The following is a 115,002-nucleotide window of genomic DNA, read 5'->3' as shown; positions in this document are numbered from 1 at the left end:
ATTTGGCCGATGGCGATGATCAGATCCGCCCGGTTGTTCTTCAGCGCATCCCAGGTACCGTTCAACGCTTCCCGCTGCACCGAGATACTGGCGTTCGGGCAATGCTGAATATAGTCGCGGATATCCTGCGTCAGGGTTTCCAACGGGAAGAAGGTGTCTACCGCCAAGCGGATATTATTGTCCAGCTTGGGGATGTTGCGCACCCGGCTTTCCAGATCCTGCACCGCATTTAATATCCAGCTGCCCTCCTGCAGGAGAAACTCCCCTTCATCCGTCAGGGTAATCATGGGGCCATTGCGATGAAAAAGTTTCACGCAGAGTTTGCTTTCAATATTGGAAACCCGATAAGAAATCGCCGAAGGCGTTTTATGCAGTGCCTCCGCCGCCATAGAGAAAGATCCGGTGCTCTTGATGGTGCTGATTATTTTAATCGCGTCCAGGGATAATCTAGTCATACAAATTCCTCTTTAAAATAAAATAAGAAAAATGACACTAAATTCCCAAGGTGGTGGCGCACAAAAATCGATCAAATCGAACAAGGGTACTCATAGCAACAAGCAATATACTTCATAAATGAGAGCGCTATCTTAAATACTATTCATCACGACCTGATATAAAATTCATCATAGCGCCCTACTTTTACACAGCGACAGTTAAATAAATTCAGCCTAACGATCAAAGATCGTCATCATAATAATTTTCGTTAATAGCCGTTAAAACATTCCGCTCTATCGCATGACCAGAATGATAAAAATAAAACAAGCCGACAAGAAGGGTTATTTCCAATTGCGTTATTACTCTCTCATTTTGTCGGTGAAATACGCTCAACTTACAACATTATTTCAGTCAGGAGTGACTTATGAACAAAACTTCCCGTACCCTGCTCTCTCTGGGCCTGCTGAGCGCGGCCATGTTCGGCGTTTCGCAACAGGCGAATGCTCACGGTTATGTCGAGTCGCCGGCCAGCCGCGCCTACCAGTGCAAACTGCAGCTCAACACGCAGTGCGGCAGCGTGCAGTACGAACCGCAGAGCGTCGAAGGCCTGAAAGGCTTCCCGCAGGCCGGTCCGGCTGACGGCCACATCGCCAGCGCCGACAAGTCCACCTTCTTCGAACTGGATCAGCAAACGCCGACGCGCTGGAACAAGCTCAACCTGAAAACCGGCCCGAACTCCTTTACCTGGAAGCTGACCGCGCGTCACAGCACCACCAGTTGGCGCTATTTCATCACCAAGCCGAACTGGGACGCTTCGCAGCCGCTGACCCGCGCTTCCTTTGACCTGACGCCGTTCTGCCAGTTCAACGACGGCGGTGCCATCCCTGCCGCGCAGGTCACCCACCAGTGCAACATACCGGCAGATCGCAGCGGTTCGCACGTGATCCTTGCCGTGTGGGACATAGCCGACACCGCCAACGCCTTCTATCAGGCGATCGACGTCAACCTGAGCAAATAATCGGTCAAATGAGGAGATCGTTGAGGGTTCAGCCTGGCGCTGAACCCTTTATTTTTGCAGGTGCCGCTATTGCGACATGTTGAGGATAGTGCGCACATTGAGCGCGCTGGTGGCGATAATGTCGATGGCACCGGTACGCAAAGCGCCCAAAATCGCCAACGCCTTGGTATTCTCGGAAGCAATGGCGATCACGCAAGGGATTTTGCGCAGCTCATCGATGCTTAGCCCGATCACTCTGTCATTCATTACCGTGTCGACATGCTGCCCCTGGGCATTGAAAAAGTCATAGCCGGCGATGTCGCCGATCACGCCCTGATTAAGGCTGGCGTCGATAATCTCGTGCGGCGTGAACCATCCCAATTTCACCATATAGCTGTTTTCATTCATGTCGCCAATGCCGACTAACGCCACATCGGCCTTACGCGCGCGATCCAGGGTTTCCTTAATCGTGCCGTTCTGCATGAAGGCGTCTTTCAGCGCGCGATTTTCGACGTAGGCCGGCGCGTAAAGCGTCTCGCTGCTGCCGCCGAACTTCTTCGCCAAGCGCCGGCTGATATGGTCGGCATTGATCGCATCGCCCGGACGGTGAGTACCGCCGATGCCGCAGATGAACTTGCAGTTGCGCTCCGTCACGTTGCCGACGTGATCGGCAATCGCCGCCACGTTGCGTCCCTGGCCAACCGCCAACACCATATCGTCTTTCAGCGACATCGCCAGATAGTTGGACACCAGCGCCGCCACTTGCCGACGCTGTTCCTCTTCGTCCTGATGGTCGAGCGCGATCAGCGCGCGGCTGATGGGAAAACGTTCCATCATCTGCTGTTCCAGCCGGGTGCTGAATACCGGGTGATAACGCACGTTGATCTCGACGATGCCTTCTTCCTTGGCGCGCTTGAGCAAACGACCGACTTTGATCCGTGAAATGCCGAATTTTTTGGCGATCTCTTCCTGCGTGATCTCATCCTGATAATAAGCAACGGCGATTTCGGTCAGCAGTTCGTTATCCTGGGACACAGTTTGTTTTTCCATCCGTTAGACGTTTCCCCACGGCAGGCCGGTTAATCATGGCGGAGGGACGATACACGCCCCTCCGACAATGCTGAATGCCCGCTAGTATAACGCGATCAGGCGGCAACGGTATTCAGTCGTTGCTCCACCTCGTCCGCCAATCGGGTCAAGAGCAGACAGCAAGATACCGCGCCGGCATCCAATACGCCGCGCGAACGCTCGCCCAGACGGCTGGCGCGGCCGATTTTCGCCACCAGCTCGCGCGTGGAATCGCGCCCGCGCGCCGCGGCGCTCCTCATCTGTTCCAGCGCAGCGGCGAAGTCGTCACCGCGCCCCGCCGCCTGCTCAAACGCCGCTACCGCCGGTATCAGCGTATCCATCAGACACTTGTCCCCCACGCCCGCGCTGCTGATGTCCTGCAGTTCGCGCAATCCGCCGTGCAACATCGCCAAAAATGCCTGCTTATCCAGCACGCTGCGCTCGCGCACGCTCTCCGCCATGCCCATGAACAGGCTGCCGTACAACGGCCCCATCGAACCGCCGATGCCCTCCATCAGCGCATCGGAAACCGCATCGAACGCCTGCGCCAGCGTGAGCGTGCGGCCGCGAATGGCATCGCCGCACATCGCGAATCCCTTCGACATGTTAATGCCGTGGTCACCGTCGCCGATGGCGCCGTCTATTTCGCTCAGGTATTCGCGGTTGCTGACAATGGTGTCTATCAGCCCCGTAACGATCTCACTGCCGTACCGGGTTGAAATTTGTTCCGTCATGATTCACTCCACCTGGGTTAAGCCTAAAGATTGCGCCGGCATGTCCAGCAGCGTTTTCAGTTCGTCATCCAGCGTCATCAGCGTCAGCGTCACGCCCATCATTTCCAGCGACGTGAAGTAATTGCCGACGTAGCGCCGATGCACCCGCACGCCTTTCGCCGTCAATCGGCGCTCTATTTCGGCATAATAGATATACAGCTCCATCACCGGCGTGGCGCCAAGCCCGGAGATCAGCAACGCCACCTCCTGCCCCTGTTCCAGCGGCATGTCGTTGAGCACGAAATCGAGCATGGTGCCGGCCATCGCCGACGCCGACTGGATCGGCGACACCTCAATGCCCGGTTCGCCGTGATGGCCAATGCCGATCTCCATCTTGCCGTCTTCGATATGAAAATTGGGTTTGCCGACCGCGGGAATGGTGCAGGAACTGAGGCCGACGCCGATCGAACGACACCGGTCGATGGCTTTTTGCGCCGCGCCGATCACGCCGTCCAGATCGTATCCCTTGGCCGCCGCCGCCGCGCCGACCTTCCACATCAGAATTTCGCCGGCCACGCCGCGCCGTTTATCGATCTCACTGGCCGGCGCCGAGGCGACGTCATCGTTGGCCACCACGGTTTTCACCCGTATGCCGGCCGCCGTGGCCTTCTTGATCGCCATCTTGACGTTCATGTTGTCGCCGGCGTAGTTGCCGTACAGGCAAGCGACGCCTGCACCGCTGTCCGCCGCCTTGAAAGCGTCGAGAAAAGCCCCCGCCGTAGGCGATGAAAAAATCTCGCCAATCGCGACGGCATCCAGCATGTTTTTGCCGACATAGCCCAGGAACGCCGGCTCATGGCCGGAACCGCCGCCGGTGACGATGCCGACTTTGCCGGCGATCGGCGCCGGCGGATATTTCAACACCCGCGCATTGTCGGTGGCGGCGTAATAGTCCGGGTGGGCCAGCCTATAGCCCTGAATGGCGTCTTCCACTACGTGATCGGGATCGTTAATGATTCTGTTCATCGCGGCCTCTCTGTCGCCTGAATAAGAAATTATTGAATGGTGTAACCGCCGTCGACCACCAGGTTGGCGCCGGTGATCATCGCCGCCGCGTCGCCGGCCAAAAACAGGGCGCTGGCGGCGATATCTTGCGGCTCGGCGAAGCGCCGCAGCGGGATTTTCTGCTTCATCTGCTCAGCCACCTCGCCAGACCAGGCCTTACGGCCCAGCTCCGTCAAAACGACGGTGGGTGAAATGGCGTTGACCCGCACGTTGTGCGGCCCCCACTCCAGCGCCAGCACCTGAGTCAACCCGATCACGCCCGCTTTGCTGGCGCAATAGGCCAGGTGACTAGGCAAAGCCACCACCCCCGCCTGCGAGGCGAGATTGATGATGCTGCCGCCGCGCTGACTAATGAAACGGCGCCCTACCGCCTGGCAGGTAAGAAACACGCCTTTCAGATTGACCGCCAGGGTTGCATCCCACGCCGTTTCCGGCAGTTCCTCAGCAGGATGCAGCGCGACAATGCCGGCGCTGTTGACCAGCACGTCCAGCCGCCCGAAATGCGCCTCACTCTGCGCCACCGCCCGCTCCACCGACGCGGCATCGGTGACGTCGGCCACGACGCCCAACGCCGCCTCGGCGTCCAGCTGTCGCGCCACTTCCGCAACCTGTGGCGCCCGATCGAGCAGCGCCACGCACGCGCCGTTTTGCAGATAGCGTTCGGCGATAGCGAGGCCGATCCCCGCAGCGCCGCCGGTAATCAGCGCCACCTTGCCCTGCAGCGAGAGCTCGCGCAGCGCCGTAGTTTGATGATTAATCATATATTTCCCCTTAAAACTGTGAACTTCACCCTCGGTCAGGATATTTTCGCCAAACTCGCGCCGCGTTCTTCCGACGCCGTCGCGCTTTCCTTCGGCAGCGTGACAAATTTCATCAGCACGCCGCTGAACAGGTACAAGCCGGTAAAGATCCAGATCACGCCAACGGTGCCGAGACTGCCGATAAACAGCCCCACCACCGCCGGGCCGACAAAGGTGCTCAGGCCAGCGCCCAGATTGAGAATCGACATCGCCGCGCCCTTATTGTCCGGCGCCAGCGACGGCATGATGGCCGACAGCGGCACGAACGCCGCCAGGCAGGCGCCGAACAAACCGGCGGCACAAACGGTCAGCAGGTAGTTGGCGCCAAAGAATTGCGGCACGTAGTAGAACATCAGCGTGGTCAAGGCGCAGCCGACGCAGCCGAACCACATCACCACATTGCGCCAGCCGAGACCGTCGCTGATCACGCCGAAAATCAGGTTGAAAATGATGTTGACCGTCCACAGCGCGGCGTACATCTGCAGCCAATGCGTGCGGGTGAATCCCATATCCATCATGTACATGGGCATGAATACGACGAAGCCGTAAGCCGCAGAGGTATTAATGGTGCGTACGATGCCGCCCAGGCCGATCTTCGGGTTTTCAAACGCGATGGTGATGCCTTTTAAGACGTAACCCAGCGACGCTTTTTCCCGGTTGCCGCTCTGTGCCGCGCCGTCGTCGCGATTGAGCATCAGCGCAATCACCGCGCCCAGCACGACGAAAATCAGCGCGCTCCACAGCGTGTGGATCTCGCCGAGATAAGGCAGCATGATGCTGGAATACAGCACGCCCAGCACGCTGAGCCCGCCGCTGTAGACGAACCAGAAAATCCCCACCGCCGACCCCAGCCTTTCCGGCGGCGCCTCATACGCCACCCACACCAGAAAACCGTAGGCAAATAGCGGATAGCCCAAGCCGCGCAGCGCATAGGTCGGCACCATGATCGCCAGGTTGTTGCTCGGCAGGCCAAACGTCAAAAAGCACACCGAACCGAACAAGAACAGCAGCAGGCCGGCCAACATCACCCGCCGGGCGGTAAAGATTTCCGCCAGCACACCGGAAAACCAGGCGGCGATCGCGGCCGCAAAGCCATAAACGCTGAACAGCAGCGCCGATTCCTGAATGCTCAGCCCTTTGCCAATCAAATAAGGCGACAGCCATCCTTGTTCCAGCCCTTCGCCCATCATGAACACCAACACGCCGGCATAGCCCAGCAGCAGTTTCGGTGACAGACCAATGCGATGAATCAGTCCATGCAACATAGAACACCCCAGCACATGTGATTATGGAGGCGCAGGCTCGCCCGCACCCGAAGAACGATGCAGGTTTCAGAGGTTTGGATTAAGCACCACTTTGATTGAACCGATGCCGCGCTTCATCAGCTCGAAGCCCTCGGCGAACTGTTCCAGCGGCAGCGTATGCGTCACCACGCCTTCGGTCGGCAGATCGCCATTGGCGATGCCTTCGATCACCAGCGGGTAGCAGTAAGGGCCGAGGTGCGAACCGAGCACGTCCAGCTCCTTGCGGTCGCTGATGATGCTCCAGTCGACGGTCACCGGATCCTTGAACACGGAAAATTCGACGAAGGTGCCGAGTTTGCGGATCAACGTCAGGCCCTGTTCCACGGACTTTTGGGCGCCGGTCGCCTCTATGTAGATGTCGCAGCCGTAGCCGTCGGTCATCGCTTTAACCGCCGCGGGCACGTCGTCACGGGTCGGGTTCAGCGTCACATCCGCGCCGAAGCGCTTCGCCAGCGCCAGACGCTCGTCGGACAGATCCAGCACCACCAGCTTCGAGGGCCCGGACTTTTTGATCGCCCCGATCATGCCCAGCCCCAGGGTGCCGGCGCCGGCCAGCACCACGACATCGCCCAGTTTGATATTGGCGCGTTGCACCGCATGGAAGGAGCAAGCATAGGGTTCGATCAGAATGGCTTTTTCGATCGGCAAGTCGGCCGGCACGTGATAGTTAATCGCCTCTTTGGTGAACTTCATGTACTCGGCCATGCCGCCATTGACGTTTTTCTGGAAACCGTACAGGTCATGCTTTTCGCACATCCAATACTGACCGCGGTTGCAGAAGCGGCATTGCCAGCAGGGAACGATTTGTTCTGATATCACGCGATCGCCGAGATTGAAGCCCTCGACGCCTTCGCCGTATCCCACCACGTGGCCGATAAATTCATGGCCGGGGATCATCGGCGCCTTGATGTATGCCGGTTGTTTTTCATCGCCCCAGAAGCTGGGCGCCCCTTCGAACGCTTTAACATCGCCGGCGCAGATGCCGCAGGCCTCGATCTTCACCAGGATCTCTTTCGGGCCAATCTTCGGTACCGGCACCTGTTCCAGGCGGTAATCTTTCGGGGCGTACGCCACAACCGCCTTCATGATCTCGGGGATACCGGCCGCCATTTTCGCCTCTGTCATGCAGGTCTGACACATAGCACTCTCCTCTGGTAGGGGAACTTATTTTGATCATTAACACACACAAAGAACAAATGAACACTAACGCCACGCGTTCAATTTGCCCACAGTGAACTTATCAAAGTGTGATATCGCTCAAAAACCCGTCTACATGAGGATGAATAACGATTAAAACCTCTTTTTTAGTGACGAAAGTCACCTTTTACAGGCGCAAACAGAAAACACGACGAAAAACAAAAGAACATAGATTGAACATTTGATTAAACAGAGATACGGTAATGAACGTGGCGCCATCGAGGATCGCCGCCCTTTTCGTTACCAATCAGGAGACCGCTATGCTGCCTATCGCCATCGGCGCCGACGATGCCGCCATTGAACTGAAGGATCTGATCGTCGCCCACCTGCAACAACGGGACATTCCCGTCATTGACTACACGACGGATCGCACCGCAGAAACGGGGATCTATCCCGATATCGCCTATCGCGTCGCACAGGCGATACGGGAGGAAAAACATCGGCGGGGCATCCTGCTGTGCGGCACCGGCATCGGTATGAGCATCGTGGCCAATAAAGTGCCCGGCATTCGCGCGGCGCAATGTCACGATACCTACTCCGCCCAACGGGCGCGCAAAAGCAATGATGCTCAGATCATCACGCTGGGCGCGCGGGTCATCGGTGCCGAGCTGGCAAAAACCATCGTCGATGCCTGGCTGGAGTCGGAGTTTGAAGGGGGAGGTTCGGCGCCGAAAGTCGAGCGAATCGGCTATTACGAAAACGCGGTCGGACGGCGTTAAATCGCCTGCAGCCATGATGGCGGTCGTGCATAAGCCGCGCTCCGCCTGGGTTTACTCGGCATTCATTGTTATTATCCATCGCAACAATCAGAAAAAGCGCATTTTCATTCTCGACCCGATGATGCAGTGTGTTCCCCCTATGATGAAAAAGGTTCTCATTTCCCTACGTTGAGCTTGGTCAAGGAGCTTATCAATGAATCAATTAGACGCACTCAAGCAGCTGACCACGGTGGTCGCCGACAGCGGCGATATCGAATCCATCCGCCAGTTCGAACCCCAGGACGCCACCACCAACCCTTCGCTGATCCTGAAAGCCGCCGCGCTGCCGCAGTACAAAGCGCTGATCACCGAAGCGCTGGAGTATGCCCGCCGCCAGGGCGGCAGCAAGGAAACCCAGCTGATCAACGCCAGCGATAAACTGGCGGTCAACATCGGCGTCGAGATCCTCAAAAGCGTGCCGGGCCGCATCTCCACCGAAGTGGACGCCCGCCTGTCGTTCGACCGCGGCATGTGCGTCGCCAAAGCGCGCAAACTGATCGGCATGTATCAGGAACAGGGCATCGACAAATCGCGCATCCTGATCAAGCTGGCTTCCACCTGGGAAGGCATCAAAGCCGCCGAAGAGCTGGAAAAAGAAGGCATCAACACCAACCTGACGCTGCTGTTCTCCTTCGCACAGGCCCGCGCCTGCGCCGAAGCCGGCGTGTATCTGATCTCGCCGTTCGTCGGCCGCATCTATGACTGGTACCAGGCCAAACAGCCTGCCGCCGACTATGACGCCGATCAGGATCCGGGCGTGAAATCGGTGCGCACCATCTATGAATACTACAAGCGTCATCGTTACCAGACGGTGATCATGGGCGCCAGCTTCCGCAAAGTTGAGCAGATCCTGGCGCTGGCCGGCTGCGATCGCCTGACCATCGCGCCGAACCTGCTGGAGCAGCTGAAAAACAGCGACCAGCCGGTCGAGCGCAAGCTGACCCCGTCGACCGAGGGCTTCCACCAACCCGCTCCGCTGGCCGAAGCGGAATTCCGCTGGCTGCACAATCAGGACGCCATGGCGGTAGAAAAACTCGCCGAAGGCATCCGCCTGTTCGCCGTCGACCAGCAGAAGCTGGAAGACATGTTGGCCGCTCAACTGTAACCGCACTGGAGTTTCGTTATGTCTTCTCGTAAAGAGCTTGCCAACGCCATCCGCGCACTCAGCATGGACGCCGTACAAAAAGCAAATTCCGGCCACCCGGGGGCCCCTATGGGCATGGCGGACATCGCCGAAGTCCTGTGGCGTGACTACCTCAACCACAACCCGACTAACCCGCACTGGGCTGACCGCGACCGTTTCGTGCTCTCCAACGGCCACGGCTCCATGTTGATTTACAGCCTCCTGCACCTCACCGGCTACGACCTGCCGATGCGCGAGCTGGAAAACTTCCGTCAGCTCCATTCAAAAACCCCGGGCCACCCGGAGTACGGTTACACCCCGGGCGTTGAGACCACCACCGGCCCGCTGGGCCAGGGTATCGCCAACGCCGTCGGCTTCGCCATTGCCGAACGCACCCTGGCGGCGCAGTTCAACCGCCCTGGTCACGACATCGTCGACCACCACACCTACGCCTTCATGGGCGACGGCTGCATGATGGAAGGCATTTCGCACGAAGTCTGCTCCCTGGCCGGCACCCTCAAGCTCGGCAAGCTGACCGCCTTCTACGATGACAACGGCATCTCCATCGACGGCCACGTCGACGGCTGGTTCACCGACGACACCGCCCTGCGTTTCGAAGCCTACGGCTGGCACGTGGTGCGCAACGTCGACGGCCACAACCCGGACGCCATCAAGGCCGCGATTGAAGAAGCCCGCAAGGTGACCGACAAGCCGTCGCTGCTGATGTGCAAGACCGTTATCGGCTTCGGTTCGCCGAACAAGGCCGGCACCCATGACGTGCACGGCGCCGCGCTGGGCGCCGCCGAAGTGGCCGCCACCCGCGAAGCGCTGGGCTGGAAATACGCCGCCTTTGAAATCCCGCAGGACATCTACGCCCAGTGGGACGCCAGGGAAGCCGGTCAGGCCAAAGAAGCGGCCTGGAACGACAAGTTCGCCGCCTACGCCAGGGCCTTCCCGGAACTGGCCGCCGAGTTCAAGCGCCGCATGAACGGCGAGCTGCCGGCGGACTGGAAAGCCGACGCCAAAGCGTTCGTGGAAAAACTGCAGGCCAACCCGGCCAACATCGCCAGCCGCAAGGCGTCGCAGAACGCGCTGGAGGCGTTCGGTAAGGTGCTGCCGGAGTTCCTGGGCGGCTCCGCCGACCTGGCGCCGAGCAACCTGACCATGTGGTCCGGTTCGAAAGCGCTGAACGTTGACCCGGCGGGCAACTACATTCATTACGGCGTGCGCGAGTTCGGCATGACCGCCATCACCAACGGCATCGCGCTGCACGGCGGCTTCCTGCCGTACTCGGCGACCTTCCTGATGTTCGTGGAATACGCCCGCAACGCGGTGCGCATGGCGGCGCTGATGAAGCTGCGCAACGTGTTCGTCTACACCCACGACTCCATCGGTCTGGGCGAAGACGGCCCGACCCACCAGCCGGTGGAGCAGCTGGCGAGCCTGCGCGTGACCCCGAACATGAGCACCTGGCGTCCGTGTGACCAGGTGGAATCGGCGGTGGCGTGGCAGTACGGCATCGAGCGCAACGACGGCCCGACCACGCTGGTGTTCTCGCGCCAGAACCTGACCCAGCAGCCGCGCACCGCAGAGCAGCTGGCGAACGTGTACCGCGGCGGCTACGTGCTGAAAGACTGCGCGGGCACGCCGGACGTTATCCTGATTGCCACCGGCTCCGAAGTGGGTATCACGGTGGAGGCGGCGGACAAGCTGACCGCGGCGGGCCGCAAGGTGCGCGTGGTGTCGATGCCGTCGACCGATGCGTTCGACAAGCAGGATGCGGCGTACCGCGAGTCGGTGCTGCCGGCGGCGGTGACGGCGCGCGTGGCGGTGGAAGCGGGTATCGCAGACTACTGGTACAAGTACGTAGGCCTGAACGGGGCTATCGTGGGCATGACCACCTTCGGTGAGTCGGCGCCGGCGGAGCAGCTGTTCGCCGAGTTCGGCTTCACCGTGGACAACGTGATGGCCAAGGCGCAGGCGCTGCTGAAGTAAGCCGCCGGGCGCAAGCCGATAAAAAGGGGCACTGGCGCCTAATGCTGGTCAGTTAGCGTTTTTATGCAGGCGTTCGTGAAATTTTCGGTCGACAAAAGTGAGATGCCCCATGTGGCTCCCACACCTCGACCGAGCCAGGGCCGAAGGCGCGGCCCCTGGCAACCCGCGCCTTTGCCCTATCAGACGGTTGGCTTTGCCAACGTTACTCAGCCCATCCCTGGGCCTCGCCCCTTCGGGGCCGCTGCAAGCAGCGTTCAAATCTGCTCCAGGCAGATTTGTCCTCTCTCCGCCATAGCGCATTGAGGCCGGTTGCGACAGGCGTCCCTGCCTGTCTCACCTGAAACCGCCGTCCATGGCGGTTTCGCCTAATGCGCTATACCTGCGTTCGGCGTCTTCGAGGGCGCCCAACACCGTGCTCATCTCCAACTTCTCTACCACAACCTTATAAGCGACAGATTTCTCGGTAGCTGCCAGCTCAGGTGTTGACCTTGGGCGCGCATCACCGGCTGCCGAGCAAGACGGCGTTGTCAGGGGCAACCGGCCAGGGAAGGCCGGTTGAGGCGAGACTAACAGGGACGTTTGTCGCAGCCGACCCGCCCGACAACGCAGACGCGGCGAGGGTATCCGCATAGCGGACAGACGGTGTTAAGCAAAGGCGCGGGTGGAGGGGCCGCGCCATCGGCCCCTCCAATTGCCGTTCATATTGGCCACAGAGAAATGCGGGACATTTACGGCAATTCCCCTGCACAGAACGCCCAGAGCGCTGCTGAAGTAAGCGGCCGGGCGCAAGCCGATAAAAAAGCCGGTCATTATGACCGGCTTTTTTTATTCCATCACCCGATGAATCTGCAAATACTGCAGCAGCATGATGGTCTTGCCGTCTTTAATCCGGCCGTCGGCGATCATCGCCACCGCGTCGCGAAACGGCAGTTCGATCACCTCAATATCTTCATCTTCAATGCCGCCGCCGGCCGCGCGCCGCTCATCATCATGGTATTCGGCGATAAAGAAGTGCACGATTTCGGTCACGCCGCCCGGCGACATGTACGCTTCGAAGATTTTCTTCACCTCGCTGACCTGAAAACCGGTCTCCTCCACCGCTTCGCGGCGCGCGCATTGCTCCGGAGAGTCGGCGTCCAGCAGGCCGGCGCAGGCCTCGAGCAGCATGCCGCTCTCGTTGCCGTTGACGTAGGTCGGCATGCGGAACTGATTGGTCAGCACCACCGTGCCCTTGGCGCGGTTGTACAGCAAAATGGTAGCGCCGTTGCCACGATCGTAGACCTCGCGCACCTGTTGCACCGAACCGCCGTTTTTGCGTTTCAGATCGAACGTGTACTTGTGCAGCACATACCAGTTGTCCGACAGCAGCTCTTTCTTCACATTCTCAATTTTCGACGACATAACCCTTTTCCCTTGCGTGACAACGTGCAGATCATACCGCGATTAGGCCGCGCCGCGGCAGACGATTTGCAACAAAAATCACATCGCCTCTCCGGGTAAACCAGGATTTAAAATACATCGTGGGCAGACGCAGACTCTGACAGACGAGTCAGGACGAATCGCATCCACAAAGGCAAATCATCAGTGGAAACCGGGCTGCGGCTGAAAATCGGTGGGCATTTCGCTATTCATTTGATTACACAACGACAATTGTTCCCGTTTTGTTGACAACTTGATACAAATCGCGGTGCAATTTAGTTGCAAAAGTTATAGTTTTGCTTTCGAATGAAAATGGCGAAGCGCCTCACCTGAGAGAAAAGGATTCCGTGATTGCTTGTTAAACGTTCCGTGACCGGCAGCCTGGCCAGAGCGCTGTTCGGCATCGTGATCCTGTCGGTGCTCGCCACCGGGTTGGCGTTGACGACCGTCGCCGGCAGCCAGAGCGATGCCGAGGCGATCAACATCGCCGGTTCGCTGCGCATGCAAAGCTACCGCTTGGCCTTTGACCTCGACCGGCAGAACCCGGAGCTGGAGCTGCACCTGCAGCAATACCGGCAATCTTTGCAGGCACCCGCGCTGCAAAAGCTGGCGCGTTTTTACGTCCCGGCCGAGGTACGCAACCACTATCTGGCGTTGCAACGAACATGGCAAACGATGGAGCAGCAGATCCGCGACGGGCAGGCGGCCGCCTACCGGGCAGAGGTTGCCGGCTACGTCAACCGCGTCGATCATTTCGTTTCCGCTCTACAGCGTTATTCAGAGTTGAAACTCACCCTGGTGGCCGCCATCAGCGTACTGGGCTACGCCGCCATCATCGGTCTGGTGCTGTTCTGCATCCGTTTTATGCGCCGCCAGGTGGTCACGCCGCTGCAGCATCTGGTCGACGCCAGCCAGCGCGTGCAACAGCGCGACTTTCGCCACCCGCAGCTGGACGTGGCGCTGCCGAACGAACTCGGCGTGCTGTCGCAAACCTTCAGCGCCATGTCGGACGAGCTGGCCCGGCTCTATCAGTCGCTGGAGCTGAAAGTGCAAGAAAAGACCCAGCGCCTGCAGCAGGCCAACGAAACGCTGGAGGTGCTGTATCGCTGCTCGCAGGCGCTGAGCGTGCGCCAGATCGATCAGCAGGCGTTTGAAAATGTGCTGCGCATCGTGCGCCAAAGTGAACGACTGCGCTGCATCCGGTTGAACGTGGCGGACGACCATGGCCAGTGGCAACTGAACGAAGGAGAGCCGGCGCCGGCGCAAGCCTGGAGCGCGCTGTCGATCACTCAAGGCGATAAACTGCTGGGCGAATTGCGTTGGCAGCCCGAGGCGCAGCCGCCGCATCCTCACCTGATGCAGAGCCTGGCCAATATGTTGGGCCGCGGCGTCTACTTCAACCGCGCGCAAAAGCAGCACCAATATCTGTTGCTGATGGAAGAGCGTGGGACCATCGCCCGCGAGCTGCACGATTCGCTGGCGCAGACGCTGTCGTTCCTGCGCATCCAGCTGACGCTGCTCCGGCGCGCCGCCGACGATCCGGCGGCGCAGACGATTATCGATGATTTCGATCGCACGCTGGCCGATGCCTATCGCCAGCTGAGAGAATTACTGGCCACCTTCCGCCTCAACATTCAGGAGGCGGATCTGAATGCCGCGCTGGAGCAACTGTTGCAGCCATTAAAGGCGCTAACCCCCGCGCGGATTCAGTTACACTGTCGGCTGCCCTCGCAGGCGCTCAACGCCCAACAGCAGGTGCACGCGCTGCAGATCGTGCGCGAAGCGGTACTCAATGCCGTCAAGCACGCCGGAGCGAACGAGATCGCGGTGTGTTGCGAGGTCAATGCCGCAGGCGACAACGTATTCAGCATTACCGACGACGGTTGCGGCATCGCCAGTCTGGAAGAACCGGAAGGGCATTACGGCTTGACCATCATGAGCGAACGCGCGGCGCGACTGGGAGGAACGCTGCGCATCCGGCGCAGAGGCGGCGGCGGCACGGCGGTCTGCCTGACATTCTCGCCCTGACCTTGCGGCTGTTCACTCGGCGTTACGGTTGCCGCCGGGCAGAAGGCTGCCCAGAGAGGTTTGCGGTGCAGAATGCCGCTATTTTTGAAGAGACAGTCCCACTGTGAAGCACGCCTCCGGGCGCGTTTGAGTGGCTTTACTTGCTACAGGGAGCATATTTCATGGTGATGAAGCAATACCGAGTCATGATCGTTGACGATCATCCGTTGATGCGGCGCGGCATCAAACAGCTGCTGGGACTGGATGCGCGATTTGGCGTGGTAGCGGAGGCCGGCAACGGCAGCGAGGCGGTTGCGCTGGCACTGCAGCACGCGCCGGACGTGATCTTGTTGGATCTGAACATGAAGGGCATGTCCGGGCTGGATACGCTGCGGGCCCTGCGCGACGAAGGCGTGGACGCGCGCATCATCGTGCTGACGGTCTCCGATGCGCGCAGCGATCTGTATGCGCTGATCGACGCCGGCGCCGACGGCTATCTGCTGAAAGACAGTGAACCGGAACAGCTGCTGGAACACATCAGCGCCGCCGCCGAAGGGCAGAACGTGATCAGCGACGCCATGGCCGACTATTTGCTGGCGCGCGGCGAGCAACGCGATCCCTTCGCCGCCTTGACCGAACGCGAACTGGACGTCTTGCAAGAGGTGGCGCGCGGCCTGTCCAACAAACAGGTGGCGGCGCAGCTGCATATCTCTGAAGAAACCGTGAAGGTGCACATCCGCAATATACTGCGCAAGCTGGACGTGCGTTCTCGCGTGGCGGCGACGGTGATGTACCTGGAGTACAAAAGCCACTGATCGCCCCACCCCGGCCAATACGCCGGGGCCGCTTACTCGATGGCGCTGAGCAGCGCCTGATGGTGCTGATGCACCCAGCTCTTGTTGAACGGCCCCCAGCTTTCCAACTGATAGAAACCGTCGTTGTTGCGCACGCCCTGCTGCACGAACTGCAGCTCGACGCCCATGCCGGGCAGCGCCTTCAGCACATCCTGCAACGTGCGGCGCGGCCAACCGGTCAGCGCCATCAACCGCGGCACATTGGGCCGCTCACTGTGGCTGATCAGCCAGCATAAATAAAGCCGACGGGCAAATACCGGGTTAATTCCCATGCCAAGCTCCTGCTGTAAGGTGAGTCCAGTTTTTACTTTCGGTTGCCTGCGGCGAAGACATGCGCAAGGCCTTTGATAGTAATAAAAATGTCTTAATAGCGTACAATTATCGGCGTCGGTGCATCCACGCCGTTTTCCGCTACCGTTATTTACACTATCTCCTTTTTTTCTCCACGCTTTCCTCGACTATCCCGAGTAAAGTGCAATAGCGCCGGAATCCTTCCCTGCCGCTGAAATGCATATTTCCGATGCGTTTTAAAGATAGAACAAGTCATAACGAGGTTCGCGCTGCATGGCCAATTTTTTTATTGATCGCCCGATTTTCGCCTGGGTGCTGGCAATTATTCTTTGCCTGACCGGGGCATTGGCGATTTTTTCTTTACCGGTAGAACAATACCCGAATCTGGCGCCGCCGAACGTGCGCATTAGCGCAACTTACCCAGGTGCTTCGGCGCAAACGCTGGAAAACACCGTCACGCAGATCATTGAACAGAATATGACCGGCCTCGACAACATGATGTATATGTCGTCGCAGAGCACCAATACCGGCCAAGCAACCGTCACGCTGACGTTCGAAGCCGGCACCGATCCCAACGAAGCGATGCAGCAGGTGCAAAACCAGCTGCAGGCGGCGATCAAACGTTTGCCGCAGGCGGTGCAGAATCAGGGGGTCACGGTGTCGAAATCCGGCGACACCACGCTGATGATGGTGGCGTTCGTCTCCACCGACAACAGCATGGACAAGCAGGACATCGCCGATTACATCGTCTCCAACCTGCAGGATCCGCTCAGCCGCATCAACGGCGTCGGCAGCATGGACGTGTACGGCTCGCAATACGCCATGCGTATCTGGCTCGATCCCAACAAGCTCAACAGTTACCAGCTCACGACCCAGGACGTGGTCAAGGCCATTCAATCGCAGAACGCCCAGGTGGCGGTCGGCCAGTTGGGCGGCACGCCATCGGTCGATAAACAGGCGTTGAACGCCACCATCAACGCCCAGTCGCAGCTCCAGACGCCAGAACAATTCCGCCAGATCACCCTGCGGGTCAATCAGGACGGATCGCTGGTGACGCTGGGCAACGTCGCCACCGTCGAACTGGGCGGCGAGAACTACAACTACCTCAGCCGCTACAACGGGATGCAGGCCGCGGGCATGAACATCAAGCTGGCCTCCGGCGCCAACGAACTGCAGACCGACCAGTTGGTGAAGGACAAGATCGCCGAACTGTCGCAGTACTTCCCGCGCGGGCTGGAGGCCAAAGTGGCCTATGAAACCACCCCGTTCGTCAAAGCCTCGATCAAGGACGTGGTGAAAACGCTGCTGGAAGCCATCCTGCTGGTGTTCCTGGTGATGTACCTGTTCCTGCAGAATTTCCGCGCCACGCTGATCCCCACCATCGCCGTGCCGGTGGTGCTAATGGGCACCTTCGCCATCCTGTCCGCCTGCGGCTTCAGCATCAACACCCTCACCATGTTCGCCATGGTGTTGGCGATCGGCCTGCTGGTGGACGACGCCATCGTGGTGGTGGAAAACGTCGAACGCGTGATGAGCGAAGAAGGCCTGCCGCCGCGTGAAGCCACGCGCAAATCCATGGGGCAAATCCAGAGCGCGCTGGTCGGCATCGCCCTGGTGCTGTCGGCGGTGTTCGTACCGATGGCGTTCTTCGGCGGCACCACTGGCGCCATCTATCGACAGTTCTCCATCACCATCGTCTCCGCCATGGTGCTGTCGGTGCTGGTGGCGATGATCCTGACCCCTGCCCTGTGCGCCACGCTGCTCAAACCGATCGCCAAGGGCCACCACCACGGTAAGCGCGGCTTCTTCGGCTGGTTCAACCGCATGTTCAACCGCAACACCGAACGCTATGAGCGCGGCGTGGGGCGCATCCTGCACGCCAGCGGCCGCTACATGGTGATTTATCTGCTGTTGCTCGGCGGCATGGCGTTGCTGTTCATCAAGCTGCCGACCTCCTTCCTGCCGCAGGAAGACCGTGGCATCTTCACCGTACAGGTGCAGCTGCCGGCAGGCTCGACCCTGCAACAAACGTCCAAAGTGGTGGAAAAGGTCGAGCGGTACTTCCTCACCGAAGAGAAACAGGATGTGTTGTCGGTGTTCGCCATCATCGGCTCCGGGCCGGGGGGGAACGGCCAAAACGTGGCGCGTCTGTTCATTCGGCTAAAAGACTGGGATCTGCGCACCTCGGGCGCCAACAGCTCGTTCGACATCATCGATCGCGCCACCCTGGCGTTCAACAAGATTAACGAAGCGCGGGTGATAGCCAGCAGCCCGCCGGCTATCACCGGCCTCGGCAACTCTTCCGGCTTCGATATGGAGTTGGAAGACCACGCCGGCCTCGGCCACGCCAAGCTGATGGCAGCGCGCGATCAGCTGCTACAGCTGGCCGGGCAAAACCCGCTGCTGTCGCGCGTGCGCCACAACGGCCTGGACGACAGCCCGCAGTTGCAAATCGATATCGATCAACGCAAGGCTCAGGCACTGGGCGTGTCTATCGACGACATCAACAATACCCTCTCCACCGCCTGGGGCTCGACCTACGTCAACGACTTCGTCGACCGCGGCCGGGTGAAAAAAGTCTACGTGCAGGCCGCAGCGCCGTTCCGCATGCTGCCGGATGACATTAACAAATGGTATGTACGCAACAGCGCGGGCGGCATGGTGCCGTTCTCGGCCTTCGCCAGCTCGCACTGGGAGTACGGTTCGCCGCGGCTGGAGCGCTATAACGGCAGCTCGGCGCTGGAGATCGTCGGCGAAGCGGCCAACGGCGTCAGCACCGGCACCGCGATGGCGGAAATGGAAAAACTGGTCAGCCAACTGCCGACCGGCTTCGGGCTGGAATGGACGGCGATGTCCTATCAGGAACGGCTGTCCGGCTCGCAGGCGCCGGCGCTGTACGCCATCTCGCTGCTGGTAGTGTTCCTGTGCCTGGCGGCGCTGTACGAGAGCTGGTCGATACCGTTCTCTGTGATGCTGGTGGTGCCACTGGGGGTGATCGGCGCGGTCACCGCCACCTGGCTGCGCGGTCTGGAGAACGACGTCTATTTCCAGGTTGGCCTGTTGACCATCATTGGGCTGTCGGCGAAAAACGCCATTCTTATCGTCGAGTTCGCTAATGAGCTGAACCATAAAGGCCAGGATCTGATGTCGGCGACGCTCGACGCGTCCCGCATGCGTCTGCGGCCGATCCTGATGACCTCGCTGGCGTTCATCTTCGGCGTGCTGCCGATGGCCACCAGCAGCGGCGCCGGTTCCGGTAGCCAGCATGCGGTCGGCACCGGGGTGATGGGCGGCATGATCTCCGCCACCCTGCTGGCGATTTTCTTCGTGCCGCTGTTCTTCGTGCTGGTGCGGCGCCGTTTCCCGGGTAAAGCGCATCCGGCAACCACGCCGACCACTGAGGAGTAACAGGCAGCGCATAAAAAAAGCAGCGTCGGGTAACCGATGCTGCTTTTTTTCGAACGATAATCTCGTTCCCAAGGTGTTTCAGTGACGTTCCAATGACTCAACCTTGCCATCTGCTTCAACGCTGTGTCAGTTGCCCAACATCTCATCAATGAAGTCTTTCCAGTTTCCTAATTCACGATCAACCATAATACTTTACAACCTCAATTATTTGACGAAGCGGATTCTACGCTTGTTTTTTGACCATGTGAAGGGAAACGGGAACGATGCCGGGCCCGGAAATCGGGCTTAGCGCACATTTTCGTATTTATCTGATCAATGTGCAGTACAGCTATTCCCTTGTGATATCAATTTCTCCACGGTAGCGTGTAAAAGGTATAAAAATACGCCAATGGAGCGCAGAGCATGTCCCCTTCTTTGTCTCTCTCGCAGTTGAAAACGCAGGGCCGCTATCAGGAAGCGACTGCGCTGGCGTTACGGCAACTGGCGGCCGAGCCGGAAGCGGCGATGTTACACTTTCAGCTGGCCTGCCTGTATGACGTTCAGGGCCTGGAGCAACAGGCCATTCCCTGCTACCTCGCGGCATTGGCTCGCGATTTGCCGCCCGCCCAGCGCCGTGAAGCCTGGCTGGGCCTCGGCAGCACTTACCGCGCCCTGGGGAAATACCCGGCTTCGCTGCGCGCTTTCGACGATGGCCTGACCGAATTCCCGCAGGCCAACGAACTAATGCTGTTTCGCGCCATGACGCTGTACAACCTGGGTGAAAATAAACGCGCCGTGGCCGATCTGTTATTGTTGCTGGCGGACACCTCGTCAGACCCCGGCATCCGCGGCTATCAGCGCGCCATTCGGCACTATGCCGCCGATCTCAATCATATTGATTAGAGGAAAACCATGGAAATCATCACCGATATGAGCCGCCGTGCCATCGACTGGCAGCGGCTGTGTGAATTGCTGCAGGCCGCCGGGCTGGGCGAACGCGATCCGCATACGCTGCAACGCGTTTACCAACACAGCCAGTTTTGCTATTGGGGGTTTATCGGCGATGAGCTGATCGCCACCGCACATGCCATCAGCGATTTGACCTCGGTTGCCTACCTGGCCGACGTGGCGATCGATCCGCGCTTTCAGGGACAGGGGTTGGGGCGCAGGTTGATGGACCGGGTGATGCAAGATCTGGCGCCGCTCGGCAAGATTTTCATCTATTCGGTGCCGGAAAAACTGGCCTTCTATAAAAAGTACGGCTTTCACGATTTGACCACCGGCATGGTGTTCGCTGAGGGCGCCGCCCTGCGGCGTTTGCAACAGGGAGGCTACGTACGTTAATCGCGCATTACAAGGTTTTGCTCATAAAGATACGGCAGGTCCCCGGCGGCAGGCACGGCACCTCCCCCATACGCTGCCAGCCATGTCGTTGATAAAAGTCCGGCGCCTGAAAACTGATGGTGTACAACACGGCGGAAAGGCAACCGCGCCGGCGGCCTTCCTGCTCGAAACGGCGCAACAATTCGCTGCCCAGCCCCGCCCCGCGCAACGCTTCCGGCAGATAAAAGAGATCGAGAAACAGCAGCCCTAATGATGAGCGCCCGGTAATCCCCCCGAGAACCTCCCCACTATCGGGATCTTTTACCACCACGGCCAACGGCAGACGATCGCCGTAGCCGATATGTTGATCATTAAAACGGTCCAACCCCTCCGCGATACAGGACGTTATTTCCTGCGTTACCCGATCGGAAATTTCGATATGACATTCTTTCACGCCAGCTCTCCGTATCAATCATCCACGTTCGCACTCTGCTCACAGCTTAAAACATCGCATTTTCTTTGTTTAGAATTATCTTTGTCTCAATTTCCACGTTAATTTTCGCATGACTTCAGCGCCGACTTTACTGTCGATCCAAGTAAAGCTTCTCATCGTGATAAAACCAAGAAAAATCTTATTTTTTAACTCGTTAAACGCAATCTTACGTCATTTAATGATCGTCAAAAACGATCGTTTTGATAATTTTGATAGTCAATATCTATGTTAATTCCTTTCAATTACCGAGGTATTAATAGAAGATGTCTATTCTATTAGCCTTACCTTGCTTAAAAATTCGGTTGAAAAAAAGATTTACTCTTTATAAATCATGCTAGTATATAACCTTCCCTTCAAAGCTCGCGCCCAGATAACGCTCATTCGTTTGCGGTGCAAGATAAGTTCAACATGAAATTATTTAGATTATTTCTTTTTTTATGTTTTAAGATATCAATCCTCACCGGGAAATAGAAAGTAAAGGACTATAATAAAATGGAAATTGATATTTTCAGCGAGTGTGCCTATACCACCGTCGGCATTCGACAACTCATTAACCAAACATGGGCGGAAAAACGCGCGCCGGCCGGCTTTAGCCGTAAAAGGGTCTGCTTTATCGATGTCACTATCGCCAATTTTGAAGCACGTTACCGCGATGAATATGCCAACCCCAATACCTACAAAATAATCATTATCACCGACTGCCTGCATGAGGTGGTGATTGTCGACAATAAGACCATTATATTATCAAACCTTATATCATTGAGTCGCTTCAGCCACCTGATCGGTGACTTATATAAGCGTTACAGTCACTATACCGAACCGCCGCAACTCTCCCAGCGCGAGTCCCTTTTCCTTTCGGAGTGGTCGACGGGAAAATCGCTGGCCGATATCAGCAATGCCATGAATATCAGAAATAAAACCGCCAATCATTACAAGTCGCGAATAATGAAAAAGCTCGGCGCCAGCAGGATAAAACCGCTGTTGCATATTACCCGCGTACGGTGTTTGACCGATCGTTTAAACATAAGAATCAATAAAGAGTAGTGACCGCCCCCCAGCTCCGCATTGGCGGCTGAATGCGTTCGCCGGCGTCTTTTAAAAGCACCGCTGGCGAAGGTCGCCGTTTCATCGCTTTGCCAACCTCTCTCTCCCTGGCGCCCAATCGTCTCTCGCGCGCATCGTTGTCTGGATCTCGCCGCCGCTTTACTGGCATTATCTCTGCTATCGCCGGGCGGCGAGAAGGCCTAAGACCGCGCCCGCCGCTCAGTATCGACTCGACGAGACAGGTAGCTTTACGCCATGGCAAATAAACCGCAACAGACAACGCTGACGATGTACGGCATCAAAAACTGCGACACCATCAAAAAAGCCCGCCGCTGGCTGGAAGATCAGGGCATAGCCTATCATTTTCACGACTACCGCGCCGACGGCCTGACCGAACAGCAACTGCGCGGTTTCGTCGCGCAGCTGGGTTGGGAGCCGCTGCTCAATACCCGCGGTACCACCTGGCGCAAGCTGGATGAAGCGCAGCGCAACGCCTGTGATAATGCCGACGCCGCCATCGCGCTGATGTTGGCGCAGCCGGCAATCATTAAACGTCCGCTGCTGGACGACGGCAACGGCCACGCCCTGCTCGGTTTTAACGCCGACACTTACCAACAATTTATCACCGAGGTTGCCGTATGACTTGCCCGGTTATCGAACTGGCCCAGCAGTTGATCAAACGCCCTTCCCTCAGCCCGAATGACGAAGGCTGCCAGCAGCTGATGATCGATCGCCTGCAGGCGATCGGCTTCACCGTCGAAGCAATGGACTTCGAAGATACCCAAAACTTCTGGGCCTGGCGCGGTGAAGGGCAAACCCTGGCGTTTGCCGGGCACACCGACGTGGTGCCGACCGGTGATGAAAAACGCTGGGACAACCCGCCGTTTGAACCGGCAATCCGTGACGGCATGCTCTATGGCCGCGGCGCGGCGGACATGAAAGGCTCATTGGCCGCGATGGTGGTGGCCGCGGAACGCTTTGTCGCCGCCAACCCGAATCACCGGGGTCGTCTGGCATTCCTGATCACTTCGGATGAAGAAGCCAGCGCCACTCACGGCACGGTTAAAGTGGTCGAAGCGCTGATGGCGCGCAACGAGCGGCTGGATTACTGCCTGGTCGGCGAGCCGTCCAGCACCGAGCGCGTCGGCGACGTGGTGAAAAATGGCCGTCGTGGCTCCATCACCGCCAACCTGCATATCCACGGCGTACAGGGGCACGTTGCCTATCCGCATCTGGCGGACAATCCGGTGCACCGCGCCATGCCGGCACTGAATGAACTGGTGGCGATCGAATGGGATCGCGGCAACGAGTTCTTCCCGTCGACCAGTATGCAGATCGCCAACGTGCAGGCCGGCACCGGCAGCAACAACGTGATCCCGGGCGATCTCTACGTGCAGTTCAACTTCCGTTTCAGCACCGAACTGACCGACGCGATGATCAAGCAGCGCGTGGAAGAGCTGCTGGAACGCCATCAGTTGAATTACAGCATCGAATGGCGGCTGTCCGGTCAACCGTTCCTCACCTCGCGCGGCGCGCTGGTGGATGCGGTGGTCAACGCGGTCGAGCACTATTCTGAATTGACGCCGCAGTTGCTGACCACCGGCGGCACCTCCGACGGCCGCTTCATCGCGCAGATGGGCGCGCAGGTGGTGGAACTGGGGCCGGTCAACGCCACCATCCACAAGGTCAACGAATGTGTCAACGCCGCGGATCTGCAGCTGCTGAGCCGCATGTATCAACGCATCATGGAGCAATTGGTCGCATGATCAACGCAGAGATGCTCACCGGCCGCTCAACCGAACACCTCGCGCCGCTGAGCGGGAACCACCGCCTGCAGCCGCAGGCGGTCAACGCCTTCCTGGCGATGCAGCAGGCGGCGCATGAGGCGGGATTCGATCTCCAGCCCGCCAGCACCTTCCGCGATTTCGACCGCCAGTTGGCGATTTGGAATGGCAAATTCTGCGGCCAGCGGCCAGTATTAGATAAGGACAGCCGCCCGATCGACGTCGCGACGTTATCGGCCGCCGAGCGCTGTGAGGTGATCCTGCGCTGGTCGGCCCTGCCGGGCGCCAGCCGCCATCACTGGGGCAGCGATCTGGACGTGTACGATCCGTCGCTGTTGCCGGAAGGGCAAAAGCTGCAGCTGGAGCCGTGGGAATATGAGGAAGGCGGTTACTTTGCGCCGCTCAACCAGTGGCTGACGGCGCATATGGCCGAATTCGGTTTCTACCGCCCCTTTACCGAAGACTGCGGCGGCGTGGCGGTGGAGCCGTGGCATCTGAGCTACCGGCCGCTGGCACAAGAGGCCGAACATTTGCTGACCCCGGCGCTGTTGCTGGCGGCCTGGCATGATAAGGAGGTCGCCGGTGCCGAATGGCTCGAACGCCATCTGCCCTCGATTTTTTCGCGTTTTATACGCAGTGAAGGAAAGGAGTAGCTATGCAATGGTTAGCTGATTACTGGTGGATTATCCTGCTGGTTCTGGTGGGGATGGTCGTCAGCGGCATTAAGGAACTGCGCCGCGTCGACGTTAAAAGCTATTTGGCCAACAAGCCGGAGATACCGCCGCACCGCGACAACAATGCCCAGTGGGATGACGAAGACGACTGGCCGAAAAAGAAATGACATCAGGGCGCTCATCGGCGCCCTGAATTTTTAGCGAAAGGCGATCAGCTCGCCGCGCTTGCCGGACAAGGCTTCGTCCCAGTAGCGCTGCGGCACATAATAATGCAGCCTTTCCAACGCGGCGTTCATCATGCCCTGGTTGATTGCGTGCCCGACGTTTTCCTCCACGTCCAGCGTGAAATCGGCGCCGTTGGTCCGCAACGCCTCCGCCGCCGCGTGAGCGTGTTGCACCGCAATCACCGCATCCTCTTCACCGTGGATCAAATGCACCACGCTGTCGCCGAAAGCCCGCTCAGGCAGTTGCGCGAAACGCCCGCTGAACGCGACCACGCGCCCGGCCAGCCGGGTTTCTGCTTTCAACGCTTCCAGCGCCATGATCGCCCCCTGCGAGAACCCCACCAGCGCCGTGCCGGCATAGCCTACGCCGCTCAACTGCTGCCAATGACGCACCACGGCCACAAACTGCGGCATCACGTCTGCGATGCGGGCCGCGCGGTTCTCTTCGGTCACGTCCTGCACCGAAAACCACTGACGCCCTGCACCGTTGCCGAACGCTTCGGGGCCACCGATGCTCACCACCTGTGCCTGAGGAAAGTCTTTGGCGAAGTAGCTGCCGATCTCCCCCATCGCCACCGGGTTGTCGCCGACACCGTGAAACAGCAAGATCAGCTGCGCCGCCGGGGTCGCCGGGCTTTGGACAACGAAATGCTCATGTTTCATCGATGACTCCTTAGTTGTAACCAGACCTGGTACGGCGACAGTCGCCGCCGCACCGCTGACAGTGACTATACGCCGTTGAGAAATCGGGAAAATCGGGTTTTATTGAGCGAGTTATTCAATTTATTGCAACGACTGCGCCCAGTCGCGCCAGTAACGGCAGTGCTGCGCATTCAACTGTTCCAGCGCCTGCGCCGTTTCGTGCCGCCAGTGCCGCAGCAAGGCTTTCTGGCCACTTACGCCCGCCTGCTCCGCGCACGCCGCCGGGGATTGTCGCCGTTGCAGATGGCCGCGCAGCGCGGGCAGCGGCAAATTGCTGGCCAACAGCAAACGCTGCAATGCCCCCAGGCTGGCCTCCAGCGGCCGATGGGCGAAAGCGAATCCGGCCAGCTCGCGCCAGTCCTCTTCGCCAAGCGGCGTGTCGCCGTCGTCGCCCGGGATCGCCAGCGCGAGTTCAATACGCTGCCGCAGCCAGGGCCAGTCGCGCGCCAGATGCTTGTGCGCCGCGTGCCGCAGCGCCTCTCCTTGCTCGCTCAGGGGCAAGATAGCCATCGCGGTATAGCAGCCGCTGCTGGCCTCCGGCTTGCTGCCGATGCGCACCAGCTCGAAACCGCAGGATTGCCAAAAGCGCCACAGCGGCTCGGTATAGCCGAAGCTGACCGACAGGAAGTCCAGACCCTGCGCCTGGCGGCGTTGCCGCTCGACCAGCTGACGCGCGATACCCTGCCGCCGCAACGCCGGCAGCGTCGCGATGCGGGTAATGCGCCGTGAATGCAGCGTCGGCGCCCACCACTGGCCGCCATGCGCCGCCAGCGACTGCGCCACCAAGTTGCCGCGCGGTCGGCGGCGGCCGGCCCACACGTCGTGCGCCAACTCGGCGCTCAACCCGCCTTCGTCCACCAGCCACACGGCGCCCACCACTTCCTGTTCGGCCTGCGCCAGCCCGAAATGCATGCCTGGCGCATCCATCAACCTGCGCAAATCCAGCGGCGAGGTGCGGTAATGCGCGCTGCTCAGCAGAGCATAGAAACGCGCCAGCCGCTGCGGATCGGCGCACAGTTCACGCTGCTCCGCCTGGCTGTAATCGATCGCCTGGCCGTCCGCCGGCCAGGCGGGCAGCTCGTTGAACAACAGCGCATTGTCCGTTATCCGTTCCAACGCATCCCCCTGCGCCCAGCGCATCGGCTGTTGCAGGCTCAACGCCTGATAGGACGGCAGCCCGGCGCAAAACTTCAGCAGAAAACCGCGGCCGGTGCCTTCATAGCCCTGCACCGTGGTGGTCAACAGCACGCGAGGGAAATAACCGATCAACTGCTGCAACAGCGGCGCGGGGATCGCCGCCGCCTCATCCACCAGCAGCCAGCCCACCTCACTGACGTCGCCTTCCCGGCACTGCGCCAACAAGGCATCGGGCGCCCAAAACTGCGCGCGCCCCTGCGCCCATTCCCCGGCCACCTCAGTAGCGGCGCGGCTCGGCCCGGTGATCCAGCAGGTCAGCGGCGACTGCGCCACCAGCATGCCGGCCAGCGTCGATTTGCCGCGGCCACGGGCGGCGGTCAGCACCCACACGCCGGACTCGGCCTGCAGCAGCGCCGTCAAGATCGCCTGTTGTTCCTCGGTCGGGCGGCCATCCGGCGGCTGCCACCCTTCACGCGCCGGCAGCGCGGCCAGCGTCAGGGGCTCTCCCTGCCGCCAGATCGTCACTTCGCTGTCATCGGCCAGATGCTGCTGCAGATGATGAATGAAATGCGGCGTGGTGATCGGCTGCGGACAATCGCTCCAGCGCAGGCTGTCGCCGTCCGGCTGCTGAGGCCATTGTCGCCAGGGGGGCGTCAACAGCAGCAGCCAGCTGCCGGCGCGCAAGGCGCCACTCAACGCCGCCAGCGCCTCTACGTCCAGCGAGTGACCGGCGTCGAACACCGCGTGCAGCCGCTCCTGCCCCAGCAATTGGCGCATCGCGCCGCTTGCTAAAGCCACCTCGCCGGGCGGCGGATTTTCCCCGACCCACGGCCAGTCGCCTGGCAACGTAGCCGCCAGCCGCTGCGCCTGTTCGCGGCACCAGTCAGGTTCACCGCTGAGCACCAGCAGGCGTCGGATGCCCTGCCGCCGCATAAGTTGTTGCGCTGCCTGTAACATAACGCTGTGTCTCAATCCGAAAAAAATGCCGGAGTCAGGCTCCGGCACTTGAGGCGTTAACGGGATGCAAAGGTGTTGCAGGTATTGGGATCGCCGCTGTCGAAGCCCTGTTTAAACCAGGTATAGCGCTGCTGCGAGGTGCCGTGAGTGAAGCTGTCCGGCACAACGCGGCCCTGGCTCTGCTGCTGCAACCGATCGTCGCCAATCGCCTGTGCAGCGTTCAGCGCCGCCTGCAGGTCGCCCTCTTCCAGCATCTGCTGCTTCTCAGCGTATTTGCCCCACACGCCGGCAAAGCAGTCCGCCTGCAGCTCCATTTTCACCGACAGGCGGTTTACTTCCGCCTGGCTGGCGCCCTGCTGCATCTGGCGGACCTTCGGCTCGATGCCCAACAGGTTCTGCACGTGGTGGCCGACTTCGTGCGCCACCACATAGGCCTGAGCGAAATCACCGCCGGCGCCCAGCTTGGTTTTCATATCCTGGTAGAAAGACAAATCGATATACACCGTTCTGTCACCCGGGCAGTAGAACGGCCCCATAGCCGCCTGACCGGTGCCGCAGCTGGTGCGCGTCACCCCGCGATACATCACCAGCTTCGGCGGTTGATAGGTTTTGCCCATGCGCTGGAAAATCTCTTTCCAGTTATCCTCGGTTGAGGCCAGCACCACCGAGGTAAATTTGGCCAATTCATCGTCTTTCGGGCTGATGTTGGCGCTCTGCTGTTGACCCTGCGGTGCGACGTTACCGCCGTTCAATAGCGGCGACAGATCGATACCGTAATAGCCGGCCACCAACACCACCACCAGAATGACAATGCCGCCCTTGCCGCGCGGCACACGGAAGCCGCCGCCACCACCGCCCAAACCTGAAGATTGCCCGCGACGATCCTCAACATTGTCACTTTCCCGACGCCCTTGCCAACGCATAAATACACTCCAGATATTTCCCCTGCTCGTTGAAGTTGCACCGCGATCGTAAGCGCAAAGGCAGCTTCAAGCCTGAGTGGGATAGGTTTTAGTCATCTCGCATCCATCATTATAAATGGTCTGCCGCGGAGGAAATGTAGAAATTTTCTGGAAAAACGCAGAATAGCGGGACGATCCGGCCGGATCGCCCCGAATGGCGGTGCCAACGCTTAGTCGAGCTTCACGCCGATGCGGCGCGCCACTTCTTCGTAGGCTTCGATCAGGCCGCCCAGGCTTTGACGGAAACGGTCTTTGTCCATCTTGTCCAGGGTGTTTTTGTCCCACAGGCGGCTGCCGTCCGGCGAAAACTCATCGCCCAGCACCACTTCGCCGTTGAACAGGCCGAACTCCAGCTTGAAGTCGACCAGGATCAGGCCGGCGTCATCGAACAGCTGGGTCAAGACCTCGTTGGCGCGGTAGCTCAGCTCACGCATGCGCGCCAGATGTTCCTTGCTCACCCAGCCGAAGGTTTCGCAGTAGGATTCGTTCACCATCGGATCGTGCATGGCGTCGTTTTTCAGGAACAGATCGAACAGCGGCGGGTTCAGCACCAGACCTTCTTCGATGCCCAGACGCTTCACCAGCGAACCGGCGGCGCGGTTGCGGATCACGCATTCCACCGGCACCATGTCCAGCTTCTTCACCAGCACTTCGTTGTCGGACAGCAGACGCTCCATCTGGGTCGGGATGCCGGCTTCTTCCAGTTTGCTCATGATGAAATGGTTGAACTTGTTGTTCACCATGCCTTTGCGATCGAACTGCTCAATGCGCTGACCATCCAGTGCTGACGTATCGTTGCGGAACTCCAACACCAACAGATCGGGATTCTCGGTGGTGTAAACGGTTTTTGCCTTTCCGCGATACAGCTCAGCTAGCTTTTGCATCTTACTTACTCCAGTGATGTATCCCCGTTGTCTCCCGAGCGCGGCCCGAAATTAGGGGGTATAGAATTGACCTAATGAATTCTTTGGCGTGCCGGACACTATTGTGCCAAACCTGCGACGCAAACGATACCGTATAGACAAAACAAAAAGGGGCCGAGGCCCCTTTTTGATTAGTTAACGCTGGTTTTACTGAAGGCAGACTGGAATGCCGCCACCAGTGCATCGTTTTTCGACTGGGTGAGCGGTTTGCCTTTCGGATCGATGAATTGCAGGCTGGTGCGGTTGTTGAGATCGCCGACCTGCAGCTTATAATCCCCTTCCGCCAGTTCAGGATCCTTAACGCCCAACGCATCCCAATCGCTGCTGCTCAGGGACTTGTAGGTCACGGCGACGGTGCCCTGCGGACGGCTGCGGTCACCCACTTTCATCCCCAGTTTTTCGAGCGCCGGCGGCAGGCGATCCCACACAACGGTGTACGGGCCACGCACGACCAGCATCGGCAGGCCGGTGTCATCGGCGCCGCTCTGCACGTCCAGTGCGCCGAAGCGGCTGGCGGTCTGGCTGCTCGCCAGGTTGTCCTGCTTGTCCAGGCCTTCGATCAGGGTGTTGATCATCATGCCGTTGTAGCGCTGAATCTCAGATTGGTCGGTCACCTGCTCGCTCTTGCCCTGCTGCTGCAGGCCAACGCTTTTCACCACCAGCGCCTGCTGGTAGCCCTGCTGCTGCACGCTGATCTGATAACGGCCTTCGTACTGGTTGTCTTCGTCCAGACGGTTCCACTTCACCCAGTCGGTGGTCAGGGTCTGACCGGCGTCCTGGCGGGAAGCGATCGCGATGTTCTTCGCCTGCAGCAGGCTGACGACGCGCGACCACAGGTTCTGGTTCTGCGGGCTGTTTTCCAGCAGCAGCGTGCCGCTGTCGCCGGCGTATTGCGCGCGCGAACCGCTCAGCAGCGCCAACGGCTGCACCGGCGGACGAATGTCCAGTTGCTTGCCGACGTTGCCTTGCAGCTTCGTGGCGGGAACGTCATAGTTGCCGCTCTGCACCGGCAGGATCATGCCGGACGGCGCGTTCAGCGCCTTGAGCGGAGCCGCGTCGAGGTAGGCCTCGTCGCCGCTGACCTGGCGCTTATAGCGCTGATCGCTGCTGCAGGCTGCCAGCATCATCACCAAAGAGATGCCCACTACTTTTGCTACCGTCGACTTTTGCAATGAATAAGCCATCAAATTTCCCTTAGAGTTACAGCAAACCGACGCTTTTCAGCGCGCGCTCCACCACCGGGCGGGCGGTTTCACTCAACGGCGTCATCGGCAGACGCAGCGTATCGGTTGCCATCAATCCCAACGCCTTACAGGCCCACTTCACCGGAATTGGGTTTGCTTCTACAAATAGATCCTGATGCAACGGCATCAAGCGCTGATTTAAGCGGCGCGCTTCGGCAAACTTGCCCTGCGCCGCCAGCGCGCAAAGTTCCGCCATCTCGCGCGCGGCCACGTTGGCCGTCACGGAAATCACCCCTTTGCCGCCCAGTTGCATGAAGTCCAGCCCGCTGGCGTCGTCGCCGCTCAGCAAAATGAAATCTTCATCGTCAACCAGCACTTGGATCTGACTAACGCGACTTAAGTTCCCCGTCGCTTCTTTTACAGCAACAATATTCTTGATTTTCGCCAGCCGAGCGATGGTCGGCGGCAGCATGTCGCAACCGGTGCGCGAAGGCACGTTGTACAGGATCTGCGGCAGCTCGGTGCTCTCGGCGATCGCCTTGAAGTGCTGATACAGCCCTTCCTGCGTCGGCTTATTGTAGTACGGCGTCACCGTCAGACACCCCACCACGCCGGTGTTGGCGAAGCGGGTGGTGAGCGCGATGGCTTCGGCGGTAGCGTTGGCGCCAGTGCCGGCGATCACCGGGATGCGGCCGTCGGCCAGCTCCAGCGTCTGCAGCACCACGTCAACGTGCTCGTCATGGGCAAGCGTTGCGGACTCGCCGGTGGTCCCTACGGAAACGATCGCCGCGGTGCCACTGGCTACATGATAATCGATCAATTTTTTCAGGCTCGCGCGATCGACAGCACCTTTGTCGTCCATCGGCGTAACCAGTGCAACAATACTTCCCGTAAACATTGGCCGTCCCCTCCACAAACAAGTCACTCATGGTACTTTTGCTGCCTATCCAAAAGCAAGCGCACAACCGCGTTGTAAGCGCTTGGCAGGCGGTTTTTTTTATGTTTACCATGGTAACCCCATTAAGCACGACAGGAAGCGCTATTTTGCCTCAGTCAGACGAACACTATCTCGTGATTACCGCGCTCGGCGCCGACCGCCCCGGAATTGTCAATACCATCACCCGCCACGTCAGCAGTTGCGGATGCAATATCGAAGATAGCCGTCTGGCCATGCTGGGGGAGGAGTTCACGTTCATCATGCTGCTGTCCGGCAGCTGGAACGCCATCACCCTGATCGAATCCACCCTGCCGCAAAAAGGCGCGGAGCTGGATCTGCTGATCGTGATGAAGCGCACAAACTCGCACGAAAGGCCGCCGATGCCGGCCACGGTATGGGTGCAGGTGGAAGTCAAGGACTCGCCGCATATCATCGAACGCTTTACCGATTTGTTCGACTCCAGCCAGATGAATATCGCCGAGCTGGTCTCGCGCACGCAGCCGGCGGACGGCGACCTGCCACCGCAGCTGTATATCCAAATCACCGCCCACAGCTCCGGCGATCGGGACGCCTCAAATATTGAGCAAGCCTTCCATCGCCTATGTACAGAATTGAACGCGCAAGGCAGTATTAGCGTGGTGAACTATCCACAGCATGATGAGAAAGATGGAGAGTAGTGATGAGCCCATTGAAAGCCGGTGACACAGCGCCGAAATTTAGTTTGCCTGACCAGGACGGTGAGGAAATTAATTTGGCCGACTTCCAGGGACAGCGAGTATTGGTCTATTTCTATCCGAAGGCGATGACGCCGGGCTGCACCGTGCAAGCCTGCGGCCTGCGGGACAACATGGACGAATTGAAAAAGGTCGGCGTCGAAGTGCTGGGCATCAGCACCGACAAACCGGAAAAACTGTCGCGCTTCGCCGAAAAGGAGCTGCTCAACTTCACGCTGTTGTCTGATGAAGATCATCAGGTATCGCAACAGTTTGGCGTGTGGGGCGAGAAAACCTTCATGGGCAAGACCTACGACGGTATTCACCGCATCAGCTTCCTGATCGACGCCAACGGCAAGATTGAAAAAGTGTTTGATGATTTCAAAACCACCAATCACCACGACATCGTTCTGAGCTACCTGCAGCAGTAATTCTCACGAAGCGCAGCGGCCTGCTGCGCTTCGTTTCTTCCCTGTCAGCCGGCCTTGTCTTCCACCTCGACCCGCAGTTCATCGGGCCAGGCGTGAATCACCGCCTTCACCAGCGTCGCCAGCGGTATGGCGAAAAACACGCCCCAAAAGCCCCACATCCCGCCGAACACGATCACCGCCAGGATAATCACTAGCGGATGCAGGTTGACCGCTTCGGAGAACAAAATGGGCACCAACAGGTTGCCGTCCAACCCCTGTACCACCAGATAGGCGACGATCAGCGTCCAGAAATCGGCGCCGACGCCCCACTGGAACAGCGCCACCACCACCACCGGTATGGTGACCAGCACCGCGCCGATGTAGGGGATCAGCACCGAAAAGCCCACCAGCACCGCCAGCAGCAGCGAGTAGCGCATGTCCAGCACGGCGAACACCAGGTAGGTCGCCACACCGACAATCACCATCTCCAGCACCTTGCCGCGGATATAGTTGGTGATCTGCTGATTCATTTCGTTCCAGACCTGCCCCGCCAGGCCGCGATTGCGCGGCAGCACGCGGCGCACCGCGTTCAACAGTTGATCTTTGTCCTTCAGCAGGAAGAACATCATCATCGGCACCAGGATCAGGTAGATAGCCAACGTCAGCAGGCCGACCAGCGACGCCAGCGAGAATTTCACCACCGATTCGCCCATGCCGGACAGCCGGCTGCGCAGGTTTTCCGCCATCATGTCGATGATGCCGGCATCCACCAGCGCTGGATAACGCTTCGGCAGCGTCGCGGCGAAGTTATAGAACTGGTTGAGCATGCCCGGCAGATCGCTCATCAGATTGATGCCCTGCTGCCAAGCGGTCGGCGCGACGACAAACACCAGCAGCATGGCAACGCCCGCGAACACCAACAGCATGATGCTCGCCGCCCAGGTGCGCGAACAGCCGATGCGCTGCAGGCGCGCGGTCGGCCACTCCAGCAGGTACGCCAGCACGATGGCGACCAGCAACGGGGTCAGAATGCCGTGCAGAAAATAGAGAATGAGGAACCCGGCGACCAGGATCACCAGCAGCGCGATAGCCTGCGGATCGGTGAAGCGGCGGCGGTACCACTGTAATAACATCTCCAGCATCAGAGCGGGCTCCTCGAGATTTGGCGGGCGGGCATGGCGATTCCTGTGATGGGCCTGATTAAAGCATAGATAGAACGGGCGCACGCGAGGTGTGCAAAGCACTCAGAGTACTCAAAGTTCACCATACATCAACAGCGATTTGGCTGATTTTATCGCGCGGGCAGGCGATCGGCGCAAAAATCCGCAGACGCGGCGACAGGTTCGGTGAGCGGCCCCGAACGGGGCCGCGGAAGATTACAGCGAGGTACCGATAGAAAGGGGCGAACCGACTGCCAATGCGAACAACAACACACAGCCAATCGCGATCGCCGCCGCCAGATCATTTTTCATAGTCCCGTCCCCTGATACTTAAGCTGGTTATCGTCACGAACTCTGTCGGTTCTTGCGTTGCGGCCTTTTCTGATGCACGTCATTAAAAACCCCCGCCGCAGCGGGGGAGAAAACGTTCTGGTGCATCAAGTGTTACAAGGAGGTCATGAGGGATTGCTAACCCTAAATGACTATTTCAAGCTAGGATTATTCTCAGAGCATGGCAAGCGATCGCGTCGAGGTTATCCGCACTTTGAGATAAACCTCATAAAAAAATCCCGCACGGCAGCGGGATGAAGGGATGATAACGTCATGAATTTTTATGCGGACAATGAGGCGGTATTGTCGTCATTTGGCGACAATACCGCGCCGGCACGGTGGTCACAAGGGAAATTTGACCACGGTGAGGAAATCAGAATTTCGCCAATGCCCGCGGTCGTGCGCCAGTCAGCATCAACGAAAAAATGGGATTTTCGTCAGACAGCCGTCGGGAAAAAACCGGTAGCATGGCCGATATCATCCCAAACGCCGTAGGGGGAAAGATGAACAGCAAACCGTGTGAATTTGATGAAGCCATCTGTCTGGCGATCGGGCGTGGCGTTTGCGAAGTCGTGAAGATAGGGGATGAAATCAGCGTCTTCTCCCTGTTGGAAGCGATCGAGAGCTTCATCGAACGGCAAGCGCTCAGCGAAAGCGAAATCGCGGCGGCGGACGACGCGCTGGATTTGATCACCGGTTTGGTCCGCCGCCAGTGCTGACACCCGTTACGAGGCGCAGCCGATGAGCCGTTGCTCTACCGTGACGCCGGGCATCATTTGCCGTAAACCGGCAATCAATTCGTCGCCCGCCTCGTGCAGCGCCGCCAACGGCATCGCCGGCAGGCTCTCCAGGATGAACCACATCCGCTCGGCCTCGGCGCTCAACCGGGTTCTGACCCCCTGGCGCCAGTTCCAGCGGCGGCAGGTCACGCCGCGATCGTCGCACCAAACAACTTCGCCCACCTCCGGCGATTCATGGATCACCGCCCCCTCCTTGACGGTATCGAACAGTTCGCTGCCATCCGCGACGATCAGCCGCGGCTCGCCGACATAGGCCGCGATATTCTCGCCCCCCACCGGCACCGCATAACGGATGCTGACGGCGTTATAGAGATCGACGACCGGATCGATGCTGGGCATCGTGCCGTCGCGCAGCGCGCGCTTGCGCAGGGCATCGGCGGAACAGGGCGTACGCTTGGGTTTGGCGCCAAACTGCATGAAAACCTCGCGCCAGGCCGTGAGATGCGCCTCTGCCCAGGGTGCGTCTTCCTCGCCGAGGGCGCGACAGGCTTGCGCCAACGCTAACGCCCCCACGTCCGGATGGGCTATGGGAGCCGCAACCGCGGTAATGCTCAACGCCCGGAAACCGGGTGCCAGCGCAGCGACGGCCGGATCGATTGACGGATCGACTAAAATCATTAAATAATCCTATATTGACCATTTTATTGCATAATATTGACCGATGAACAAAAAAGTCAACAGACCGACCGAGTTTGGCGCCGACGTGCAAACCGTCAGCGAAGCGGTGTCACATCGCATCAAGCAACAGAGAAAAAGCCAAAAGCTATCGCTGGACGAACTGTCGCGCCGGGCGGGCGTCAGCAAAGGCATGCTGGTAGAGATCGAGAAAGGCGCCGCCAATCCCAGCATCGCCATCCTGTGCAAGCTCGCGGCGGCGCTGGGTCTCTCGGTGGCGGACATCGTCAACGTCACCCGCGCGCCCGCCGCCTACCTGATTGAAAGCCAAGATATTCCCACGCTGTGGCATGGCGATAGCGGCGGCTCGGCCCGTTTGCTGGCGGGCACCCAAGGCCCGAACATGATAGAACTGTGGCGGTGGGAAATGGCGCCCGGGGAATCCTATGCATCGGGCGGCCACCCGACGGGCACGTTTGAGCTGCTGCACGTTGAGCAAGGCGTCTTAAGCCTTGCCGTCGAACAAACCAAGCTCAGAATTGCGCCGGGCTGTTCGGCGGTCGCCAGAACGGACGGCCCGCACCGGTACGCCAACGAGGGCGAAGACACGCTGATTTTCACCATGACGGTCGCCGAACTGCACGCCTGAACGGCGGCCCTGACCTGAACGCTTTCACAGGAGAAGAATCATCATGACAACCCCTGCCCCACTTGTCTGGCAGCGTGCGGACTATCTCGTCAGCACCGATCCCGCCCTGCTTGATCTCGATGCCATCCACGCTTTTCTGACCCGTTCGTCATGGGCGGAGGGAATCGATAAAGAAACCGTCCGCCAGTCCCTCACCCACAGCCTGTGCTTCGGTTTGTATCACGAGGCCAGGCAGATCGGTTTCGCCCGGCTGGTCACCGATTACGCCACTTTCGGCTATCTGTGCGACGTGTACGTGTTGGAGACGCATCAAAAAAGCGGGCTGGGCCTGTGGCTGGCGGAATGCTGCCAGGCCCATCCGCTGATGGCGAAGCTGAGGCGAATCATGCTGGTCACCAGCACCGCCCCCTGGCTCTATGAGAAAGTGGGCTATTCGGCCATCAACCACCCCGACTTTGTCTGGCAGATCGCCCGGCCGGACATCTATCGACGGTAATGCTATTTCAGCGCCTGCTCGGCCAGCAGCCCGAGCGCGATGACGATCATCGCCGCGCCGGAGATGCGCCCCACTATCTTCGCAGCCTGCGGGCGCGTGCGCAGTACCGACTGCGAACCGAATCCCACCAGCAGATACACCAGGCCGCAGCTGATCAAATGCACGACGCCCAACGCCAGCATCTGCATCGGCACCGACCATTCGGCTCGGGCGTCGGTAAACTGCGGCAGCAGCGCCAGAAACAGCAGAAACACCTTGGGGTTCAAGCCGCTGACGCACACGCCCTTGCCGGCCCAGCGCAGCCAGGAATCGGAACGCTGATCTTCACCGGCGCCGGGCACTGGCGGGTGCAGCAGCATGTTGAAACCGATCCACAACAGATAAGCCGCCCCCAACAGGGTGAGCGCCGTCAGCGCCAGCGGGTTGCCGACCAGCAGCGCGCCGACGCCCGCCACCACAATCGCAATCATCAGCAGATGGCCGAACAGCAAGCCGGCGACGGCGGGCACCACCACCCGGCCGCGAATGCCCGCCGAGATCACATAGGCCCAATCCATACCCGGCGTGATCACCAATAAAATCGACACCGCCCAAAAAGCGGCGAACAGAGCGAGCGTCATACCGGCGCCCTCTCAGACGCGCCACGCCACACCAAACAGAGAACCATTGCCTTTCCTCGTGGAAGAAGAACGGCCTCCGCCTGCCGCGGTGGCCGTCAAAACCGTTCAACAGATGGCAAGAATATCCTCAAGGCGTTAAAATGTGCTTTCAATTACTTGCCTGAAATCGGCATAAGCGGGGAAATTTTTCCAAATGGATAAGATTGATCGCAAGATTCTTGCTGAACTGCAGGTCGATGGCCGTTTGTCGGTAACCGAGCTGGCCGAGCGGATCGGTTTGAGCGTGTCTCCCTGCCACCGCCGGGTGCGGGCATTAGAGGAGTCCGGGGTGATCAGGGGTTACCGCGCCCAGCTCGACCCCGGCAGCCTGGGCTATAACTTTTCCGCCCTGGTGTTCGTCACCATGCGCGAAGGCGATCGCCGCGCCGTTGAAACCTTCGAAAACGCCATGGTGGACATTCCGCAGGTGGTGCAGGCACAGCGGCTGTTTGGCGATCCCGACTATCTGCTGCACGTGATCGCCCGCGATCTGCCCGCCTTCCAGCAGCTTTACGACGAGAAACTCTCCGCTCTGCCGGGCGTGCAACGCCTGAGCTCCACGCTGGTGATGAAAACCGTGGTGCCGGAGCGCTCGTTCCTGCCGCTGGGCAAATGACGACGGGAGCGTTACCGCTCCCGTTTTCTCTTTTCTTTAAGGCACAATCACGAAATCCGGATTGGCGACGGCAAACAGCGCCTCGCGATCCGCCGCCGGTGGGTAAATCCACTGCGTGTTGATCTCCTGCTTAATCTTTTTGCCTTCCTCACGGGTAAAGCGCACCTGGCGCTCCCAGCCTTCGGTATACAGCGCGCCCCAGGGGCCCAGATCCAGACAGGTTACATACTTCGGCTGGCTGTAAGGGTGCGTCGGCAAGCCCGTCAGTTCCGCCGCCGCATTGTGGCCGGCCACGCGCCCAAGGCTCAGCGCATGCTGGCAGGTCATCAGGTTGTGGTTACCGAGATCGTCGGTCGCCGCCTTCACCGTATCGCCGGTCACGAAAATGCCCGCCGCCGCCGGCGCGCGCAGGAAGGCGTCGCCGATCACCCGGCCGCTGCCGTCGCGCTCGCCGGGGATCTGTTCGGTCAGCGGGTGCGCCCGCACGCCCGCCGCCAGGATCACCGTGTTGGCGGCGATGCGCTCACCGTTCGACAGCATCACTCCCTCAGCGTCGATAGCCGAGACGCGCAGGCCGGCCCGCGCTTCCACGCCGCACTCCGCCAATGCCTGGCGTATCACCGCCCCCGGCTCCGCCCCCATCCCGGCACCCACTTCCGGCGCGGTATCGACGATCACCACGCGCACGTTCTCGTCTTTGCCCAGCGCATCGCGCAGCCGTTGCGGCATCTCCGCCGCGCTCTCCAGGCCGGTCAGCCCCGCCCCCACCACCAAGGCGGTGTTGCGCGCCGGCGTCGACGGTTTGGCCACCAGCGCTTTAATATGGGCATCCAGACGCTGCGCGCTTTCCAACGTATCGACGTTGAAGCCGTATTCGGCAAAGCCCGGCACCGCAGGCACGGACAGCCGGCTGCCGGTGGCCCACACCAAACGATCGTAGGCCAACTCAAGGGGTTCCCCCGTCGCCTGCGCCACCGTGAGCGTTTTAGCAGCGGCATCGATACGCTCTACCATCCCGGCCAGGTGGCGCACACCGACGACAGCGAGCTGCGCGGAAATGTCCGGGTTCATGTTTTCCAGCACGGCCTCATACAGGCGTGGCCGGATGGTAACGGTTGGCGTCGGTGAAACCATGAGCACCTCGATATCGTCATGCTTACCGGCAAGGGTAATGGCGCGCATGGCGGACACGGCGGCCCAAAAACCGGCAAAACCGGAACCGGCAATCACTATTTTCTGCGTCATGGGATGACTCCTTCATACAGGGTTAACCGGGCGACAAGGCTGCCCGCAGTTTTTTCGGATGAACGATGCCGTCCCGCTCCCGTAACAGGGTGCAGAAGGCCCGCCCGCCCCTTCCGAAGAGGCGGGAAAAAGTGTGTTTCGTTTTAAGGAAAGGCGGTGGTTAGGTCTTGGCGCGCGCCGTTTTGCCACTGCGCGCGGTGCGTTCCGTCATGCGCTCGTCGAGCCAGAGGTTGACCTCGCCGAAGAAGCCTTGCGGCGCTTTGCGGCCAAAACGGGCGGCGACGGCACCGAGAGTCTGCGCCGCCAGCGCATCGCGCATCGCCTTCTCCGCCTGCAGCATCACCGCATGGATAGCGCATTTGCCGGAGACCGCCCAATCCGGCGGGGAGTCATCGAACACCGCGCAGCGCCCGCGCACCTCCTGGCAATCGAACAGCGGCTTGTGCCCTTCGATGGCGTCGATGATCGCCAGAAAACTGATCTCATCCGCCGGGCGCGCCAGCCGGTAGCCGCCGCGCACCCCTTCGCTGGCGGCGACGATCCCCGCCTTTTCCAGCTTGGGGAAAATCTTGGCCAGAAAGCTGGGTGAGATCCCTTGCAGCTCGGCGAGTTCGCGGCTGCTGAGCGCCCGCTGGTTATCGCCGACCAGCCACAGCAGGCAGTGGATGCCATATTCAACGCTGGTTGTGATGTACGCCATATGTCCGTTTTCAACCGTCAATGAATCTTCAATAACGCAGACTATATGAGTCTGCGTTTATCTTGTCAATAAAACGCGGATCAACTTTGTCCGTGTTTTATTGACAATGCAGGCCACCGGCGACGCAGAAAACGCCCTTCGAAATGAAAAATAAAACTTTTTTGCCCGATTCGCGCCCGGCTAACGTTTCCTTGTTGCCAACGGCTGACTATGATGTGATGGGCACCGCCGCCGCGGTTTGTGAGCCGCCGCACTTTCACGCGGATTGCGCCGTGGGAATAAAGAACTCTTGTCTGCTGCTGACGTCTTAGAAATGATTATTTAAGGGAAACGCCTGACTATGACCAACCGGTTGACCAAAACCGCGTTAGCGGTGCTGCTGCTCGGCACGCTGAACGCCACCGCCCTGGCGCCAGCACAGGCGGAAAGCCAGGACCAGTTGCCGGATATGGGCACCTCCGCCGGCGGCACCCTGAGCATCGGACAAGAACTGGCGATGGGCGATTTTTACGTGCGCCAACTGCGCGCCAGCGCCCCGCTGATCAACGATCCGCTGCTAATCCAATACATCAATCAGCTGGGCAACCGGCTGGTGGCCAGCGCCTATTCGGTGCGCACGCCGTTCCATTTCTATCTGGTGCGCAACGACGAAATCAACGCCTTCGCCTTCTTCGGCGGCAACGTGGTGCTGCATTCCGCCCTGTTCCGCGTCAGCGACAACGAAAGCCAGCTGGCTTCGGTGCTAGCGCACGAAATCTCGCACGTCACCCAGCGCCACCTGGCGCGCGCCATGGAAGATCAGCAGCGCAACGCCCCGTTGACCTGGGTGGGCGCGCTTGGTTCCATCCTGCTGGCGATGGCCAACCCGACCATGGGCATGGCGGCGCTGAGCGGCACCATGGCCGGCACCCAGCAAGGCATGATCAGCTTTACCCAATCGAACGAACAGGAAGCCGATCGCATCGGCATTCAGGTGCTGCAGCGCGCCGGTTTCGATCCGGAAGCGATGCCCGACTTCCTGCAGAAACTCTCGGATCAGTCGCGCTACGCCTCCAAACCGCCGGAAATGCTGCTAACGCACCCGTTGCCGGACAGCCGCCTCTCCGACGCACGCAACCGCGCCAACCAGATGCCGAAACACATCGTGCAGTCCTCGCAGGATTACCTGATGGCCAAAGTGCGCGCACTGGGCATGTACAGTTCGGAAGGCTATGGCCTGAACGAAGAACTGCTCGGCTCGCTCAGCAAGGGCAACGTGCGCGAACAGGCGGCCGCCAAATACGGCCGCGCCATCCTGTTCTATGAAGCGAAAAAATACGACGACGCGCGCAATATCATTCAACCGATGCTGGCGCAGGATGCGAAAAACGTCTGGCTGATCGACCTGATGACCGACATCGATCTCGGCCAGAAACGCGCGCCGCAGGCCATCGCCCGCCTGCAGGCGGCCAACGCCGCCCAAAGCAACAATCCGGTGCTGCAGCTCAACCTGGCCAACGCCTATGTCGAAGGCAACCAGCCGGCGCAGGCGTCGAAGATCCTGAACCGCTACACCTTTGCCCATCCGGACGATCCGAACGGCTGGGATCTGCTGGCGCAGGCCAGCGCCGCACAAGGGCTGCGCGATGAAGAGCTGTCGGCCCGTGCCGAAAGCCTGGCGCTGAACGGCCGGCTCGATCAGGCCATCGGCCTGCTCAGCAATGCCAGCTCGCTGCAAAAACTCGGCAGCCTAAAACAGGCGCGCTACGATGCGCGAATCGACCAGCTGCGCCAACTGCAACAGCGCTTCCGCCAATACCAACGCAGCTGATTCAACAAGGAATGAACGCCATGAAAAACGTCACGATTTACCACAACCCGCGCTGCTCCAAGAGCCGTGAAACCCTGGCGCTGCTGGAACAGCACAGCGTCGATCCCAAGGTGGTGCTGTACCTCGAAACGCCCCCTACGGTTGATGAGCTGAAAAAGCTGTTGAAGGAACTGGGCTTCACATCCGCGCGCGAACTGATGCGCAAAAAAGAAGATCTGTACAAGGAATTGAAGCTAGCGGACGACAGCCTGAGCGAAGAGCAGCTGCTGGCGACGATGACGGCGAACCCGAAACTGATCGAACGCCCGATCGTGGTGAAAGGCAGCAAGGCGCGCATCGGCCGACCGCCGGAGCAGGTGCTGGAGATTTTGTAATCGTCCGGAAAGTCTGTTATTGAACCGCAAAATACCAATAGCCCTGAACAGGGCTATTTTTAATTGTTTGTTATATAAATACTTTTCATCATCCCAGTCTTCTTCTACTGCTATGCTGCGCAAACGCCAAATCTCTCGGTGAAACAGCCGTTGACAATCGTCAACACCCCACCTACCCTGAGCGCATCACTGGACGAGCGATGAAAAAACACCCAGACAAGCACATTCAGGCGGCATTAGCTTACGCCCTTTCTCAGGGTTGGTATTTTCGGCCCAGTAAGGGGCACGCATTTGGTCGGCTACATTGCGCCTTTGTCGGGCACCAAGAACATATGATGAGCATCTGGAGCACGCCAAAAAACCCAGAGGTACATGCCAAACAGATTCGGCGCAAGGTCGATCACTGCCTGGCGCTGTCGCAGAAAAATAACCGGAGAATCACCATGACGCTTTATCATTTCGCATTGACGCTGGGCGGGGTCACTGCCGATACCGCCGGGCTGGAGGATGCGCTGTATGCGGCGGGATGCGATGACGCGCTGATCTGTTTCTACGGTAAAGCCGTTTACCTGGAATTCGATCGAGAAAGCGATAACTTTGCGCACGCGATTTGCAGCGCCATCAGCGATATCGAGTCTGCAACTATTGGCGCCAAGGTGATATCGGTGGACTCCAGCCTGGTAGGGTTAAGCGATATTGCCGAGCTCACTGAACTGTCACGTCAGGCGATCGCCATGCTAAAAGACGGGACTCGCGGCCCCGGCGGCTTCCCTTCCCCCATTCAACGGCTCGGCGGAGCCTCACCGCTATGGCGCTGGGCTGACGTGGCGGCCTGGTTGGCACAGCAGGGGAAAATCGACCCACGGCTTGCAGACAATGCGCAGTGTCTGGAATACATCAATCTCGCTTTGCAACTGCGAAGCGATCGGCAACGCCAGCAGGTTGAGCATTATTGCACCCTGCTGGAACATGCAGAAAAACAGGCTTGATGGCTCGTTACAGCCCCAGGATCTCTTTAACGAACGGGATGGTCAGCTTGCGCTGGGCGGTGATCGAGGCGCGATCGAGCTGATCGAGAGTCATAAACAGCGTGCGCATCTCGCGATCCAGCCGTTTCAACAGGAAGCGGCCCACGTCTTCCGGCAGCTCGAAGCCGCGCAGTTTGCCGCGCAGCTGCAGCGCCAGCAGTTTCTCTTCGTCCGACAGTGGCTGCAGCTTGTAGATCTGCCCCCAGTCCAGGCGCGAAGCCAGATCCGGCAAACGCAGGTTCAGCTGACGCGGCGGGCGATCCCCGGTGATGAACAACCGGGTGCGGCCGGTTTCCAGGATGCGGTTGTAGAGGTTGAAGATCGCCATCTCCCACTCTTCGTCGCCGGCGATGCATTCGATATTGTCGATGCAGACCAGCGCCAGCTGCTCCATGCCGTCCAACACTTCAGGCACGAAGTAAGCGCGCTTGTCGAGCGGCACATAGCCCACCGCTTCGCCTTTCTGCGAAAGCTCGGCGCAGGCCGCATGCAGCAGATGGCTGCGCCCGCCGCCTTCACGCGACCAGAAATAGATATAGCTGCCATGTTCCTGACGGACGGCGGATTGGATCGCGGCTAATAGGGATGGGTTCTCGCCCGGATAAAAACTGGCGAAAGTTTCATCATCGGGAAGATAAAGTGGCAGTGAAAGCTGTGCCGGCGTATTCAGAGAAGCACCTCAACCAAAACTGGCAGAAAAACGTGGGCAGTTTAACACAGAAAACGGGCGCTGTTGAACCGGCAGGATCTTATGCCGCAATAGTGAACAATGCCTAAGCGCCGCTTGATCGGCGGCGGCACCCGTCGAGGCAAGAATTATCCGATATCATTCCCTAACTCCATGCCTGCGCAGGTTAAATTTGTAATTTAAGTAAAATCTGACCTAGTATAGGTAGGCTAAATGCAATCACCATCAACAAGGTTTCTGCAAGGATATAGACGATGAAAGTATGGAATAAAGTGCTGTTGGCCTCCTTTATCGGGTTGTTGGTTGCCGGCTGTGATGACTCGTCCAAGGTTGACGCCAACCTGGATAAAGCCAAAGACAGCGCCGAGCAGATGAAAGACGCCGCCCAGAAAAAAGCGGACGATCTGACGGACAAAGCGAAAGCGACGGCGGATGAAATCAAAAAAGAGGCCGCCACTCAGGCGGATCAGCTGAAAGACAAAGCTTCGGCGATTAAAGAAGACGCCGCCAAGCAGGCGGACGCCATCACCAACGACGCCAAGGCCAAAGCCGCCGCGATCAAAGACGACGCAGGTAAACAGAGCCAGCAGTTGGTGGATCAGGCCAAGGCCATCAAAAACGACGCCATCAACGGCGCCAACGATCTGACCGAGCAGGCCAAGGCGAAGACCGAAGCCATCAAGAACAGCGCCGAAAACAAAGCGCAAGAGTTGAAACAAGAGACCGATGCGGCGGTGAACGGCAATACTCAGCCGGCCACCCAGCAGTAAGCTATTCTCAGCCACCAAAGAAAGGAGCAGTAAATGGGGATTATTTCCTGGATTATCTTCGGCCTGATCGCCGGTATTTTGGCTAAGTGGATCATGCCCGGCAAAGACGGCGGCGGCTTTATTCTGACCGTCGTGCTGGGGATCATCGGCGCCGTGGTCGGCGGCTATATCAGCACCTTCTTCGGCTACGGCAAGGTTGACGGCTTCAACTTCGGCAGCTTCGTGGTGGCGGTTATCGGCGCCATCGTGGTGCTGTTCGTGTACCGCAAAATTCGCAGCTAAGGCGAATGCCATAAGTCAAAAGGGCAGCCCCTGGGCTGCCCTTTTCGTTACTTCTGCTCCGCCGATTCGTCCGGCGCGTCAAGCACCTCTTCTTCCTTGCGGAACAGGCTGATGACCTTGAACAGCAGGCTCAGACCGATCCCCACGATGGTCGCCAGCGCCATGCCTTTCAGCTCCGCCGCGCCGATGTGCACCTTGGCGCCGCTCACGCCGATGATCAGGATCACCGAGGTTAAAATCAGGTTCTGCGCTTTGTTGTAATCCACTTTGGATTCGATCAGCACGCGAATGCCCGAAGCGCCGATCACACCGTACAGCAGCAGGGAAACGCCGCCCATCACCGGCACCGGCACCGCCTGGATCGCCGCCGCCAGCTTACCGATGCAGGACAACAGGATCGCCAGCACCGCCGCGCCGCCGATCACCCAGGTGCTGTAGACCTTGGTGATGGCCATCACGCCGATGTTCTCGCCATAGGTGGTGTTCGGCGTGGAGCCGAAGAAGCCGGAGAACACCGTCGAGATGCCGTTTGCGAACATCGAGCGGTGCAGGCCCGGATCGCGGATCAGGTCTTTTTTCACGATGTTGGCGGTCACCACCAGGTGGCCGACGTGCTCGGCGATCACCACCAGCGCCGCCGGCAGAATGGTGAAGATGGCGAACCACTCAAAGCGCGGGGTGTAGAAGGTCGGCAGCGCGAACCAGTGCGCCTCGCGGATCGGGGTCAAATCCACCACGCCCATGAAGAACGACAGCGCATAGCCCACCAGCACGCCGATCAGGATCGGGATAATCGCCAGGAAGCCGCGGAACAGCACCGAACCGAGCACCGTGACCGCCAGCGTCACCAGCGAAATGGTGATGGTGGTCGAATCGGCGCTGGTGCCTTCCGCCGGCAGCAGCCCCGCCATGTTGGCCGCTACGCCCGCCAGCTCCAGCCCGATGACGGCGACGATCGCCCCCATCGCCGCCGGCGGGAACATCACGTCCAGCCAGCCGGTGCCGGCCTTTTTCACGATCAGCGCCACCAGGCAGAACAGCACGCCGCACATGATGAAACCGCCCAACGCCACTTCGTAACCGAGCGGCAACAGCAGCAGCACCGGCGAGATAAACGCGAAGCTGGAGCCGAGGTAGGCCGGGATCTTGCCTTTACAGATGAACAGATACAGCAGCGTGCCTATGCCGTTGAACAACAGCACGGTCGCCGGGTTGATCTTGAACAGGATAGGCACCAGCACGGTGGCGCCAAACATGGCGAACAGGTGCTGGAAGCTGAGCGGAATGGTCTGGAGCAGCGGCGGGCGCTCGCTGACGCCGATGGCGCGACGGGTCATGTGTGCTTTTCCTCGGTTTATTGGTTTTATAGGTTTTAGTCAAAAAAAAGCCGACTCGTTAAGTCGGCTCAAATGTTTACTTAGTACCAAATATCTTGTCGCCCGCATCGCCCAGGCCAGGCACGATGTAGCCCTTGTCGTTCAGACACTGATCGATGGAGGCGGTGTACAGCTCAACGTCCGGATGCGCTTTCTCCAGCGCGGCGATGCCTTCCGGCGCTGCGACCAGGACCAGCACCTTGATGCTGTGGCAGCCGGCTTTCTTCAGCAGATCGATAGTGGCGATCATCGAACCGCCGGTGGCCAGCATCGGGTCGACGACCAGCGCCATGCGCTCTTCGATGTTGGAAACCAGCTTCTGGAAGTACGGCACCGGCTCCAGGGTTTCTTCGTCGCGGTATACGCCCACCACGCTGATGCGCGCGCTCGGCACGTGCTCCAGCACCCCTTCCATCATGCCCAGACCTGCGCGCAGGATTGGCACTACGGTAATCTTTTTCCCTTTGATCTGATCCACTTCAACTGGCCCGCACCAGCCTTCGATGGTGACTTTTTCCGTCTCCAGATCGGCGGTCGCTTCATAGGTCAGTAAACTACCCACTTCTGAGGCCAGCTCACGGAAGCGTTTGGTGCTGATGTCATTTTCACGCATCAGGCCAAGCTTGTGTTTTACCAGCGGGTGTTTCACCTCAACGATCTTCATCATTTTTCTCCTATTAAGGTGGTTGCGGCCAAAAAAATCGCGGGATTATACCTCCTTTTTTTCGCCGCGCCACCCACAATAGCCCGATCGGGATCAACAAAAGTTTGAATATCAGTATAGATGACGAAAAAGCGGAGCCGGTTCACAAGCCGCTCGCAAACGTTTGCCTGCGCTGTTAGAATTGCCGCGCCTTATTCCGGAATCAACATCGGAAGCACAGTTTTCAAACCGCAAATCGTCGTGGGGAATCGCGCAGTGACCGACAAAACCTCTCTCAGCTATAAAGACGCAGGTGTCGATATCGATGCAGGCAACGCATTGGTAGATCGCATCAAAGGTGTAGTTAAACAGACCCGTCGCCCGGAAGTGATGGGCGGTCTGGGCGGGTTTGGCGCCCTGTGTGCGTTGCCGCAGAAATACCGCGAGCCGGTGCTGGTTTCCGGTACCGACGGCGTGGGCACCAAGCTGCGTCTGGCGATGGATCTGAAACGCCACGACACCATCGGCATCGATCTGGTGGCGATGTGCGTCAACGATCTGGTGGTTCAGGGCGCCGAGCCACTGTTCTTCCTCGACTACTACGCGACCGGCAAGCTGGACGTGGACACCGCGGCCAGCGTGATCACCGGCATCGCCGAGGGCTGCAAACAGTCCGGCTGTGCGCTGGTGGGCGGCGAAACCGCTGAAATGCCGGGCATGTACCACGGCGAAGACTACGACGTGGCCGGTTTCTGCGTCGGCGTGGTCGAAAAATCCGAGATCATCGACGGCAGCAAAGTGCAGTCCGGCGACGCGCTGATCGCCCTGGGCGCTTCCGGCCCACACTCCAACGGCTACTCGCTGGTGCGCAAAATCCTGGAAGTGAGCAACACCGATCCGACCGCCACTCAGCTGGAAGGCAAACCGCTGGCCGACCACCTGCTGGCGCCGACCAAGATTTACGTGAAGTCCGTGCTGGAGCTGATCGAGAAGGCGGACGTACACGCCATCGCTCACCTCACCGGCGGCGGCTTCTGGGAAAATATTCCACGCGTGCTGCCGGAAGGCATGCAGGCGGTGATCGACGAAGCCAGCTGGCAGTGGCCGGCGGTGTTCACCTGGCTGCAGCAGGCCGGTAACGTCAGCCGTCATGAAATGTATCGCACCTTCAACTGCGGCGTAGGCATGGTCATCGCCCTGCCGGAAGCCGAAGTGGAAGCGGCCATCGCGCTGCTGACCGCGGCAGGTGAAAAAGCGTGGAAAATCGGTAAACTGACCGCCTCTTCCGACGAACAACAAGTGGTCATCAACTGATGAAAAAGATCGTGGTGTTGGTCTCCGGCCAGGGGAGCAATCTCCAGGCGCTGATTGACGCCTGCCAGCAGGGCCGCATCGCCGCCGAAATCGTGGCGGTGTTCAGCAACAAGGCGCAGGCTTATGGCCTGCAACGCGCCGAAGCGGCGGGCATCGCCGCCCAAGCGCTGGATGCCAAGGCCTACGCCGATCGCACGGCGTTCGACGCCGCGTTGGCGGACGCCATCGACCAGCACCAGCCCGATCTGGTGGTGCTGGCCGGCTACATGCGCATCCTCAGCCCGCAGTTCGTGCAGCGTTATGCCGGCCGCATGCTGAACATCCACCCTTCCCTGCTGCCGAAATACCCGGGTCTGCATACCCACCGTCAGGCCATCGACAACGGCGACAGCGAACACGGCACCTCGGTGCACTTCGTGACCGAACAGCTCGACGGCGGCCCGGTGATTTTACAGGCCAAGGTGCCGATTTTCGCTGACGACGAAGAGGATGACGTGGTTGAACGGGTGCAAACCCAAGAACACACGATCTATCCGCTGGTGGTGAGCTGGTTCGTCGACGGTCGCCTGGCGATGCGCGATGGCGCCGCCTGGCTGGACGGCGAACGCCTGCCTGAGCAGGGTCACGCCGCCGACTGATGCGCGCAGCTTGAACCTTGCCTAAACGGCGCCCACGCGGCGCCGTTTTTTTTCGCCTTCATCCATTCTGTGAAGTTATACTTTGCACAATTTCACGGCACAGAGGAGCCCACATGTCCAGCACTGCCAGCGTCAGGTTACGCCCATTGGAACGGGACGATCTGTCGTTCGTCCACCAGATGGACAACAACGCCAGCGTCATGCGCTATTGGTTTGAAGAACCCTACGAAGCCTTTGTCGAGCTTTCCGATCTCTACGACAAACACATCCACGATCAGAGCGAGCGCCGCTTTATCATCGAGCACGAAGGCGCCAAGGTCGGCCTGGTAGAGCTGGTGGAGATCGATCACATCCACCGCCGCGCTGAGTTCCAGATCATCATCGATCCTGCCCACCAGGGCAAAGGCTACGCCAGCACCGCCGCCCGTCTGGCGATGGACTACGGTTTCTCGGTGCTGAACCTGTACAAGCTGTACCTGATCGTCGATAAGGAGAACCCGAAGGCGATCCACATCTACAGCAAGCTGGGCTTCAACGTGGAAGGCGAACTGATCGACGAGTTCTTCGTCAACGGCGAATACCGCACCGTGCTGCGCATGTGCATCTTCCAGCCGCAATACCTGGCGAAGTTCAAAACGCCCAATGATAAGCCGCTGGTGAAGTGACAATTTGCGAGAAAAAAGAGAAAACCCGCCCAGGCGGGTTTTTTATTGGGAAATAAGCGGCTAGTATTAAGGCATATTATTTTATCGTCAGGAAATAGCCTGATGAATACGAAAATAAATAATATTTCCCGAGATAATTAATCGAACAATAATTAATAGTAAGAATTACCCTCTGCCTCTACAAAGGAAAAATGCCATGACGACCGTCTCAAACCTGCTGCTTTTTATCGGCCTGGCGATGCTCGCCATCGCCGCCGGCCTGAATACCTATAGCGGCTACGCCTCCGCAGATCCCAATAGCACCCCGCTGTTTTCCTCACTCTGGTGGACGCGTTGGTTCCCGCTCTATGCCTCAGGGGCTGCGTTGCTGCTGGTGGGGGTAGTGTTGCGGGTTTCGGGGCGGGGACGTTAAAAACAGAAAACGGCTCCGAAGAGCCGTTTCCATACGTGGGTCAACAGCCTTCATAAACGGTATCAGGTGCCTATTTTATGATGCATAGCATGTTGCGGAAATATGGGGTTAATCCATGTCCTAACTTATTGCCTTGATAATATTCTGCACGATAGGTTTGACAGCTGCTGTCAATTTTTCATTGTCAATAGTGAAGATTAAAAGCTCAATGTCGCTTTCCGCATCAAGTAGCATCTGTCGTAACCATTTTTCCTCTATCGCTACAATACTGTCACCTGCGTTATTTATTTCTGATTGAATTTCAGCCACAGGTAGTTTTCCTTCTAAAAAGGCCACACAGGAAAAACTAAGCTTTTTAATTACATCGGGATAAATCCACCCACTCATTTTTCACTCCTGCGAAGGATTGTGATTATTATGTTACCATGGTTTTCAGTAACCACACCAATGTCACCAGCCCGATAAATTGTCCTTTGAATATCATTAGATATGCTTGTTTCAGTAACACCTATTTTAATTACATACTCAACTATATTGGACGAAACGGTTTTTCCAGGTCCAATGGTTCCTGCCGAGGAGCCTTAGCTTGTTGCTTACATTCGGTCAACAGCATGTTGAGAGTAAAGACGATCACCTATACGTGCATATTGATGTCCATCAACTGTTTTTATCGAGAACCTGACCGTTATCCGCAATCAAATTAGCTCCCTCGGCCTGAACCTGGCTGCCGATGTTCGCCAGCAGCGCATTGGTCAGGTTGTCTTTGAAGCTGCCGCCGTTGATGGTGGTGTTGAGGCTCGAGCTGATGACCGACTGGCCGGCCACGCGCTGCGCAATCTTGCTCCAGTAGCCATTGCTCAGCTGCGGCAGTTTGACGTTGTTCGGGTTAAGCGGTTTGCCCGCCGCGCCTATCGGCGTTTGTATGGCATACAAAATCAAGAGAAAACGGCTCCGAGGAGCCATTTCTGTGTGCAGATCAAGTCCAATCTTCATAGCCGCTGTCATGGATCCAGACGATACCGCCGGGGCATTCCTCTGTCAGAAACCAGAATCCGTCGAAGGCTTCGCATGTGGAGTCCTCATCGAAACTTTATTTCAATTCTCTTTTTAACCTTTCCTTGCAGAACCTCTAGACTTTCGTTACCAATAATATCAACAATCCAACGAGCGGTACTTTTCGCGGAGTTAGCTTGGGCAACTAGAGGGATTAATGGAACCTATTAATCCCCTACTAGCTGCCGCAGGGTTCCAACCTCGCAGGGCTGCCGGCCCCCTTACCGATGGGTATCCTTTTTAACTGCAGCAGGCACCTCCAAGCACGTTGCGCATAAAATCTAAAAATAATCTTCTTGTTTCCTTTGCTTTCCTGTTGGCACTACCTCGTCAATATCAAAGGATAAAAGGAAACTTTCTTCATAGAGTTTAATTGTATAGGCGTATATTACGCCGTTCTCTTCGCTGATTCCCATAACGCCACCTTTCTTTCCTAAATATTTTGCATTTCGGTCGTTACGTGGATTGGAAATTTCAACTTCTTGATAAAATTCTATTTTTGTAGTCATTTGTGCGTGATTTTCCCGTCAAGCGATACATTCAAGTGCTTACCATCTCGGCTCGCCCACCCCAACTGAGCTTTCCCAGTTGGTGAAAGTTGGACGTCCCACTCAAACTCTTGGCCTTTCGTTCTTGATGGACCTTTGGTCCATTCATTACCAAATTTATCTATATATCCTTTGTTTGGGCCTCTGGGTAATGGGTTTGTTGGTTTGTAATTAGAGTCGGGTACGAATCTAATTTTCCCTTCATTAGGTAACTGAACATGCTTCATTCGACCCTTAATCGACCAGACCTGTCCGGAACTCAATGTCCCATAAGGGTTGAAAAAAGGCTCATCTACATAAGCTAATGGGCCTTTTAACGCAGCTTTTTCCGATGCTTTAATGGCATTAGTTGTGATCTTGACGCCCAACTTACCTGCGCCGGCGACCCCTGCAAACAGCCCCAGCCCGGCCATCGTCAGTTTACCAAACTCCAGCCCAGCACCGTAAGCCCCGTCGATGCCTGCGTGTTCATACTTCGTCTTGAACGCCTCGACCCGCCCCAGGTATTCCTGTTTCACACTCTCGCCAATAATCGAGAAGCGTTCATCGTTCTTTATCAGAGCTATTAATGCATCCGCTGCCTCGCGTGGGTTGCTGGCCACGGCGACTAAACCATCCACCGTATCGCTGATTTCAACCGGGATGCCGGAGACTACACCCGCCGCAAAGGCGCCATCCTGCGTATGGCTCGTTATTCCCCAACTAGCCAACACCAACGCTTTATCCAGCGGCGATTTCGCGGCCGCCAAATCTTTCTCCATCAATTCTTGCTGTTTGTGGCTGAGATAGTTGTATCGGAACGCATTCTCACCACCGGTGGCACCGCTGTAAGCACCATCAGACTTGCCGGTGAAGACTGCGCCTGCGGCTGCGCCCAGCACTCGTGCCATCTGCGCCTGCTGTTCCGATTTCTTCTGCCACTCCTCCGGCTTGATGATATTGTCGCCCAATATCACCCCGGCCAGCTCCGCCGCCAGCGCCCCGGCCGCCGCGCCTTTGGCATTGCCCTTGCCGATTTCTGCGGCCACGCCCGCCAGAACGGCATGGCTTACGGCCCGGCCCGGTATATCGAGAACCTGACCGTTATCCCCAATCAGGTTGGCGCCCTCGGCCTGAACCTGACTGCCGATGTTCGCCAGCAGCGCATTGGTCAGGTTGTCTTTGAAACTGCCGCCATTAATGGCGGTATTCAGGCTGGAGCTGATGACCGACTGCCCGGCCACCCGCTGCGCCACCTTGCTCCAGTCACCGTTGCTCAGCTGCGGCAGTTTGACGTTGTTCGGGTTAAGCGGTTTGCCCGCCGCGTCCTTGCTCCAGCCCATCGCGCTGTCGAAGCCATTGAGCGCGCCGCCGATCGCCATCGCCGTGGCGGTCGCTTTGACGTTTTCATTTCGGCCCAACGCCTGCAGGGTTTTCGACAGGTTGCCCTGATTCTCCACCAGCGCCACCGCCGCCTGAGAGGCCAAAGAAGACATACCAGCGGTGACTGCGCCGCTGGTTATCGCCCCGCCGCCTACGGCGCCGGAAACACTGGAAGCCGCCGTAGCCGCCAATGAACTGCCCGCGGTCACCGCCGCGGCCGCAATGGCGATCACCGCCGCCACCGCCGGGTTCAAGTGCTGGCTCTTGTAATCCCAGCTGTCGTAAGCGTCTTTGACCTTGCTCCACTGCACGTCGTTGCGCTTGTTCAGATCTTTGACCCAGGTGGTGCCCGGCGTATTGCCCAGGGCATCGATGGCGCTTTGCAGCGCCTGCCCATTTTTCACCTTCACATCGGCGCTGACGCCCTTGGCGGCGTCTACGATCAAGGCGCCACCAGTATGAATGCTCGGCAGCACCCACTTATTGTCTTCGTAACCTTTATTGGCCTGCTTGATAAAGAAGCCTTTCGAATTGCTGACGGTCTGTTCGAAAGAGGTGTTTTTCACCGCGCGGAAGTTAACCTGGCCATGCGTGCTGGTCAGGCGCGCGTTTTGCCCGGCGGCGATTTTACTGGCTTCATAGGTGCTGTCGTCGCGGCTCATCAGCGTGATATTGCCGGCGGCGGTAAACTCGGTGACCTTGTTGGTCACGTCATGGCGGGTCTGCTTAACCTCGGTTTTCTTGCCCCACCATTTGCGTTTCTTCTCGGTTTTCTCGTAGTGGCTGGATTCCTCCATCGCCTGAGCGTAGAGATAGCCACCCTTGGCGGCGATATCCATATTGCCGGCGCGCATGGCTTCAGCCTGGTTGTGGGCGTCGACCTGAGCTTTTTGTTTGGCCTCGTCAATGCCTTTGCTTTGGGCTTCCTGGCGCGCAGCGGTCAGCTGGTTTTGTGCCTCGTTTTTTGTTTTGTTGCCTTGATTAATTCGCTGCTCTGCCTGCGTGACATCATTTCGAGCAGCAGCCAGACTACTTCTTGCAGCACTAAGTTCTCCTTCGCGCTGCGCTACGAATTTATCCCAACTCCCTACTTCAGCAGACCAACCACTGCCATATTCGTGAGGTGGGTTATTACGCATAAACTCATCCCGCCTTTCCTCAGCATCTCTGACGGCAGCCTCTGCTTGCTGAACGAACGAAATTCTTTGCGTAACAATATGTTCAGCATTTGTTTTTGCCTGCAGTGCCTGATTAATTTGCTGCTGCGTATTTCGAAGCTGCTGCTCGGCAATGGCTATCCGGCTCCCCCAATCCGTCACCGCCACCGGCGATTTCCAGTTCGCTCCTAATCCTTTAACCACCAGCTTGGTCGCCTGGAATAGAATGCTGCCGCCGGCAATCACCGTCATCAGGCCACCGGCATTCAGCTCGGTACCTTGCTGGGTACGGGTTTCGGTGAACTCGTTGCCGCTCTCGCGGTAAGTGTGGTTTTGCACCGCCTCGAAGCGCATATCGCCGCCGGAGGTCAACGTCATGTTGGCGCCGGAAGTCAGCCTGGCGCCGTAAGTCAGCAGTTGGTTATTCGCCGACGCGGTCAGGTTTTTCCCGGCGCTGAGGGTAGTGACCACATGGCGGTCGTCTTTGTTGTTGTCGTTAGCGGCATCAATGGCGGAATAGGCCAGGTTCGACAACCATAGATTCTGCCCGGCCAGCAGCGTGATATTACCGTTGGCGGAAAGCGCGCCGCCCTGGGTGCCTATGTCGCGGGCCGAGTTAATCAGTAAATTGCCGCCGGCGTGTACCCGGCTACCCAGTTCAGGCGTGCGGGAAGAGGGGAACAAGCGACTAAATTGCTCCCCCAATTCGCGATAGTTCAGATCGGCATTATGGCCGGCCAACAGCGTGACATCTTTACCTGCTTTAATGTGCGTCCCGCGCAACGCCAGATAACCGCCGCTGTTGAGCAGCACTGAACCACTGGCGTTCAACTGTCCGGCATTTAGCAGTTGGTTGAACTGCGTTTGTCGTTGTTCAGGAGATAAATTCTGCGCTAAACGATCGTTATTCAACGCCTCGTCATTTCTGACAATCGAAACAGTGCCGTTCGCCGTCATTGCAATATTTTGGCTTTGCGGCGCGAAGTGCGTGTTACGTAGATAAATACCTTGCCCGGCATTTAAGGTTAAGTCCCCGGCAGCATTCAATTGGCTCAGCCAGCGGGCACCATCGACGCCGAAATAGCGTGGGCTAGGTACAGTGTGCACTTTGACGTTGCCGTTGCGGCTGGTCAAAGTGACATGATGTCCCTTCAGATAGCTTTGACGGGCATCCAGCTCATTCACTGCTGCAACGTTCAGACTCTTGCCCGCAGTTAGCTCAGCACCGTCGGTGTAAAACACATCATCGGCAACCACAGTCAGGTCGTTACGCGCGTTTATTTTATCGGTACTGATAACACGTCCCGCATGCAGCACAATGTTGTGAGCTACCAGTGAGTCAGGCCGTCCCGAAGCCACCACCTCACTAAGCTGATTTCCCTCCGGCGTCGAAGTTTTAATTTCTATCTGATTTTTAAAATCCGCAACCAAATTGCCGCCCGCCAACATGGCTGAGGCCGGATAGCCAGAAGCCGACCAGCTCTTTTGCCCGCCTTTTCTGACATAAATGACATATTCCGGGATCGACGATTTCTGATCCTGCCATTTATGTCCCAGAACAACGTTAGGATTCGGCACCTTCGGTTCGAACAGTGCATAGTCGTTCATGTCCCCCGTCATTTCACTGCGCACGCCCAGATTATTACCAGTTAAAATCAGATCGTTAGTCGCTTTTATTGTGCTGACGTGGTTCCAAAGCTCCGACGCATTAATGTAGGCATTCTTCCCTGAAATGATTTCTGCGGGACGGCTGTCGGTCACTACGGTAAAACGCGCGCGTTCACTGTTAACCCAGGGCGTTTTTTTGAAATCGACGTGTCCCAACCAGGTGAAATTTTTATCTTCAAAGTCCGCCAAATAATCAAAAAATTGGTAATCGAATTGCCCCTCGTACACACCATCAGCCAACCAACGATCGATATCCTTGTTGTCCTTCGGCGCGTTGTTGGAGGAAATGGCGAACTGCTGGCGAACGTTGTTCAAACTCTCCGTGCGTATCACTAAATCGCCGCTGTTGGTCAGGATTTTCGCCGAACGGTTCTCGACGGATTTAGCCTTGTTGCCCTGAGCATCCTTTTGGATCCACATATTTTTATTGGCGTGCAACTTGGCGTTTTCCCCGGCGTTGCGGATATGGTCGCCGAAGATGCGCATATCGCCGCTGGTGCTGGTTTGCCCGTCATTCACCAGCGTCGTTGCTGCCAGCGTGGCGTTGCCGTCCGCCTGCACGACAGCACCCCGCGTAATGTGCAATCCCTTGGCGCTGACATTGAGGTCACCCTTGCTGTGCGTGGTGCCGTTAAGCACAAGGTTACCGTTAACGCTCAGCGTAATATCCCGCTGTTTGCTGGTGAGGTCTTTCAGGTTCACCCCCACCCCATCCTCGTTGGCCACCAGGCGGATTTTGTTGGCGTACATGCCGCCCAGCGCTTTGGTATCCACGGCCAGTTGGGGCTTAGCGCCTTCACCGGCGATCGGTTTGATGCTGCCGTCCTTGAAGCTGATGCGGTTGGCGCCCTGAGTCAGAGACAGATTTTGTGCATTGATTTTGCCGTTCAACTCGGTGGCGCGGCTGATGATATCGACATAGTCGGCGCCGCTGCCGTCCAGCCCTTTACCGCCGATGGTGACGCCGCCTTTTTTCACCTCAAGCGCTTCCAGCGCGCCCTGCTTGTCGAACTGCGGTTTGCCGGTGGTCAGCGTCACGCCCGGCGCGTTGATAAAGCCGCAGCCGTCGCAGGTGATGCCATTCGGGTTGGCGATCATCACGTTGGCCTTGTTGCCGAATACCTCGAGTTTACCCTGCAACTCGGAACGACTGCCGCCGATCACCTCATTGATGATCAACTCCGCCGGTTTTCCCTTCAGGTAGGTGTTGCCCTGCGCGCTGTAGATCTCCACGCCCAGCTGCGTTTTGCCGCCGTGCGTGGCGTTATTCAATACGGCACCCTGTGGCCCAACGTTGAAATCTTTATAGGTGTTGTGGGAGATGCCCGCACCGTTCGGCGTAGCGATATTCACCACCGGTACGTTGCCCGGCTTGATAACCACCTGCGTATTGCCGTTAGCGGCGGTAATGCCGGCGGCGAACGCCGGGTGCAACGGCTGGAAAGCCGTCAGGTAGATCAGCAAATAGCTGGCGCCCCGCGCCAGCGGATGATTGAGCTTATCCATATTCATTCCTTCGAAAGGATGTTGTTTTGAACGCCGAGGCGCTCCTGCTATGTGCTGGCGTTATAACGTGACGGTGGCTTGCCAGTAGGCCACCCAACGATCCGGTTGCAGGCTGTCTGGGTGCGTCAGCGGTTTACCGACGGTGACCGCCTGATTGAACCAGCGGCCGCTTAGCGTGGCGCCCAGCGCCGCCCCGACGACGCTGCCGCCGTCTATCTGCCCGGCGCGCCCCTGCAGCCAGCCGGCGTCTAACGCGCCGGTCAAAGAAAGCTCCCCCAGCCTCGGCAAGGTCTGCCATTGCCAGTTGAGTTCATTGCGCCAGTAGGCGCCGCGATTACCGGTCAGGTACTGCTCTTTAAAGCCACGCACCGAGTATTGCCCGCCGATGGAAATGCGCTCCCCGGCATACAGGTTGTCTGCGCTGGTTTGCCCATAGGCCGAGGTCAGGTAGTAGAGGGAGGGTGCGAGCGGATAGAAATAACTGGCGCCGAGGCCAAGCTTGCGGAACTCGCTGCGCGGCGCTCCGTCGCGCTCCGGATCGTCGGCGGTGGCGCCCAGCATGCGCAGCCCGCGGCTTACCGTCGGGTTCAGCGTCATATAGCCGCCGCCCGCGACCGCGCTGTAATTGAGGCCCAGGCTGGCAATGCTGAGCGTCGGGCTGCTGACGCCCAACCGTTCACCCGCCAGCTTATTTTCCGTGGTGCGCCGCGCCAGCCCGATATCGACGGCCAGCTTGCGTTTGCCATCCCGCAGCAACGTGCGGTTGGCGCCCAAACGCTGGGTCTGGTTATTGCCTTGATAGCGGTAAGCCGCGCCGTTGAATGGCACCTGCTGGAAAAAATCGTTCCAGGCGTACTGGTAGCTGAACAGCCAATAGCCATAGGGTAAGGTGACGCTGCCGTTCAGGCTGCGGCTGCGATGATGCGGGCTGAAATCGTTATTGCGCGCTGCGGAGAGCGACCACTGGTCGGCCAGGCGCAGCGGGTTGTCCAGCACCACGCCGGCATTCATCTGCCCGGTGCCGGTGCTTTTCTGGCCGCTGTTATCGGCGCCGAAAGAGAAAGAGACCGGCGCGCGCGTGGCGCCACGCAGCAAAACCACGTTGGAAAAGCCGGGTTGCTCGCCAGGTTGAATATCGATGGTCACCTGCTGCGAAGCCAGCCGGTTGAGCTGCTCCATGCCCTGCTCGATATCGCGCAGATTCAATACGTCGCCGACCAGGCCGGGAAATGCCATCTTCAGCGCCGGCGTCTGCTCGCCATTCTGCGTGATGGACTCGATTCGCCCTTCGCTGACGCTGACGACCAACACGCCACGGGAGATATCCTGCTCCTGCAGCCAGGCCTGCGAAGTGACATAGCCGCGTTGCAGATAAGCATTGGTGGTTTCACGCACCAGGCGGTTGATGTGCTCCAGCGTCAGACAGCTTCCCTGATACGGGCGCGCCAGGCTTTCTTTCACCGACCAGGAAAGATGCTCGGCGCTCTCAAAAACAATCTGCCGCACCGTTTGGCAAACCGCCCCTACGGCGGCCGGCTCAGGCAGCGGTAACGCCGGCAGTTCAACGCTATTTTGCAGCGCCTCGCGTTGCTGCTGCGCCTGTTCCAGCAACGTTTTCTGCTGTTGGGTAATGCTGTCGCGGTCAGCAGGGCTGGTGATTTCCTCGCACCACGCAGAGCTGCAAAACGCCAAGAGCACAGGCCAAATCCTCAGCTTCCATGCACACATTTAAACACATCCATTTACGTTAACTTACATACCTTAGCGAAGTATATACAATTTACGCCGCAAATCAACGATAATGAGAATCACTTCCATTTAATCAAAGTCACAATGTGACAAAAAATGCAGATATGCCACAACCACCGTGTCTTATTACCCAGAGTGCATTTAATTAATATTAAAATTAAAAAAACAAATAATAAGAGCAAATAAATTCAATATTAAAATAACACATTCAATATCGACAAAAACAAACAAGCAGAGTTTACAAAGTTAACTCGTCATTTTATCTTGGTAGTTCTATTCGCATAATTAATTCATAAAAAACATAGTTATTAATTAACCAATAAAGAAAAACAATATCGGGAATAGCCTCATGTTTAACCGTGATATAGAACTGTTTATTCGAGATTACGTTAATGATATCAAAGCCGGCAGCGCTGCGCTGTTTGCCGGCGCCGGGCTGTCCATCCCCGCCGGTTTCGTTAGCTGGAAAGAGCTTATCGGCGATATCGCTTATGAACTGGAGCTGGATATCGAAAAAGAGAGCGATCTTATTTCTCTGGCGCAATATCACCTCAATGAAAAAGGCAACAGACATAAGATAAATCAAAAAATAATTACAGAATTCGCTGAACAGGCGGAAGAAACAGAAAACCACCGGATTATCGCCAGATTACCGATAGCGTCACTTTGGACCACTAACTACGACGACCTGATTGAAAAAACCTATGCCCGTTATAATCGCGTCTGCGACGTCAAAACCACGCCGGAAAGCCTGACTAATAACATTCATAAACGTGATGTTGTTTTATATAAAATGCATGGTGACTATAGAAATCCCAACCAGGCGATTATCACCCGCGAACAATACGAAACTTACTCCCGTACACACCTTCCTTTTATCAACATGCTGATGGCGGAGCTGACTGCCAAAACCTTCCTGTTTATCGGTTTCAGCTTTGAAGACCCCAACCTGCAATATGTATTGAGCCGCCTTTACGCGCAGTACGGCGAAGGGCAGAGAAACCACTACTGCATCATGCGGCGCGTCCAGCTCGGCGACAGCGGCAGCGAGGATCAGGCGTCTTGCGATTACAACAGCCGCAAACAAGGCTTGATGATTAACGATCTGCGCCGTTACGGCATTCAAACGCTGTTGGTGGATGACTATCGGCAAATCACTGACCTGCTGTATGCCATCGAAACGCAGTTCAAGAAAAGCACGGTGTTTATCTCCGGCAGCGCCGACAACTACCAGCCCTATGCCCGTGAAGAGTCCATCCAGTTCATACATCGTCTGGCGCGCCTGCTTATCCACAAACAGTATCGCATCGTCAACGGTTTCGGCTGGGGCGTAGGCACAGCGGTGATCAACGGCGCATTGGAAGCCATTTACGACAGCCAAGGAAAAATCAGCGAAAGCCAGCTGGTGCTGCGTCCTTTCCCCCAATTCGCCAGCGGCGGCATTACCCTACCGGCACTTTGGCACGAATACCGTCAGAACATGATTTCGCTCAGCGGCATCGCAATCTTTTTGTTCGGCAACAAACGCAACGCCGAAGGCGAATACGTGCTGGCCGACGGTTTATTGAAAGAGTTCCAGATCGCCACGGAACAAGGCTGCGTCTGCATTCCTATCGGTTGTACCGGCAGCGCATCTGCCGAGATCTACCGAAAAATCAAGGAGGAGATGAAAGAAACCCTCTACTACCGCAACCCCGCCGCCATGAATCTGCTGGATCAGCTTAACGAACCGGGCAGCCTGGCGGAGAAGAAAAAAAGCCTGTTGGCGCTTATCGATATCATTACTAAGGATAACCCCCGATGACCAGAAAATGTTTTTACAGTTTCCATTATGAGCCGGACAACTGGCGCGCTTCTCAGGTACGCGAAATGGGCTCTCTGGAAGGTAACCGGCCAGCCACGGATAACGATTGGGAGGAAGTGAAAAAAGGCGGTGACGCCGCCATCGCCGCTTGGATCAAGGGCCAGTTGGACAATCGCAGCTGCGCCGTGATTCTCGCCGGTAAAGATACCGCTGATCGCAAATGGATTAATTTCGAAATATGCGAGGCTTGGAAAAAAGGCATGGGCGTGCTGGTGGTGTATATACACAATTTGAAAGACAGCGCCGGCGACCAAACCACGAAAGGTAAAAACCCGTTGGATCACATCAAGCTGGGTGACGCAAAGCTTTCCACAATCGCCAAAGCCTATGATCCGCCTTATTCGACCAGCACCAATGTCTATAACCATATAAAAGACAATTTGGCTGAGTGGGTAGAAGAAGCGATCCGCATTCGTAAAAATTACTGACGCCCCTGATAGACAAAAGGCTGCACGGTTGTGCAGCCTTTCGTTTGTTCATAGCCCAAACGGCCTCACCCATACCGCCCGGTAATATAATCCTCGGTGCGGCGCTGGCGCGGCGACGTGAAAATGGCGTCGGTGTCGTTGTATTCCACCAGCCGCCCCTGATGAATAAAGGCGGTGTAGTCGGAGACGCGCGCCGCTTGCTGCATGTTGTGCGTCACCAGCACCACGCTATAGCGCTGCTTGAGTGCGGAAATCAGCTCTTCGATGGTCAGCGTGGAGATCGGATCGAGCGCCGAGGTCGGCTCGTCGAGCAGCAATACTTCCGGCTCGATGGCGATGGCGCGCGCGATCACCAGGCGCTGCTGCTGGCCGCTGGACAAGCGGAACGCATTTTCGCGCAGCCGGTCTTTTACCTCATGCCACAACGCGGCGGCGCGCAGTGAACGCTCCACCGCTTCATCCAGCAAGCGCCGGTCGCGCACGCCCTGCAGCCGCAGGCCGTACACCACGTTTTCATAGATCGATTTCGGGAACGGGTTCGGCCGTTGGAACACCATGCCCACCCGCCGCCGCAGCGCCGCCACGTCGATCTGCGCGCCGGAGATCGCCGCGCCGTTCAGCTGCAGATCGCCCTCAATGCGGCAGTTGTCCACCAGATCGTTCATGCGATTGAAACAGCGCAGCAGCGTCGATTTGCCGCAGCCCGAAGGGCCGATCAGGGCCGTCACCCGATGTTTCGGGATACGCAGCGAAATATCGTGCAGCACCTGTTTGTCACCATAAAACAGGTTCAGGCCGTTGACCGCCAGCGCGGTCTGTTCATCGTCGAGATGCTGGACATCCAGCCGGGGCAAACTGCCTGGCGTCATCAAACCCATTACGCACTCCCCAAAAATAGCGTCATTGTTACTGCGACCATGCTCGGTACCGCTCCCTCAACGAATGGCGGATGCCCATCGCCGCCAGATTCAAACTCACCACGATCGTCACCAGCAAGAAGGCGGTGGCGAACACCAGCGGCCGCGCCGCCTCCACGCTCGGGCTCTGGAATGCCATATCGTAGATCTGGAAGCTCAAATGCATGAACTTCCGCTCCAGGTGCAGATACGGGAAAATCTCGTCCACCGGTAGCACCGGCACCGATTTCACGACCCCCACCAGCATCAGCGGCGCGGTCTCCCCGGCGGCGCGCGCCACCGCCAGGATCAGGCCGGTCATCATCGCCGGCGCCGCCATCGGCAGCACGATGCGCCACAGCGTCTCGGCCCGGCTGGCGCCCAGCGCCATCGAGCCCTGCCGCAGCGAGGCGGGAATGCGCGACAGCCCTTCCTCGGTGGCGACGATCACCACCGGCAGCGTCAGCAGCGCCAGCGTCAGCGCCGCCCACAGCACGCCGGGCGTGCCGAAGGTCGGGTTGGGCAAAGATTCAGGATAGAACAGCTGATCGAGCGTGCCGCCGATCATATAAACGAAGAAGCCGAGGCCGAAGACGCCGTAGACGATCGAGGGCACGCCGGCCAGATTGACCACCGCGATGCGGATCACCCGCGTCAGCAGATTGTTGCCGGCATATTCGTGCAGATACAGCGCCGCGATCACGCCAAACGGCATCACCACGATCGACATCAGGATCACCATCAACACCGTACCGAAAATGGCCGGGAACACCCCGCCTTCGGTATTCGCCTCACGCGGGCTGTCGGTGAGAAACTTCTTCACCTGCTCGCCCCAGTGCGTCAGCTTCTCGGTGGTGCTCATGGCGTTCGGGTACCAGGCATCGCGCACCTGGCTGAGCGGAATGGTCAACGTCTGCCCGTGCATGTCGCGCAGCAGCAACGCGTCGCGCTGGCGATCGCGGTTCAGCCCCGCCAGACGTTCGGACAACAGCTGATACTGCCGCTGCAGCTCCAGCCGTTCGGCCTTGATGGCGTCCTGTGCGCGGGCGTCCAGCTTATCGTCGCGCTGCAGGCGCTTTTCCCGCAGCCGCAGCGCGTCAAACTGCTGATTGATGCGCGCCATGTCGCGGAATTGAATGTCGTGCGCCTGGCGCGAGAGCGCGGCGATTTGCGGCAGGCGCTGCTGCAACGCCTGCCCCAGATTGCGGCCGGTCAGTGGTTGCCCGTCTTCCAGCAGCCCCGCCAGATAGCCGTAAGCGGTGCCGTGGCTGTCGCGTTCCAGCACCAGCAGGCTGCGCGGCGTGCTTTGGCTGCGGATATCGCTGGCCAGCAAGGTGCGGAAATCCTGCCCCTCGCGTTCGCGGTTGCCGACCTTAATCAGATAACGTTCGACGTTCTGCGCCTCGCCCGGCGGCGTGACGCCCGCCTCAGCCAGTTGGCGCCGGGAAATGCTTTGTTGCTGGTACAACTCACCGATCACCGTCACCGGCCCAGCGCCGTTCTGATTCAGTTCGAACTGATAAAGCGGGCTCGGCCAGAAATAGCGCATCCCCTGCCCGGCCAGCAGTAGCAGAATGCCGATCAGCGCCAACAGGCTGACGGCCACCGAACCGGCGGTCAGCCACACCCACGGCGACCCGCTCTTCACCCAGCTCTTCATGGCGCCTCCTGATTCGGCGTGTAACGCTTACGCAACCGCAGGCGCACCGCCTCCGCCAGCGTGTTGAACACGAAGGTGAAGACAAACAGCACCAGCGCAGTCAGGAACAGCACGCGGTAATGGCTGCTGCCGGAAACCGCCTCCGGCATTTCAATGGCGATGTTGGCCGCCAGCGCGCGCAGCCCCTGGAACAGGCTGCCGTCGATAATCGGCGTGTTGCCGGTAGCCATCAGCACGATCATGGTTTCCCCCACCGCGCGGCCAAAGCCGATCATCAGCGCGGAGAAAATGCCAGCGCTGGCGGAAGGCAGCACCACTTTGATCACCGTCTGCCATTGGGTGGCGCCCAGCGCCAAAGAGCCCTGGCTCAGGGTGGCCGGCACGCTGAACAGCGCGTCCTCCGCCAGCGAGAAGATGATCGGCACCAGCGCGAAGCCCATCGCCACGCCCACCACCAGCGCATTACGCTGGTCATAATTATCCCCCAGCCAGAAATGCAACGGCTCACCAAACAGCGCCACCTCCAGCCACGGCCCCAGGCTGAACGCCAGCCACACCGTCAACGCCAGCAGCGGCAACAGCAACAGCAGATCGACGCCCGGCCGGCAGCGCGGCATAAAACGATGGGTCAACGCGCCGCACAGCAACACCGCCGCCGCCAGCAACAGCGGCAACGCCAGCACCGCCAACAGATACTGCTCGATGATCGGCGCCAGCCAGATGCCTGCCACCAGCCCGATCACCACCGTCGGCAGCGCGCCCATCACTTCGATAGCCGGTTTGATCACCCGCCGTAGCCCCGCCGTCATAAAGTAAGCGGTATAGATGGCGCCGGCCAAGGCCAAGGGTATGGCGAACAGCATCGCGTAAGCCGCCGCCTTGAAGGTGCCGAAGATCACCGGCATCAGGCTGAATTTGGGTTGGTAGCTGTCTTCGCCGGAGGTGGACTGCCAGACGTAGGCCGGCTGCGGGTAGTTCTCATACCACACCTTGCCCCACAGCGAACGCCAGGTGACGTCCGGATACGGGTTGTCGAGCGCATAGCGCTGCCAGCCCTGCGCGCTCTCCAGCAGCAGACCATCGCCGCGCGGCGCGAACGCCATCTGCCGCACCTCGGCACCCAAACGGGTATTCAGCAGCGGCTGCGGTTGAATGGCGGAAAATAACGAGAAGCCGCCATCGGGCCGCAGAGTGGCGAACACACGGCGGTAAGGCTCGGCCACCGTCAGCTCCTGCCCGTCAGCACCGTGATCGAAATGCTGCACCGGCGTCAGGCGCCAGCGCCGATCTTTTTCCACCTCGAACCACTCGCGCAGATTGCCGTCGGCGCCCTTGATCAGCAGCGCGCTGCCGCCGGGCAGCGCCGTCATCTGATACGGGGCATGTTCGCCAAGGGTACGCGTTTCACGCAGCTGCAGCTGCGCGCCGTCGATCTGATAACGCGCCAGCCGGTTGCCGGTCAGCAGGTAAAGCTGGCGGCCATCCGGCGTCAGCACCAGTTGCTCCCCGTCGTGCTCCAGCGGACGCTCGCTGAACTGCGGCGGCCGGTCGGGGCTGAAGCGACCGAACACCAGGCGCCGATCGTCGGTCACCCCGGCCAACAGATACTGCCCGCGATGCGCATCCGCCAACGACAGCAGTTTCAGCGGTTTGTTCTGCGGATCCAGCGCCAACGGCTGTTGCCCAAGCGGGAACTGCCACTGCGGCCGGCCGTTTTCCGCCGTCGCGAAGTCCGCGCGTGCCACCACCAACCGGCCGTTGGCCTGCGCCAGCGCAAACAGATCGCGCTCTCCGGCAGCCTGCGCGAGCAGCGCCGGTTTGGCCAGCAGCGTCTGCTGCACCAGCGGCGTCTGGGCCTGGCCGCTCGGCGCCGGCGTCAGACGATAAAATTGCCCCGCGCCCTGCGCGTCGATGCGATAACCCACGCGCTGCTGCACGTCCATGCCCAGCGCCAGAGCCGGGGCCGACACCGCGATCGGCAGCGGCTGAGCCTGCCCAAGCGAGGCCGGTTTGAACAGCGGCAGCACCGCAAACAGCAGATAAACGAAGATCAGCATCAACGTCATCAGCACCATCAGCCCGCTGGCGGTCACTGCCGCCTGCACGCCGCGGTCGATGCGCCCGCGCATGCGATCTCGGGGATGTTGATTGGCCGTCGTCTGTGTCATGTGTCTCGCTGTCGCTGATGTAATCGGGCTTACGCCGTAAGATAACCGGGCATCTTATGTCAGTTTTATGACGTTTGCATGACAAAGTTACCCGACTCAACCCAGGTTTTTTACACTGCCAACAGACAATATGAATTTGATATATTGCTGAAAAATGACCATAAACACGCTTTATAACGCCAAGAATAAGCCTGCTAGCCGTCATTTCATGCTGATCGTTTTACTGCCGAGCATCCCGCCGCGGGGAAAATTTATTGCCGCCGAAAAACGCCGCGCGCCAACGCAATGGATATGTTGGACTTTCCTGTCAATCTCTCGCAATAATGATGAAGGACACTAGAGCGGCATCCGGGCGCTGCGTCCCGGATCCTATTCTAAATTTGAACTGGAGTGGCAATGGGTCAGGAAAAGCTCTACATCGAAAAAGAACTAAGCTGGTTATCCTTTAATGAACGCGTGTTGCAGGAAGCCGCAGATAAGAGCAATCCCCTGATTGAACGTATGCGTTTTCTGGGCATTTACTCCAACAACCTCGACGAGTTCTATAAAGTCCGCTTCGCCGATCTCAAACGGCGCATCCTGATCAGCGAAGAGCAAGGCTCCGCCGGTTCCTCGCGCCACCTGCTGAAAAAGATCCAGGCCAAGGTGCTGAAAACCGATCAGGAGTTCGACGGCCTGTACAACGATCTGCTGCTGGAAATGGCCCGCAACCAGATCTTCCTGATCAACGAACGCCAGGTGTCCGAGAACCAGCAAATCTGGCTGCGGCAATATTTCAAACAGCATCTGCGCCAGCACATCACGCCGATCCTGATCAACCACGACACCAATCTGGTGCAGTTCCTGAAAGACGACTACACCTATCTGGCGGTGGAGATCATCCGCGGCGCCCGCACCGACTATGCGCTGCTGGAGATCCCGTCCGACAAGGTGCCGCGCTTCGTCAATCTGCCGCCGGAAGCGCCGCGCCGCCGTAAGCCAATGATCCTGCTGGACAACATTCTGCGTTACTGCCTAGACGATATCTTCAAGGGCTTCTTCGACTACGATGCGCTCAACGCCTATTCGATGAAAATGACCCGCGACGCGGAGTACGATCTGGTCACCGAAATGGAATCCAGCCTGCTGGAACTGATGTCCTCCAGCCTGAAACAGCGCCTGACCGCCGAGCCGGTGCGCTTTGTTTATCAGCGCGACATGCCGAACGAAATGGTGGAACTGCTGCGCGGCAAGCTGGGCATCTCCAACTACGATTCGGTGATCGCCGGCGGCCGCTACCACAACTTCAAAGATTTCATCAGTTTCCCGAACGTCGGCAAGGCCAATCTGGTCAACAAGCCGCTGCCGCGCCTGCGCCACATCTGGTTCGACGGTTTCCGCAACGGCTTCGACGCCATTCGTGAAAAAGACGTGCTGCTCTACTACCCGTACCACACCTTCGAGCACGTGCTGGAGCTGCTGCGCCAGGCGTCGTTCGATCCGAGCGTGTTGGCGATCAAAATCAACATCTACCGAGTGGCGAAAGATTCGCGCATCATCGAATCGATGATCCACGCCGCGCACAACGGCAAGAAGGTCACGGTGGTGGTCGAGCTGCAGGCGCGCTTCGACGAAGAAGCCAACATTCACTGGGCGAAGCGCCTGACCGAGGCCGGCGTACACGTGATCTTCTCCGCGCCGGGCCTGAAAATCCACGCCAAGCTGTTCCTGATTTCACGCCGTGAAGGCGATGACATTGTGCGCTATGCTCATATCGGCACCGGCAACTTTAACGAAAAAACCGCGCGCATCTACACCGACTATTCGCTGTTGACCGCCGATTCACGCATCACCAACGAGGTGCGCCGGGTATTCAACTTTATCGAGAACCCCTACCGGCCGGTCACCTTCGACAACCTGATGGTGTCGCCGCAGAACTCGCGCCTGAAGCTGTATGAGCTGATCGACAACGAAATCGTCAACGCGCAGGCCGGGGAACAGGCCGGCATTATGTTGAAAATAAATAATCTGGTGGATAAAGGACTGGTAGATCGGTTATATACCGCGTCCGGCGCCGGCGTGAAGATCCGCCTGCTGGTGCGGGGCATGTGTTCCCTGATTCCCAACCTGCCGGGGATCAGCGACAATATTCAGGTGATCAGCATCGTCGATCGCTTTTTGGAACACGATCGGGTTTACGTTTTCGACAATAAAGGTGACAAACGGGTGTATCTGTCCTCCGCCGACTGGATGACCCGCAACATAGATTACCGTATCGAAGTGGCGGTATCGCTGCTGGATCCGGCGCTGAAACAGCGCGTTCTGGACATTCTGGAGATCCTGTTCAGCGATACGGTCAAGGCCCGTTATGTGGATAAAGAACTGAGCAACCAGTACGTGCCGCGCGGCAACCGCCGCAAAGTGCGCGCCCAGGTGGCTATTTACGAGTATTTAAAAGCTCTGGAACAACCAGGACAGTAGGCCAGCAACTATGCCGCTAAAAAACACTGCATCGAACAAACCGCAGGAAATCGCCGCCATCGACCTCGGGTCGAACAGCTTCCACATGGTGATCGCCCGCGTCGTCAACGGCGCTTTACAGGTATTGGGCCGTTTGAAACAACGGGTACATCTCGCCGACGGATTGGACAGCAACAACGTACTCAGTGAAGAGGCGATAGAACGCGGCCTGGCCTGCCTGGCCCTGTTTGCCGAACGGCTGCAGGGCTTCCCGGCGGATAACGTCACCATCGTCGGGACCCACACCCTGCGTCAGGCGGTGAACGCCGAAGTATTCCTCAAGCGCGCCGCCAAAGTGATCCCCTACCCGATCGAAATCATCGCCGGCCAGGAAGAGGCGCGCCTGATCTTCATGGGCGTGGAGCACACCCAGCCGGAGAAGGGCCGCAAGCTGGTGATCGACATCGGCGGCGGCTCCACCGAGCTGGTGATCGGCGAAGACTTCGAACCGCTGCTGGCGGAAAGCCGCCGCATGGGCTGCGTCAGCTTCGCCCAGCTGTTCTTCCCGGGCGGCGAGATCAGCAAAAATAACTTCCGCCGCGCGCGGCTGGCGGCGGCGCAGAAGCTGGAAACGCTGGCCTGGCAGTACCGCATTCAGGGCTGGCAGTACGCGCTGGGCGCCTCGGGTACCATCAAGGCCGCCCACGAAGTGTTGGTGGCGATGGGAGAAAAAGACGGTCTCATCACCCTGGAACGCCTGGAAATGCTCGCCGAACAGGTGCTGCAGTTCAAAAGCTTCGGCTCGCTGAGCCTGCCGGGGCTGTCGGAAGACCGCCAATCGGTGTTCGTGCCGGGGTTGGCTATCCTGTGCGGCGTGTTCGACGCGCTGGCGATCCGCGATCTGCGCTTGTCCGACGGCGCGCTGCGCGAAGGCGTGCTGTATGAAATGGAAGGCCGTTTCCGCCACCAGGACATCCGCAGCCGCACCGCCAAGAGCCTGGCCGATCACTACAACATCGACCGCGAACAGGCCAAGCGGGTGCTGGAAACCACCGAACTGCTCTACTCGCAGTGGATGGCGCAAAACACCAAGCTGGCGCATCCGCAGCTGGAGGCCCTGCTGAAATGGGCCGCCATGCTGCACGAAGTGGGGCTGAGCATCAACCACAGCGGCATGCATCGCCATTCGGCCTACATTCTGCAAAACTCCAATCTGCCTGGCTTTAACCAGGAACAGCAGCTGCTGTTGGCGGCGTTGGTGCGTTTCCACCGCAAGGCGATCAAGCTGGAAGAGCTGCCGCGCCTCAACCTGTTCAAAAAGAAACACTACCTGCCGCTGATCCAGCTGCTGCGTCTGAGCACCCTGCTCAACAACCAGCGCCAGTCGACCACCACGCCGGAAACGCTGCGCCTGACCACCGACGACAACCACTGGACGCTGCGCTTCCCGGCCGGCTACCTGGCGCAAAACAACCTGGTGCAGCTGGACTTCGAGCGCGAGCAGGCCTACTGGAACGACGTCGTCGGCTGGAAGCTGCTGATCGACGAAGAAGGCTCGCAAGACGAACAGCGCTCCGCCTGATCCCCCGCCCCCTGCCAGCCAGGGGGTTTTTCTTTCCGCCCCGCCTCGTCAACCTAAACGAAACCCTAATACGGCGCGCCGCCCGCCGGAAAAAAATGGACAACTTTTGTCATCAGCGCCTAAAATCCGGTTACAAATTCTCGAGCGAATAACACAGGACACCGGCATACCGGGTGATATATGCGCAAGAAAACCACCGGACAGATGACGAAGATAGTGTTGTTTATCAGCTTTATCATTTTAGTCGGCCGACTGCTGTACGCCGCCGTGGTGGCGGTGCCTCATCATCAGGAAAAAAAGCAGGCCGCTGCGCAAAACGCCGCCGAAGTCAGCGCGCCGCAACAGGACGCCTCCTCTGAATAACCGCCGCGCCCCGTCCGTTTCATAAAAATGACTCCGGCACTCGCTATGCTCTATCTTTTAATGAGCCTGCGTCAGGAACGCCGAGCGCCCGTTAAGGAACACCATGTCAGCCGCAACCCATAACGTCAAAAAAGTCGCTGAACACCGCCAGCGCATTCTTACTCTGTTGTTGAACAATAAGGAATTGGTCGACGGCATTCTCGGCCGGCCGGGGGATGAACACGCCCTCAGCCAAAGCGAACGGCTGAACCAAACGGCGGAAATTACCGGCCTGCTGGACGACATGCACGCCGCCGACCTGGCGGACCTGCTGGAAGCACTGCCGCAGGACGAACGCATGGCGCTGTGGCGGCTGGTGGGCAACAGCAAGCGCGGCCAGACGCTGGTGGAAGTCGCCGAGCCGGTCTGGGACAGCCTGATCGAGGAAATGAGCGACAAAGACCTGCTCAAGGCGATCAAAACGCTGGATGTCGACGAACAGGCCTACCTGGCGCAATACCTGCCGCGTAACCTGATGGGCCGGTTGCTGACCTCGCTGGAGCCGGAGCAGCGCGCCCAGGTGCGCGAGATGAGCCAATACGCCAAAGACAGCGTCGGCTGGATGATGGATTTCGAACTGGTGACGGTGCGGCCGGACGTCACGCTCGGCGCGGTGCACCGCTTTTTGCGCATGCGCAAAACCATTCCCGACGCCACCGATAAACTGTTCGTCACCGATCGCAAAAACACCCTGCTGGGCGAGCTGCCGCTGACCGCGGTGCTGCTGAACGACCCGGAGATCCCGGTGCGCGAAGTGATGGACAGCGATCCCGCCACCTTTCAGCCCGAAGACAAGGCCGATGATGCAGCCGGCGCCTTCGAACGTTATGACCTGATCAGCGCCCCGGTGGTTGATGCCAAAGGCAAACTGATGGGCCGCCTGACCATCGAAGAGATCGTCGACGCCGTCAACGAAGAGAGTGACACCAATTTGCGCCGCATGGGCGGTTTGAGCCCGGAAGAAGACGTGTTCGCCCCGGTCAGCAAGGCGGTCAAGACCCGCTGGGCCTGGCTGGCGATCAACCTCTGCACCGCATTCATCGCCTCCCGCGTGATCGGCCTGTTCGAACACACCATTTCCCAACTGGTGGCGCTGGCGGCGCTGATGCCGATCGTCGCCGGCATCGGCGGCAACACCGGCAACCAGACCATCACCATGATCGTGCGCGCGCTGGCGCTGCACCAGATCGAAGTCGGCAATATCTCGCGCCTGATGTTGAGGGAGCTGGGCGTCGCCATCATCAACGGCGTAGTGTGGGGCGGCATCATGGGCGTGATCACCTGGCTGCTGTACGGCGACGCGGCGATGGGCGGCGTAATGACGCTGGCGATGCTGCTCAACCTGCTGCTGGCGGCGCTGATGGGCGTGGTGATCCCGATGACCATGCTCAAACTGGGCCGCGATCCGGCGGTCGGCTCCAGCGTGCTCATCACCGCGCTGACCGACACCGGCGGCTTTTTCATCTTCCTCGGCCTCGCCACCCTGTTCCTGCTATAAGACGCTCAAAGCCGGCTCCGCGCCGGCTTTTTCGTCATTCTGTCGCCGGGCCTGCGCTAATGCAGTAAAGTCGGCCCTCCCGGTAGGTTTTCCTCTCACGCTGTACTACCCTTTGCCAATAAATCGTCTTAATTCATTCACGTCATGAATTCAATCACAGGCAGAGGCCATCGGTAAGGGTGTCTATGGAGATCAGCGCGCCGAACACGTTCGGCACACACAAAGGCGTCGTGCTGACGCATTCCCTGTTCGTGGCGCTGGCGACGTTTTTGCTCGCCTTGCTGAGCCTGTCGTTATCCAGTGAGGCTCATCACTTCACGCCGCTGTGGTTCCCGACCGCCGCCGCGATCGCCGTGCTGTATCGCCATCCCCCGCGTCATTGGGGTCTGCCGCTGCTGGCCAGCGGCACAGGCATCGTGCTCGCCAGCTTCCTGCTGTTCGGCCTCAGCGCCATTCCCGTCAAGCTGGCCGCCATCAACCTGCTGGAAGCGGCAGTGTGCGCTCTGCTGCTGCGCCGCACGCTGCCGGCGATCGATCCGCTGAGCGATCTGGGCTGTTGGCTGCGCTTCGTGGTCTGCGCGGTGATATTTACCCCATTGTTCAGCGCGCTGCTGGCCGCCGGACTGACCCCCACGCCGGACCAGACGTTTTGGCAATCGTTCGGCACCTGGTTCATCGCTGAGGCGATAGGGGTGCTGTCGCTGGCGCCGCTCGGGCTCACCTATCACCGCCGCCTGTTGGCTGGGCTGAATCCGTATCCGCTGCTGTTGACCCTGATGGGATCGCTGGCCTTCAGCTATCTGGCGCTGACGCATCTGCCCTTCCCCTTTACCTTCGTCATCCTGCCGCTGCTGTGGGCGGCTATCGCCCTGTCGCGCTTCGAAACCTTCACCGTCTGTTTCTGTACAATCCTGCTGATCACCGTCCTGCTGTCGCTGGGCCTGCTGCGCCTTACCTCTTCCCGGCACACTTTCCTGGGCGAACTCGGCCTCTATCTGCCGATGTTGCTGATCCTGATCCCGGCGCACGCCATGGCGATGGTGATGCACACCTTCCGGGTGGAAAAGCAACATATCGTCGAGAGCGAAAGCCGCTTTCGCAGCGCGCTGGAGTATTCCGCCATCGGCATGGCGCTGGTGTCGCCGGAGGGCAAATGGCTGCAGGTTAACCAGGCGCTGTGCAAGCTGCTCGGCTATCCGCCCGAAAGACTTTATCGCCTGACCTTTCAAGAGATCACCCACCCGGACGATCTGAACGCCGACCTATCCCAACTGCACGAACTGCTCGACGGCCATATCAGCAGCTACACCCTAGAGAAGCGCTATATCCGCAGCGACGGCCAGACGGTCTGGGCGCTGCTGGCGGTCTCGCTGGTGCGCGACGGTGAAGGCCGGCCGTTGTACTTCATCTCTCAGGTGGAGGACATCAGCGACCTTAAGCGCAGCGAGGCGGAGAACAACCGGTTGGTGGAGCGCATCACGCTGGCCAACCAGGTGGGCGGCGTCGGCATCTGGGAATGGGTGATGGGCCAGGAAAACTTCACCTGGGATCAGCGCATGTTCGAACTCTACGATCTCACCCCCGACCAAACGCCGACGCTGGCGTTGTGGCGCACCCTGCTGGTGCCGGAAGATCGCGAGCGCACCGATCGCGAACTGGCCGAGCTCCTGGCGCAGCCGCGGCCATTCATCATGGAGTTTCGCATCACGACGCGCGGCGGCAAAGTGCGCCATATCCGCGGCCAGGGCAACGTGATCCTCGACGATCAGGGTCGGCCGCTGCGCCTGATCGGCACCAATATCGACATGACCGAGCTCAAGAGCCTCGCCGAGGCGCTGCACGAAGAGAAGGAGCGCCTGCACATCACTCTCGACGCCATCGGCGAAGGGGTGATCTCCACCGACAGCCACCTGCGTATCACCTTTATGAACCCGGTGGCGGAACAGATGTGCGGCTGGCCGCTCGAACTGGCGATCGGTATGCCCGTCGCCGGCGTGGTGCGCCTGACCAACGGCAAAGACGGCCCGGAAATCGAAAACCTCACGCAATACCCACGGCAGTGGCCGGCGGATTATGCGCTGGTGCTGCACAGCCGCGACGGGCGTTATTTCGACGTGCAGCAGTCGGTCTCACCGCTGAAAACCCTCGACGGGGAAACCATGGGTGCGGTGATGGTGCTGCAGGACGTCACCGCTTCGCGCGAACTGATGAAAAAACTCAGCTACAGCGCCTCGCACGATGCGCTGACCGGGTTGCCGAACCGCACCCGCTTCGAGAAACAGCTGAAAGCGGCGATCGTCGCCGGCGGGGAACCGTCGTCGCCGCATTCGCTGGTGTTCCTCGATCTGGATCGGTTCAAGGCGGTGAACGACACCGCCGGCCATGCGGCGGGCGATGCCCTGCTGCGGGACATCGCCCAGCTGATGCGGCATCAGCTGCGCCATAGCGACTGCCTGGCCCGGCTGGGCGGCGACGAGTTCGGGCTGATCCTGTACGACTGCCGGCTGGAACAGGCCAAATCGCTGGTGCAGCAAGTGGTTAATCAAATCAGCCAGCACCCGTTCTACTGGGAAGGGAAGATTTACCGCGTCGGCGCCAGCGCCGGCATCACACGCATCAGCGCCGACGCCAAAAGCAGCGAACTGCTGGCGCAGGCCGATATCGCCTGCTACACCGCCAAGCACCAGGGGCGCGGCCAGGTTTATCTGTACGAAACGCGGCAGAAACAGCGACTGGAGCGGCAGCACGAGGTGCTGAGCCTGCAGGAAGTGCAGACGATCATCAGCGAGGGGCAACTGCGGCTGCTGACTCACGCGGTCGCGCCGCCGGCGACGCCGCTGTCGGCCGCGTTTCACCAGGTGAAGCTGCAGGTGATGGCGCCGGACGAGTGCCCGCTGTCGCACGAGGCGTTCATCGCCGCCGCGCAGCTGTACGGCCTGATGCCGGACATCGACCGTTGGACGGCGGCGCAACTGCTGGTGAAATATGCCGACGACATCAAACGCAAAGGGCTGTCGCTCGCGCTGCCGCTGGCTATCGACAGTCTGCTCAGCGCCGACTTCCAGCGCGAGCTGACGGAAACGGTGCGCGCTTCCTCGCTGCCGCCGCAGGCGCTGCTGTTCAGCGTCGACGAGGCCGCGATACTGGAACACGCCGCGCAGTGTCGGGCATTTCTCCGCGAACTGCAGCAGCAGGGCTGCCGGCTGATCGTCAACGGCTTCGGGCATAACATCAATGCGTTCGATGAGCTCAGCGACCAGAGAATCGACATCATTCGCATCGATGAGCGCTTTATCACCAACGTGCACTGCAACCAGATGGACGAGCTGATGGTCGCGATGCTCAACGGCGCGGCGCATCGAATCAAGGCGCAGACGCTCGCCGGGCCGGCCCACCAGCCGGTGACGCTGCAGGCGCTGCGCGATATCGGCATCGATCTGGCGGACGGCGATCAGGTGGCGCTGGAGCAGCCGCTGGCGGTGTTGCTCAGCGACGGTTATTTCGGCATTCGCTAATCCCTCTTCCTCACCGGCGCTGTCGCACGGGCGCCGCCGCACTCCCCCGTATTTCACATTGTGTTAACCCATACGAGATTAGTGATATAAATAACACCTTAGGCTTAAACGATTAAGTAAGATGAATCGCCCATGCGAGTATCAGCGTATCCGTTGATTTTCCTCGACATGTGATGACTCAGGATAAGGGACTATGGAAAAGAAATGGTTTTCCGCCAGGGAACTGATGGGGAAGGCGGGGTTGCCCTCAACCCCACAAGGAGTCAATTTGATGGCCCGGCGAGAAGGCTGGGTCAGTCGCCGCCGCAGCGGCGTACAGGGCAAAGCGCTGGAATACCATATCGACAGCCTGCCATTCGGCGCGCGCAGCCTCTCGGCGTTGCACGAGGCCGATCATCCGGACTACGACGTCAAACGCCAGGATCCAATACGGGTCTGGATCGAGTATTACTACCACCTGACGCCGGCCGAACGGGAAAAGCTGCTGGCGTTCCTGATGCGTGAAGGCATGAGCCGCCTGCTGCAGCTGATCGAGTCCCCCCGCTAGCCACGTTCAACTCTCCCCTTCCGGCGCCCAGCCACCGTTGTGCCACAGGTGCAGCGTGGCGTAAGAGCGCCACGGGCGCCAGCGCTCGGCGTAGCGTTCAATCTGGCGCGGCGTCATGCCAGGGAAACGTTGTTTGATCAAGTAGTCGCCGGCCAGGAACACGTCCGGCCACGACCAGGCGCGCATCGCGATATAGCTGGCGGTCCAACTGCCGATGCCCGGCAGCGCGGTCAGCGCCTTGATGCCCTGTTCGATATCCAGCACGTTATCGAGCTGCAGCCGTCCTTCGCCTAGCGCGCGGGCAATCTCGATCAGCGCCGCCGCACGCTTCACCTGCACCCCGAGCGGGCGCAGTTCTTCGGGCTGCAGCTGCGCCACCCGTTCTGCGGTGGGGAAAACGTGGGTGATGCCCTCATGCGGCGTCGCCAGCGCTTCGCCCCAACGTTCGGCCATCCGCCCGGCGAAGGTCGCCGCCATTTTCACGCTGACCAGTTGCCCCAGCACCGCACGCGTCGCCTGCTCGAAACTGTTCACGCAGCCCGGCAGGCGCAATCCCGGCGCATCGGCCGCCAGCGAGCCCAGCGCCTCATTAATGCGATCCGGCGCGGCGTCCAGATCAAACAGCAAGCGGACCCGGCGCAACACCTCCGTCGTCACCAGACTGAGCGTCGGCGCGATCTCGACCCGAACCCGATTGCGCGCCTCTTCCGGCTGCACGCTGAACCAGCCGCGGTGTTCAGTGCCACCCTGGCTGACGGCGATCGAGCGCAGGTAGCGGCGCCCCTCGACCCGCTCCACGCCCTGCACGGCGCGCGCCTGCAAGAAATTCAGCATGCGCGCCCAGTCATAGGGCGGCCGATAGCCCAGGTGAAACACCAACCCGCTGGCGGCCGCCCGTTCACCGCGCGCGCCGCCGCTGCGCAGCGCCGACGGGATCAGGCGGTAGCGCGCCTTGAACAGCTCGTTGAAACGCCGCAGGCTGCCGAAACCGGCGGCGAACGCCACCTCGCTGAGCGGCAGGTCGGTATCCGCCAGCAGACGCTTGGCCTGTAGCAACCGGTGCGACTGCGCGTAATCGATCGGCGAAGCGCCAAACTGTTCGGCGAAGATACGCCGCAGGTGGCGATCGGAAATGCCCAGCCGCGCCGCCAGCGCTTCGCAGCTGTGCTCGGACAGATAGCCTTGCTCGATGAGCTGCACCGCCACCTGGGCATAGCGGTTGCCCAGATCGATCAGCGCCAGGCCAGGGGCCAGTTCCGGTCGGCATTTGAGGCAGGGGCGAAACCCCGCCAGTTCAGCCGCCGCCGCGCTCGGATAAAAGGTGCAGTTTTCCCGCTTCGGCGTGCGGGCGCTGCACACCGGGCGACAATAGATGCCGGTGGAAGAGACGCCGACGAAAAAACGGCCGTCGAATTTGCGGTCACGCGCGCGCAGCGCGTCGTACAACGCTTGCTGTTGAGTATTCATGGCAACGCTCGGGTTCGGTTTTTTCTGCATTATGGGACTCGGCTGGCGCGCTGACGTGCGGAATTCGGACATTAAGTTAAGCACGCCGCCGCCGCGCCCGCTAAATTTTTCGACACTCGCGCATTGGCGCATTGCCCGCCGGCCCCGTCTCGGGTAAAGTCGCCCCCCTTCATTGGCATGGGGACAAAAAAGAGATGTTTATTGGATTCGATTACGGGACAGCCAACTGTTCCGTTGCAGTGATGCGCGACCACGGCCCCGAGCTGTTGACGCTGGAAAACAACGAGCCGTATCTGCCTTCGATGCTGTGCGCGCCGACCCGCGAAGCGGTGAGCGAATGCCTGCACCGCCATTGGCAGGTGCCGACCGGCAGCGAAGAAAACCAGCAGCTGCTGCGCCGCGCCATCAGTTACAACCGCGAAGAAGACATTCCGGTCAACGGCGACAGCGTGCTGTTCGGCCTGCAGGCGCTGGCGCACTATATGGAAGATCCCGAAGAGGTGTACTTCGTGCGCTCGCCGAAGTCCTTCCTCGGCGCCAACGGCCTGAAACCGCAGCAGATCGCGCTGTTCGAAGACCTGGTGTGCGCCATGATGTTCCACATCAAACGCCAGGCGGAAAACGTGCTGCAGACCGGCATCGATCAGGCGGTGATCGGCCGGCCGATCAACTTCCAGGGCATCGGCGGCGACGAAGCCAACCGGCAGGCGCAGGGCATTTTGCAGCGCGCCGCCGAACGTGCCGGTTTCAAGGACATTGAATTCCAGTTCGAGCCGGTGGCGGCGGGGCTGGACTTCGAGGCGACGCTGAGCGAAGAGCAAACCGTGCTGGTGGTGGACATCGGCGGCGGCACCACCGACTGCTCGGTGCTGCTGATGGGGCCGCAGTGGCGCGACCGCGCCGATCGCCAGCAGAGCCTGCTGGGCCACAGCGGCTGCCGGGTCGGCGGTAACGATCTGGACATCATGCTGGCCTTCAAACAGCTGATGCCGCTGTTCGGCCTGGGCGGCGAAACCGCGAAGGGCATCGCCCTGCCGGCGCTGCCTTACTGGAACGCGGTGGCGACCAACGACGTGCCGGCGCAAAATGACTTCTACAGCGCCGCCAACGGCCGCGTCCTGCGCGATCTGATCCTCGACGCGGCGGAGCCGGAAAAGGTCAAACGCCTGCTGAAAGTGTACCAACAGCGCCTGAGCTACCGATTGGTGCGGGCGGCCGAAGAGAGTAAGATCGCCCTGTCCGGCCAAACGGCCATCAGCGCGCCGCTCAATTTCGTGCAGGCCGATCTGGCGGAGAGCATCAGCCAGGCTCAGCTCGCCGACGCCATTTCGCAGCCGTTGATGCGCATTCAGGAGCAGGTCAGCGCCGCGCTGGCCAGCAGCCAGACCGCGCCGCAGGTGATCTACCTGACCGGCGGCAGCGCACGCTCACCCCTGCTGCGCGCCGCGCTGCAACAGCAGCTGCCGGGCATTCCGATCGTCGGCGGCAACGACTTCGGCTCGGTCACCGCCGGGCTGGCGCGCTGGGCGCAAACGCTGTTCCGTTGACAGCCCAAGGGCGCGGCTCGCCGCGCCCTTGTTCATTGGAGGCTATGCATCATGTCGACCATCCTTACCCTCGACAGCGCCAGGCTGCGGCTGCGCGCCTGGCGCGACGACGATCTGCCGGCCTTCGCCGCGCTTAACGCCGATCCGCAGGTGATGCGCTATTTCCCGGCGACGATGACGGCCGAGGAAAGCCACGCGCAGGCCGAACGCATCCGCGCCTTCATGCAACAACATAGCTGGGGGCTATGGGCGGTGGAAGTGAAAGGCGGCGCGCCTTTTATCGGTTTTGTCGGGCTGGCGCGGCCGGGCGACGATCTGCCTTGCGCCCCCTGCGTGGAGATTGGCTGGCGGCTGGCGGCGGCTCACTGGGGCAACGGCTACGCCGCTGAGGCGGCGCGCGCCGCGCTGGCGTACGCCTTCGACACGCTGCACTTGCCGGAAGTGGTGTCCTTCACCGCCGAAAATAACCAGCCGTCGCGCCGGGTGATGACGCGCATCGGCATGCAGTTTGACGGCGAAACCTTCCTGCATCCGCGCCTGCCGACGGGCCATCCGCTGCAAAAGCACGTCTTGTATCGGCTGAACCGGCAAATGTGGCGCGAACGCCACGGCGATTAATACAGCGTATCCTTCAGCCGCTGCGGCAGCGCGCTGTCGTACTCCTCACCGTCGAAGCGCGTTTGGCTCACCGCGGCCAAAATATGGCCGGGGCTGGGCAGCGCCGAACGTTCGAGGCGGCTGCCCTCTTCCCACAATCCCGAACGCAAGATCGCCCGGCTGCACTGGAAGAACACCGCCTCCACCCGAATGCGCAGCACCGAACGCGGCAGCTGGTTGCGGTGGACGAAGCGCTGCAGCATCGCTGGCGCCACCACGATTTCCGCCCGCCCGTTAATCCGCAGCGTTTCGCCGATGCCGGGGATCAGCAACAGCAGCGCTACCCGGTTGTCGTGCAGGATATTGCGCAGGCTGTCGATGCGGTTGTTGCCGCGACGGTCCGGCAGCAGCAGGGTTTTCTCGTCTTCGATATGGATAAAACCAGCCGGATCGCCGCGCGGAGAAACATCCATGCCGTCCGGCCCGACCGTCGAGAGCGCGGCAAACGGCGCCGCCTCGATAAACGGGCGGTACGCCGGGTGAATATAGCTGACTTCTTTAAAAACCGAGGGCGCGGCGGGTTTGCCGTACAGCTGTTCCAGCGTCGCGAGGTCGTTGATGGTATCACCAGACATTGCGGGTTCCTGAATGGGCCATGTTAACCCCTTCAGCATAGAGCAAAATCGCCACCGGGTAACGCCCCCTACTCGGCGCTGGCGTCGTTCAGCGCCTGAATGTCGTCCGCATCCAGCGTCAGGCGGGTGGCGCTGACCAACTCATCCAGCTGCGGCAACGAGGTCGCACTGACGATCGGCGCGGTGATGCTCGGGCGCGCTATCAGCCAGGCCAGCGAAACCTGCGCCGGGGAGCTGCCGTGTTTGCCCGCCACCTGATCCAGCGCCGCCAGAATGCGGAAACCGCGCGGGTTCAGGTAGCGTTCGACGATGCGATCGCCGCGCTGGCTTTTGCCCTCGTCCGCTTTGCTGCGGTATTTGCCGGTCAGAAAACCACTGGCCAGCGCGAAGAAGTTGATCACCCCGAGGCCATGGCGCTGCGCCACGCCTTCCAGCTCGGCTTCATACCCTTCGCGCGCATACAGGTTATATTCCGGCTGCAGGGTTTCGTAGCGCGCCAATCCGTTGCTCTCGCTCACCCGCAGCGCTTCTTCCAGGCGATCCGCCTGATAGTTGGAGGCGCCGATCGCCCGCACCTTGCCGGCCTTGATCAGCGCATCGAACGCCGCCAGCGTCTCTTCCAGCGGCGTATCGCGGTCATCGTCGTGCGACTGATAAAGATCGATATAATCGGTTTGCAGGCGACGCAGCGAGTCCTCCACCGCCTGCTGAATATAGCGCGGCGACAGCCCCTGCTTGCCTTCGCCCATCGGTTTGCCCACCTTGGTGGCGATGATCACCTGGTCGCGCTTGCCGCTCTTCTTGAGCCATTCGCCGATGACGGTTTCCGATTCGCCGCCCCGGTTGCCCGGCGCCCAGCTGGAATAAACGTCGGCGGTATCGATAAAGTTGAGCTGATTGTCCACCAGCGCATCCAGCAGGCTGAACGAGGTCGCTTGATCCGCCGTCCAGCCGAACACGTTGCCACCGAAGGTTAACGCCGGCACCTGAATGCCTGAACGACCCAGTTGTTTCTTGCTCATCACAAAGGCTCCATGGGTTAAATGATTTGCCTGTTAATTATTAGCGCCAAATACAGGAAATCGTTAAAACGTATTGGCTATAAGCCGGAATAAATCACTTATAAACATAGCACGCGCAAATCACCCACTTATTAAGACAATGCTGACGGTTCCTCCATATTTCCTTCATTTTTATGCCGTCTTCGCTGGCTAAACTAGTATCCTGTAAGGAGTGTCATTTTTGTGGCAATGAGTGCCCGCGCCCCTGCCTTTTGGAGAGAATTTTCACCACCATGAATGCAAAACCCCAACGTCGTTCCCTGCTGCTGCGCCTGCTGGTTGCGGCGATTGCGATCATCGTCGCCGTTCTGGCCTGGCGCCATTTCAGCGCCGCCCAACCGACCGCTGGGACGACGCCGGGCGCGCACCAGGCCGCCGGTAAAACGGGAGCGGGCCGCGCGGCGGGCGGCAGACGCGGCGCGCCGATGTCGCCGGTGCAAGCGGCGACCGCCACGCAACAGACGGTGCCACGCTATCTTTCCGGTTTGGGCACCGCCACCGCCGCCAATACCGTGACCGTCACCAGCCGGGTCGATGGCCAACTGATGGCGATCCACTTTACCGAAGGCCAGCAGGTCAAAGCCGGCGATCTGCTGGCGGAAATCGATCCCCGGCCATTCCAGGTTCAGTTGACCCAGGCTCAGGGGCAGTTGGCAAAAGATCAGGCCACGCTGGCCAACGCCCGACGCGATTTGGCGCGCTATCAGCAGCTGGTGAAAACCAATCTGGTGTCCCGTCAGGAGCTGGATACGCAGGCCTCGCTGGTGCAGCAGACCGAAGGCGCGATCAAGGCCGATCAGGGCGCGGTCGACAGCGCCAAACTGCAGATCACCTACAGCCGCATCACTGCGCCAATCGACGGCCGCGTCGGCCTGAAACTGGTCGACGTCGGCAACTACGTTACCAGCGGCAGCACCACCGGTCTGGTGGTGATCACGCAGACGCACCCGATCGACGTGGTGTTCACGCTGCCCGAAGGCAACATCGCCGATCTGCTCAAGGCGCAAAAAGCCGGGCCGGTGAGCGTCGAAGCCTGGGATCGCACCAACCAGAACAAGCTGACGACCGGTTCGCTGCTGAGCCTGGACAACCAGATTGATACCGCCACCGGCACCATCAAGCTGAAAGCGCGCTTCGCCAACGAAGATGACGCGCTGTTCCCCAATCAGTTCGTCAACGCGCGGCTGCAGGTGGATACCCTGCACGATGCGGTGGTGATCCCGACCGCTGCGCTGCAGATGGGCAACGAGGGCAACTTCGTTTGGACGCTCGGCGAAGACAACAAGGTCAGCAAACATCGGGTCACCGCCGGCGTGCAGGACAGCCGGCAGGTGGTGATCAGCGCCGGTCTCAACGCCGGCGATCGGGTGGTGACCGACGGCATCGATCGCCTGACCGAAGGCATGCAGGTGGAAGTGCTCGCGCCGAGCGAAGCGCCGGCGGCGGCCAACGCCAAGCGCGAACCTGACGTTCAGAGGAAGTCCTGATGCAGGTGATGCCTCCCAACGCCGGCGGCGGTCCGTCCCGCCTGTTTATTCTGCGTCCGGTCGCCACCACGCTGCTGATGGTGGCAATATTGCTGGCGGGGATTATCGGTTATCGCGCGCTGCCGGTGTCCGCCCTGCCGGAGGTGGATTACCCCACTATCCAGGTGGTGACGCTGTACCCCGGCGCCAGCCCGGACGTGGTGACCTCCGCCATTACCGCGCCGCTGGAACGCCAGTTCGGCCAGATGTCCGGCCTGAAGCAAATGGCGTCGCAAAGCTCCGGCGGCGCCTCGGTGGTCACACTGCAGTTCCAGTTGGCGCTGCCGCTCGACGTCGCGGAGCAGGAAGTGCAGGCGGCGATCAACTCCGCCACCAACCTGCTGCCGACCGATTTGCCTTACCCGCCGATCTACAGCAAGGTTAACCCCGCCGATCCGCCGATCCTGACGCTGGCCGTGACCTCCACCGCCATGCCGATGACGCAGGTGGAAGACATGGTGGAAACCCGCGTGGCGCAAAAAATTTCTCAGGTGACCGGCGTCGGCCTGGTGACGCTGGCCGGCGGCCAACGCCCGGCAGTGCGCGTAAAATTGAACGCGGCGGCGGTCGCCGCCTATGGCCTGAACAGTGAAACCATTCGCGCCGCCATCAGCAACGCCAACGTCAACTCGGCGAAAGGCAGCCTTGACGGCCCGACCCGATCGGTCACCCTCTCCGCCAACGACCAAATGAAATCTGCCGACGACTATCGCCAGCTGATCGTCGCCTATCAGAACGGCGCGGCGATCCGCCTGCAGGATATCGCCACCATCGAACAAGGGGCGGAAAATACCCGACTGGCGGCCTGGGCCAACAAGCAACAGGCGATCGTGCTGAACATCCAACGCCAGCCCGGCGTCAACGTCATCACCACCGCCGACAGCATCCGCGAAATGCTGCCGACGCTGATTAAAAGCCTGCCCAAGTCAGTCGACGTCAAGGTGTTGACCGATCGCACCACCACCATCCGCGCCTCGGTCAGCGACGTGCAGTTCGAGCTGCTGCTGGCGATCGCGCTGGTGGTGATGGTGATCTACGTGTTCCTGCGCAACGTGCCGGCGACCATTATCCCCAGCGTGGCGGTGCCGCTGTCGCTGGTGGGCACCTTCGCCGCCATGTACTTCCTTGGCTTCTCCATCAACAACCTGACGCTGATGGCGCTGACCATCGCCACCGGCTTCGTGGTGGACGACGCCATCGTGGTGATCGAGAACATCTCGCGCTACATCGAGAAAGGGGAAAAACCGCTCGACGCCGCGTTGAAAGGGGCCGGCGAGATCGGCTTCACCATCATCTCTCTGACCTTCTCGCTGGTGGCGGTGCTGATCCCGCTGCTGTTCATGGGCGACATCGTCGGCCGCCTGTTCCGCGAGTTCGCCGTCACGCTGGCGGTGGCAATTTTGATCTCCGCCGTGGTGTCGCTGACGCTGACGCCGATGATGTGCGCACGCATGCTCAGCCACGAATCGCTGCGCAAGCAGAACCGTTTTTCCGCCGCCTCCGAACGCTTTTTCGACCGGGTGATCGCGCAATATGGCAAGTGGCTGAAAACGGTGCTTAACCATCCCTGGCTGACGCTCGGCGTGGCCGTGGGCACGCTGGCGCTGACGGTATTGCTGTACCTGCTGATCCCGAAAGGTTTCTTCCCGGTGCAGGACAACGGCATCATTCAGGGCACGCTGGAGGCGCCGCAGAGCGTCTCGTTCAGCAACATGGCCGAGCGCCAGCAGCAGGTCGCGGCGCAGATCCTCAAAGATCCGGCGGTGGAGAGCCTGACCTCGTTCGTCGGCGTCGACGGCAGCAACGCCACGCTCAACAGCGGCCGGCTGCAGATCAACCTGAAGCCGCTGAGCGAACGCAGCGAGCGCATTCCGGCGATCATCAGCCGCCTGCAGCAGCAAACGGCGCAGTTCCCCGGCGTGAAGCTGTATCTGCAACCGGTGCAGGATCTGACCATCGATACCCAGGTCAGCCGCACCCAGTACCAGTTCACCCTGCAGGCAATGTCGCTGGACGATCTCAGCCTGTGGGTGCCGCAGCTGATGGATGAGCTGAAGCAAACCCCGCAGCTGGCGGACGTCACCAGCGACTGGCAGGATCAGGGGCTGGTGGCCTATGTCAACGTCGATCGCGATTCGGCCTCCCGCCTCGGCGTCACCATGAGCGACGTGGACAATGCGCTGTACAACGCGTTCGGCCAGCGCCTGATCTCCACCATCTACACCCAGGCCAATCAATACCGCGTGGTGCTGGAGCACGACGTCAGCACGACACCGGGGTTGGCGGCGCTCAATGAGATCCGTCTGAGCGGCAACGACGGCGCCGTGGTGCCGCTGAGCGCCATCGCCAAAATCGAAGAGCGCTTCGGCCCGCTGTCGGTGAACCATCTCGACCAGTTCCCGTCGGCCACCGTTTCGTTCAACGTCGCCGACGGCTACTCGCTCGGCGAGGCGGTCGACGCGGTCACCCAGGCGGAAAAAAATCTCAATATGCCAAGGGACATCACCACCCAATTCCAGGGGGCGACCCTGGCCTTCCAGGCGGCGCTCGGCAGCACGCTGTGGCTGATTTTGGCGGCGGTGGTGGCGATGTACATCGTGCTGGGCGTGCTGTATGAAAGCTTCATTCATCCGGTCACCATCCTCTCCACCCTGCCGACCGCCGGGGTCGGCGCCCTGTTGGCGCTGATGTTGGCCGGCAGCGAGCTGGACGTGATCGCCATCATCGGCATCATCCTGCTGATCGGCATTGTGAAGAAGAACGCCATCATGATGATCGACTTCGCGCTGGCGGCGGAACGCGAGCAGGGTTTATCGCCGCGCGACGCCATCTATCAGGCCTGTCTGCTGCGTTTCCGGCCGATCTTGATGACCACGCTGGCGGCCTTGCTCGGCGCGCTGCCGCTGATGCTGAGCACCGGCGTCGGCGCGGAGCTGCGGCATCCGCTCGGCGTCTGTATGGTCGGCGGTTTGATCATGAGCCAGATCCTGACGCTGTTCACCACGCCGGTGATCTACCTGCTGTTTGACAAGCTGGCGCGCAACACGCATCGCCAGCTGGATACGCAGGAGCTGCCGTGAAATTCTTCGCCCTGTTCATTCACCGGCCGGTGGCCACCACCCTGCTGACGCTGGCCATCGCCATCAGCGGCGCGATCGGCTTTCGCCTGCTGCCGGTGTCGCCGCTGCCGCAGGTGGATTTTCCGGTGATTTCGATCAGCGCGTCGCTGCCGGGCGCCTCGCCGGAAACCATGGCGTCCTCGGTGGCGACGCCGCTGGAGCGCGCGCTGGGCCGCATCGCCGGGGTTAACGAAATGACCTCGATGAGTTCGCTCGGCAGTACCCGCGTCATTTTGCAGTTCGATCTCGATCGCGACATCAACGGCGCCGCGCGCGACGTGCAGGCGGCGATCAACGCCGCGCAAAGCCTGCTGCCGACCGGCATGCCGAGCCGCCCCAGCTACCGTAAGGTCAACCCTTCCGACGCGCCGATCATGATCCTGACGCTGACCTCGGACACCTACAGCCAGGGGCAGCTTTACGATTTCGCCTCCACCCAGCTGGCGCAGAAGATCAGCCAGACCGAGGGCGTCGGCGACGTTTCCGTAGGCGGCAGCTCGCTGCCGGCGGTGCGGGTGGAGCTGAACCCTTCGGCGCTGTTCAATCAGGGCGTGTCGCTGGACAGCGTGCGGCAGGCCATCGCCAACGCCAACGTGCGCCGTCCGCAGGGCGCCGTGGAAAACCCGCAGCAGCGCTGGCAGATCCAGGCCAACGACGCGCTGAAAACCGCCGATGCTTATCGTCCGCTGATCATTCATTACAACAACGGCTCGGCGGTGCGTTTAGCCGACGTGGCCGAGGTCAAAGACTCGGTGCAAGACGTGCGTAACGCCGGGATGACCGACGCCAAACCGGCGATCATTCTGGCCATCAGCCGCGCGCCGGACGCCAACATCATCGAAACCGTCGATCGCATTCGCGCCGAGCTGCCCGCCCTGCAGGAGAATATCCCGGCCTCGATTCAACTCAACGTCGCGCAGGATCGTTCGCCAACCATCCGCGCGTCGCTGGCCGAGGTGGAACAGTCGCTGGCGATCGCCATCGGGCTGGTGATCCTGGTGGTGTTCATCTTCCTGCGCTCCGGGCGCGCCACGCTGATCCCGGCGGTCGCCGTGCCGGTGTCGCTGATCGGCTCGTTCGCCGCCATGTATCTGTGCGGCTTCAGCCTCAACAACCTGTCGCTGATGGCGCTGACCATCGCCACCGGCTTTGTGGTGGACGACGCCATCGTGGTGCTGGAAAACATTTCCCGCCACGTCGAGGCCGGCATGAAACCGATCAACGCCGCGCTGCTGGGCGCGCGGGAAGTCGGCTTCACCGTGCTGTCGATGAGCGTTTCGCTGGTGGCGGTGTTTATCCCGCTGCTGCTGATGGAAGGCCTGCCCGGCCGGCTATTCCGCGAGTTCGCCGTCACCCTGTCGGTATCGATCGGGCTGTCGCTCATCGTCTCGCTGACGCTCACGCCGATGATGTGTGCCTATTTGCTGCGCCACCAGCCGGCGCGTTCGCAGCGGCGCGCACGCGGCTTCGGCAAAATGCTGCTGGCGCTGCAGCAGGGTTACGGACGCTCGCTGAACTGGGTGCTCGGCCACTCGCGCTGGGTGCTGGCGGTGTTCCTCGCCACCGTTGCGCTCAACGTCTGGCTGTATATCAGCATCCCGAAAACCTTCTTCCCTGAACAGGATACCGGGCGTCTGATGGGCTTTATCCAGGCCGACCAAAGCATTTCGTTCCAGGCGATGCGCGGCAAACTGGAAGACTTCATGAAAATCGTGCGCGAAGATCCGGACGTGGAAAACGTCACCGGTTTTACCGGCGGCTCGCGCACCAACAGCGGTTCGATGTTCATCTCACTGAAACCCCTGTCGGTACGCAGCGACGACGCGCAGAAAGTGATCGCCCGCCTGCGTGCCCGCCTGGCCAAAGAACCGGGCGCCAGCCTGTTTCTGATGGCGGTACAGGATATCCGCGTCGGCGGCCGGCAGGCCAACGCCAGCTACCAATATACGCTGCTGGCGGACGATCTCGCCGCGCTGCGCGACTGGGAGCCGAAGATCCGCACCGCGCTGGCCGCATTGCCCGAGCTGGCGGACGTCAACTCGGATCAGCAGGATAAAGGCTCGGAGATGGATCTAGTCTACGATCGCGAAACCATGGCGCGCCTCGGCATTTCGGTGTCCGACGCCAACAACCTGTTGAACAACGCCTTCGGCCAGCGACAGATTTCGACCATCTATCAACCGCTCAACCAATACAAAGTCGTGATGGAAGTGGCGCCGCCCTACACTCAGGACGTGAGCTCGTTGGACAAAATGTTCATCATCAACAACGAAGGCAAGGCGATACCGCTCTCCTACTTCGCCAGTTGGCGACCGGCCAACGCGCCGCTGTCGGTCAACCATCAGGGGCTGTCCGCCGCCTCGACCATCTCCTTTAACCTGCCGGACGGCGGCAGCCTGTCGGACGCCACCGCGGCGGTAGAGCGCACCATGACTCAGCTCGGCGTGCCGTCCACGGTGCGCGGCGCGTTCGCCGGCACCGCCCAGGTATTCCAGGACACCCTGAAGTCGCAGCTCATCCTGATCCTGGCAGCGATCGCCACGGTGTATATCGTGCTCGGCGTGCTGTATGAGAGCTATATCCATCCGCTGACCATCCTTTCCACGCTGCCTTCCGCCGGCGTGGGGGCGCTGCTGGCGCTCGAGCTGTTCGGCGCACCGTTCAGCCTGATCGCGCTGATCGGCATCATGCTGTTGATCGGTATCGTGAAGAAAAATGCCATCATGATGGTCGACTTCGCGCTCGAAGCGCAGCGCAACGGCGGCATCAGCGCCCGCGAGGCGATTTTCCAGGCCAGCCTGCTGCGTTTCCGGCCGATCATGATGACCACGCTGGCGGCGTTGTTCGGCGCGCTGCCGCTGGTGCTGACCCGCGGCGACGGCGCGGAGCTGCGCCAGCCGCTCGGCATCACCATCGCCGGCGGCCTGGTGATGAGCCAGCTGCTGACGCTGTACACCACCCCGGTGGTCTACCTTTACTTCGACCGGCTGCAGGCGAAGTTCCGCCGCAACAAGCAACTGGCCCCGTTGCCCCATTAATGGCCGACTGATGCTGATGAAACACACCGCCACAGTACGCTGGCAACTCTGGATAGTGGCATTCGGCTTCTTTATGCAGACGCTGGATACCACTATCGTCAACACCGCCCTGCCCTCGATGGCCGCCAGCCTGGGGGAGAACCCGCTGCGCATGCAGTCGGTGATCGTCTCCTATGTGCTGACGGTGGCGGTGACGCTGCCGGCCAGCGGCTGGCTGGCGGACAAGGTCGGCGTACAGCGGGTGTTTTTCAGCGCCATCGTGCTGTTCACCCTCGGCTCCCTCCTCTGCGCCCGCTCGGAAACCCTGAACGAACTGATCGCCTCGCGCGTGCTTCAGGGCGTCGGCGGCGCGATGATGGTGCCGGTCGGCCGCCTGACGGTGATGAAAATCGTGCCGCGCGAGCAGTACATGGCGGCGATGACCTTCGTAACGCTGCCAGGCCAAATCGGCCCGCTGATGGGGCCGGCGCTGGGTGGCTTCCTGGTGCAATACGCCAGCTGGCATTGGATTTTCCTGATCAATATTCCGGTGGGCATCGTGGGCGCCATCGCTACGCTGCTGCTGATGCCCAACTACCAAATGCAGACCCGCCGCTTCGACGTCAGCGGCTTTCTCCTGCTGGCGATCGGCATGGCGTCGCTGACGCTGGCGCTCGACGGCCACAAAGGCATGGGGCTGTCCGGCGGCGCCATCGCCGGCCTGGTGGCGCTGGGCGTGGCGGCGCTGTTGGGGTATGTTTGGCATGCTTACGGCAATAGCCGCGCCCTGTTCTCGCTGCGGCTGCTGCGCACCCCGACTTACAAGATCGGGCTGCTGGCCAGCCTGCTGGGGCGCATCGGCAGCGGCATGCTGCCGTTCATGACGCCGCTGTTCCTGCAGGTGGGCATGGGTTTCACGCCGTTCCACGCCGGGCTGATGATGATCCCGATGATCATCGGCAGCATGGGCATGAAACGCATCGTGGTGCAGGTGGTCAATCGCTTCGGCTACCGCAACGTGCTGGTGGCCGCCACGCTGCTGCTGGCGCTGGTCAGCCTGAGCTTCCTGCTGGTGGCGATGCTCGGCTGGCTGTGGCTGCTGCCGGTGGTGCTGTTCTTCCAGGGGATGGTCAACTCGCTGCGCTTCTCGGCGATGAACACCCTGACGCTGAAAGATCTGCCGGACCGGCTGGCCAGCAGCGGCAACAGCCTGCTGTCGATGGTCATGCAGCTGTCGATGAGCCTCGGCGTCAGCATCGCCGGCATCTTGATCGGCAGCTTCGCCCATCACCAGGTGGTGGCCGATAGCCCAGCCATTCACAGCGCATTTATTTACAGCTACTGCTGTATGGCGTTGATTATCGCCCTGCCCGCGCTCGCCTTCGCGCGCGTGCCGGTCGATAGCGCGCCCAACCGCACGCTGACCAAAGAGCCGGGTACCGGCTCAACGAGGTTGCAATGAGGATAGGCATTACCGGGAAGCTGTTCCTGGCCATTTTCGCTACCTGCATGCTGGTGTTGATCACCATGCATTGGGGGGTGCGCGTCAGCTTTGAGCGCGGCTTTATCGATTACATCAAGAGCAGCAACGAGCAGCGCATCAACATGCTGAGCGAAGCGCTGGAGGAACAGTACAGCCATCATGGCAATTGGATATTCCTGCGCAACAACGATCAGGTGGTCTACCAAATCATGCGTTCGTTCGAACAGAACAGCGACAGCAGCCACAATCTGCCGCCCAAGGGCTGGCGCACCCAGTTTTGGGTGGTGGACAGCCAGTTCAATCGGCTGGTCGGGCATTCCGGCCCGTTGCCGAAAGAGGGGCCGCGCCACCCAATCCGCTATAACAACGAGATCGTCGGCTGGGTGCTCACCACCCCGGTCGAGCGCCTGACGCGCAATACGGACATCAACTTCGATCGCCAGCAGCGGCGCACCAGTTGGATTATCGTCGCGCTCTCCACCCTGTTGGCAGCGGCGGTGACCTGGCTGCTGTCGCGCGGCATGCTGGCCCCGGTCAAGCGCCTGGTGGCGGGCACCCACCGCCTGGCGGCGGGCGATTTCACCACCCGCGTGGCGGTCAGCAGCCAGGATGAACTGGGCAGGCTGGCGCACGACTTCAACCAGTTGGCCACCTCGCTGGAAAAAAACGAGCAGATGCGTCGCGCCTTTATGGCCGACGTGTCGCACGAGCTACGCACGCCGCTGGCGGTGCTGCGCGGCGAGCTGGAGGCGCTGCAGGACGGCGTGCGCCAACCGACGCCGGCGTCGCTCAGCTCGCTGCAGGCTGAGGTATCCACCTTGACCAAACTGGTCGACGACCTGCACCAGCTGTCGCTCTCCGATCTCGGCGCGCTGGCCTATCGCAAGGCGCAGGTGGACTGCGTGCACCTGGTGCAGATCGCCGTCGCCGCCTTCCGCGAACGCTTCCGCGCCAAAGGGCTGGAGATCGTCACCCATCTGCCGGCCCAGGCGCCGCTGTTCGGCGATCCCGATCGCCTGAACCAGCTGTTCAATAACCTGTTGGAAAACAGCCTGCGTTACACCGACGTCGGTGGCCGGCTGGAGATCGGCGCCGAGCTGCAGCCGGGGAGACTGATCCTCTGCTGGCAGGACAGCGCGCCGGGCATCAGCGATCAGCAACTGACGCGCATTTTCGAACGCTTCTATCGGGCGGAAGGTTCACGCAACCGCGCCAGCGGCGGCTCAGGGCTGGGGTTGGCGATCTGCCACAACATCGTGGAAGCGCACGACGGGAAAATCCGCGCCGAGCATTCGCCTTTAGGCGGCGTGCGCATTACAGTAGAATTTGCTACCCCGATAAAAAATAAGGCGCCCTGATGGACATTCAGAATCAACCCGTGCAGATCATGATTGTTGAAGATGAGCCCAAGCTGGGCCAGCTGCTGGTGGATTATCTGCAGGCGGCGGGCTACGCCACCCGCTGGCTGACCAACGGTAATGAAGTGGTGCCGACCGTGCACCAGCATCCGCCGGCGCTGATCTTACTCGACCTGATGTTGCCAGGGGCCGACGGCCTGACGGTGTGCCGCGAGCTGCGCCGCTTCAGCGACGTGCCCATCGTGATGGTGACGGCGAAAATCGAAGAGATTGACCGCCTGTTGGGATTGGAGATCGGCGCCGACGATTACATCTGCAAACCTTACAGCCCGCGTGAAGTGGTGGCGCGGGTGAAAACCATCCTGCGCCGCAGCTATCGGCCGCAGGAGAACGCGCGGGAAGATGATCTGCTGCACATCGATGAACCGCGCTTCCAGGCCAGCTATCAGGGGCAGTTGCTGGATCTGACGCCGGCGGAGTTCCGCCTGCTGAAAACGCTGGCCAGCCAGCCAGGCAACGTGTTTTCTCGCGAGCAGCTGCTGAACAACCTGTACGACGACTACCGGGTGGTCACCGACCGCACCATCGACAGCCACATCAAAAACCTGCGCCGCAAGCTGGAACTGATCGACGGGGAAAAATCCTTTATTCGCTCGGTATACGGTGTGGGCTACCGCTGGGAAGCCGAGCCCTGCCGGTTGATGAATGGGGTTTAGAGGGAAATCAGCGCGTCCAGTCTTCAACCGCCAACCCGGGCACCATGGCGAATGCGCGATCGTTGGTCACCAGCGTCGCGCCACGGCTCTGCGCGTGAGCGGCGATCAGTTGATCCATCGCGCCCATGATTTTGCCCTTTCTCCCCATGTTTGCCCGCATTTCACCGTAGCAGCGGGCGGCCTCGCGATCCCATGCATAGACCGTCACCGCAGCAAGAAAGGCCTCGACCATGCTTTGCAACGCTTTGTTCCGCCGTTTGGCCACACCGTAAAGCAGTTCCGCCTCCGTGACGCTGGAAATACATACGGCAGAAGGCGGGAGCTTTTGCATGACGTTAAGCACCTGCGGATGCTGCCGAAACAAGTGGCTGACGGTGTTGGTATCAAACATGTACATCGCCTACTCTTCCTCTGAGAATGGATCGCGGTCTGCAACCCCTTGCTGACGATCTTCCGCGCCAAGAAACTCTTGCGGCACCGGCGTTTGGGCGATAATGCTCAGCAGCGGTGCCCAGCTGTCCGGCTTTGCCGGATATTTGGATAAAATCACGTTTCCCTCCCGATCGCGACGGATATACACACGATCCGTATCAAATTCAAATTCCACCGGTAACCTCACCGCCTGATTTCTACCGTTTTTAAACAGCTTGGCGATTCTTTCCATCTCGACACTCCACAGCAGGCATAGGCCAAAGCATATGCCTGCAGCGCGTCGATGCCAAGATCTATCGCTCACTTTTCACTCACCTTTACGTAGCGGGCAAACGGTAACGCGCAATGCTGCTCGATGAAACCACGTAATTGTCATTATGCGGCGCACTGCGCAATCACCGCGCCTTTCCTTAGCTTCCCGTGCGGCGCCGGGCTCACCGAATGAAAACTCCGCGCCGGCGCAAAAAAACTGCGCATTTTTTCGACTAAGCTGCTGTGAGGTTTAGCCGCCGATTTTCAAGCGATTGGCTACACTTACATCACGAATCGGAACCTACAGGAGAAGAACCATGGCAATCGGTCATTACGAGCTGAAAAAAGCAAAGAACGGACAGTACCACTTCAACCTGAAAGCCAGTAACGGCGAAATTATTCTGGCCAGCGAGATGTATGCCAGCAAAGCCTCGGCGGAGAACGGCATCGCCTCGGTGCAGACCAATTCACCGCACGAAGCGCAGTACGAACTGAAGCACAGCGCCAGCAATCAGCCCTATTTTGTGCTGAAGGCCAAGAACCATCAGGTGATCGGCGTCAGCGAAATGTACAGCTCCGAAAGCGCGGCCAAAAACGGTATCCAGTCGGTGACGAAAAACGGCCCGACCACCGATATCCGCGATTTGAGCGCCTGATCCCCCGTTTCGCCCGCGCGGTGGCCGCCACCGCGCGTTTTCCGTTTGACCGGGATCAATCTCCCTTGAATAAATCCGGTTAACTGCTGATTTCTTGCCGCGCTGCGGCTACAATCCCCCGCTTTTACTGCGCCATCAGGTGGCGTGGTGCTGACCTGAAATCAGACCGAGACACACTATGTTTACACCGGAACTTCTCTCCCCGGCCGGAACGCTGAAAAACATGCGTTACGCCTTTGCCTACGGCGCCGATGCGGTTTACGCCGGCCAGCCGCGCTACAGCCTGCGGGTACGCAACAACGAGTTCAACCACGAGAATCTGGCGCAGGGCATCAACGAAGCGCATGCGCTGGGCAAAAAATTCTACGTGGTGGTGAACATCGCCCCGCACAACGCCAAGCTGAAAACCTTCTTGCGCGATCTGAAGCCGGTTATCGATATGGGCCCGGATGCGCTGATCATGTCCGATCCTGGCCTTATCATGATGGTGCGCGAAGCCTTCCCGCAGATGGACATCCACCTGTCGGTGCAGGCCAATGCCGTTAACTGGGCGACGGTGAAGTTCTGGAAGCAAATGGGCCTGACCCGCGTGATCCTGTCGCGCGAACTGTCGCTGGAAGAGATTGCCGAGATCCGCGCCGAAGTGCCGGACATGGAGCTGGAGATCTTCGTCCACGGCGCGCTGTGCATGGCCTACTCCGGCCGCTGCCTGCTGTCCGGCTACATCAACAAACGCGATCCCAATCAGGGTACCTGCACCAATGCCTGCCGCTGGCAGTACAAGGCGGAGGAAGGCAAAGAGGACGACACCGGCAATATCGTGCACCTGCACGAACCGATCCCGGTGCAGACCGTCGAGCCGACGCTGGGCATCGGCGCGCCGACCGACAAGGTGTTCATGCTGTCTGAAGCGCAAAAGCCAGGTGAATATATGAGCGCCTTCGAAGACGAACACGGCACCTATATCATGAACTCCAAGGATCTGCGCGCCATCCAGCACGTAGAGCGTCTGACGCAGCTCGGCGTGCATTCGCTGAAGATCGAAGGGCGCACCAAGTCCTTCTACTACTGCGCCCGCACCGCCCAGGTCTACCGCCGCGCCATCGACGACGCCGTTGCCGGCAAACCGTTCGATCCGACCCTGCTCACCACGCTGGAAGGCCTGGCGCACCGCGGCTATACCGAAGGCTTCCTGCGCCGCCACGTGCACGAAGCGCAGCAGAATTACGAATACGGCTCTTCGCTCTCCGAGCGCCAGCAGTTCGTCGGCGAGTTCACCGGCGTGCGCCGCGAAGGCTGGGCGGAAGTCGACGTGAAGAATAAATTCTCACTCGGCGACAGCGTCGAGATGATGACGCCAGGCGGCAACGTGCTGTTCACCCTCGAAAGCATGCAAAATAAGAAAGGCGAGCCGATTGAGGTCGCGCCGGGCAACGGCCATATCGTTTATTTGCCGATCCCGCAGGATATTGATCTCAATTATGCATTGCTGATCCGCAATTTGGCGGAAGAAAATAGCGCCGGAGCCTAACAATCAATCGTCGCCATTCGGCGGCGATTTTTAGCAAATATTAGAATTGGATCACATCAATGTGCCCGCAGCTTGGTTACTATCACGCTGCTTAAAACGAACAACGAAAATATTTGCATAGCAATACTAGGAACCACCTCCTTAGCCGGCTCAATCTCCCTTGGGCTGGCTTTTTCTTTATGGGTCCGCCATTGCCGCCGGTGCGCCTATTTTTCATTACGTTTTCCCGTTATCCATTTTAATAAAAATAATAACGCCACATCGATATATAAATAACGCTATAGCGATTAATCCTGCCGCCATTAAAATTCCGCTTATTGTCAGGTTAAATTCAGATAAATTCGCATCGTCTTCATATTCACGGCACAATAGGAAATAACCGGAATTAGCTGAATATTCTGATGGCTTGGCGGCGTAGGCTGGTTTATCTTGAGGCATTCTTGGTTTTCCGCCGGAGGAGATCGGTAATGCCTCAACACTCACATGCAGCCGCCCTGCTTATTCTCAACGGCAAGGGCGCCGGCAACGAAGAACTGCGTCAGGCGGTCACACGGCTGCGCGAAGAGCAAATCACGCTGTACGTGCGCGTGACCTGGGAGCACGGCGACGCCGCGCGCTACGTCGCGGAAGCTGCACAACTCGGCGTCGGCACCGTCGTCGCCGGCGGCGGTGACGGCACCATCAACGAAGTGGCCGCCGCGCTGGTGCAGCTGCCGGCGCATAACCGGCCGGCGCTGGGCATTCTGCCGCTCGGCACCGCCAACGACTTCGCCATGGCGTGCAATATCCCCCCATCCCCCGAACTGGCGCTGCAGCTGGCGATCAAGGGCCGCTCGGTACCGATCGATCTGGCGAAGGTCAACGGCGAGCGCTACTTCATCAACATGGCCACCGGCGGCTTCGGCACCCGCATCACCACCGAGACACCGGAGAAGTTGAAGGCGGCCTTGGGCGGCGTGTCCTACTTCGTGCACGGCTTGCTGCGCATGGATACGCTGCAGGCCGACCGCTGTGAAATCCGCGGGCCGGACTTCCGCTGGGCCGGCGAAGCATTGGTGATCGGCATCGGCAACGGCAAGCAGGCCGGCGGCGGCCAGGAACTGTGCCCCAGCGCGCTGATCAACGACGGCCTGCTGCAGCTGCGCCTGCTGATCGCCGATGAACTGCTGCCGGCGCTGGTCGCCGCCCTGTTCAACGACGAAGAGAGCAACAGCATCCTCAGCGCGGCGCTGCCGTGGCTCGAGATCGACGCGCCGCATGAGATGACCTTCAACCTCGACGGCGAACCGCTCAAAGGCCGCCATTTCCGCATCGAAGTGTTGCCGCAGGCCATCGAATGCCGCCTGCCGCCTAACTGCGCCCTGCTGGGCTGACCTTGTCGGGCGCAGCCGCTGCGCCCCACTTCTTCCCCTCCGTTCATCCGCTTCCACTCGCGATCAAATGTGATCCTCTCCGGCAAATTCATCAACTCATACTTGTATGGTAGTTAGTTCATGACGTATTTTCGCGCTATCTCTCCGCAGCTACAGGATGTGAAGGTTATGAAAATCGTCAACGCCGAGGTGTTCGTCACCTGCCCGGGGCGCAACTTTGTCACGCTGAAAATCACCACCGATGACGGCATCATCGGCCTCGGTGACGCCACGCTGAACGGGCGCGAATTGCCGGTGGCCTCTTACCTGAAAGATCACCTCTGCCCGCAGTTGATCGGCCGCGACGCGCAGCGGATCGAAGACCTCTGGCAATTCTTCTACAAAGGCGCTTACTGGCGGCGCGGCCCGGTGACCATGTCGGCCATTTCCGCCGTCGACATGGCGCTGTGGGACATCAAGGCCAAGGCCGCCAACATGCCGCTGTATCAGCTGTTGGGCGGCGCCTCACGTTCGGGAGTGATGGTGTATTGCCATACCACCGGCCACTCGATCGACGAGGTGCTCGACGACTACGCCAAACATAAAGAACAAGGCTTCCAGGCGATCCGCGTGCAATGCGGCGTGCCCGGCATGAAAACCACCTACGGCATGGCCAAGGGCAAAGGCCAGGCCTATGAGCCGGCCACCAAGGGTGACTGGCCGGAAGAGCAGCTGTGGTCGACGGAAAAATACCTCGATTTCACCCCCAAACTGTTCGACGCGGTGCGCAACAGGTTCGGCTTCAACGAGCACCTGCTGCACGACATGCACCACCGCCTGACGCCAATTGAAGCGGCGCGCTTTGGTAAAAGCGCCGAGCCGTATCGCCTGTTCTGGATGGAGGATCCGACGCCGGCGGAAAATCAGGCCTGTTTCCGCCTGATCCGCCAGCATACCGTCACGCCGATCGCCGTCGGCGAGGTGTTCAACAGCATCTGGGACTGCAAACAGCTGATCGAAGAACAGCTGATCGACTACATCCGCACCACCCTGACGCACGCGGGCGGCATTACCGGCATGCGGCGCATCGCCGACTTCGCCTCGCTGTATCAGGTGCGCACCGGTTCTCACGGCCCTTCCGATCTGTCGCCGATCTGCATGGCGGCGGCGCTGCACTTCGATCTGTGGGTGCCAAACTTCGGCGTGCAGGAATACATGGGCTATTCCGAGCAAATGCTCGAGGTGTTCCCGCACAGCTGGACGTTCGACGACGGCTATATGCATCCGGGCGACAAGCCGGGCATCGGCATCGAGTTCGATGAGAAGCTGGCGGCCCGTTACCCCTATGAACCGGCCTACCTGCCGGTCGCGCGTCTGGAGGATGGCACCTTATGGAACTGGTAAACACCATGCGCAGCGTCGTGATCGAACAGCCCGGGCGCCTGGCGCTGCAGACGCGCGCGCTGCCACAGCCGGCGGCCGGCGAGGTGCGGGTCAAGGTGAAATTCGCCGGCATCTGCGGCTCCGACGTCCATATCTATCACGGCCATAACCCGTTCGCCCGCTACCCGCGGGTGATCGGCCACGAGTTCTTCGGCCTGATCGATGCTCTGGGCGAAGGCGTCGATCCGGCGCGCCTCGGCGAACGCGTCTCGGTAGACCCGGTGGTGAGCTGCGGCCACTGCTATCCCTGTTCGGTCGGCCGCCCCAACGTCTGCACCTCGCTGCAGGTGATCGGCGTGCACCGCGACGGCGGCTTCAGCGACTACGCCTGCGTGCCGGCACGCAACGCCTATCCGGTTCCGGCCGCCATCAGCGATCGCCACGCCGCGATGATCGAACCCTTCACTATCGCCGCCAACATTACCGCCCATCTGCAACCACGCCCCGACGACATCGCGCTGATCTACGGTGCCGGGCCGATGGGGCTCACGGTGATCCAGACGCTGAAAGGCGTGTACGGCGTCAAGCAGGTGTGGGTCGTCGATCGCATCGCCGAACGGCTGGACATGGCACGCGCCAACGGTGCCGACGAAGTATTCAACAACGCCGAGGCCGCATTGCCGCAGGCGCTGCAGCAGCGCGGCGTTCAGCCGACGCTGATCGTCGATGCCGCCTGCCACCCCGCCATTTTGCCGGAGGCGATCGCGCTGGCTTCGCCGGCGGCGCGCATCGGCATCATGGGCTTTTCCGGCGACGCTTGCACCCTGACCCAGCAGAGCATCACCAGCAAGGAGCTGTCGATCTTCTCCTCGCGCCTGAACAGCGCGCGCTTCCCACAGGTGATCGCCTGGATGGCGGACGGCAAGCTAGACCCGCAGCGGCTACTCACCCACTGCGTGCCCGCCGGCGACGTCGAACGGGCAATGCAGATGTTCGAGCGGGATCAGCGCACCTGCTGCAAGGTACTGCTGCAGTTCGAGTAACGTCACGGCAGCATCGGGGCATGGGGCGGCACCCGCCGCCCGTGCAAACAACGAAGCATCACGATTAAAACGACACCCAGTGGAGTGCTTTATGTTTAAAAACCTGCGTTGGACCATCGTGTTCCTGCTGTTCATGGTCTACATGATCAACTACCTCGATCGCGTGGCGCTGTCGATCACCGTGCCGATGATCGAACAGGATCTGATGCTGAACGCCGAACAGTTCGGCCTGATCTTCGGCAGCTTCTTCTTCGGCTACGCCATCTTCAACTTCGTCGGCGGGCTGGCGGTCGACCGCTTCGGCCCGACGCTGGTGCTGGGCGTGGCGGTCGGCCTGTGGTCCATCTTCTGCGGCATGACGGCGATCGCCACCGGCTTTTACTCAATGCTGATCCTGCGCGTCCTGTTCGGCATGGCCGAAGGGCCGATCTGCGCCTCGGCCAACAAGATGATCAACGGCTGGTTCCCGAAGAAACAGGCGGCGACCGCTATGGGCCTGCTCAGCGCCGGTTCACCGTTGGGCGGCGCGGTGGCCGGGCCGATCGTCGGCTATCTGGCGCTGGCGTTCGGCTGGCGGCCGGCGTTTATGATCATCTGCGCCATCGGCATCGTCTGGATGCTGGTGTGGTTCTTCGTGGTGGCGGATAACCCGGCGAAAAGCCAACGCGTCAGCAACGAAGAACGGGCGCTGATCGCACAGTTGAAACAGGAAAATCTCGGCGAGGAAAGCGCGCTGAGCGACGCCGCTCACGGGCTGGGTTACTATCTGAAGCAGCCGATCATTCTGGTCACCGCCTTCGCCTTCTTCTGCTACAACTACATCCTGTTCTTCTTCCTGAGCTGGTTCCCCTCGTATCTGGTGCAGGCGCACAACCTGAACATCAAAGAGATGAGCCTGACCACGATGATCCCGTGGATCGTCGGCTTCGTCGGGCTGGCGCTCGGGGGCTATATTTCCGACAAGATCTTCAACATCACCGGCAAATTGCTGCTGTCGCGCAAGATCGTGCTGGTCACCAGCCTGCTGGCGGCGGCGGTGTGCGTGGCGTTGGCGGGCACCGTCAGCAGCGTGGTGCCGGCGGTGATGCTGATGTCGGTGTCGATCTTCTTCCTCTACATTACCGGCGCTCTCTACTGGGCGATTATCCAGGACGTGGTGCATAAATCCCGGGTCGGCGGCGCCAGCGGGTTCATTCATTTGATCGGCAGCGTCTCCGGCATCATCGGGCCGATCGTCACCGGCTACATCGTGCAGAACACCGGCAAATTCGACAGCGCCTTTATGCTGGCGGGCGGCGTCGCCGCGCTGGGCGCGCTGCTGGTGCTGCTGGTGATCAAGGCGCCGCGCGCAACGGCGGGCGTTCAAATCTTAAAACCCTAACGCCAGACGGGGCGGCTTCGCCCCTTTGCTTACCTCTCCAGGGACATTGAACATGAGACTTTCCGACCACAGCGCGCTGCCGGCCGCCGTTATCCGGCCCGGCTACGCACGTGAGCGCGTGAAACCGCGCATGGCGCATATCGGCTTCGGCGCGTTTCACCGCGCGCACCAGGCGATGTACGCCGACAGGCTGGCCAGCGAGCACGGCAGTGACTGGGGCTACTGCGAAATCAGCATGCAGCACGGCCAGCAAAAGATCGCCGACCTACGGCAACAGGACCTGCTGTTCTCGGTGGCGGAGATGGACGACGACGGCTGGCGGGGCCGGGTCATCGGCGTGGTTCGCCAGGCGCTGCACTTGCAAACCGACGGGCTGGCGGCGGTGCTGGCGGCCCTGACACAGCCTGAGATCGCCATCGTCTCGCTGACCATCAGCGAAAAGGGCTATTGCTACCACCCCGCCAGCGGTCGGCTGATGGAGGAACACCCGGCGATCGCGCACGATATCGCTCACCCGGCACAGCCGCAGTCGGCGCCGGGGCTGCTGCTGGCGGCGCTGCGCCTGCGCCGTGAACGCGGGCTGCTGCCGTTCGCCGTGATGTCCTGCGATAACATGCCGGCTAACGGCCGGGTCACGCGCCAGGTGCTGGTCGAACTGGCGCAGCGGCAGGATCCGGCGTTGGCCGACTGGGTGCGTCAAGAGGTCGCCTTCCCTTCCACCATGGTGGATCGCATCGTGCCGGCGGTAACGCCGGAGGCCCGCCGGCAGTTGCGCACCTGGCTGGGCGGCGTCGAGGATGACGTCGGCGTGGCCTGCGAGCCGTTCAGCCAGTGGGTCATTGAGGACCGATTTCCTCAGGGGCGCCCGGCCTGGGAAAAGGCCGGCGCCGAACTGGTGAGCGACGTGCTGCCGTACGAGGAGATGAAGCTGCGCATGCTGAACGGCAGCCATTCCTTCCTCGCCTACCTCGGCTACCTGGCCGGTTATCAGCACGTCGGCGACTGTATGCAGGATGCGGATTTTGTCCGCGCCGCCCGTCACCTGATGCTGGCGGAACAGGCGCCGACCCTGCAAGTGCCGAACGTCGATTTGGCGCAGTATGCCAATTCGCTGCTGCAGCGTTACCGCAACCGCGCGTTGAAGCACCGCACCGCGCAGATCGCCATGGACGGCACGCAGAAACTGCCGCAGCGGCTGTTGGACGCGATCCGCTGGCATCTGGCGCGTGGCAGCCGCTTCGACTGCCTGGCGCTGGGCGTCGCTGGCTGGATGCGCTACGTCGGCGGCCGCGATGAACAAGGCGGGCCGATCGATATCAGCGATCCGCTGCGCGAGCGCCTCGCCGCGTTGGTCGCCGGCAGCGAGGAAGGCCGGCCCCGCGTCCTGGCGCTGCTGCAACTCGACAGCGTCTTCGGCCACGATCTGCCCGATTCGCCTGACTTCGTCCGCGCCGTCAGCCACGCTTATCATCAACTGCTGAGCCTGGGGGCCAAAGCCGCCGTCGCCGCTCTGCCGCTTACCGCCCGGGAGGTTTCCGATGACCGTCACCACGCATAACGCCGTCAATACCGGCAATCAACCGCTGCTGCGGCGCGTCGCCAGCGCTTCCGCCATCGGCACCGCCGCCGAATATTATGATTTCTTCGCTTACGGCACCGCCGCGGTGCTGTTCTTCGGCCAGCTGTTTTTCCCCAGCGCCGATCCGCTGATCAGCACGCTGGCGGCCTTCGCCACCTACGCGGTCGGTTTCCTGGCGCGCCCGCTGGGCGGCATCGTGTTCGGCCACATCGGCGATAAGGTCGGCCGCAAGAAGGCGCTGGTGATCACCATCCTGATCGTCGGCCTCGGCACCTTCTGCATCGGCCTGCTGCCCACCTATGAGCAGATCGGCATCTGGGCGCCGCTCGCGCTGATCTTTATCCGCGTGCTGCAGGGCTTCGGCGTCGGCGGCGAACAGGCCGGCGCGGTACTGATGACCGCCGAATATGCGCCGCCGCCCCGGCGTGGCTTCTACGCCAGTTGGGTGCAGATCGGCGCGCCCGCCGGTTTCCTGCTGCCGTCCGGGCTGTTCGCGCTGCTGACCGCCGTGCTGTCGCCGGCGCAGATGCTGGACTGGGGCTGGCGCATTCCGTTCCTGCTCAGCCTGCTGCTGGTGCTGGTCGGGCTGTTTATTCGCCTGAGGATCGACGAATCGCCGGTGTTTACCCAGATCCGCGCCACCAAAGCGGTGGAGAGCCGGCCGGTGGTGGAAGTGGCCCGCCGCTATCCCGGCCTTATCGGCAAAGGGGTATGTGCCAAGCTGATCGAAGCCTGCGCCTTCGCCATGTTCACGGTGATCGTACTGGCCTACGGCAAAGCCAACCACCTCAACGAAAGCATTCTGCTGGAGGCGATGATCGTGGCGGTGCTGCTGGAGATTTTCGCCATTCCGCTGATGGGCCGCCTCTCCGATCGGCTGGGGCGCAAACCGGTGTACATCGCCGGCGCACTGCTGCAGGTGGTGTGCATCGTGCCGTTCTTTATGGCGATCAACCTCGATAGTTTCTGGGTGACGCAGATCGCCATGATCGTGGTGCTGACCTTCGGCCACAGCATGTGCTACGCGCCGCAGGCCTCCTACTTCCCGGAGCTGTTCCCCACCCGCGTGCGCTGCAGCGGCATCGCGCTGATCTGGCAGATCGGCTCGCTGATCGGCAGCGGCATTCTCGGGCTGTTGGCGGTGAAGATCCTGCAGGTGACCGGCGGCCACTACTACGGGCTGGCGGGGTACATGATGGTGCTGGGCGTGGTGTCGGCCATCGGCCTGAGCCTGATGCCGGAAACTGCGCCAGCGCGGCGCAAGCAGGAATATCAGGATTGGCATCACTGAGTTACCCTGCTCGGCGGGTGGATTTATCCCCCCGCCCTTAACCAATAATCTGCTAGTATGGTGGCATTCGAATTCCAGCCAGATGCCTGATTGTCGCCATGTCTGAAACGTACAGTCTCACCAACAACGTCCCGGTCAACCAGCAGATCTATCGCTTCCTGCGCAAGGATATCGTCGACTGCACCATCCCCCCCGGCACCCTGTTGTCCGAGAAAGAGATTTCCACCCGCTTTTGCGTTTCGCGCCAGCCGGTGCGCGAAGCCTTTATCAAGCTGGCGGAGGCCGGCCTGGTGCAGATCCTGCCGCAGCGCGGCACCTTCGTGATGAAGATTTCCGCCAAGCGCGTGGCCGACGGGCGCTTTATCCGTCAGGCGGTGGAATGCGCCATCGTGCGCCGCGCGGCCGAGCGCGCCACCCCGGCGCAGCTGATGACGCTGGAGCATAATCTGCACCGCCAGGCGCTGGCGGCGCAGAACGGGCAAACGCGCGAGTTTTTGGCGCTGGACGACGAATTCCACCAACTGCTGACCCAGTTTGCCGACTGCCCGCTGGCGTGGGAGACCATCGAAACCATCAAGGCCACTATGGATCGGGTGCGTTTCCTCAGCCTGAGCGAAGTCTCGCCGCCGGAGAGCCTGATCAAGCAGCACTACCGCATCTACGAGGCGCTGAAAGCGCGCGATGCCGAGGCGGCGGAGCGCGCCATCCACGATCACCTGCAGGAGATGATCTACTCCATCACCCCGATCGCCCTGCAGAACACCGAGTGGTTCGAGATCGAATAATCAATCGCTTAGCGCGCTGGGGGCGATCGCCCCCGCGTATTTGGCCACGCCAATGGCATTTCCTCTCAATCGCATCTATTGTTTGTCCTTGCCGGATCAAGTTCGGTAGCATCGCTTTACAGCTTCAATCACCGCTTTTTTACTGCGCCGGTGGTCAAAAACCCTTGCATTGCCGGTGTATGAAGAAGCTTAATCGGGAGTGAATCATGACTGATATTGTGCAGTTGCTAGGAAAGGAAGCGGAAGATCTGCTGCAACACCGCTGTACCACTATCCCCGCCGAGAATCTCTACCTGCCGGGCGACGACTTCGTCGACCGCGTAATGATCGATAACAACCGCCCCAACAGCGTGCTACGTTCGATGCAAACCCTGTTCAACCACGGCCGCCTGGCCGGCACCGGCTACCTGTCTATCCTGCCGGTCGATCAGGGCATCGAGCACTCCGCCGCCGCCTCGTTCGCCGCCAACCCGCTGTATTTCGATCCGAAGAACATCGTCGAGCTGGCGATTGAAGCCGGCTGTAACTGCGTCGCCTCCACCTACGGCGTGCTGGCGTCGGTATCGCGCCGCTACGCGCACAAGATCCCGTTCCTGGTCAAACTCAACCACAACGAAACGCTGAGCTACCCGACCCAGTACGACCAGACCCTGTACGCCAGCGTCGAGCAGGCGTTCAACATGGGCGCGGTGGCGGTCGGCGCCACCATTTACTTCGGCTCCGAGCAGTCGCGCCGCCAGATCGAAGAGATCTCGATCGCCTTCGAGCGCGCGCATGAGCTGGGCATGGTCACCGTGCTGTGGGCCTATCTGCGTAATCCGGCGTTCAACAAAGACGGCGTGGACTACCACTCCAGCGCCGATCTGACCGGGCAGGCTAACCACATCGCCGCTACCATCGGCGCCGACATCGTCAAACAGAAAATGGCGGAAAACAACGGCGGCTACCGTGCGGTGAAATTCGGCTATACCGACGATCGCGTCTACAACAAACTCACCACCGATCACCCTATCGATCTGGTGCGCTACCAGCTGGCCAACTGCTACATGGGCCGCGCTGGACTGATCAACTCCGGTGGCGCCGCCGGTGAGAACGACCTGCAGGAATCGGTGCGCACCGCGGTGATCAACAAACGCGCCGGCGGCATGGGCCTGATCCTGGGGCGTAAAGCCTTCAAGAAATCGATGAAAGACGGCGTGGCGCTGATCAACGCCGTGCAAGACGCCTACCTGGACAAGAAGGTCACCATCGCCTGATGTGACAGACCGCCTGTCCCAAAGCCCGGTTCGCCGGGCTTTTTTGTGCATCGAGGGAGGTCTTGACAAGGAAATAATGCAACCGAATGTATTTTATAAGCAAAAATAAGAATTAGTTTTTATTTACTATCCTTGGGCTTTTTTTATTCCAAATATGCGAAAGAGAACGACATAAATCATTAAAGATTGAAAGTTAACCTTATCAAATTTCAAATTTCCCACCTTTTCCAAAAACACAAAAAGTTAGCGCATTAATAATTATTATAGTTCATTGTTATTTATGGACTTTTGACTAAATTTTACGCTAATTAATCCACACTTTTATGGTGGTGCTATCATGAAAGTCAATATTGTCATCATCTCCCTGCTCATCCTTTCGCTATCGTCTTGCGCGCTATTTAAATCTCCGGCCTCTAAGCATGAGTTGAAACCGGGAGAAACGTATTGGTTTGACTATGACTCAACAAGAAGCAGCGCCATTTATATTCCCGCAGACTCAAATATCAAGTACTGCGTGGCTCCCCCACCTGATGTCGCGCAGTCCGTTATTGCCGCGCTGAAAGCTGAAATGAACACGGAACAAATTCAAAAAGTCAGTGGAGATGCAGGGTTCAGCACCGCCGTAGTCGATCTGGCTCGGCGCACCACCACGGTAAATTTTATCCGTGATACGTTGTATCGCGTCTGCGAAGCCAGGCTACAAGGCCCGCTCACCGCTACGGAAAAAGAAATTTTCCTGGCCGCGATAGCCGCCGCCAAAGATATGGCAATCGCTGAAAAAGACAAACAAAAGCAAGAGCTGGCCCAAACGGCCGAAAGAAACGGTGCTTCCGTACAGACAATACAAAAGATTCTCGAACAGTAACAGAAACAAGCTAACAACGGCGATTTCCGTATATCACCCTACCCAAAGCCTGGTTCGCCGGGCTTTTTTGTGCCCGTCCCCCTAAACCCGACGCCGTCAACCTTCTCTTTCTTTCACCTTAAACTTTCAAAATAAAATATTTATCTTTCAAATTGTGATCTATTTAAAACAAATAGCCCACCAAAGTGACTACTGTAAGGCCCATGGCGACAGAGCCGCCGTTCGCTCCAGGCCATATCAGTCCATTACAGGAGAACATAATGATTGAGCTAATCACCCACGGCGCCGAGTGGTTTATCGGCCTGTTTCAGAAAGGCGGTGAAGTGTTTGTCGGCATGGTGACCGGCATTTTACCTTTGTTGATCAGCCTGTTGGTTATCATGAACGCGCTGATCAAATTTGTTGGCCAGGAACGTATCGAACGATTGGCGCAGCGCTGCGCGGGCAACCCCGTTTCGCGTTATCTGCTGCTGCCGCTAATTGGCACCTTTGTCTTCTGCAACCCGATGACCCTCAGCCTGGGGCGCTTCATGCCGGAGAAATACAAGCCGAGCTACTACGCGGCGGCCTCCTACAGCTGCCACTCGATGAACGGCCTGTTTCCGCACATCAACCCCGGCGAACTGTTCGTTTATCTCGGCATCGCCAGCGGCCTGACCACCCTCGGTCTGCCGCTCGGCCCGCTGGCGGTGAGCTATTTCCTGGTGGGGCTGTTCACCAACTTCTTCCGCGGCTGGGTCACCGATCTGACCACCAGCCTGTTTGAACGCAAGATGGGCATCCGTCTGGATCGCCAGGTGCAACTTTAATTCGTGGAGTGCAGCATGAGTGCTTATATCCGTATTGAAAAAGGCGCCAGCGGCTGGGGCGGCCCCCTGGAATTGCCGATCGAACCCGGTAAAAAAGTAGTGTACATCACCGCCGGCACCCGACCTTCCATCGTCGATCGCCTCAGCGAATTGACCGGCTGGCCGGCCGTCGACGGCTTCAAAGAGGGCGAGCCGCCGGCGGAAGAGATCGGCGTGGCGGTGATAGACTGCGGCGGCACCCTGCGCTGCGGCCTGTACCCGAAACGCCGCATTCCGACAGTCAACATCCACGCCACCGGCCAGTCCGGCCCGCTGGCGCAGTTTATCCTCGAAGACATCTATGTCTCCGGCGTGCGTGACCACAACATCAGCCGAATCGACGCGACGGAGAACCCACCCGCCGCCGCCGTTGCAGCGCCGCCCAAGGCGCGCGACTACGACACCAGCAAGAAAATCACCGAGCAAAGCGACGGGCTGTTGGCGAAGGTCGGCATGGGCATGGGATCGGTGGTGGCGGTGTTCTTCCAGGCCGGGCGCGACACCATCGACACCGTGCTGAAGACCATCCTGCCGTTTATGGCGTTCGTCTCGGCCTTGATCGGCATCATCATGGCCTCCGGCCTCGGGGACTTTATCGCTCACGGCCTGACGCCGCTGGCCAATAGCCCGATCGGCCTGGTAACGCTGGCGCTGATCTGCTCATTCCCGCTGCTGTCGCCGTTCCTCGGCCCCGGCGCGGTCATCGCCCAGGTGATCGGCGTGCTGGTCGGGGTGCAGATCGGCCTCGGCCATATTCCGCCGCAGCTGGCGCTGCCCGCGCTGTTCGCCATCAACGCGCAGGCCGCCTGCGACTTCATTCCGGTCGGCCTGTCGCTGGCGGAAGCCAAGCAGGACACCGTGCGGGTCGGCGTGCCCTCGGTACTGGTCGGCCGCTTCCTGACCGGCGCGCCGACGGTGTTGATCGCCTGGGCCGCCTCGGCCTTTATTTATCAATAATTTGATTCCCAGGGAGACGTTTATGCACACCATTTTTCATACCACCATCACGCAGATCGGCGGCTGCGCCCGCGACGCGTTGCTGGACAACATGCTGATCACCTTCCGTGAAGGCGCGCCGGCGGATATCGAAGAGTTCTGCTTTATCCACCGCCACGGCGCAACCGCCGGTGAGCTGCAGGTCGGCGGCGTGATGGAGCTGGCGCAGCAGCGCTACGCCATCACCGCCGTCGGCAGCGTCGCCACGCAGAATCTGCGCGAACTGGGCCACATCACCGTGCGCTTCGACGGCGAAGCCGAAGCCGAATTCCCCGGATCGATCCACGTATCCGGCCCGACGCCGACCGATATCCCGTTGGGCAGCACGCTGTCATTTATCGCATAAGGAGTAGACCATGTCTGAAGTAGCTGTAGTGATTGGCGGCGGCCAAACGTTAGGCGCCTTTTTGTCCCACGGGCTGGCGCAGGCCGGTTATCGGGTGGCGGTGGCCGATCTGAACGCCGACAATGCCAATCGGGTGGCACAGCAGATCAACGAAGCGTTTGGCGCAGGCAGCGCCTGCGGTTTTCAGGCCGACGCCACCGACGAGCAGAGCGTGATCGCGTTGGCAGCGGCGGTTGACCGGGAATTTGGCCAAACCAACCTGCTGGTGTACAGCGCCGGCATCGCCAAGGCGGCGCCGATCACCGACTTCCCGCTGGGCGACTTCGACCGCTCGCTGCAGGTGAACCTGGTGGGCTATTTCCTCTGCGCCCGCGAGTTCTCGCGCCTGATGATCCGCGACGGCATCGCCGGGCGCATCATTCAGATCAACTCCAAGTCCGGCAAGGTCGGCAGCAAGCACAACTCCGGCTACAGCGCCGCCAAGTTCGGCGGCGTGGGGCTGACGCAGTCGCTGGCGCTCGATCTGGCGGAGTACGGCATCACCGTGCATTCGCTGATGCTCGGCAACCTGCTGAAGTCGCCGATGTTCCAGTCGCTGCTGCCGCAATACGCGCAAAAACTGGGCATCGCACCGGACCAGGTGGAGCAGTACTACATCGACAAGGTGCCGCTGAAACGCGGTTGCGACTATCAGGACGTGCTGAACACCCTGCTGTTCTACGCCAGCGAGAAGGCCTCTTACTGCACCGGCCAGTCGATCAACATCACCGGCGGCCAGGTAATGTTCTGACGCCACCGACGCCCCCTCCCGCGGAAGGGGGCCTAAGGAGAACCCCATGACACAAGCTCTGATCGCCTTCGCACTGCTGGCCTGGCTGCTGCAAATCGCCTTCGGCTGGTGGCAACTGCAGCGCTTCAACCGCGCCTTCGACGGCCTGTGCCAACTGGGCGCCGTCGGCGTCGGCCGTTCCGGCGGCCGTTTCCGCCCGCGGGTGGTGCTGGCGCTGGCCTTCGATGCCGATCGGCGGGTGTGCGGCAGCCTGTTGCTACGCGGCCTGACCGTTTTCGCCCAGCCCCGCCCGCTGCCTCGATTACACGGTTTGCATCAGCGGGATTTGCGCCCGGATGTGATCTTCCCCGAGGATCGCGCATGCCAGTCTGCACTATCGTTAGCGATTGAACCCAAATCGTGATATTTTCACATTAAAAGGCATTACCTTTCATAGTGAATTATTCAGCGAGGGGAAATGCCCCACTCTTGTGAACGGGAATCGCGATGAAACCAAAGCAGCGGCAGGCCGCTATCCTTGAATATCTGCAGCGGCATGGCAAAACGGCAGTGGACGCCCTGGCCGAGCATTTCTCCACCACCGGCACCACCATCCGCAAGGATCTCACCCTGCTGGAAGACGAAGGCGAGGTGATCCGCACCTACGGCGGCGTGGTGCTCAGCCGCGACGACGGCGATCAGCCGATCGACCGCAAAACCCATATCAATACCGAGAAAAAGCGCCACATCGCCAGCGCCGCCGTGGCGCTGATCGCCGACGGCGACTCGCTGATCTTCGACGCCGGCAGCACGGTGCTGCAGATGGTGCCGCACCTGGCGCAGTTCAATAACATCACGGTGATGACCAATAGCCTGACCATCGTCAACGCGCTGGTGGAGCTGGACAACGATCAGACCATCCTGATGCCCGGCGGCACCTACCGCAAAAAATCGGCCTCGTTCCACGGCAGCCTGGCCGAATCGGCGTTCCAGCAGTTCAGCTTCGACAAGCTGTTTATCGGCGCGGACGGCGTCGATCTCAACGCCGGCGTCACCACCTTCAACGAAGTGCACAACGTCAGCAAAGCGATGTGCGAAGCCGCCGGCCGCATTATTCTGTTGGTAGACTCCTCGAAATTCGGCCGTAAGAGCCCGAACGTGGTGTGCGAACTCAGCGCCGTCGACACGCTGATCACCGACCGAGACATCAACCCCGATTACCTCGCCGCCCTGCAGGCGAAAGGCATCAATATCCTTCTGGTAGGAGACCCCGATGAGTAACGCCAACGCCCTGCTCGCCTTCGCCCGCGAAACGCTGGAGATCGAGCTGACCGAAGCGCAGCGCCTGCTGGCGCGCCTGGACGACAACTTCGTCTGCGCCTGCGAACTGCTGCTGAACTGCCGTGGCAAAGCGGTGATTTCCGGCATCGGCAAGTCCGGCCATATCGGCAAGAAGATCGCCGCGTCGCTGGCCAGCACCGGCACGCCGTCGTTCTTCGTGCACCCGGCGGAGGCGCTGCACGGCGATCTCGGCATGATCGGCGCCGACGACGTGGTGGTGTTCATCTCCTACTCCGGCCGCGCCAAAGAGCTGGACCTGATCCTGCCGCTGCTGGCGGAGAACGGTATTCCGGTGATCGCCGTTACCGGCGGCAAAGAGTCGCCGCTGGCGCAGGCCGCGGCCTGCGTGTTGGATATCGGCGTCGAGCGAGAAGCCTGCCCAATGGGGCTGGCGCCCACCTCCAGCGCGGTCAACACCCTGATGATGGGCGATGCCCTGGCGATGGCGCTGATGCGCCAGCGCGGTTTCAACGCGGAAGACTTCGCCCGCTCGCACCCGGGCGGCAGTCTGGGCGCGCGCCTGCTGAACCGCGTGCATCACCTGATGCGCACCGGCGATCGCCTGCCGCGCGTGAGCGAAAGCGCCAACGTGATGGAAGCGATGCTGGAGCTGAGCCGCACCGGGCTCGGGTTGGTGGCGGTCTGCGACGCGCAGCAGCGGGTGGTGGGCGTATTTACCGACGGCGATCTGCGCCGCTGGCTGGTGAAGGGCAACAGCCTGCAGGATCCGCTCAGCCCGGCGATCACCCGCCCCGGCTATCGGCTGCCGGAGCAGTGGCGCGCCGGCGAGGCGCTGGAAGCGCTGCACGAACAGCACATCAGCGCGGCCCCGGTGGTCGATATGGACGGCGTGCTGGTGGGGGCGCTCAACCTGCACGATCTGCATCAGGCCGGCATCGGCTGATCAACGCCGGGGGCGCCATCACCGGCGCCCCCGGTCAGATCATTTCCAGTCGGGATTGTTCTCGAACTGCTGCTTCAGCAGCGCCTTCATGTCGTCATCCGGCTTGCCGAGCCACTGGTACTTGGCATACTTCTTCGGATGATCGACGGCTTCCGGCCGATCTTCCACTTCCACCCGCACGCCCCAGGCCTGGGATTTGTCCGCGCTGAACGCCACGATCAAAAAGTTGTTGCCGCAGTCGTGCGGCTTGCACAGGTTGCCGACCAGATACTCTTTGCCCTTCCAGCTCAGGTTCTGCGCCGGCGTAGAGGTGCCGACGCCCTTGCGCGCCCAGCCCGGCATCCGCGCCTGGCCTTTCACCATGTTTTGCCAGCTGGCCTGATACCCCGGCTGCTGAATTAAATCCGACGTGGTGACGATCTGCTGGGCAAAGCTGCCCGCGCTGAAGCTGAGCAGTGCGCCGAAGAGGGCGCAACGCAGCGCCTGGTGTCCCGTCATAGTCCTTCTCCCTAGGTTAAATCAGGTTTCGCCCGTCAAACCGGGCCTGAACTAGTCAGACCACGGTTGCGGCAAAAAGTTGACTCACCACCAGGCGTGAAAATGATGCACCGGCCCGATGCCGTGCCCCACTTCCAGGGTGTCCGCCTGTTGCAGCGCGTGTTGCAGGTAGTCCTTGGCGGCGGCCACCGTGGCCGCCCAGTCGGCATGGCGCGGGCGCAGCGCCGCCAGCGCGGCCGAGAGCGTGCAACCGGTGCCGTGGGTGTGACGGGTGGCGACGCGCGGCGCGGTAAAGCGCTGCTCGCCTTCTGCGGTAAACAGCCAGTCCGGGCTCTCACTTTCGCTCAGGTGGCCGCCCTTCATCAGCACCGCCCGGCAGCCCATCGCCAGCAGCGCCCGCCCCTGCTCACGCATCTGCGCTTCATCTTCCGCCGGCGCGCACGCCAGCAGCGCCGCCGCTTCTGGCAGGTTCGGCGTAATGATCGACACCAGCGGCAACAGCTCGCGCCGAATAGACGCTACCGCCTCCGGCGCCAGCAACGGATCGCCGCTTTTCGCCAGCATCACGGTGTCCAGCACCACGAATTCCGGCCGGTAATGGCGCAGCCGTTCGGCCACCGCCTGCACGATGTCAGCGTTGGCCAACATGCCGATCTTGACGCTGTCGATGCGCACGTCGCTGAATACCGAGTCCAGCTGCGCGGCGACGAACGCCGGATCGATGTAATACACCGACTGCACGCCGCGGGTATTCTGCGCCACCAGCGCGGTGATCACCGAGGTGCCGTAAGCGCCGAGCGCCGAGAAAGCTTTCAAATCGGCCTGAATGCCGGCGCCGCCGCTGGGATCGGTGCCGGCGATGGTCAGCGCGTTAATGCGTTTCATCACAGATCCTCCCCGCGCAGTTGATACAGCGCGTCAAGGAACGCCGGCGTAAAGCTGCCCGGCCCGGCGGCCTGCCTGGCCGCGAGGCCGCCGCAGTGGGACATCACCCGGCAAGCCGTCGCCACGTTGTCCAGGCGATCGCCCGGCAGGGCGCAAAACGCCGCCGCCACCGCCGACAGCGCGCAGCCGGTGCCTACCACCCGCGTCATCAGCGGGGAACCGCCTTCGATCGCCCAGTCGCGCTGGCCGTCGGTGACGTAATCCACCGCGCCGGTGACCGCGACCACCGCGCCGCTGCGCCGCGCCAGCTCACGCGCGGCGGGCAATGCCGCCAAGGAATCGTCGCCGCTGTCCACGCCGCGGCCGCTGGCCAGCAACCCACTGAGCGCCATGATTTCCGAAGCGTTGCCGCGTATCGCCGCCGGTTTCTCGTCCAGCAGCTGTTTGGCGAAGGCGGTGCGGTAGGAGAGCGCACCGACCGCCACCGGATCCAGCGTCCAGGGCTTGCCGGCCCGATTGGCGGCGGCCACCGCCGCCCGCATCGATTCGGCACGCAGCGCGTTGAGGGTGCCGACGTTGATCAGCAGGCCGTCGGCCAGCGCGCTGAACTGCGCCGCCTCTTGCGGCTCCACTACCATCGCCGGGGAAGCGCCGAGCGCCAGCAACACGTTGGCGGTCAGCGATTGCACCACTTCGTTGGTCAGGCAGTGGATCAGCGGAGGCCGCTGTTGGAATTGGGTCAGACAGGCCGCGGCGCGTGCGCCGGGTAGAGCATCAGGTCGAGCGATCATATTCCTCCCAACCGGCGTTCAAGAAGGCGGCGCCGGCTGGGCGGCCGTGACTTCCCTACGCTGGCATTATCCAGATCAGGTAATACGGGTATTTCTCAGCCTTCACGTAGAAGGGCACCCCGAGTCATGAAAATCAATAGGTTGTGATCAACGTTGCGTTAATCCCTGCAGGGGATCATGCCAGCGGCGGCGCGGACAAACAAGCGAATAAATTGACTCGCGCCTAAGCGATGTTTCCCTCTTTTCCCGCCAGATACAGGCTCAGCACGCCGGGCAGCTCCGCCAGCGTGAACGCCACGCTCTGCGGCGCCGTCTTGAAGATATGGTGCAGCGTACCGGCCACCAGGCTTTGCAACAGCCGGGTTTGCTGCAGGATCTCCGCTTCGGCGGTCTCGGGGCGGCGCAGCTGCAACACGCTGGCGATCAGCGTCAGGAAGCTGGACTTTTCATCCGGCAGGTTCATTTCCCGCATCACCGGCAGGTAGTCGGCATGCTCACGCAGGTACTGCGCATAGGGTGAAAACAGCCGCTGGATCACCGCTTCAGCGGAGAGGCGCCGCCACTCATCGTCACTGGCCAACGCCATGTCGCGCACCAGCGCCTCAATCGACTCGGTATGCCGATCTGCCAGCGCCTTGATCACCGCGTGGCGATCGGGAAAAAAGTGATACATCGAACCGATGGAGGTTTTGGCGTGCTTGGCGAGCCGCTGCATGCTGAGCGCCGCCAGGCCGTCCTGCGCCACGATCGCCGCCGCTGAATCCAGAATGGTTTGTACGCGTTGCCGCCCTCTTTCCTGCTGTGGCTCTCGCCCGGTGATGTTTTCGTCGATTTGCATATTCGTTTCTGCCCGCTGTCATCAACGCATTATACCCATTTGCCGCTACGAAGGCAGGGCGACACAAAAAACTAGATTAATCCCTCTAGTTTAGAGTAGAGTATTTATTCTAGTTTACCCTGACGCAAGCGTGGGGAAGACAAACAGTGACCTCACTCACTGAAAAAGAGTCATTTCATTCGGCCCGTCGCCCAAGCCAATCGTCAGAGAATGCCCTATGCCCGACAAAAAACTGCTTATCACCTGCCTGACCGCGCTGTTG

General features: G+C 60.0%; 106 protein-coding genes, 3 pseudogenes and 1 riboswitch (2 of these 110 only partly in view). Of the genes and pseudogenes, 65 read left to right on the top strand and 44 right to left on the bottom strand.

Annotated elements, in window-relative coordinates:
• A protein-coding gene (locus tag RE418_RS12945; protein ID WP_025303805.1) for a LysR family transcriptional regulator crosses the window boundary here: on the bottom strand, positions 1-455 show its 5' portion. 487 nt of this gene lie to the left of the window's left edge; only the first 455 of its 942 coding nucleotides appear in the window; it begins with the start codon at positions 453-455; its stop codon lies off the left edge, out of view.
• Positions 456-859: 404 nt separating this feature from the next.
• On the opposite strand from RE418_RS12945, the gene RE418_RS12940 reads away from it, so the two are divergent.
• Positions 860-1,453 carry a lytic polysaccharide monooxygenase gene (locus RE418_RS12940; RefSeq protein WP_004936574.1) on the top strand — a complete coding sequence of 198 codons (594 nt, stop codon included), beginning with the start codon at positions 860-862 and terminating at the stop codon, positions 1,451-1,453.
• A gap of 66 nt (positions 1,454-1,519) precedes the next feature.
• On the opposite strand, the gene RE418_RS12935 is transcribed toward RE418_RS12940, so the two are convergent.
• The 6 genes from RE418_RS12935 to RE418_RS12910 form a co-directional block, all read right to left on the bottom strand.
• Positions 1,520-2,482, bottom strand: a complete 963-nt coding sequence (locus RE418_RS12935; RefSeq protein ID WP_025303807.1) for a sugar-binding transcriptional regulator — start codon at positions 2,480-2,482, stop codon at positions 1,520-1,522.
• Between the two features lie 95 nt (positions 2,483-2,577).
• On the bottom strand, positions 2,578-3,234 hold the full coding sequence (gene dhaL / locus RE418_RS12930; RefSeq protein WP_025303808.1) for a dihydroxyacetone kinase subunit DhaL: 657 nt from the start codon (positions 3,232-3,234) through the stop codon (positions 2,578-2,580).
• A gap of 3 nt (positions 3,235-3,237) precedes the next feature.
• Positions 3,238-4,239 (bottom strand): dihydroxyacetone kinase subunit DhaK, encoded by a 1,002-nt coding sequence (locus RE418_RS12925; RefSeq protein ID WP_015378693.1) that lies wholly within the window; start codon positions 4,237-4,239, stop codon positions 3,238-3,240.
• A gap of 29 nt (positions 4,240-4,268) precedes the next feature.
• Complete coding sequence (locus RE418_RS12920) at positions 4,269-5,039, bottom strand: SDR family oxidoreductase (RefSeq protein ID WP_089181193.1); 771 nt, start codon at positions 5,037-5,039, stop codon at positions 4,269-4,271.
• 35 nt (positions 5,040-5,074) lie between these two features.
• Complete coding sequence (locus tag RE418_RS12915) at positions 5,075-6,343, bottom strand: MFS transporter (protein ID WP_025303810.1); 1,269 nt, start codon at positions 6,341-6,343, stop codon at positions 5,075-5,077.
• 66 nt (positions 6,344-6,409) lie between these two features.
• Positions 6,410-7,522 (bottom strand): alcohol dehydrogenase catalytic domain-containing protein, encoded by a 1,113-nt coding sequence (locus tag RE418_RS12910; RefSeq protein ID WP_025303811.1) that lies wholly within the window; start codon positions 7,520-7,522, stop codon positions 6,410-6,412.
• Positions 7,523-7,839: 317 nt separating this feature from the next.
• Here RE418_RS12910 and rpiB point away from each other — a divergent pair, with 317 nt between their 5' ends.
• The 3 genes from rpiB to tkt all read left to right on the top strand — a co-directional run bounded on the left by rpiB (position 7,840) and on the right by tkt (position 11,455).
• On the top strand, positions 7,840-8,298 hold the full coding sequence (gene rpiB, locus RE418_RS12905; RefSeq protein WP_025303812.1) for a ribose 5-phosphate isomerase B: 459 nt from the start codon (positions 7,840-7,842) through the stop codon (positions 8,296-8,298).
• 193 nt (positions 8,299-8,491) lie between these two features.
• On the top strand, positions 8,492-9,442 hold the full coding sequence (tal, locus tag RE418_RS12900) for a transaldolase (RefSeq protein ID WP_089181194.1): 951 nt from the start codon (positions 8,492-8,494) through the stop codon (positions 9,440-9,442).
• 18 nt (positions 9,443-9,460) lie between these two features.
• Positions 9,461-11,455: a transketolase gene (gene tkt, locus RE418_RS12895; protein WP_399675118.1), complete on the top strand. Its 1,995-nt coding sequence runs from the start codon at positions 9,461-9,463 to the stop codon at positions 11,453-11,455.
• 825 nt (positions 11,456-12,280) lie between these two features.
• Here tkt and nudK read toward each other — a convergent pair.
• Positions 12,281-12,856 (bottom strand): GDP-mannose pyrophosphatase NudK, encoded by a 576-nt coding sequence (gene nudK, locus RE418_RS12890; RefSeq protein ID WP_033643990.1) that lies wholly within the window; start codon positions 12,854-12,856, stop codon positions 12,281-12,283.
• 369 nt (positions 12,857-13,225) lie between these two features.
• On the opposite strand from nudK, the gene narQ reads away from it, so the two are divergent.
• Positions 13,226-14,902: a nitrate/nitrite two-component system sensor histidine kinase NarQ gene (narQ, locus tag RE418_RS12885; protein WP_025303815.1), complete on the top strand. Its 1,677-nt coding sequence runs from the start codon at positions 13,226-13,228 to the stop codon at positions 14,900-14,902.
• A 161-nt stretch (positions 14,903-15,063) separates the two neighbouring features.
• Complete coding sequence (locus RE418_RS12880; protein WP_025303816.1) at positions 15,064-15,696, top strand: response regulator; 633 nt, start codon at positions 15,064-15,066, stop codon at positions 15,694-15,696.
• A gap of 32 nt (positions 15,697-15,728) precedes the next feature.
• On the opposite strand, the gene RE418_RS12875 is transcribed toward RE418_RS12880, so the two are convergent.
• A complete protein-coding gene (locus RE418_RS12875; RefSeq protein WP_004941750.1) occupies positions 15,729-16,007 on the bottom strand; it encodes a helix-turn-helix domain-containing protein in 279 nt (92 codons plus the stop codon).
• Positions 16,008-16,299: 292 nt separating this feature from the next.
• Between RE418_RS12875 and acrD the strand changes: the two genes are divergently transcribed.
• Positions 16,300-19,434 carry a multidrug efflux RND transporter permease AcrD gene (gene acrD / locus RE418_RS12870; protein WP_089181195.1) on the top strand — a complete coding sequence of 1,045 codons (3,135 nt, stop codon included), beginning with the start codon at positions 16,300-16,302 and terminating at the stop codon, positions 19,432-19,434.
• A gap of 126 nt (positions 19,435-19,560) precedes the next feature.
• Here acrD and ypfM read toward each other — a convergent pair whose 3' ends face one another.
• Positions 19,561-19,620: a protein YpfM gene (gene ypfM / locus RE418_RS12865; RefSeq protein WP_100396732.1), complete on the bottom strand. Its 60-nt coding sequence runs from the start codon at positions 19,618-19,620 to the stop codon at positions 19,561-19,563.
• Between the two features lie 216 nt (positions 19,621-19,836).
• Here ypfM and RE418_RS12860 point away from each other — a divergent pair, with 216 nt between their 5' ends.
• Together RE418_RS12860 and RE418_RS12855 are read left to right on the top strand one after the other, a co-directional pair.
• Positions 19,837-20,316, top strand: a complete 480-nt coding sequence (locus tag RE418_RS12860; protein WP_043140404.1) for a tetratricopeptide repeat protein — start codon at positions 19,837-19,839, stop codon at positions 20,314-20,316.
• Between the two features lie 9 nt (positions 20,317-20,325).
• Positions 20,326-20,757 (top strand): GNAT family N-acetyltransferase, encoded by a 432-nt coding sequence (locus tag RE418_RS12855; RefSeq protein ID WP_025303819.1) that lies wholly within the window; start codon positions 20,326-20,328, stop codon positions 20,755-20,757.
• Between the two features lie 7 nt (positions 20,758-20,764).
• On the opposite strand, the gene RE418_RS12850 is transcribed toward RE418_RS12855, so the two are convergent.
• Positions 20,765-21,190, bottom strand: a complete 426-nt coding sequence (locus RE418_RS12850) for a GNAT family N-acetyltransferase (RefSeq protein ID WP_060434453.1) — start codon at positions 21,188-21,190, stop codon at positions 20,765-20,767.
• 531 nt (positions 21,191-21,721) lie between these two features.
• Here RE418_RS12850 and RE418_RS12845 point away from each other — a divergent pair.
• From RE418_RS12845 to RE418_RS12825, 5 genes are all read left to right on the top strand, one after another.
• Positions 21,722-22,273 (top strand): LuxR C-terminal-related transcriptional regulator, encoded by a 552-nt coding sequence (locus tag RE418_RS12845; RefSeq protein WP_089181196.1) that lies wholly within the window; start codon positions 21,722-21,724, stop codon positions 22,271-22,273.
• 255 nt (positions 22,274-22,528) lie between these two features.
• Positions 22,529-22,915 (top strand): ArsC family reductase, encoded by a 387-nt coding sequence (locus RE418_RS12840; protein WP_025303822.1) that lies wholly within the window; start codon positions 22,529-22,531, stop codon positions 22,913-22,915.
• Positions 22,912-24,039, top strand: coding sequence for a succinyl-diaminopimelate desuccinylase (dapE, locus tag RE418_RS12835; RefSeq protein ID WP_089181197.1), 1,128 nt, complete (start codon positions 22,912-22,914; stop codon positions 24,037-24,039). Before RE418_RS12840 ends, dapE begins: the two co-directional genes overlap by 4 nt.
• The gene (locus RE418_RS12830) at positions 24,036-24,710 is read left to right on the top strand and encodes a M15 family metallopeptidase (RefSeq protein WP_089181198.1); all 675 of its coding nucleotides are present in this window, start codon (positions 24,036-24,038) and stop codon (positions 24,708-24,710) included. The genes dapE and RE418_RS12830 overlap by 4 nt, the downstream gene beginning before the upstream one ends.
• A gap of 2 nt (positions 24,711-24,712) precedes the next feature.
• Positions 24,713-24,898: a YpfN family protein gene (locus RE418_RS12825; protein ID WP_004941720.1), complete on the top strand. Its 186-nt coding sequence runs from the start codon at positions 24,713-24,715 to the stop codon at positions 24,896-24,898.
• A 30-nt stretch (positions 24,899-24,928) separates the two neighbouring features.
• On the opposite strand, the gene ypfH is transcribed toward RE418_RS12825, so the two are convergent.
• From ypfH to dapA, 6 genes are all read right to left on the bottom strand, one after another.
• Positions 24,929-25,618 carry an esterase gene (ypfH, locus tag RE418_RS12820; protein ID WP_043140413.1) on the bottom strand — a complete coding sequence of 230 codons (690 nt, stop codon included), beginning with the start codon at positions 25,616-25,618 and terminating at the stop codon, positions 24,929-24,931.
• 120 nt (positions 25,619-25,738) lie between these two features.
• On the bottom strand, positions 25,739-27,751 hold the full coding sequence (locus RE418_RS12815) for a tRNA(Met) cytidine acetyltransferase TmcA (RefSeq protein WP_089181199.1): 2,013 nt from the start codon (positions 27,749-27,751) through the stop codon (positions 25,739-25,741).
• A gap of 56 nt (positions 27,752-27,807) precedes the next feature.
• The gene (locus RE418_RS12810; RefSeq protein WP_043140420.1) at positions 27,808-28,674 is read right to left on the bottom strand and encodes a neutral zinc metallopeptidase; all 867 of its coding nucleotides are present in this window, start codon (positions 28,672-28,674) and stop codon (positions 27,808-27,810) included.
• A gap of 209 nt (positions 28,675-28,883) precedes the next feature.
• Positions 28,884-29,597 (bottom strand): phosphoribosylaminoimidazolesuccinocarboxamide synthase, encoded by a 714-nt coding sequence (gene purC / locus RE418_RS12805; protein WP_019453889.1) that lies wholly within the window; start codon positions 29,595-29,597, stop codon positions 28,884-28,886.
• Between the two features lie 170 nt (positions 29,598-29,767).
• Positions 29,768-30,820 carry an outer membrane protein assembly factor BamC gene (gene bamC / locus RE418_RS12800; protein ID WP_025303828.1) on the bottom strand — a complete coding sequence of 351 codons (1,053 nt, stop codon included), beginning with the start codon at positions 30,818-30,820 and terminating at the stop codon, positions 29,768-29,770.
• Between the two features lie 16 nt (positions 30,821-30,836).
• Positions 30,837-31,718 (bottom strand): 4-hydroxy-tetrahydrodipicolinate synthase, encoded by an 882-nt coding sequence (dapA, locus tag RE418_RS12795; RefSeq protein ID WP_033644005.1) that lies wholly within the window; start codon positions 31,716-31,718, stop codon positions 30,837-30,839.
• Positions 31,719-31,828: 110 nt separating this feature from the next.
• Here dapA and RE418_RS12790 point away from each other — a divergent pair, with 110 nt between their 5' ends.
• Complete coding sequence (locus RE418_RS12790) at positions 31,829-32,434, top strand: glycine cleavage system transcriptional repressor (RefSeq protein WP_369783268.1); 606 nt, start codon at positions 31,829-31,831, stop codon at positions 32,432-32,434.
• Positions 32,435-32,436: 2 nt separating this feature from the next.
• Positions 32,437-32,901: a thioredoxin-dependent thiol peroxidase gene (gene bcp, locus RE418_RS12785; RefSeq protein WP_025303830.1), complete on the top strand. Its 465-nt coding sequence runs from the start codon at positions 32,437-32,439 to the stop codon at positions 32,899-32,901.
• Between the two features lie 44 nt (positions 32,902-32,945).
• Here the strand turns inward: bcp and RE418_RS12780 are convergent, their stop codons facing one another.
• Positions 32,946-34,022 (bottom strand): AI-2E family transporter, encoded by a 1,077-nt coding sequence (locus RE418_RS12780; protein ID WP_025303831.1) that lies wholly within the window; start codon positions 34,020-34,022, stop codon positions 32,946-32,948.
• Between the two features lie 851 nt (positions 34,023-34,873).
• On the opposite strand from RE418_RS12780, the gene RE418_RS12775 reads away from it, so the two are divergent.
• Entirely contained in the window at positions 34,874-35,089 is a 216-nt protein-coding gene (locus RE418_RS12775) for a hypothetical protein (RefSeq protein ID WP_025303832.1), read from the top strand.
• Between the two features lie 6 nt (positions 35,090-35,095).
• Here RE418_RS12775 and RE418_RS12770 read toward each other — a convergent pair whose 3' ends face one another.
• On the bottom strand, positions 35,096-35,788 hold the full coding sequence (locus tag RE418_RS12770) for a B3/4 domain-containing protein (protein WP_025303833.1): 693 nt from the start codon (positions 35,786-35,788) through the stop codon (positions 35,096-35,098).
• Between the two features lie 43 nt (positions 35,789-35,831).
• Between RE418_RS12770 and RE418_RS12765 the strand changes: the two genes are divergently transcribed.
• Entirely contained in the window at positions 35,832-36,434 is a 603-nt protein-coding gene (locus RE418_RS12765; RefSeq protein WP_043140438.1) for a helix-turn-helix domain-containing protein, read from the top strand.
• A 43-nt stretch (positions 36,435-36,477) separates the two neighbouring features.
• On the top strand, positions 36,478-36,930 hold the full coding sequence (locus RE418_RS12760; protein ID WP_025303835.1) for a GNAT family N-acetyltransferase: 453 nt from the start codon (positions 36,478-36,480) through the stop codon (positions 36,928-36,930).
• A gap of 2 nt (positions 36,931-36,932) precedes the next feature.
• Here the strand turns inward: RE418_RS12760 and RE418_RS12755 are convergent, their stop codons facing one another.
• The gene (locus RE418_RS12755; RefSeq protein ID WP_025303836.1) at positions 36,933-37,550 is read right to left on the bottom strand and encodes a LysE family translocator; all 618 of its coding nucleotides are present in this window, start codon (positions 37,548-37,550) and stop codon (positions 36,933-36,935) included.
• A 193-nt stretch (positions 37,551-37,743) separates the two neighbouring features.
• Between RE418_RS12755 and RE418_RS12750 the strand changes: the two genes are divergently transcribed.
• Positions 37,744-38,205 carry an Lrp/AsnC family transcriptional regulator gene (locus RE418_RS12750; RefSeq protein WP_019452433.1) on the top strand — a complete coding sequence of 154 codons (462 nt, stop codon included), beginning with the start codon at positions 37,744-37,746 and terminating at the stop codon, positions 38,203-38,205.
• Between the two features lie 36 nt (positions 38,206-38,241).
• Here the strand turns inward: RE418_RS12750 and RE418_RS12745 are convergent, their stop codons facing one another.
• Both RE418_RS12745 and RE418_RS12740 read right to left on the bottom strand, forming a co-directional pair.
• Positions 38,242-39,450 (bottom strand): NAD(P)/FAD-dependent oxidoreductase, encoded by a 1,209-nt coding sequence (locus RE418_RS12745; protein ID WP_089181200.1) that lies wholly within the window; start codon positions 39,448-39,450, stop codon positions 38,242-38,244.
• Between the two features lie 160 nt (positions 39,451-39,610).
• Complete coding sequence (locus tag RE418_RS12740; protein WP_025303838.1) at positions 39,611-40,150, bottom strand: Rrf2 family transcriptional regulator; 540 nt, start codon at positions 40,148-40,150, stop codon at positions 39,611-39,613.
• 340 nt (positions 40,151-40,490) lie between these two features.
• Here RE418_RS12740 and RE418_RS12735 point away from each other — a divergent pair, with 340 nt between their 5' ends.
• The 4 genes and pseudogenes from RE418_RS12735 to RE418_RS12720 all read left to right on the top strand — a co-directional run bounded on the left by RE418_RS12735 (position 40,491) and on the right by RE418_RS12720 (position 43,323).
• On the top strand, positions 40,491-41,960 hold the full coding sequence (locus tag RE418_RS12735) for a M48 family metallopeptidase (protein WP_025303839.1): 1,470 nt from the start codon (positions 40,491-40,493) through the stop codon (positions 41,958-41,960).
• A gap of 20 nt (positions 41,961-41,980) precedes the next feature.
• Positions 41,981-42,334 (top strand): arsenate reductase (glutaredoxin), encoded by a 354-nt coding sequence (gene arsC / locus RE418_RS12730; protein ID WP_089181201.1) that lies wholly within the window; start codon positions 41,981-41,983, stop codon positions 42,332-42,334.
• Between the two features lie 200 nt (positions 42,335-42,534).
• A pseudogene (locus RE418_RS12725) lies at positions 42,535-42,741 on the top strand (hypothetical protein); the annotation flags it as partial.
• Between the two features lie 36 nt (positions 42,742-42,777).
• The gene (locus RE418_RS12720) at positions 42,778-43,323 is read left to right on the top strand and encodes an AlpA family transcriptional regulator (RefSeq protein ID WP_025303842.1); all 546 of its coding nucleotides are present in this window, start codon (positions 42,778-42,780) and stop codon (positions 43,321-43,323) included.
• Positions 43,324-43,330: 7 nt separating this feature from the next.
• Here RE418_RS12720 and hda read toward each other — a convergent pair whose 3' ends face one another.
• Positions 43,331-44,032, bottom strand: coding sequence for a DnaA inactivator Hda (gene hda / locus RE418_RS12715; RefSeq protein ID WP_025159568.1), 702 nt, complete (start codon positions 44,030-44,032; stop codon positions 43,331-43,333).
• 272 nt (positions 44,033-44,304) lie between these two features.
• On the opposite strand from hda, the gene RE418_RS12710 reads away from it, so the two are divergent.
• Together RE418_RS12710 and RE418_RS12705 are read left to right on the top strand one after the other, a co-directional pair.
• Complete coding sequence (locus RE418_RS12710) at positions 44,305-44,820, top strand: hypothetical protein (RefSeq protein ID WP_016926729.1); 516 nt, start codon at positions 44,305-44,307, stop codon at positions 44,818-44,820.
• 33 nt (positions 44,821-44,853) lie between these two features.
• On the top strand, positions 44,854-45,102 hold the full coding sequence (locus RE418_RS12705) for a GlsB/YeaQ/YmgE family stress response membrane protein (RefSeq protein ID WP_016926728.1): 249 nt from the start codon (positions 44,854-44,856) through the stop codon (positions 45,100-45,102).
• 47 nt (positions 45,103-45,149) lie between these two features.
• Here the strand turns inward: RE418_RS12705 and uraA are convergent, their stop codons facing one another.
• Both uraA and upp read right to left on the bottom strand, forming a co-directional pair.
• The gene (uraA, locus tag RE418_RS12700) at positions 45,150-46,439 is read right to left on the bottom strand and encodes a uracil permease (RefSeq protein ID WP_016926727.1); all 1,290 of its coding nucleotides are present in this window, start codon (positions 46,437-46,439) and stop codon (positions 45,150-45,152) included.
• Positions 46,440-46,515: 76 nt separating this feature from the next.
• Entirely contained in the window at positions 46,516-47,142 is a 627-nt protein-coding gene (gene upp, locus RE418_RS12695; RefSeq protein WP_004941642.1) for a uracil phosphoribosyltransferase, read from the bottom strand.
• A gap of 255 nt (positions 47,143-47,397) precedes the next feature.
• On the opposite strand from upp, the gene purM reads away from it, so the two are divergent.
• The 4 genes from purM (at position 47,398) to RE418_RS12675 (ending at position 50,150) form a co-directional block, all read left to right on the top strand.
• The gene (gene purM / locus RE418_RS12690) at positions 47,398-48,435 is read left to right on the top strand and encodes a phosphoribosylformylglycinamidine cyclo-ligase (RefSeq protein ID WP_025303843.1); all 1,038 of its coding nucleotides are present in this window, start codon (positions 47,398-47,400) and stop codon (positions 48,433-48,435) included.
• The gene (purN, locus tag RE418_RS12685) at positions 48,435-49,073 is read left to right on the top strand and encodes a phosphoribosylglycinamide formyltransferase (RefSeq protein WP_021504400.1); all 639 of its coding nucleotides are present in this window, start codon (positions 48,435-48,437) and stop codon (positions 49,071-49,073) included. Before purM ends, purN begins: the two co-directional genes overlap by 1 nt.
• 113 nt (positions 49,074-49,186) lie before the next feature.
• Positions 49,187-49,738 (top strand): spermidine N1-acetyltransferase, encoded by a 552-nt coding sequence (gene speG, locus RE418_RS12680; protein WP_004941631.1) that lies wholly within the window; start codon positions 49,187-49,189, stop codon positions 49,736-49,738.
• Between the two features lie 196 nt (positions 49,739-49,934).
• Complete coding sequence (locus RE418_RS12675; protein WP_043140451.1) at positions 49,935-50,150, top strand: hypothetical protein; 216 nt, start codon at positions 49,935-49,937, stop codon at positions 50,148-50,150.
• Positions 50,151-50,270: 120 nt separating this feature from the next.
• On the opposite strand, the gene RE418_RS12670 is transcribed toward RE418_RS12675, so the two are convergent.
• The 6 genes and pseudogenes from RE418_RS12670 to RE418_RS12645 form a co-directional block, all read right to left on the bottom strand.
• Positions 50,271-50,537, bottom strand: coding sequence for a hypothetical protein (locus RE418_RS12670; RefSeq protein ID WP_060434423.1), 267 nt, complete (start codon positions 50,535-50,537; stop codon positions 50,271-50,273).
• A 285-nt stretch (positions 50,538-50,822) separates the two neighbouring features.
• A pseudogene (locus RE418_RS12665) lies at positions 50,823-51,056 on the bottom strand (DUF637 domain-containing protein); the annotation flags it as partial.
• Positions 51,057-51,126: 70 nt separating this feature from the next.
• Positions 51,127-51,216: pseudogene (locus tag RE418_RS12660) on the bottom strand (hypothetical protein); the annotation flags it as partial.
• Positions 51,217-51,484: 268 nt separating this feature from the next.
• Positions 51,485-51,712, bottom strand: coding sequence for an Imm31 family immunity protein (locus tag RE418_RS12655; RefSeq protein ID WP_060448088.1), 228 nt, complete (start codon positions 51,710-51,712; stop codon positions 51,485-51,487).
• On the bottom strand, positions 51,709-57,444 hold the full coding sequence (locus RE418_RS12650) for a DUF637 domain-containing protein (protein ID WP_213928383.1): 5,736 nt from the start codon (positions 57,442-57,444) through the stop codon (positions 51,709-51,711). Before RE418_RS12650 ends, RE418_RS12655 begins: the two co-directional genes overlap by 4 nt.
• 60 nt (positions 57,445-57,504) lie before the next feature.
• Complete coding sequence (locus tag RE418_RS12645) at positions 57,505-59,172, bottom strand: ShlB/FhaC/HecB family hemolysin secretion/activation protein (RefSeq protein WP_399675111.1); 1,668 nt, start codon at positions 59,170-59,172, stop codon at positions 57,505-57,507.
• A 370-nt stretch (positions 59,173-59,542) separates the two neighbouring features.
• On the opposite strand from RE418_RS12645, the gene RE418_RS12640 reads away from it, so the two are divergent.
• Entirely contained in the window at positions 59,543-60,997 is a 1,455-nt protein-coding gene (locus RE418_RS12640) for an SIR2 family protein (RefSeq protein ID WP_049296091.1), read from the top strand.
• Positions 60,994-61,485 carry a TIR domain-containing protein gene (locus RE418_RS12635; RefSeq protein ID WP_049296092.1) on the top strand — a complete coding sequence of 164 codons (492 nt, stop codon included), beginning with the start codon at positions 60,994-60,996 and terminating at the stop codon, positions 61,483-61,485. The genes RE418_RS12640 and RE418_RS12635 overlap by 4 nt, the downstream gene beginning before the upstream one ends.
• A gap of 65 nt (positions 61,486-61,550) precedes the next feature.
• On the opposite strand, the gene pstB is transcribed toward RE418_RS12635, so the two are convergent.
• From pstB to RE418_RS12620, 3 genes are read right to left on the bottom strand one after another with little or no spacing between them, the layout of a single operon-like run.
• Positions 61,551-62,363 carry a phosphate ABC transporter ATP-binding protein PstB gene (gene pstB / locus RE418_RS12630; protein ID WP_019452422.1) on the bottom strand — a complete coding sequence of 271 codons (813 nt, stop codon included), beginning with the start codon at positions 62,361-62,363 and terminating at the stop codon, positions 61,551-61,553.
• A 28-nt stretch (positions 62,364-62,391) separates the two neighbouring features.
• Positions 62,392-64,041, bottom strand: a complete 1,650-nt coding sequence (gene pstA / locus RE418_RS12625; protein ID WP_089181204.1) for a phosphate ABC transporter permease PstA — start codon at positions 64,039-64,041, stop codon at positions 62,392-62,394.
• Complete coding sequence (locus RE418_RS12620) at positions 64,038-66,209, bottom strand: ABC transporter permease subunit (protein ID WP_049204840.1); 2,172 nt, start codon at positions 66,207-66,209, stop codon at positions 64,038-64,040. The genes pstA and RE418_RS12620 overlap by 4 nt, the downstream gene beginning before the upstream one ends.
• Positions 66,210-66,605: 396 nt before the next feature.
• On the opposite strand from RE418_RS12620, the gene ppk1 reads away from it, so the two are divergent.
• From ppk1 to RE418_RS12590, 6 genes are all read left to right on the top strand, one after another.
• Positions 66,606-68,669, top strand: a complete 2,064-nt coding sequence (gene ppk1 / locus RE418_RS12615) for a polyphosphate kinase 1 (protein WP_049204842.1) — start codon at positions 66,606-66,608, stop codon at positions 68,667-68,669.
• 10 nt (positions 68,670-68,679) lie between these two features.
• A complete protein-coding gene (ppx, locus tag RE418_RS12610) occupies positions 68,680-70,230 on the top strand; it encodes an exopolyphosphatase (protein WP_025303850.1) in 1,551 nt (516 codons plus the stop codon).
• Positions 70,231-70,410: 180 nt separating this feature from the next.
• Complete coding sequence (locus tag RE418_RS12605) at positions 70,411-70,593, top strand: YfgG family protein (RefSeq protein WP_004941600.1); 183 nt, start codon at positions 70,411-70,413, stop codon at positions 70,591-70,593.
• A 103-nt stretch (positions 70,594-70,696) separates the two neighbouring features.
• Positions 70,697-72,130 carry a magnesium transporter gene (mgtE, locus tag RE418_RS12600; protein WP_049204844.1) on the top strand — a complete coding sequence of 478 codons (1,434 nt, stop codon included), beginning with the start codon at positions 70,697-70,699 and terminating at the stop codon, positions 72,128-72,130.
• A gap of 185 nt (positions 72,131-72,315) precedes the next feature.
• On the top strand, positions 72,316-75,645 hold the full coding sequence (locus RE418_RS12595) for a diguanylate cyclase (RefSeq protein ID WP_089181205.1): 3,330 nt from the start codon (positions 72,316-72,318) through the stop codon (positions 75,643-75,645).
• A 193-nt stretch (positions 75,646-75,838) separates the two neighbouring features.
• On the top strand, positions 75,839-76,192 hold the full coding sequence (locus RE418_RS12590) for a DNA-binding protein (protein WP_025303853.1): 354 nt from the start codon (positions 75,839-75,841) through the stop codon (positions 76,190-76,192).
• 6 nt (positions 76,193-76,198) lie between these two features.
• Here RE418_RS12590 and alkA read toward each other — a convergent pair whose 3' ends face one another.
• Positions 76,199-77,689, bottom strand: a complete 1,491-nt coding sequence (gene alkA / locus RE418_RS12585) for a DNA-3-methyladenine glycosylase 2 (protein WP_025303854.1) — start codon at positions 77,687-77,689, stop codon at positions 76,199-76,201.
• Between the two features lie 164 nt (positions 77,690-77,853).
• Between alkA and yegD the strand changes: the two genes are divergently transcribed.
• The gene (gene yegD / locus RE418_RS12580; RefSeq protein ID WP_025303855.1) at positions 77,854-79,206 is read left to right on the top strand and encodes a molecular chaperone; all 1,353 of its coding nucleotides are present in this window, start codon (positions 77,854-77,856) and stop codon (positions 79,204-79,206) included.
• Between the two features lie 51 nt (positions 79,207-79,257).
• Positions 79,258-79,824, top strand: coding sequence for a GNAT family N-acetyltransferase (locus RE418_RS12575; protein ID WP_089181206.1), 567 nt, complete (start codon positions 79,258-79,260; stop codon positions 79,822-79,824).
• Here RE418_RS12575 and RE418_RS12570 read toward each other — a convergent pair.
• Both RE418_RS12570 and RE418_RS12565 read right to left on the bottom strand, forming a co-directional pair.
• Complete coding sequence (locus RE418_RS12570) at positions 79,821-80,438, bottom strand: pyridoxamine 5'-phosphate oxidase family protein (RefSeq protein WP_025303857.1); 618 nt, start codon at positions 80,436-80,438, stop codon at positions 79,821-79,823. The genes RE418_RS12575 and RE418_RS12570 overlap by 4 nt on opposite strands.
• Positions 80,439-80,506: 68 nt before the next feature.
• The gene (locus RE418_RS12565; RefSeq protein ID WP_049204848.1) at positions 80,507-81,460 is read right to left on the bottom strand and encodes an aldo/keto reductase; all 954 of its coding nucleotides are present in this window, start codon (positions 81,458-81,460) and stop codon (positions 80,507-80,509) included.
• Positions 81,461-81,732: 272 nt separating this feature from the next.
• Between RE418_RS12565 and RE418_RS12560 the strand changes: the two genes are divergently transcribed.
• From RE418_RS12560 to baeR, 6 genes are read left to right on the top strand one after another with little or no spacing between them, the layout of a single operon-like run.
• A complete protein-coding gene (locus RE418_RS12560) occupies positions 81,733-82,986 on the top strand; it encodes an MdtA/MuxA family multidrug efflux RND transporter periplasmic adaptor subunit (protein WP_025303859.1) in 1,254 nt (417 codons plus the stop codon).
• On the top strand, positions 82,986-86,105 hold the full coding sequence (locus RE418_RS12555; RefSeq protein WP_049209523.1) for an MdtB/MuxB family multidrug efflux RND transporter permease subunit: 3,120 nt from the start codon (positions 82,986-82,988) through the stop codon (positions 86,103-86,105). The genes RE418_RS12560 and RE418_RS12555 overlap by 1 nt, the downstream gene beginning before the upstream one ends.
• Complete coding sequence (gene mdtC / locus RE418_RS12550; protein WP_049296100.1) at positions 86,102-89,182, top strand: multidrug efflux RND transporter permease subunit MdtC; 3,081 nt, start codon at positions 86,102-86,104, stop codon at positions 89,180-89,182. Before RE418_RS12555 ends, mdtC begins: the two co-directional genes overlap by 4 nt.
• A gap of 10 nt (positions 89,183-89,192) precedes the next feature.
• Entirely contained in the window at positions 89,193-90,623 is a 1,431-nt protein-coding gene (locus tag RE418_RS12545; RefSeq protein ID WP_213928385.1) for an MFS transporter, read from the top strand.
• Positions 90,620-92,002: a two-component system sensor histidine kinase BaeS gene (gene baeS / locus RE418_RS12540; RefSeq protein WP_049204856.1), complete on the top strand. Its 1,383-nt coding sequence runs from the start codon at positions 90,620-90,622 to the stop codon at positions 92,000-92,002. Before RE418_RS12545 ends, baeS begins: the two co-directional genes overlap by 4 nt.
• Positions 92,002-92,718 (top strand): two-component system response regulator BaeR, encoded by a 717-nt coding sequence (gene baeR / locus RE418_RS12535; RefSeq protein ID WP_004941568.1) that lies wholly within the window; start codon positions 92,002-92,004, stop codon positions 92,716-92,718. The genes baeS and baeR overlap by 1 nt, the downstream gene beginning before the upstream one ends.
• 7 nt (positions 92,719-92,725) lie before the next feature.
• Here the strand turns inward: baeR and RE418_RS12530 are convergent, their stop codons facing one another.
• Both RE418_RS12530 and RE418_RS12525 read right to left on the bottom strand, forming a co-directional pair.
• The gene (locus RE418_RS12530; RefSeq protein ID WP_025303864.1) at positions 92,726-93,115 is read right to left on the bottom strand and encodes a type II toxin-antitoxin system VapC family toxin; all 390 of its coding nucleotides are present in this window, start codon (positions 93,113-93,115) and stop codon (positions 92,726-92,728) included.
• Between the two features lie 3 nt (positions 93,116-93,118).
• Entirely contained in the window at positions 93,119-93,382 is a 264-nt protein-coding gene (locus RE418_RS12525) for an antitoxin (protein ID WP_004941563.1), read from the bottom strand.
• Between the two features lie 337 nt (positions 93,383-93,719).
• Between RE418_RS12525 and RE418_RS12520 the strand changes: the two genes are divergently transcribed.
• Both RE418_RS12520 and yegQ read left to right on the top strand, forming a co-directional pair.
• Positions 93,720-94,058, top strand: a complete 339-nt coding sequence (locus RE418_RS12520; protein ID WP_016926703.1) for a YegP family protein — start codon at positions 93,720-93,722, stop codon at positions 94,056-94,058.
• A 178-nt stretch (positions 94,059-94,236) separates the two neighbouring features.
• On the top strand, positions 94,237-95,589 hold the full coding sequence (yegQ, locus tag RE418_RS12515; RefSeq protein ID WP_025303865.1) for a tRNA 5-hydroxyuridine modification protein YegQ: 1,353 nt from the start codon (positions 94,237-94,239) through the stop codon (positions 95,587-95,589).
• A 216-nt stretch (positions 95,590-95,805) separates the two neighbouring features.
• On the opposite strand, the gene RE418_RS12510 is transcribed toward yegQ, so the two are convergent.
• Positions 95,806-96,027, bottom strand: a complete 222-nt coding sequence (locus RE418_RS12510; protein WP_141998673.1) for a hypothetical protein — start codon at positions 96,025-96,027, stop codon at positions 95,806-95,808.
• 29 nt (positions 96,028-96,056) lie between these two features.
• Here RE418_RS12510 and yegS point away from each other — a divergent pair, with 29 nt between their 5' ends.
• The 16 genes from yegS to gutQ all read left to right on the top strand — a co-directional run bounded on the left by yegS (position 96,057) and on the right by gutQ (position 111,728).
• Entirely contained in the window at positions 96,057-96,962 is a 906-nt protein-coding gene (gene yegS / locus RE418_RS12505; protein ID WP_043137977.1) for a lipid kinase YegS, read from the top strand.
• Between the two features lie 168 nt (positions 96,963-97,130).
• Positions 97,131-98,345 carry a D-mannonate dehydratase ManD gene (manD, locus tag RE418_RS12500; RefSeq protein WP_049296104.1) on the top strand — a complete coding sequence of 405 codons (1,215 nt, stop codon included), beginning with the start codon at positions 97,131-97,133 and terminating at the stop codon, positions 98,343-98,345.
• Between the two features lie 5 nt (positions 98,346-98,350).
• Complete coding sequence (locus RE418_RS12495; RefSeq protein ID WP_164066269.1) at positions 98,351-99,367, top strand: Zn-dependent oxidoreductase; 1,017 nt, start codon at positions 98,351-98,353, stop codon at positions 99,365-99,367.
• A 91-nt stretch (positions 99,368-99,458) separates the two neighbouring features.
• Positions 99,459-100,748, top strand: coding sequence for an MFS transporter (locus RE418_RS12490; protein ID WP_025303869.1), 1,290 nt, complete (start codon positions 99,459-99,461; stop codon positions 100,746-100,748).
• 52 nt (positions 100,749-100,800) lie between these two features.
• Positions 100,801-102,306 (top strand): mannitol dehydrogenase family protein, encoded by a 1,506-nt coding sequence (locus RE418_RS12485; protein ID WP_089181209.1) that lies wholly within the window; start codon positions 100,801-100,803, stop codon positions 102,304-102,306.
• Entirely contained in the window at positions 102,287-103,618 is a 1,332-nt protein-coding gene (locus RE418_RS12480; protein WP_089181210.1) for an MFS transporter, read from the top strand. Before RE418_RS12485 ends, RE418_RS12480 begins: the two co-directional genes overlap by 20 nt.
• Positions 103,619-103,716: 98 nt before the next feature.
• Complete coding sequence (locus RE418_RS12475; RefSeq protein ID WP_025303872.1) at positions 103,717-104,403, top strand: GntR family transcriptional regulator; 687 nt, start codon at positions 103,717-103,719, stop codon at positions 104,401-104,403.
• A 206-nt stretch (positions 104,404-104,609) separates the two neighbouring features.
• A complete protein-coding gene (gene fbaB / locus RE418_RS12470) occupies positions 104,610-105,659 on the top strand; it encodes a class I fructose-bisphosphate aldolase (RefSeq protein ID WP_049209531.1) in 1,050 nt (349 codons plus the stop codon).
• 337 nt (positions 105,660-105,996) lie between these two features.
• Entirely contained in the window at positions 105,997-106,524 is a 528-nt protein-coding gene (locus RE418_RS12465; RefSeq protein WP_049209534.1) for a hypothetical protein, read from the top strand.
• A gap of 260 nt (positions 106,525-106,784) precedes the next feature.
• A complete protein-coding gene (locus tag RE418_RS12460; protein ID WP_004941528.1) occupies positions 106,785-107,333 on the top strand; it encodes a PTS glucitol/sorbitol transporter subunit IIC in 549 nt (182 codons plus the stop codon).
• 15 nt (positions 107,334-107,348) lie between these two features.
• Positions 107,349-108,329 carry a PTS glucitol/sorbitol transporter subunit IIB gene (locus RE418_RS12455; protein ID WP_016926695.1) on the top strand — a complete coding sequence of 327 codons (981 nt, stop codon included), beginning with the start codon at positions 107,349-107,351 and terminating at the stop codon, positions 108,327-108,329.
• Positions 108,330-108,351: 22 nt separating this feature from the next.
• Complete coding sequence (srlB, locus tag RE418_RS12450) at positions 108,352-108,714, top strand: PTS glucitol/sorbitol transporter subunit IIA (RefSeq protein ID WP_004941520.1); 363 nt, start codon at positions 108,352-108,354, stop codon at positions 108,712-108,714.
• A 10-nt stretch (positions 108,715-108,724) separates the two neighbouring features.
• The gene (gene srlD / locus RE418_RS12445) at positions 108,725-109,504 is read left to right on the top strand and encodes a sorbitol-6-phosphate dehydrogenase (RefSeq protein ID WP_043138004.1); all 780 of its coding nucleotides are present in this window, start codon (positions 108,725-108,727) and stop codon (positions 109,502-109,504) included.
• Positions 109,505-109,550: 46 nt separating this feature from the next.
• Positions 109,551-109,907, top strand: coding sequence for a transcriptional regulator GutM (gene gutM, locus RE418_RS12440; RefSeq protein WP_043138008.1), 357 nt, complete (start codon positions 109,551-109,553; stop codon positions 109,905-109,907).
• An 83-nt stretch (positions 109,908-109,990) separates the two neighbouring features.
• Entirely contained in the window at positions 109,991-110,764 is a 774-nt protein-coding gene (locus tag RE418_RS12435) for a DNA-binding transcriptional repressor (protein WP_025303878.1), read from the top strand.
• The gene (gene gutQ / locus RE418_RS12430; RefSeq protein ID WP_016926691.1) at positions 110,757-111,728 is read left to right on the top strand and encodes an arabinose-5-phosphate isomerase GutQ; all 972 of its coding nucleotides are present in this window, start codon (positions 110,757-110,759) and stop codon (positions 111,726-111,728) included. The genes RE418_RS12435 and gutQ overlap by 8 nt, the downstream gene beginning before the upstream one ends.
• A gap of 39 nt (positions 111,729-111,767) precedes the next feature.
• Here the strand turns inward: gutQ and RE418_RS12425 are convergent, their stop codons facing one another.
• From RE418_RS12425 to RE418_RS12410, 4 genes are all read right to left on the bottom strand, one after another.
• Positions 111,768-112,226, bottom strand: a complete 459-nt coding sequence (locus RE418_RS12425; protein ID WP_033644072.1) for an inhibitor of vertebrate lysozyme family protein — start codon at positions 112,224-112,226, stop codon at positions 111,768-111,770.
• A gap of 84 nt (positions 112,227-112,310) precedes the next feature.
• Positions 112,311-113,111 (bottom strand): bifunctional hydroxymethylpyrimidine kinase/phosphomethylpyrimidine kinase, encoded by an 801-nt coding sequence (thiD, locus tag RE418_RS12420; RefSeq protein WP_025303881.1) that lies wholly within the window; start codon positions 113,109-113,111, stop codon positions 112,311-112,313.
• Entirely contained in the window at positions 113,111-113,902 is a 792-nt protein-coding gene (gene thiM, locus RE418_RS12415; protein ID WP_025303882.1) for a hydroxyethylthiazole kinase, read from the bottom strand. Before thiM ends, thiD begins: the two co-directional genes overlap by 1 nt.
• Positions 113,903-113,937: 35 nt before the next feature.
• A riboswitch (TPP riboswitch) is annotated at positions 113,938-114,034 on the bottom strand.
• A gap of 91 nt (positions 114,035-114,125) precedes the next feature.
• Positions 114,126-114,740, bottom strand: a complete 615-nt coding sequence (locus tag RE418_RS12410) for a TetR/AcrR family transcriptional regulator (RefSeq protein WP_025303883.1) — start codon at positions 114,738-114,740, stop codon at positions 114,126-114,128.
• A gap of 217 nt (positions 114,741-114,957) precedes the next feature.
• On the opposite strand from RE418_RS12410, the gene RE418_RS12405 reads away from it, so the two are divergent.
• Positions 114,958-115,002: the 5' end (the start) of a YtcA family lipoprotein gene (locus tag RE418_RS12405; protein ID WP_025303884.1), read on the top strand. The gene runs 219 nt beyond the window's last position; 45 of the gene's 264 nt are visible here — the first part of the coding sequence; its start codon is at positions 114,958-114,960; the stop codon falls past the right edge of the window.

The organism is Serratia sp. szju (assembly GCF_044594185.1).
GTDB lineage: Bacteria > Pseudomonadota > Gammaproteobacteria > Enterobacterales > Enterobacteriaceae > Serratia > Serratia bockelmannii.
The sequence above is the reverse complement of the archived record's forward strand: the minus strand, read 5'-3'. Positions and strand labels throughout refer to the sequence as shown.

Coding starts and splice junctions, on each gene's coding strand:
- baeS (WP_049204856.1), top strand. CDS start 90,620: ATGAGGATAGGCATTACCGGGAAGCTGTTCCTGGCCATTTTCGCTACC.
- RE418_RS12780 (WP_025303831.1), bottom strand. CDS start 34,022: ATGCTGGAGATGTTATTACAGTGGTACCGCCGCCGCTTCACCGATCCG.
- RE418_RS12480 (WP_089181210.1), top strand. CDS start 102,287: ATGACCGTCACCACGCATAACGCCGTCAATACCGGCAATCAACCGCTG.
- RE418_RS12735 (WP_025303839.1), top strand. CDS start 40,491: ATGACCAACCGGTTGACCAAAACCGCGTTAGCGGTGCTGCTGCTCGGC.
- RE418_RS12425 (WP_033644072.1), bottom strand. CDS start 112,226: ATGACGGGACACCAGGCGCTGCGTTGCGCCCTCTTCGGCGCACTGCTC.
- RE418_RS12815 (WP_089181199.1), bottom strand. CDS start 27,751: ATGTTACAGGCAGCGCAACAACTTATGCGGCGGCAGGGCATCCGACGC.
- RE418_RS12495 (WP_164066269.1), top strand. CDS start 98,351: ATGCGCAGCGTCGTGATCGAACAGCCCGGGCGCCTGGCGCTGCAGACG.
- RE418_RS12525 (WP_004941563.1), bottom strand. CDS start 93,382: ATGGAAAGAATCGCCAAGCTGTTTAAAAACGGTAGAAATCAGGCGGTG.
- ppx (WP_025303850.1), top strand. CDS start 68,680: ATGCCGCTAAAAAACACTGCATCGAACAAACCGCAGGAAATCGCCGCC.
- dhaL (WP_025303808.1), bottom strand. CDS start 3,234: ATGACGGAACAAATTTCAACCCGGTACGGCAGTGAGATCGTTACGGGG.
- RE418_RS12880 (WP_025303816.1), top strand. CDS start 15,064: ATGGTGATGAAGCAATACCGAGTCATGATCGTTGACGATCATCCGTTG.
- RE418_RS12565 (WP_049204848.1), bottom strand. CDS start 81,460: ATGAGCAAGAAACAACTGGGTCGTTCAGGCATTCAGGTGCCGGCGTTA.
- pstB (WP_019452422.1), bottom strand. CDS start 62,363: ATGGGTTTGATGACGCCAGGCAGTTTGCCCCGGCTGGATGTCCAGCAT.
- ypfH (WP_043140413.1), bottom strand. CDS start 25,618: ATGAAACATGAGCATTTCGTTGTCCAAAGCCCGGCGACCCCGGCGGCG.
- RE418_RS12520 (WP_016926703.1), top strand. CDS start 93,720: ATGGCAATCGGTCATTACGAGCTGAAAAAAGCAAAGAACGGACAGTAC.
- RE418_RS12860 (WP_043140404.1), top strand. CDS start 19,837: ATGTCCCCTTCTTTGTCTCTCTCGCAGTTGAAAACGCAGGGCCGCTAT.
- RE418_RS12530 (WP_025303864.1), bottom strand. CDS start 93,115: ATGTACATGTTTGATACCAACACCGTCAGCCACTTGTTTCGGCAGCAT.
- RE418_RS12590 (WP_025303853.1), top strand. CDS start 75,839: ATGGAAAAGAAATGGTTTTCCGCCAGGGAACTGATGGGGAAGGCGGGG.
- RE418_RS12770 (WP_025303833.1), bottom strand. CDS start 35,788: ATGATTTTAGTCGATCCGTCAATCGATCCGGCCGTCGCTGCGCTGGCA.
- manD (WP_049296104.1), top strand. CDS start 97,131: ATGAAAATCGTCAACGCCGAGGTGTTCGTCACCTGCCCGGGGCGCAAC.
- RE418_RS12720 (WP_025303842.1), top strand. CDS start 42,778: ATGACGCTTTATCATTTCGCATTGACGCTGGGCGGGGTCACTGCCGAT.
- rpiB (WP_025303812.1), top strand. CDS start 7,840: ATGCTGCCTATCGCCATCGGCGCCGACGATGCCGCCATTGAACTGAAG.
- RE418_RS12925 (WP_015378693.1), bottom strand. CDS start 4,239: ATGAACAGAATCATTAACGATCCCGATCACGTAGTGGAAGACGCCATT.
- thiM (WP_025303882.1), bottom strand. CDS start 113,902: ATGATCGCTCGACCTGATGCTCTACCCGGCGCACGCGCCGCGGCCTGT.
- tkt (WP_399675118.1), top strand. CDS start 9,461: ATGTCTTCTCGTAAAGAGCTTGCCAACGCCATCCGCGCACTCAGCATG.
- RE418_RS12490 (WP_025303869.1), top strand. CDS start 99,459: ATGTTTAAAAACCTGCGTTGGACCATCGTGTTCCTGCTGTTCATGGTC.
- yegS (WP_043137977.1), top strand. CDS start 96,057: ATGCCTCAACACTCACATGCAGCCGCCCTGCTTATTCTCAACGGCAAG.
- RE418_RS12910 (WP_025303811.1), bottom strand. CDS start 7,522: ATGTGTCAGACCTGCATGACAGAGGCGAAAATGGCGGCCGGTATCCCC.
- RE418_RS12935 (WP_025303807.1), bottom strand. CDS start 2,482: ATGGAAAAACAAACTGTGTCCCAGGATAACGAACTGCTGACCGAAATC.
- RE418_RS12410 (WP_025303883.1), bottom strand. CDS start 114,740: ATGCAAATCGACGAAAACATCACCGGGCGAGAGCCACAGCAGGAAAGA.
- RE418_RS12765 (WP_043140438.1), top strand. CDS start 35,832: ATGAACAAAAAAGTCAACAGACCGACCGAGTTTGGCGCCGACGTGCAA.
- RE418_RS12645 (WP_399675111.1), bottom strand. CDS start 59,172: ATGTGTGCATGGAAGCTGAGGATTTGGCCTGTGCTCTTGGCGTTTTGC.
- srlB (WP_004941520.1), top strand. CDS start 108,352: ATGCACACCATTTTTCATACCACCATCACGCAGATCGGCGGCTGCGCC.
- RE418_RS12845 (WP_089181196.1), top strand. CDS start 21,722: ATGGAAATTGATATTTTCAGCGAGTGTGCCTATACCACCGTCGGCATT.
- RE418_RS12595 (WP_089181205.1), top strand. CDS start 72,316: ATGGAGATCAGCGCGCCGAACACGTTCGGCACACACAAAGGCGTCGTG.
- uraA (WP_016926727.1), bottom strand. CDS start 46,439: ATGACCCGTCGCGCCATCGGCGTCAGCGAGCGCCCGCCGCTGCTCCAG.
- RE418_RS12790 (WP_369783268.1), top strand. CDS start 31,829: ATGGTAACCCCATTAAGCACGACAGGAAGCGCTATTTTGCCTCAGTCA.
- RE418_RS12705 (WP_016926728.1), top strand. CDS start 44,854: ATGGGGATTATTTCCTGGATTATCTTCGGCCTGATCGCCGGTATTTTG.
- RE418_RS12545 (WP_213928385.1), top strand. CDS start 89,193: ATGCTGATGAAACACACCGCCACAGTACGCTGGCAACTCTGGATAGTG.
- RE418_RS12830 (WP_089181198.1), top strand. CDS start 24,036: ATGATCAACGCAGAGATGCTCACCGGCCGCTCAACCGAACACCTCGCG.
- purN (WP_021504400.1), top strand. CDS start 48,435: ATGAAAAAGATCGTGGTGTTGGTCTCCGGCCAGGGGAGCAATCTCCAG.
- gutM (WP_043138008.1), top strand. CDS start 109,551: ATGACACAAGCTCTGATCGCCTTCGCACTGCTGGCCTGGCTGCTGCAA.
- yegQ (WP_025303865.1), top strand. CDS start 94,237: ATGTTTACACCGGAACTTCTCTCCCCGGCCGGAACGCTGAAAAACATG.
- yegD (WP_025303855.1), top strand. CDS start 77,854: ATGTTTATTGGATTCGATTACGGGACAGCCAACTGTTCCGTTGCAGTG.
- RE418_RS12855 (WP_025303819.1), top strand. CDS start 20,326: ATGGAAATCATCACCGATATGAGCCGCCGTGCCATCGACTGGCAGCGG.
- RE418_RS12775 (WP_025303832.1), top strand. CDS start 34,874: ATGAACAGCAAACCGTGTGAATTTGATGAAGCCATCTGTCTGGCGATC.
- RE418_RS12465 (WP_049209534.1), top strand. CDS start 105,997: ATGAAAGTCAATATTGTCATCATCTCCCTGCTCATCCTTTCGCTATCG.
- RE418_RS12560 (WP_025303859.1), top strand. CDS start 81,733: ATGAATGCAAAACCCCAACGTCGTTCCCTGCTGCTGCGCCTGCTGGTT.
- RE418_RS12840 (WP_025303822.1), top strand. CDS start 22,529: ATGGCAAATAAACCGCAACAGACAACGCTGACGATGTACGGCATCAAA.
- RE418_RS12655 (WP_060448088.1), bottom strand. CDS start 51,712: ATGACTACAAAAATAGAATTTTATCAAGAAGTTGAAATTTCCAATCCA.
- RE418_RS12760 (WP_025303835.1), top strand. CDS start 36,478: ATGACAACCCCTGCCCCACTTGTCTGGCAGCGTGCGGACTATCTCGTC.
- RE418_RS12710 (WP_016926729.1), top strand. CDS start 44,305: ATGAAAGTATGGAATAAAGTGCTGTTGGCCTCCTTTATCGGGTTGTTG.
- RE418_RS12825 (WP_004941720.1), top strand. CDS start 24,713: ATGCAATGGTTAGCTGATTACTGGTGGATTATCCTGCTGGTTCTGGTG.
- RE418_RS12875 (WP_004941750.1), bottom strand. CDS start 16,007: ATGGGAATTAACCCGGTATTTGCCCGTCGGCTTTATTTATGCTGGCTG.
- purC (WP_019453889.1), bottom strand. CDS start 29,597: ATGCAAAAGCTAGCTGAGCTGTATCGCGGAAAGGCAAAAACCGTTTAC.
- acrD (WP_089181195.1), top strand. CDS start 16,300: ATGGCCAATTTTTTTATTGATCGCCCGATTTTCGCCTGGGTGCTGGCA.
- RE418_RS12570 (WP_025303857.1), bottom strand. CDS start 80,438: ATGTCTGGTGATACCATCAACGACCTCGCGACGCTGGAACAGCTGTAC.
- RE418_RS12640 (WP_049296091.1), top strand. CDS start 59,543: ATGTTTAACCGTGATATAGAACTGTTTATTCGAGATTACGTTAATGAT.
- RE418_RS12755 (WP_025303836.1), bottom strand. CDS start 37,550: ATGACGCTCGCTCTGTTCGCCGCTTTTTGGGCGGTGTCGATTTTATTG.
- RE418_RS12460 (WP_004941528.1), top strand. CDS start 106,785: ATGATTGAGCTAATCACCCACGGCGCCGAGTGGTTTATCGGCCTGTTT.
- bcp (WP_025303830.1), top strand. CDS start 32,437: ATGAGCCCATTGAAAGCCGGTGACACAGCGCCGAAATTTAGTTTGCCT.
- RE418_RS12740 (WP_025303838.1), bottom strand. CDS start 40,150: ATGGCGTACATCACAACCAGCGTTGAATATGGCATCCACTGCCTGCTG.
- RE418_RS12555 (WP_049209523.1), top strand. CDS start 82,986: ATGCAGGTGATGCCTCCCAACGCCGGCGGCGGTCCGTCCCGCCTGTTT.
- dapA (WP_033644005.1), bottom strand. CDS start 31,718: ATGTTTACGGGAAGTATTGTTGCACTGGTTACGCCGATGGACGACAAA.
- tal (WP_089181194.1), top strand. CDS start 8,492: ATGAATCAATTAGACGCACTCAAGCAGCTGACCACGGTGGTCGCCGAC.
- mgtE (WP_049204844.1), top strand. CDS start 70,697: ATGTCAGCCGCAACCCATAACGTCAAAAAAGTCGCTGAACACCGCCAG.
- nudK (WP_033643990.1), bottom strand. CDS start 12,856: ATGTCGTCGAAAATTGAGAATGTGAAGAAAGAGCTGCTGTCGGACAAC.
- thiD (WP_025303881.1), bottom strand. CDS start 113,111: ATGAAACGCATTAACGCGCTGACCATCGCCGGCACCGATCCCAGCGGC.
- alkA (WP_025303854.1), bottom strand. CDS start 77,689: ATGCAGAAAAAACCGAACCCGAGCGTTGCCATGAATACTCAACAGCAA.
- RE418_RS12650 (WP_213928383.1), bottom strand. CDS start 57,444: ATGGATAAGCTCAATCATCCGCTGGCGCGGGGCGCCAGCTATTTGCTG.
- RE418_RS12915 (WP_025303810.1), bottom strand. CDS start 6,343: ATGTTGCATGGACTGATTCATCGCATTGGTCTGTCACCGAAACTGCTG.
- RE418_RS12575 (WP_089181206.1), top strand. CDS start 79,258: ATGTCGACCATCCTTACCCTCGACAGCGCCAGGCTGCGGCTGCGCGCC.
- RE418_RS12635 (WP_049296092.1), top strand. CDS start 60,994: ATGACCAGAAAATGTTTTTACAGTTTCCATTATGAGCCGGACAACTGG.
- RE418_RS12750 (WP_019452433.1), top strand. CDS start 37,744: ATGGATAAGATTGATCGCAAGATTCTTGCTGAACTGCAGGTCGATGGC.
- pstA (WP_089181204.1), bottom strand. CDS start 64,041: ATGAAGAGCTGGGTGAAGAGCGGGTCGCCGTGGGTGTGGCTGACCGCC.
- RE418_RS12810 (WP_043140420.1), bottom strand. CDS start 28,674: ATGCGTTGGCAAGGGCGTCGGGAAAGTGACAATGTTGAGGATCGTCGC.
- RE418_RS12435 (WP_025303878.1), top strand. CDS start 109,991: ATGAAACCAAAGCAGCGGCAGGCCGCTATCCTTGAATATCTGCAGCGG.
- RE418_RS12485 (WP_089181209.1), top strand. CDS start 100,801: ATGAGACTTTCCGACCACAGCGCGCTGCCGGCCGCCGTTATCCGGCCC.
- speG (WP_004941631.1), top strand. CDS start 49,187: ATGTCCAGCACTGCCAGCGTCAGGTTACGCCCATTGGAACGGGACGAT.
- gutQ (WP_016926691.1), top strand. CDS start 110,757: ATGAGTAACGCCAACGCCCTGCTCGCCTTCGCCCGCGAAACGCTGGAG.
- upp (WP_004941642.1), bottom strand. CDS start 47,142: ATGAAGATCGTTGAGGTGAAACACCCGCTGGTAAAACACAAGCTTGGC.
- baeR (WP_004941568.1), top strand. CDS start 92,002: ATGGACATTCAGAATCAACCCGTGCAGATCATGATTGTTGAAGATGAG.
- RE418_RS12940 (WP_004936574.1), top strand. CDS start 860: ATGAACAAAACTTCCCGTACCCTGCTCTCTCTGGGCCTGCTGAGCGCG.
- RE418_RS12675 (WP_043140451.1), top strand. CDS start 49,935: ATGACGACCGTCTCAAACCTGCTGCTTTTTATCGGCCTGGCGATGCTC.
- dapE (WP_089181197.1), top strand. CDS start 22,912: ATGACTTGCCCGGTTATCGAACTGGCCCAGCAGTTGATCAAACGCCCT.
- ppk1 (WP_049204842.1), top strand. CDS start 66,606: ATGGGTCAGGAAAAGCTCTACATCGAAAAAGAACTAAGCTGGTTATCC.
- bamC (WP_025303828.1), bottom strand. CDS start 30,820: ATGGCTTATTCATTGCAAAAGTCGACGGTAGCAAAAGTAGTGGGCATC.
- arsC (WP_089181201.1), top strand. CDS start 41,981: ATGAAAAACGTCACGATTTACCACAACCCGCGCTGCTCCAAGAGCCGT.
- RE418_RS12620 (WP_049204840.1), bottom strand. CDS start 66,209: ATGACACAGACGACGGCCAATCAACATCCCCGAGATCGCATGCGCGGG.
- RE418_RS12475 (WP_025303872.1), top strand. CDS start 103,717: ATGTCTGAAACGTACAGTCTCACCAACAACGTCCCGGTCAACCAGCAG.
- RE418_RS12670 (WP_060434423.1), bottom strand. CDS start 50,537: ATGAGTGGGTGGATTTATCCCGATGTAATTAAAAAGCTTAGTTTTTCC.
- RE418_RS12510 (WP_141998673.1), bottom strand. CDS start 96,027: ATGCCTCAAGATAAACCAGCCTACGCCGCCAAGCCATCAGAATATTCA.
- fbaB (WP_049209531.1), top strand. CDS start 104,610: ATGACTGATATTGTGCAGTTGCTAGGAAAGGAAGCGGAAGATCTGCTG.
- RE418_RS12455 (WP_016926695.1), top strand. CDS start 107,349: ATGAGTGCTTATATCCGTATTGAAAAAGGCGCCAGCGGCTGGGGCGGC.
- RE418_RS12920 (WP_089181193.1), bottom strand. CDS start 5,039: ATGATTAATCATCAAACTACGGCGCTGCGCGAGCTCTCGCTGCAGGGC.
- srlD (WP_043138004.1), top strand. CDS start 108,725: ATGTCTGAAGTAGCTGTAGTGATTGGCGGCGGCCAAACGTTAGGCGCC.
- RE418_RS12605 (WP_004941600.1), top strand. CDS start 70,411: ATGCGCAAGAAAACCACCGGACAGATGACGAAGATAGTGTTGTTTATC.
- RE418_RS12745 (WP_089181200.1), bottom strand. CDS start 39,450: ATGACGCAGAAAATAGTGATTGCCGGTTCCGGTTTTGCCGGTTTTTGG.